The 115036-nt window shown below is 73.3% G+C and carries 96 protein-coding genes, 1 tRNA gene and 2 pseudogenes (1 of these 99 cut by a window edge); 49 read left to right on the top strand and 50 right to left on the bottom strand.

Annotation, left to right across the window (positions count from 1 at the left end; translation table 11 throughout):
• The 3 genes in view from ACZ597_RS19720 to ACZ597_RS19710 are tightly spaced (each overlapping or abutting the next) and all read left to right on the top strand, a layout consistent with a single transcriptional unit that may run on beyond the window.
• On the top strand, positions 1-951 hold the 3' portion of the coding sequence (locus ACZ597_RS19720) for an ABC transporter permease (RefSeq protein WP_471331616.1). It extends 36 nt beyond the left edge of the window; only the last 951 of its 987 coding nucleotides appear in the window; its start codon lies off the left edge, out of view; it ends in the stop codon at positions 949-951.
• Positions 951-1979, top strand: a complete 1029-nt coding sequence (locus ACZ597_RS19715; protein WP_471331613.1) for an ABC transporter ATP-binding protein — start codon at positions 951-953, stop codon at positions 1977-1979. The genes ACZ597_RS19720 and ACZ597_RS19715 overlap by 1 nt, the downstream gene beginning before the upstream one ends.
• Positions 1976-2995, top strand: coding sequence for an ABC transporter ATP-binding protein (locus ACZ597_RS19710; protein ID WP_471331610.1), 1020 nt, complete (start codon positions 1976-1978; stop codon positions 2993-2995). The genes ACZ597_RS19715 and ACZ597_RS19710 overlap by 4 nt, the downstream gene beginning before the upstream one ends.
• A 73-nt stretch (positions 2996-3068) precedes the next feature.
• Here ACZ597_RS19710 and ACZ597_RS19705 read toward each other — a convergent pair whose 3' ends face one another.
• The gene (locus ACZ597_RS19705; protein WP_471331607.1) at positions 3069-5132 is read right to left on the bottom strand and encodes a S9 family peptidase; all 2064 of its coding nucleotides are present in this window, start codon (positions 5130-5132) and stop codon (positions 3069-3071) included.
• 82 nt (positions 5133-5214) lie between these two features.
• On the opposite strand from ACZ597_RS19705, the gene ACZ597_RS19700 reads away from it, so the two are divergent.
• Positions 5215-6780, top strand: a complete 1566-nt coding sequence (locus ACZ597_RS19700) for an MFS transporter (RefSeq protein ID WP_471331604.1) — start codon at positions 5215-5217, stop codon at positions 6778-6780.
• Positions 6781-6816: 36 nt separating this feature from the next.
• A complete protein-coding gene (locus tag ACZ597_RS19695; protein ID WP_471331601.1) occupies positions 6817-7389 on the top strand; it encodes a hypothetical protein in 573 nt (190 codons plus the stop codon).
• Positions 7390-7395: 6 nt separating this feature from the next.
• Here ACZ597_RS19695 and ACZ597_RS19690 read toward each other — a convergent pair whose 3' ends face one another.
• From ACZ597_RS19690 to ACZ597_RS19675, 4 genes are all read right to left on the bottom strand, one after another.
• Entirely contained in the window at positions 7396-8763 is a 1368-nt protein-coding gene (locus ACZ597_RS19690) for a cytochrome P450 (RefSeq protein WP_471331598.1), read from the bottom strand.
• Between the two features lie 104 nt (positions 8764-8867).
• Positions 8868-9350, bottom strand: a complete 483-nt coding sequence (locus tag ACZ597_RS19685; RefSeq protein ID WP_471331596.1) for an excalibur calcium-binding domain-containing protein — start codon at positions 9348-9350, stop codon at positions 8868-8870.
• Between the two features lie 298 nt (positions 9351-9648).
• Entirely contained in the window at positions 9649-10404 is a 756-nt protein-coding gene (locus ACZ597_RS19680; protein ID WP_471331594.1) for a hypothetical protein, read from the bottom strand.
• Between the two features lie 406 nt (positions 10405-10810).
• Positions 10811-12340: a helix-turn-helix domain-containing protein gene (locus ACZ597_RS19675; protein ID WP_471331591.1), complete on the bottom strand. Its 1530-nt coding sequence runs from the start codon at positions 12338-12340 to the stop codon at positions 10811-10813.
• Positions 12341-12822: 482 nt separating this feature from the next.
• Between ACZ597_RS19675 and acnA the strand changes: the two genes are divergently transcribed.
• From acnA to ACZ597_RS19655, 4 genes are all read left to right on the top strand, one after another.
• Positions 12823-15537 carry an aconitate hydratase AcnA gene (gene acnA / locus ACZ597_RS19670; protein WP_471331588.1) on the top strand — a complete coding sequence of 905 codons (2715 nt, stop codon included), beginning with the start codon at positions 12823-12825 and terminating at the stop codon, positions 15535-15537.
• A 321-nt stretch (positions 15538-15858) separates the two neighbouring features.
• Positions 15859-17283: an N-acetylglucosamine/diacetylchitobiose ABC transporter substrate-binding protein gene (ngcE, locus tag ACZ597_RS19665; protein WP_471331585.1), complete on the top strand. Its 1425-nt coding sequence runs from the start codon at positions 15859-15861 to the stop codon at positions 17281-17283.
• A 38-nt stretch (positions 17284-17321) separates the two neighbouring features.
• On the top strand, positions 17322-18269 hold the full coding sequence (locus ACZ597_RS19660) for a carbohydrate ABC transporter permease (protein WP_362461237.1): 948 nt from the start codon (positions 17322-17324) through the stop codon (positions 18267-18269).
• 13 nt (positions 18270-18282) lie between these two features.
• Positions 18283-19221: a carbohydrate ABC transporter permease gene (locus tag ACZ597_RS19655; RefSeq protein WP_471331583.1), complete on the top strand. Its 939-nt coding sequence runs from the start codon at positions 18283-18285 to the stop codon at positions 19219-19221.
• Here the strand turns inward: ACZ597_RS19655 and ACZ597_RS19650 are convergent.
• The gene (locus tag ACZ597_RS19650; protein WP_471331580.1) at positions 19199-20080 is read right to left on the bottom strand and encodes a hypothetical protein; all 882 of its coding nucleotides are present in this window, start codon (positions 20078-20080) and stop codon (positions 19199-19201) included. The two genes, ACZ597_RS19655 and ACZ597_RS19650, sit on opposite strands and share 23 nt — an antisense overlap.
• Before the next feature lie 81 nt (positions 20081-20161).
• Complete coding sequence (gene mgtA / locus ACZ597_RS19645) at positions 20162-22909, bottom strand: magnesium-translocating P-type ATPase (RefSeq protein ID WP_471331578.1); 2748 nt, start codon at positions 22907-22909, stop codon at positions 20162-20164.
• A gap of 618 nt (positions 22910-23527) precedes the next feature.
• Between mgtA and ACZ597_RS19640 the strand changes: the two genes are divergently transcribed.
• The 6 genes from ACZ597_RS19640 (at position 23528) to ACZ597_RS19615 (ending at position 32018) form a co-directional block, all read left to right on the top strand.
• Positions 23528-24742, top strand: coding sequence for an ROK family transcriptional regulator (locus ACZ597_RS19640; protein WP_471331576.1), 1215 nt, complete (start codon positions 23528-23530; stop codon positions 24740-24742).
• Between the two features lie 118 nt (positions 24743-24860).
• Positions 24861-25973, top strand: coding sequence for a sugar ABC transporter substrate-binding protein (locus ACZ597_RS19635; RefSeq protein ID WP_471331573.1), 1113 nt, complete (start codon positions 24861-24863; stop codon positions 25971-25973).
• 199 nt (positions 25974-26172) lie between these two features.
• Positions 26173-26961: an ATP-binding cassette domain-containing protein gene (locus tag ACZ597_RS19630; RefSeq protein WP_042818391.1), complete on the top strand. Its 789-nt coding sequence runs from the start codon at positions 26173-26175 to the stop codon at positions 26959-26961.
• Positions 26958-28250, top strand: a complete 1293-nt coding sequence (locus tag ACZ597_RS19625) for a sugar ABC transporter permease (protein WP_471331569.1) — start codon at positions 26958-26960, stop codon at positions 28248-28250. The genes ACZ597_RS19630 and ACZ597_RS19625 overlap by 4 nt, the downstream gene beginning before the upstream one ends.
• A 252-nt stretch (positions 28251-28502) precedes the next feature.
• A complete protein-coding gene (gene dxs, locus ACZ597_RS19620) occupies positions 28503-30419 on the top strand; it encodes a 1-deoxy-D-xylulose-5-phosphate synthase (RefSeq protein ID WP_471331566.1) in 1917 nt (638 codons plus the stop codon).
• A gap of 102 nt (positions 30420-30521) precedes the next feature.
• Positions 30522-32018, top strand: coding sequence for an amino acid permease (locus tag ACZ597_RS19615; RefSeq protein WP_471331563.1), 1497 nt, complete (start codon positions 30522-30524; stop codon positions 32016-32018).
• Between the two features lie 12 nt (positions 32019-32030).
• On the opposite strand, the gene ACZ597_RS19610 is transcribed toward ACZ597_RS19615, so the two are convergent.
• Entirely contained in the window at positions 32031-33131 is a 1101-nt protein-coding gene (locus ACZ597_RS19610; protein ID WP_471331561.1) for an LCP family protein, read from the bottom strand.
• A gap of 156 nt (positions 33132-33287) precedes the next feature.
• On the opposite strand from ACZ597_RS19610, the gene ACZ597_RS19605 reads away from it, so the two are divergent.
• Positions 33288-34415 (top strand): PLL family lectin, encoded by a 1128-nt coding sequence (locus ACZ597_RS19605; protein ID WP_471331558.1) that lies wholly within the window; start codon positions 33288-33290, stop codon positions 34413-34415.
• On the opposite strand, the gene ACZ597_RS19600 is transcribed toward ACZ597_RS19605, so the two are convergent.
• Genes ACZ597_RS19600 through ACZ597_RS19585 form a run of 4 tightly spaced genes read right to left on the bottom strand, consistent with a single transcriptional unit; the run spans position 34389 to position 38447 of the window.
• The gene (locus ACZ597_RS19600; RefSeq protein ID WP_471331555.1) at positions 34389-35453 is read right to left on the bottom strand and encodes a hypothetical protein; all 1065 of its coding nucleotides are present in this window, start codon (positions 35451-35453) and stop codon (positions 34389-34391) included. The two genes, ACZ597_RS19605 and ACZ597_RS19600, sit on opposite strands and share 27 nt — an antisense overlap.
• Positions 35450-36367 (bottom strand): N-acetylneuraminate synthase family protein, encoded by a 918-nt coding sequence (locus ACZ597_RS19595; protein ID WP_471331552.1) that lies wholly within the window; start codon positions 36365-36367, stop codon positions 35450-35452. Before ACZ597_RS19595 ends, ACZ597_RS19600 begins: the two co-directional genes overlap by 4 nt.
• A gap of 6 nt (positions 36368-36373) precedes the next feature.
• Entirely contained in the window at positions 36374-37132 is a 759-nt protein-coding gene (locus ACZ597_RS19590; protein WP_471331549.1) for an acylneuraminate cytidylyltransferase family protein, read from the bottom strand.
• A 37-nt stretch (positions 37133-37169) separates the two neighbouring features.
• Positions 37170-38447 carry a DUF6716 putative glycosyltransferase gene (locus ACZ597_RS19585; protein ID WP_471331547.1) on the bottom strand — a complete coding sequence of 426 codons (1278 nt, stop codon included), beginning with the start codon at positions 38445-38447 and terminating at the stop codon, positions 37170-37172.
• Positions 38448-38723: 276 nt separating this feature from the next.
• Here ACZ597_RS19585 and ACZ597_RS19580 point away from each other — a divergent pair, with 276 nt between their 5' ends.
• Together ACZ597_RS19580 and ACZ597_RS19575 are read left to right on the top strand one after the other, a co-directional pair.
• Complete coding sequence (locus ACZ597_RS19580; RefSeq protein ID WP_471331544.1) at positions 38724-39698, top strand: glycosyltransferase family 2 protein; 975 nt, start codon at positions 38724-38726, stop codon at positions 39696-39698.
• Positions 39695-41434 carry a polysialyltransferase family glycosyltransferase gene (locus ACZ597_RS19575; protein ID WP_471331541.1) on the top strand — a complete coding sequence of 580 codons (1740 nt, stop codon included), beginning with the start codon at positions 39695-39697 and terminating at the stop codon, positions 41432-41434. The genes ACZ597_RS19580 and ACZ597_RS19575 overlap by 4 nt, the downstream gene beginning before the upstream one ends.
• 68 nt (positions 41435-41502) lie before the next feature.
• On the opposite strand, the gene ACZ597_RS19570 is transcribed toward ACZ597_RS19575, so the two are convergent.
• From ACZ597_RS19570 to ACZ597_RS19550, 5 genes are all read right to left on the bottom strand, one after another.
• Positions 41503-43641, bottom strand: a complete 2139-nt coding sequence (locus ACZ597_RS19570; RefSeq protein ID WP_471331539.1) for a 3-hydroxyacyl-CoA dehydrogenase NAD-binding domain-containing protein — start codon at positions 43639-43641, stop codon at positions 41503-41505.
• On the bottom strand, positions 43638-44864 hold the full coding sequence (locus ACZ597_RS19565) for a thiolase family protein (RefSeq protein ID WP_030719775.1): 1227 nt from the start codon (positions 44862-44864) through the stop codon (positions 43638-43640). Before ACZ597_RS19565 ends, ACZ597_RS19570 begins: the two co-directional genes overlap by 4 nt.
• Positions 44865-45075: 211 nt before the next feature.
• Positions 45076-46362: an HRDC domain-containing protein gene (locus ACZ597_RS19560; RefSeq protein WP_471331535.1), complete on the bottom strand. Its 1287-nt coding sequence runs from the start codon at positions 46360-46362 to the stop codon at positions 45076-45078.
• A gap of 125 nt (positions 46363-46487) precedes the next feature.
• Positions 46488-47150 (bottom strand): helix-turn-helix transcriptional regulator, encoded by a 663-nt coding sequence (locus tag ACZ597_RS19555; RefSeq protein ID WP_007267191.1) that lies wholly within the window; start codon positions 47148-47150, stop codon positions 46488-46490.
• A gap of 287 nt (positions 47151-47437) precedes the next feature.
• Entirely contained in the window at positions 47438-48094 is a 657-nt protein-coding gene (locus tag ACZ597_RS19550; protein ID WP_471331533.1) for a DUF3000 domain-containing protein, read from the bottom strand.
• Positions 48095-48185: 91 nt separating this feature from the next.
• Between ACZ597_RS19550 and hemE the strand changes: the two genes are divergently transcribed.
• The 6 genes from hemE to ACZ597_RS19520 all read left to right on the top strand — a co-directional run bounded on the left by hemE (position 48186) and on the right by ACZ597_RS19520 (position 54714).
• The gene (gene hemE, locus ACZ597_RS19545) at positions 48186-49250 is read left to right on the top strand and encodes a uroporphyrinogen decarboxylase (RefSeq protein ID WP_471331531.1); all 1065 of its coding nucleotides are present in this window, start codon (positions 48186-48188) and stop codon (positions 49248-49250) included.
• A 240-nt stretch (positions 49251-49490) separates the two neighbouring features.
• Entirely contained in the window at positions 49491-49841 is a 351-nt protein-coding gene (locus tag ACZ597_RS19540; protein WP_471331528.1) for a hypothetical protein, read from the top strand.
• A 143-nt stretch (positions 49842-49984) separates the two neighbouring features.
• Positions 49985-50632, top strand: a complete 648-nt coding sequence (locus tag ACZ597_RS19535) for a DUF5819 family protein (protein WP_471331525.1) — start codon at positions 49985-49987, stop codon at positions 50630-50632.
• Positions 50629-51735, top strand: coding sequence for an HTTM domain-containing protein (locus ACZ597_RS19530; protein WP_471331522.1), 1107 nt, complete (start codon positions 50629-50631; stop codon positions 51733-51735). Before ACZ597_RS19535 ends, ACZ597_RS19530 begins: the two co-directional genes overlap by 4 nt.
• An 11-nt stretch (positions 51736-51746) precedes the next feature.
• A complete protein-coding gene (locus ACZ597_RS19525; RefSeq protein ID WP_471331519.1) occupies positions 51747-53243 on the top strand; it encodes a serine hydrolase domain-containing protein in 1497 nt (498 codons plus the stop codon).
• Positions 53244-53268: 25 nt separating this feature from the next.
• Entirely contained in the window at positions 53269-54714 is a 1446-nt protein-coding gene (locus tag ACZ597_RS19520; RefSeq protein WP_471331517.1) for a phytoene desaturase family protein, read from the top strand.
• Here the strand turns inward: ACZ597_RS19520 and ACZ597_RS19515 are convergent.
• Positions 54711-56090: an FAD-dependent oxidoreductase gene (locus tag ACZ597_RS19515; RefSeq protein WP_471331514.1), complete on the bottom strand. Its 1380-nt coding sequence runs from the start codon at positions 56088-56090 to the stop codon at positions 54711-54713. The two genes, ACZ597_RS19520 and ACZ597_RS19515, sit on opposite strands and share 4 nt — an antisense overlap.
• Positions 56091-56151: 61 nt before the next feature.
• Positions 56152-57141 (bottom strand): DUF4349 domain-containing protein, encoded by a 990-nt coding sequence (locus tag ACZ597_RS19510; protein WP_471331511.1) that lies wholly within the window; start codon positions 57139-57141, stop codon positions 56152-56154.
• Positions 57142-57280: 139 nt separating this feature from the next.
• Between ACZ597_RS19510 and hemG the strand changes: the two genes are divergently transcribed.
• Both hemG and hemQ read left to right on the top strand, forming a co-directional pair.
• On the top strand, positions 57281-58759 hold the full coding sequence (hemG, locus tag ACZ597_RS19505) for a protoporphyrinogen oxidase (RefSeq protein ID WP_471331508.1): 1479 nt from the start codon (positions 57281-57283) through the stop codon (positions 58757-58759).
• A 23-nt stretch (positions 58760-58782) separates the two neighbouring features.
• Complete coding sequence (hemQ, locus tag ACZ597_RS19500; protein ID WP_471331505.1) at positions 58783-59496, top strand: hydrogen peroxide-dependent heme synthase; 714 nt, start codon at positions 58783-58785, stop codon at positions 59494-59496.
• Positions 59497-59607: 111 nt separating this feature from the next.
• Here hemQ and ACZ597_RS19495 read toward each other — a convergent pair whose 3' ends face one another.
• The 5 genes from ACZ597_RS19495 to ACZ597_RS19475 form a co-directional block, all read right to left on the bottom strand.
• Positions 59608-61377, bottom strand: a complete 1770-nt coding sequence (locus ACZ597_RS19495; protein WP_471331502.1) for an alpha/beta hydrolase — start codon at positions 61375-61377, stop codon at positions 59608-59610.
• Between the two features lie 107 nt (positions 61378-61484).
• Positions 61485-62243 carry a TIGR04222 domain-containing membrane protein gene (locus tag ACZ597_RS19490; RefSeq protein WP_471331500.1) on the bottom strand — a complete coding sequence of 253 codons (759 nt, stop codon included), beginning with the start codon at positions 62241-62243 and terminating at the stop codon, positions 61485-61487.
• An 84-nt stretch (positions 62244-62327) separates the two neighbouring features.
• Positions 62328-63362, bottom strand: coding sequence for a TIGR04222 domain-containing membrane protein (locus tag ACZ597_RS19485; protein WP_471331497.1), 1035 nt, complete (start codon positions 63360-63362; stop codon positions 62328-62330).
• Positions 63359-64639: an MbnB/TglH/ChrH family RiPP precursor modification enzyme gene (locus ACZ597_RS19480; protein ID WP_471332027.1), complete on the bottom strand. Its 1281-nt coding sequence runs from the start codon at positions 64637-64639 to the stop codon at positions 63359-63361. The genes ACZ597_RS19485 and ACZ597_RS19480 overlap by 4 nt, the downstream gene beginning before the upstream one ends.
• Positions 64640-64803: 164 nt before the next feature.
• Entirely contained in the window at positions 64804-65553 is a 750-nt protein-coding gene (locus ACZ597_RS19475; protein WP_471331495.1) for an aminoacyl-tRNA hydrolase, read from the bottom strand.
• 71 nt (positions 65554-65624) lie between these two features.
• Between ACZ597_RS19475 and ACZ597_RS19470 the strand changes: the two genes are divergently transcribed.
• The 3 genes from ACZ597_RS19470 to ACZ597_RS19460 are packed head-to-tail and all read left to right on the top strand — an operon-like array spanning position 65625 to position 67776.
• The gene (locus ACZ597_RS19470; RefSeq protein ID WP_471331492.1) at positions 65625-66299 is read left to right on the top strand and encodes an AIM24 family protein; all 675 of its coding nucleotides are present in this window, start codon (positions 65625-65627) and stop codon (positions 66297-66299) included.
• Positions 66296-67123 (top strand): ATP-binding cassette domain-containing protein, encoded by an 828-nt coding sequence (locus tag ACZ597_RS19465; RefSeq protein WP_471332025.1) that lies wholly within the window; start codon positions 66296-66298, stop codon positions 67121-67123. The genes ACZ597_RS19470 and ACZ597_RS19465 overlap by 4 nt, the downstream gene beginning before the upstream one ends.
• Positions 67120-67776, top strand: coding sequence for an ABC transporter (locus ACZ597_RS19460; RefSeq protein WP_471331489.1), 657 nt, complete (start codon positions 67120-67122; stop codon positions 67774-67776). The genes ACZ597_RS19465 and ACZ597_RS19460 overlap by 4 nt, the downstream gene beginning before the upstream one ends.
• A 38-nt stretch (positions 67777-67814) precedes the next feature.
• Here the strand turns inward: ACZ597_RS19460 and ACZ597_RS19455 are convergent, their stop codons facing one another.
• The 5 genes from ACZ597_RS19455 to zapE form a co-directional block, all read right to left on the bottom strand.
• Positions 67815-68714, bottom strand: a complete 900-nt coding sequence (locus tag ACZ597_RS19455; RefSeq protein ID WP_471331486.1) for a polysaccharide deacetylase family protein — start codon at positions 68712-68714, stop codon at positions 67815-67817.
• A 101-nt stretch (positions 68715-68815) separates the two neighbouring features.
• On the bottom strand, positions 68816-69754 hold the full coding sequence (locus ACZ597_RS19450; protein ID WP_471331483.1) for a polyphosphate kinase 2 family protein: 939 nt from the start codon (positions 69752-69754) through the stop codon (positions 68816-68818).
• A gap of 85 nt (positions 69755-69839) precedes the next feature.
• A complete protein-coding gene (locus ACZ597_RS19445; RefSeq protein ID WP_471331481.1) occupies positions 69840-71180 on the bottom strand; it encodes an alkaline phosphatase PhoX in 1341 nt (446 codons plus the stop codon).
• A 153-nt stretch (positions 71181-71333) separates the two neighbouring features.
• A complete protein-coding gene (locus ACZ597_RS19440; protein ID WP_471331479.1) occupies positions 71334-71759 on the bottom strand; it encodes an OsmC family protein in 426 nt (141 codons plus the stop codon).
• A 62-nt stretch (positions 71760-71821) separates the two neighbouring features.
• Positions 71822-72928, bottom strand: a complete 1107-nt coding sequence (gene zapE, locus ACZ597_RS19435; RefSeq protein ID WP_471331476.1) for a cell division protein ZapE — start codon at positions 72926-72928, stop codon at positions 71822-71824.
• Between the two features lie 36 nt (positions 72929-72964).
• Here zapE and ACZ597_RS19430 point away from each other — a divergent pair, with 36 nt between their 5' ends.
• The 4 genes from ACZ597_RS19430 to msrB all read left to right on the top strand — a co-directional run bounded on the left by ACZ597_RS19430 (position 72965) and on the right by msrB (position 76269).
• Positions 72965-73768: a pyrimidine reductase family protein gene (locus ACZ597_RS19430; protein WP_471331473.1), complete on the top strand. Its 804-nt coding sequence runs from the start codon at positions 72965-72967 to the stop codon at positions 73766-73768.
• Positions 73769-73914: 146 nt separating this feature from the next.
• Positions 73915-74382, top strand: coding sequence for an indole-3-glycerol phosphate synthase (locus tag ACZ597_RS19425; RefSeq protein ID WP_471331471.1), 468 nt, complete (start codon positions 73915-73917; stop codon positions 74380-74382).
• 69 nt (positions 74383-74451) lie between these two features.
• A complete protein-coding gene (gene murC, locus ACZ597_RS19420; RefSeq protein ID WP_471331468.1) occupies positions 74452-75846 on the top strand; it encodes a UDP-N-acetylmuramate--L-alanine ligase in 1395 nt (464 codons plus the stop codon).
• 15 nt (positions 75847-75861) lie between these two features.
• Positions 75862-76269, top strand: coding sequence for a peptide-methionine (R)-S-oxide reductase MsrB (gene msrB, locus ACZ597_RS19415; RefSeq protein WP_471331465.1), 408 nt, complete (start codon positions 75862-75864; stop codon positions 76267-76269).
• Here msrB and ACZ597_RS19410 read toward each other — a convergent pair.
• From ACZ597_RS19410 to ACZ597_RS19385, 6 genes are read right to left on the bottom strand one after another with little or no spacing between them, the layout of a single operon-like run.
• A complete protein-coding gene (locus tag ACZ597_RS19410) occupies positions 76250-77152 on the bottom strand; it encodes an NAD-dependent epimerase/dehydratase family protein (RefSeq protein WP_471331463.1) in 903 nt (300 codons plus the stop codon). The genes msrB and ACZ597_RS19410 overlap by 20 nt on opposite strands.
• The gene (locus tag ACZ597_RS19405; RefSeq protein ID WP_471331462.1) at positions 77149-78315 is read right to left on the bottom strand and encodes a cytochrome P450 family protein; all 1167 of its coding nucleotides are present in this window, start codon (positions 78313-78315) and stop codon (positions 77149-77151) included. Before ACZ597_RS19405 ends, ACZ597_RS19410 begins: the two co-directional genes overlap by 4 nt.
• The gene (locus ACZ597_RS19400; protein WP_471331459.1) at positions 78312-79067 is read right to left on the bottom strand and encodes a glycosyltransferase family 2 protein; all 756 of its coding nucleotides are present in this window, start codon (positions 79065-79067) and stop codon (positions 78312-78314) included. The genes ACZ597_RS19405 and ACZ597_RS19400 overlap by 4 nt, the downstream gene beginning before the upstream one ends.
• Positions 79064-80548, bottom strand: a complete 1485-nt coding sequence (locus tag ACZ597_RS19395; RefSeq protein WP_471331456.1) for an AMP-binding protein — start codon at positions 80546-80548, stop codon at positions 79064-79066. The genes ACZ597_RS19400 and ACZ597_RS19395 overlap by 4 nt, the downstream gene beginning before the upstream one ends.
• On the bottom strand, positions 80548-81294 hold the full coding sequence (locus ACZ597_RS19390; RefSeq protein ID WP_471331454.1) for a glycosyltransferase: 747 nt from the start codon (positions 81292-81294) through the stop codon (positions 80548-80550). Before ACZ597_RS19390 ends, ACZ597_RS19395 begins: the two co-directional genes overlap by 1 nt.
• Positions 81291-82313 (bottom strand): 3-oxoacyl-ACP synthase III family protein, encoded by a 1023-nt coding sequence (locus tag ACZ597_RS19385; RefSeq protein WP_471331452.1) that lies wholly within the window; start codon positions 82311-82313, stop codon positions 81291-81293. The genes ACZ597_RS19390 and ACZ597_RS19385 overlap by 4 nt, the downstream gene beginning before the upstream one ends.
• A gap of 178 nt (positions 82314-82491) precedes the next feature.
• Between ACZ597_RS19385 and ACZ597_RS19380 the strand changes: the two genes are divergently transcribed.
• Positions 82492-84018, top strand: a complete 1527-nt coding sequence (locus ACZ597_RS19380; RefSeq protein ID WP_471331449.1) for a hypothetical protein — start codon at positions 82492-82494, stop codon at positions 84016-84018.
• A 50-nt stretch (positions 84019-84068) separates the two neighbouring features.
• Positions 84069-84398, top strand: a complete 330-nt coding sequence (locus tag ACZ597_RS19375) for a hypothetical protein (protein ID WP_471331446.1) — start codon at positions 84069-84071, stop codon at positions 84396-84398.
• Here ACZ597_RS19375 and ACZ597_RS19370 read toward each other — a convergent pair.
• Positions 84376-86466 carry a GTPase-associated protein 1-related protein gene (locus tag ACZ597_RS19370; RefSeq protein WP_471331443.1) on the bottom strand — a complete coding sequence of 697 codons (2091 nt, stop codon included), beginning with the start codon at positions 86464-86466 and terminating at the stop codon, positions 84376-84378. The two genes, ACZ597_RS19375 and ACZ597_RS19370, sit on opposite strands and share 23 nt — an antisense overlap.
• A gap of 332 nt (positions 86467-86798) precedes the next feature.
• On the opposite strand from ACZ597_RS19370, the gene ACZ597_RS19365 reads away from it, so the two are divergent.
• Positions 86799-88859 (top strand): phosphocholine-specific phospholipase C, encoded by a 2061-nt coding sequence (locus ACZ597_RS19365; RefSeq protein WP_471331441.1) that lies wholly within the window; start codon positions 86799-86801, stop codon positions 88857-88859.
• Here the strand turns inward: ACZ597_RS19365 and ACZ597_RS19360 are convergent.
• Positions 88846-89118 (bottom strand): hypothetical protein, encoded by a 273-nt coding sequence (locus tag ACZ597_RS19360; RefSeq protein WP_471331438.1) that lies wholly within the window; start codon positions 89116-89118, stop codon positions 88846-88848. The genes ACZ597_RS19365 and ACZ597_RS19360 overlap by 14 nt on opposite strands.
• Positions 89119-89191: 73 nt before the next feature.
• On the opposite strand from ACZ597_RS19360, the gene ACZ597_RS19355 reads away from it, so the two are divergent.
• Positions 89192-89947 (top strand): alpha/beta fold hydrolase, encoded by a 756-nt coding sequence (locus tag ACZ597_RS19355; protein ID WP_471331435.1) that lies wholly within the window; start codon positions 89192-89194, stop codon positions 89945-89947.
• A 63-nt stretch (positions 89948-90010) separates the two neighbouring features.
• On the opposite strand, the gene ACZ597_RS19350 is transcribed toward ACZ597_RS19355, so the two are convergent.
• Positions 90011-90083 (bottom strand) — tRNA-His (locus ACZ597_RS19350).
• Positions 90084-90157: 74 nt separating this feature from the next.
• Positions 90158-90913, bottom strand: a complete 756-nt coding sequence (locus ACZ597_RS19345; RefSeq protein ID WP_471332022.1) for a CTP synthase C-terminal region-related (seleno)protein — start codon at positions 90911-90913, stop codon at positions 90158-90160.
• Positions 90914-91051: 138 nt separating this feature from the next.
• Between ACZ597_RS19345 and ACZ597_RS19340 the strand changes: the two genes are divergently transcribed.
• Positions 91052-91915, top strand: coding sequence for a LysR family transcriptional regulator (locus ACZ597_RS19340; protein ID WP_471331432.1), 864 nt, complete (start codon positions 91052-91054; stop codon positions 91913-91915).
• A complete protein-coding gene (locus ACZ597_RS19335; RefSeq protein WP_471331429.1) occupies positions 91896-93029 on the top strand; it encodes an aminopeptidase P family protein in 1134 nt (377 codons plus the stop codon). Before ACZ597_RS19340 ends, ACZ597_RS19335 begins: the two co-directional genes overlap by 20 nt.
• A 12-nt stretch (positions 93030-93041) precedes the next feature.
• On the opposite strand, the gene treZ is transcribed toward ACZ597_RS19335, so the two are convergent.
• The gene (gene treZ, locus ACZ597_RS19330; protein WP_471331426.1) at positions 93042-94793 is read right to left on the bottom strand and encodes a malto-oligosyltrehalose trehalohydrolase; all 1752 of its coding nucleotides are present in this window, start codon (positions 94791-94793) and stop codon (positions 93042-93044) included.
• Positions 94794-94915: 122 nt separating this feature from the next.
• Between treZ and ACZ597_RS19325 the strand changes: the two genes are divergently transcribed.
• Together ACZ597_RS19325 and ACZ597_RS19320 are read left to right on the top strand one after the other, a co-directional pair.
• On the top strand, positions 94916-95488 hold the full coding sequence (locus tag ACZ597_RS19325) for an FHA domain-containing protein (protein WP_471331423.1): 573 nt from the start codon (positions 94916-94918) through the stop codon (positions 95486-95488).
• A 99-nt stretch (positions 95489-95587) separates the two neighbouring features.
• The gene (locus tag ACZ597_RS19320) at positions 95588-96046 is read left to right on the top strand and encodes a GNAT family N-acetyltransferase (protein WP_471331420.1); all 459 of its coding nucleotides are present in this window, start codon (positions 95588-95590) and stop codon (positions 96044-96046) included.
• Here ACZ597_RS19320 and ACZ597_RS19315 read toward each other — a convergent pair.
• Entirely contained in the window at positions 96028-97251 is a 1224-nt protein-coding gene (locus tag ACZ597_RS19315; RefSeq protein WP_471332019.1) for a M14 family zinc carboxypeptidase, read from the bottom strand. The genes ACZ597_RS19320 and ACZ597_RS19315 overlap by 19 nt on opposite strands.
• Before the next feature lie 113 nt (positions 97252-97364).
• Here ACZ597_RS19315 and ACZ597_RS19310 point away from each other — a divergent pair, with 113 nt between their 5' ends.
• On the top strand, positions 97365-98021 hold the full coding sequence (locus ACZ597_RS19310) for a hypothetical protein (RefSeq protein ID WP_471331418.1): 657 nt from the start codon (positions 97365-97367) through the stop codon (positions 98019-98021).
• On the opposite strand, the gene ACZ597_RS19305 is transcribed toward ACZ597_RS19310, so the two are convergent.
• Positions 97972-98322 carry a hypothetical protein gene (locus tag ACZ597_RS19305; protein ID WP_471331415.1) on the bottom strand — a complete coding sequence of 117 codons (351 nt, stop codon included), beginning with the start codon at positions 98320-98322 and terminating at the stop codon, positions 97972-97974. The genes ACZ597_RS19310 and ACZ597_RS19305 overlap by 50 nt on opposite strands.
• A gap of 385 nt (positions 98323-98707) precedes the next feature.
• Here ACZ597_RS19305 and ACZ597_RS19300 point away from each other — a divergent pair, with 385 nt between their 5' ends.
• The gene (locus ACZ597_RS19300) at positions 98708-99808 is read left to right on the top strand and encodes a serine hydrolase domain-containing protein (protein ID WP_471331413.1); all 1101 of its coding nucleotides are present in this window, start codon (positions 98708-98710) and stop codon (positions 99806-99808) included.
• Positions 99809-99849: 41 nt separating this feature from the next.
• Here the strand turns inward: ACZ597_RS19300 and treY are convergent, their stop codons facing one another.
• On the bottom strand, positions 99850-102138 hold the full coding sequence (treY, locus tag ACZ597_RS19295) for a malto-oligosyltrehalose synthase (RefSeq protein ID WP_471331410.1): 2289 nt from the start codon (positions 102136-102138) through the stop codon (positions 99850-99852).
• Positions 102139-102220: 82 nt separating this feature from the next.
• Between treY and ACZ597_RS19290 the strand changes: the two genes are divergently transcribed.
• The gene (locus ACZ597_RS19290; protein WP_471331408.1) at positions 102221-103519 is read left to right on the top strand and encodes an MFS transporter; all 1299 of its coding nucleotides are present in this window, start codon (positions 102221-102223) and stop codon (positions 103517-103519) included.
• On the opposite strand, the gene glgX is transcribed toward ACZ597_RS19290, so the two are convergent.
• Positions 103504-105618 carry a glycogen debranching protein GlgX gene (gene glgX / locus ACZ597_RS19285; RefSeq protein ID WP_471331405.1) on the bottom strand — a complete coding sequence of 705 codons (2115 nt, stop codon included), beginning with the start codon at positions 105616-105618 and terminating at the stop codon, positions 103504-103506. The genes ACZ597_RS19290 and glgX overlap by 16 nt on opposite strands.
• A gap of 318 nt (positions 105619-105936) precedes the next feature.
• Between glgX and ACZ597_RS19280 the strand changes: the two genes are divergently transcribed.
• Both ACZ597_RS19280 and ACZ597_RS19275 read left to right on the top strand, forming a co-directional pair.
• Positions 105937-107220 (top strand): SAV2148 family HEPN domain-containing protein, encoded by a 1284-nt coding sequence (locus tag ACZ597_RS19280; protein WP_471331402.1) that lies wholly within the window; start codon positions 105937-105939, stop codon positions 107218-107220.
• Between the two features lie 115 nt (positions 107221-107335).
• The gene (locus tag ACZ597_RS19275) at positions 107336-108061 is read left to right on the top strand and encodes an exonuclease domain-containing protein (RefSeq protein ID WP_471331399.1); all 726 of its coding nucleotides are present in this window, start codon (positions 107336-107338) and stop codon (positions 108059-108061) included.
• A gap of 3 nt (positions 108062-108064) precedes the next feature.
• On the opposite strand, the gene ACZ597_RS19270 is transcribed toward ACZ597_RS19275, so the two are convergent.
• A complete protein-coding gene (locus tag ACZ597_RS19270; RefSeq protein ID WP_471331396.1) occupies positions 108065-108262 on the bottom strand; it encodes a hypothetical protein in 198 nt (65 codons plus the stop codon).
• A 4-nt stretch (positions 108263-108266) separates the two neighbouring features.
• The gene (locus tag ACZ597_RS19265; protein ID WP_471331394.1) at positions 108267-109130 is read right to left on the bottom strand and encodes a phosphotransferase enzyme family protein; all 864 of its coding nucleotides are present in this window, start codon (positions 109128-109130) and stop codon (positions 108267-108269) included.
• A 151-nt stretch (positions 109131-109281) separates the two neighbouring features.
• On the opposite strand from ACZ597_RS19265, the pseudogene mgt reads away from it, so the two are divergent.
• Positions 109282-110522 (top strand): annotated as a pseudogene (mgt, locus tag ACZ597_RS19260) (macrolide-inactivating glycosyltransferase).
• A 20-nt stretch (positions 110523-110542) separates the two neighbouring features.
• Positions 110543-111115, top strand: coding sequence for a DUF1697 domain-containing protein (locus ACZ597_RS19255; RefSeq protein WP_471331391.1), 573 nt, complete (start codon positions 110543-110545; stop codon positions 111113-111115).
• A gap of 7 nt (positions 111116-111122) precedes the next feature.
• On the opposite strand, the gene ACZ597_RS19250 is transcribed toward ACZ597_RS19255, so the two are convergent.
• Complete coding sequence (locus ACZ597_RS19250; RefSeq protein WP_471331388.1) at positions 111123-111974, bottom strand: aldo/keto reductase; 852 nt, start codon at positions 111972-111974, stop codon at positions 111123-111125.
• Positions 111975-112018: 44 nt separating this feature from the next.
• Here ACZ597_RS19250 and ACZ597_RS19245 point away from each other — a divergent pair, with 44 nt between their 5' ends.
• Positions 112019-113020: a ketopantoate reductase family protein gene (locus ACZ597_RS19245; RefSeq protein ID WP_471331385.1), complete on the top strand. Its 1002-nt coding sequence runs from the start codon at positions 112019-112021 to the stop codon at positions 113018-113020.
• 47 nt (positions 113021-113067) lie between these two features.
• On the opposite strand, the gene ACZ597_RS19240 is transcribed toward ACZ597_RS19245, so the two are convergent.
• The 3 genes and pseudogenes from ACZ597_RS19240 to ACZ597_RS19230 all read right to left on the bottom strand — a co-directional run.
• On the bottom strand, positions 113068-113829 hold the full coding sequence (locus ACZ597_RS19240; RefSeq protein ID WP_471331382.1) for a sirohydrochlorin chelatase: 762 nt from the start codon (positions 113827-113829) through the stop codon (positions 113068-113070).
• Positions 113830-113836: 7 nt separating this feature from the next.
• Entirely contained in the window at positions 113837-114730 is an 894-nt protein-coding gene (locus ACZ597_RS19235; RefSeq protein WP_471331379.1) for an ABC transporter permease, read from the bottom strand.
• Positions 114717-115036: pseudogene (locus tag ACZ597_RS19230) on the bottom strand (ABC transporter ATP-binding protein); the annotation flags it as partial. The gene ACZ597_RS19235 and the pseudogene ACZ597_RS19230, both read right to left, overlap by 14 nt.

The raw sequence follows: 115036 nt of genomic DNA, 5'->3' as shown, positions 1-115036 counted from the left end.
GCCGGCGTGCTCCTCGCCATCGCGGCCGTCACCTTCCTCATCTTCTACGTCCTGCCCACCGACCCGGCCGCCGCGGCCTGCGGCAAGACGTGCAGTGCCGAACGGCTGGCCGACGTACGCGAGTACCTGGGCCTCGACCAGCCCCTGTGGCGGCAGTTCACCGACTTCCTCACCGGCATCTTCACCGGCCGCACCCTCGGCTCCGGCCAGTACGCCGTCCAGTGCGACTTCCCCTGCCTGGGCTACTCGTACGAGAACTCCCTGCCCGTCTGGGACCTGCTGATGGACCGGCTCCCGGTCTCCGCCTCCCTCGCCGTCGGCGCCGCCGCACTCTGGCTCCTGCTGGGCCTCGGCGCCGGCGTCACCGCCGCGCTGCGCAAGGACACCGCCACCGACAAGGCCCTCATGGTCGGCGCCGTCGCCGCGGCCTCCCTGCCCGTCTACTTCACCTCCGTGATGCTCATCTACGGAGTCATCCGCACCGCCGGACTGCTGCCCTACCCCAGCTACCAGGCCTTCACCGACGACCCCCTCGCCTGGGCCGCGAACCTGCTCCTGCCCTGGACCGCGCTCGCCCTGCTCTACGCCGCCATGTACGCCCGCCAGAGCCGCGGCTCGATGATCGAGGCGATGGCCGAGCCCTACATCCGCACCGCCCGCGCCAAGGGCATGCCCGAACGGACCGTCGTCGTCAAACACGGGCTCCGCTCCGGAATGACCCCCATCCTCACCATCTTCGGCATGGACCTCGGCGGGCTCCTCGCCGGCGCCGTCATCACCGAGTCCATCTTCGGACTCCCCGGCATCGGCAGGCTCTTCTACGGCGCCCTCGTCAGCTCCGACCAGCCCGTGGTCCTCGGGGTCACCCTGCTCGCCGCCTTCTTCATCGTCGTCGCGAACCTCGCCGTCGACCTCCTGTACGCCGTAGTCGACCCGAGGGTGAGGTACTGATGACCACCCCGCTGCTCGAAGTGCGCGACCTGCACGTCACGTTCAGCACCCCGCGCGGGACGGTCCACGCCGTCGACTCGCTCGGCTTCACCGTCGAAGCGGGCCGCACCCTCGGCATCGTCGGCGAATCCGGATCCGGGAAGTCCGTCACCTCCCTCGCCGTCATGGGCCTGCACCGCACCGGCGCCGAGGTCACCGGCTCCGTCAGGCTCGCCGGACAGGAGCTGCACGGCCTGCCCGAGAAGGAACTGGCCAAGGTCCGCGGCCGCAGGATGGCCATGATCTTCCAGGACCCGCTGTCCAGCCTGCACCCCTACTACACCGTCGGCGAGCAGATCGCCGAGCACTTCCGGGTGCACTTCCGCGCCGGGCGCGCCGCCGCCCGCAAACGCGCCGTCGACATGCTCGGCGAGGTCGGCATCCCCGAACCGGCCCGCCGCGCCGGCGAGTACCCCCACCAGTTCTCCGGCGGCATGCGCCAGCGCGCCATGATCGCCATGGCCCTGGCCTGCGAACCCGACCTGCTCATCGCCGACGAGCCCACCACCGCCCTCGACGTCACCGTCCAGGCCCAGATCCTCGAACTGATCGCCCGCCTCCAGGAGGAACGCGGCCTCGGCGTCGTGATGATCACCCACGACCTGGGGGTGGTGGCCCGCGTCGCCCACGAGGTCCTGGTCATGTACGGCGGCCGGGCCGCCGAACAGGCCCCGGCGGACGCACTGTTCGCCGACCCCGCACACCCGTACACCCGGGGCCTGCTCGACTCCCTGCCCCGCCTCGACAGCCCCGACGACGAACCGCTTCCCTCCATCCCGGGCTCCCCGCCCTCGCTCCTCAACCGGGGCCCCGGCTGCGCCTTCGCCCCCCGCTGCCCGCGCGCCGCCGCCGGCCCGCCGCAGGAGCGGGAGCGCTGCACGGGCGAACTGCCCGAGCTGCGCCCGTACGGATCCCCGGACCGGACCGCGGCCTGCCACTTCGCGGGCCCCGCCCCCGTACCCGCCCCCACCCCGGAGGTGTCCCGATGACCGCCCCGGCCACCAGCCGGGAGCGGGCCGCGCGGCCGGACGACCCGGCCGGGCCCCTGCTCTCCGTACGCGACCTGACCATGACCTTCCCCGGCAAGCGGTCGCTGACCGGTCGCCGGGCGGCGCCCGTCCGGGCCGTCGACGGGATCTCCTTCGACCTGGAGCCCGGCCGCACCCTCGGCCTCGTCGGCGAGTCCGGCTGCGGCAAGTCCACCACCGGCCGGATGCTGGTGCGGCTGCTGGAGCCCACCTCGGGCAGCATCACCTTCGACGGCCGGGACATCAGCCGGCTCTCCCAGTCGGCGCTGCGCCCCCTGCGCCGCGACGTCCAGATGGTCTTCCAGGACCCGCACTCCTCCCTCAACCCCCGCCAGACAGTGGCCCGGATCATCTCCGACCCGCTGCTGGTGCAGGGCTGGAGCGCGGCGGACGCCCGCCGCCGGGCCGCCGAGCTGATGGAGCTGACCGGCCTGATCCCCGAGCACATCGACCGCTACCCGCACGAGTTTTCCGGCGGCCAGGCCCAGCGCATCGGCATCGCCCGCTCGCTGGCCACCAGCCCCCGGCTGGTCATCGCCGACGAGCCGGTCTCCGCCCTCGACGTCTCCGTCCAGGCGCAGATCGTCAACCTGATGGAGCGGCTGCGCGCCGAACTGGGCCTCGCCTACGTGTTCATCGCCCACGACCTCTCGGTGGTCAAGCGGGTCAGCGACCGCGTGGCGGTCATGTACCTCGGCCGGATCGTCGAGATGGGGGACAAGAAGTCCCTCTACGAGAACCCGCAGCACCCCTACACCCGGGCGCTGTTGTCCGCCGTACCGCTGCCGGACCCGGCGGCGGAGCGGCGACGGGAGCGGATCGTGCTGCTCGGCGACCCGCCGAGCCCGGCCGCCCCGCCCCCGGGCTGCACCTTCCACCCGCGCTGTCCCAAGGCGCAGGAGGTCTGCCGCACCGAGCGGCCGTTGTTGCGGCCCGCCGCCTCGCGAGAGGTGGCCTGTCACTTCCCGGGTGACTGACGGGGATCACGGGAAGAGGAGGGGCCCCGGAGACGACGAAGTCTCCGGGGCCCCTCCGTCCGTCCGCCGCCCCTCAGCCGGGGAGGCCCAGTTCGCGGCGGAAGAACTCCAGCTCCAGCGCCATGACCTTCTCCCGTGTCCCGCCCGGGGCCATGTGCGTGACCCCGGGCAGGGCCAGCAGCTGGTGCGGGCGGCCCGCGTCGGTGAGGGCCTGCGACAGCCGCAGCGTGTGGGAGGGGTGGACGTTGTCGTCGGCCAGGCCCGTGACCAGCAGCAGCGGCCGGGTCAGCCGGGGCGCGTCCGGAACGAGGGAGTCCCGCTCGTAGACCTCGGGGTGCTCCTGCGGGAGTCCGAGGTAGCGCTCGGTGTAGGCGGTGTCGTAGTGCCGGAAGTCGGTCGGCGCGGCCCCGGCGGCGGCCGCGTGGTAGACGTCCGGCCGGCGCAGCACCGCCATCGCCGACAGGTAGCCGCCGTAGGACCAGCCGCGGATCCCGACCCGGCCGAGGTCGAGGTCGCGGTGGCGCTCGCCGAGCGCCCGCAGCGCCGCGACCTGGTCGTCCAGGGTCACCTCGGAGAAGCCCCGGTACATGGCGTGGGTGAAGGCGGGCGAGACGTACGGGGTGCCCCGGTTGTCGGCGGTGACCACGGCGAAGCCCTGGTCGGCCCACCACTGCCGGGCCTGCCGGCGGCGCGGCTCGGCGGACACGTCCTGGAAGCCGGGGCCGCCGTAGCCGTCCACCAGCACCGGCAGCCGCCGGCCGGGGACGTGGCCCCGGGGCAGCACCAGGGAGGTCGGGATCCCGAGCTCGGTGACCCGCTCCAGGACCGGCTCCACCCGGTACGGGAGCGGGGCGGACAGGTCGGCCGGCGTGAACTCGCGCCCGTCCGGGGTGCGTACGGTACGCCGGACCCCGTCGGTGCCGGCACTGGTCAGCAGCAGGGTCCCGGCCGAGGCGGAGGCGTCGTGCACGCCGGGTCCGTCGGCGAGCGGGGTCAGCTCCCCGCTGTCGGGGTCCAGCAGCAGCACCTGCTGCTCGGCGGGGTCGCGGAGTCCGGCCTCGACGAGCAGCCGGCCCTGGTGGAGCCCGGCCACCCGGCGGACCTGTATCCCCTCGCCGGTGAGGGGCTTCCCGTCGAGGGCGAGGCCGCGCGCGGCCCCGCCGGGAGTGTCGGCGGCGGTGAGCATCCGCCCGTCGGGCAGCCGCGCCGGGGTGCCGGGCAGCGGGTCCACCCACTGGGGGTGTGTGGTGCGGGACAGCTCCGTGGTGCGCCCGGTGGCCGGGTCGGCGCCGAGCAGGAGCACGTTCTGCTGGAGCCGGTCCTGCACGGTCAGCAGGATCTCGGTCTCGGACTCCCAGCCCGCGTCGGAGACGTAGGGGAAGGCCCGGGCGTCCCAGTCGAGCCGGACCCGGCTGCCGTCGGGGCCGAGCACCCACAGCTGTACGTCGGCGTTGGGGCCGCCCGCCTCGGGGTACGCGAAGTCCTCGGCCGGGAGTTCCGGGTGCGCGGGGTCGGCGAAGTGGCGGCGCCGGAGGGCGCTCTCGTCGACGCGGGCGGCGAGCAGGGTGACCCCGTCGGGGGACCACCAGTGGCCGCGGGCGCGGCCGAGTTCCTCGGCAGCCGCGAACTCCGCGAGGCCCCAGCGGGCCCCGTCGTCGGGGCTGATCCGGCCGCCGGGGTGGACGTGCAGGGCGTCGTCGGCGACGTACGCGGTGCGCGAGCCGTCGGCGTTCGGGCGCGGGTCCAGGGCGGGGCCGGCGGCGGGGACCGGCTCGGGGGCGCCGGCGCCGTCGGCGGTGACCGCGTACAGCCGCCCGTAGAGCGGGAAGACGGCGCGGCGGCCGTCGCCGGAGAGGGCGTACGAGCCGATCCCGGCGGCGACCAGCCGGGTGCGTTCGCGCAGCCGGCGCTCGGCGAGGGGGAGTTCACCGGGCTCGGGGGACAGCTCGCGCGGGTCGGCGAGCCGGGTTTCGGCGCCGGTGGCGGTGTCGAGGATCCAGAGGCTCTCGAAGGCGTCGGTGGGGCCCGTGGAGCGCAGGAACCAGAGGAGGCGGCCGTCGTCGCCGAACGAGAAGGCCCTGGGCGAGCCGTGGGTGAACCGGGCGGTGTCGGCGGAGAGCCTGAGGAATTCGTCCATGATCCTATTGTGGCATGTGCAATATCACATAGCATAGGCCATTCGAGTGGTGACCCATGGTCCACGGGCTTAGCGTCGACTAGTGGACCCGAACGCACTGCCGAACAACAACGGGACCGACGGCAAGGTCCGCGGGAGCGGAAACGGGCTGGCCCTCTTCGTGATCGCCTCCTGCCAGCTCATGGTCGTGCTCGACATCACGATCGTGAACATCGCGCTACCACACATCCAGACCGCCCTCAATTTCTCGACCGAGAGCCTGTCCTGGGTCGTCAACGCCTACACCCTGACCTTCGGCGGCCTGCTCCTGCTGGGCGGCCGCACCGGGGACATCCTCGGCCGCAAGCGCGTCTTCGTCTTCGGCGTCCTGCTCTTCGGCCTGGCTTCCTTCCTCGGCGGCCTCGCCCAGAACGCGGGCCAGCTGATGGCCGCCCGGGCCCTCCAGGGCGTCGGCGGAGCCATCGCCTCCCCGACCTCGCTCGCGCTGATCACCACGACCTTCCGCGAAGGACCGGCGCGCAACCGGGCCTTCGGAGTGTTCGCCGGCGTCTCCGCCGGCGGCGGCGCGATCGGGCTCCTCGCGGGCGGGGTGCTGGTCGAATGGCTCAACTGGCGCTGGGTGCTCTTCGTCAACGTCCCGATCGCCCTGCTGATCGCCGTACTCGCCGGCCGGGTCCTGCGCGAGTCCGAGCGCCACCCCGGGCACTTCGACCTGGTCGGCGCGCTGCTGGGCACCTGTGGCATGGTCGCCCTGGTCTACGGCTTCATCCGCGCCTCCCAGGACGGCTGGCGCGACGGGTTCACCCTCGGCTCCTTCGCCGCCGCGGTGGTCCTGCTGGTCCTGTTCGTCCTCAACGAGCGGCGCTCGCCCCAGCCGATCACACCGCTGCACATGTTCGCCGACCGCAACCGCGCCGGGACCTACGGGATCATGCTCTTCCTCGCCTGCGCGATCTTCGGCATGTTCTTCTTCTTGACCCTGTTCGTGCAGAACGTCCTCGGCTTCAGCCCGCTCCGCGCCGGACTCGCCTTCCTCCCGGTCAGCGTGATGGTCGCGCTCGCCGCCGGGACCGCCTCCCAACTGCTGCCGAAGTACGGGCCCAAGCCCTTCATGGTCACCGGCGCGCTGTGCTGCGCCGCCGGACTGGGCTGGCTGACGTTCACCGACGTCCACTCCACCTACGCGGGCAGCGTCCTCGGCCCGATCCTCGTGTTCGCCACCGGCATGGGGCTGCAGTTCGTCTCGCTGACCCTGATGGCCCTGTCCGACGTCCCCGACCGGGAGTCCGGCGCCGCCTCCGGACTGCTCAACTCGATGCAGCAGATCGGCGGGTCGCTCGGACTGTCGATCCTGGTCACCGTCTTCGGCACCGCCAGCCGCAACGCGGCCAAGGAACAGGTGCCGGCCTTCCTCGGCTCGGCGAGCCCCGAGCAGAAGGCCCTCTTCGCCCGTACCGGGCAGCTCCCCAGGCCCTGGGCCGACCAGGTGCTGACCTCCGGAGTCAGCGCGGCCTTCGTCGCGGCCTCGCTCTTCACCCTCGTGGGCGCGGCCATCGCCGTCTTCGCGATCCAGGTCCGGCCCTCCGACCTGGCACGCCTCCAGGGCAACCACACCCCGGCCGCCGTCCCGGGGGAGGGTGCCGGGTAAGCTCTGCCGATCATCGAAGACCGGGGGGAAAATCCGATGTTCCGACCGACCCTGCGCGGCGCCGCCGCGGCAGCCCTGACCGTCACCCTGGCGGCCCTGACCGTCTCCTGCGGGAACGACGCCGAGCCGAAGGCGAAGGCCTCGTCGGCCTCGTCACCCCCCGCGTCCGCCTCCTCCTCGCCGGTCCCCGGCACCGCGTCCCCGAGCGCCGACGCGGCCGGTACGGGCGCGCCCGCGCCGGGCACGACGCCCACGGCCAAGCCCACTGCCCAGGCCTCCGCGGGCGGCCTGCCCACCACCCCGCCCGAGCTCGTCCGGGACGCCTTCGCCGGCCTTCAGGCGACCCTGGACGACTCCTGCACCCCGGGCAACTGCGCGTACTTCCTCGGCCGGGTCTACGACGAACTCCACCGCCTGGACCGCGCGATGAAGGCCGACCGGAAGGGCCCGGGCCACTTCCCCGAGCCGATCGCCCTCATCGCGAAGCTCGACAAGGAACTCGGCGGCGACCGCACCTTCGAGAACCTGAAGAAGCACCAGAGCGCCCTGACCGGCACCCGGGACCAGATCAACACCTGGATGCAGGACCACCCCGACGACTACCGCTGACACCCCCTAGGCTTCCGCACGGCGGATCCGGCAGCGCGCCGGGCCCTGGGCCCGCAGGGTGATGCCGGCGCTCACCGGCACCTCCCGGTCCACGGCCTCGAACTCGTACGACCGAAGCAGCATCGCCAGCGCGATCACGGACTCCAGCATCGAGAAGTGCTGCCCGATGCAGGCGCGCGGGCCGCCGCCGAACGGGAACCACGCGTAGCGGTGCCGGCCGGCCTCGGCCTCCGGCGCGAAGCGGTCGGGGTCGAAGCGTTCCGGGTCGCTCCAGTACCGGGGGTGGCGGTGCGTGACCCAGGGGGCCAGGATCACGTCGGCGCCCGCGGGGACGGCGTGGCCCTCGATCTCGGTCGCGGCGACGGCCTTGCGCCCGATCACCGGAGCCGCGGGGTAGAGCCGCATGGCCTCCTTGAGCACCCGGGTGAGGTACGGCAGGCGCTCCAGATCGGCGGCCTCGGGCGTACGCCCGCCCAGTACGCTCCGGACCTCCTCGCGGGCACGGGCCTGCTCCTCGGGGTGGCGGCCGAGCAGGTGCAGGGCGAAGGCCAGCGAGGTGGCGGTCGTCTCGTGCCCGGCGAGCAGGAAGACGAGCACCTGGTCGCGCAGTTCGGCGGGGTCGAAGGTGGCGTCGTCCTCGCTCCGCGCACCGGCGAGCAGCGTCAGCAGGTCCTCGCCCTCCGGCTGCCCGGGCGAGGCCCCGAGCCGCTGGGCGATGATCTTGTCGCAGACGTCGTACAGCTCGTCCAGCGCGGCGGCCGCCCGGCGGTTGCCCGGGGTCGGCCAGGTGCGCGGGAGGTTGGCGGGGGAGTAGCCGCGGCGCAGCACGTACTCCGTGATGACCGGAAAGCACCGGTCCACCACGTCCACGGTGGCGTCGACGTCCGCGCCGAACAGGATGCGGGAGACCGCGCGCAGGGCGAGGTGCGTCATCTCGGTGGAGACGTCGACGATCCCGTCCCGGGCCTCGGACCACGCGGCGAGCGTGCCCTCGGTCTCGGCGGCGACGGCCCCGGCGTAGCCGTCCACCCGCTTGCGGGTGAACAGCGGCTGGACCAGCCGGCGCTGGCGCATGTAGTCGGCGTCCTGGCTGGTCAGCAGGCCGTTGCCGAAGGAGTCGCGGAGCTCCTGGTAGAAGGCGTTGTCCTTGCGGAAGTTGGCCGCCTCGGAGGCCAGCACCCGCTGGGCGCCCTCCGCGGAGAACACGCAGTACAGATCGGCGCGCATCCCGGGCGGGCCGGCGCTGATCCGCACGACGTCCCCGTGCAGCTGCCGGGCCCGCTCGTAGGTCCCGAGGGAGTCCGCCTTCAGGTCGAAGAGCGACCCGAGCAGCGGGACCCCCTCCAGTTCCGGAATCCGCGCCCCGTCAGTCATGTGCCGCCCCCGCCCCTGGTACACCGTTCGACGAGGGCGATTCTGCCCGCCCGCCCCGCCCGGATCGACCCCCGATCAGCCATCCGGCCGAATACCGCTGTCGCCTACTTGTCGCAGGCGATGCCGTCCTTGTCCCGGTCGAGGGCCTCGCGGTAGCCGGGCTGGCCGCGCCGGATGGGTGCCGCCCCGGCCGCCTTCGCGGCGTCGCAGTTCTTGTAGTAGGCGCTGCTGCCCGCGCCGCTGCCGCCGGTGGACCCGTCGGTCGGTCCCTCGGTGGCGGGCTTGGGCTTGGCGGTGGTGGGCGCGGGCGCCGGCACGGACGGGGACTTCGGGGCCGCCGAGGGCTTCGACGGCGCCCCGGGCGTGGCCGGGCAGGAGGTGCCGGGCGCGACGAGGGACAGCTCGACGGCGGCGTCGGCGGTGACCGCGGCGCCGGCCGCCGGGTTCTGGAAGCACACCTCCCACTGTCCGTGGTCCGGGGCCGGGACGACGCCGGCGTACGCCCCGCGCGCGGCGACCGGCGTACCGACCACCTGCCGTACGAGAGCCTCGGCGGCGGTGAACTTCTGCCCGACGACCGCAGGCATCACCGCCGGAGCGGAAGGACTGGCCGAAGCGGACGCCGAAGCCCCGGGCTTCGAGCCCCCCGCGCCCTTCTTCGCCGCACCACCCCCACACCCGCCGGCCAACAGCACGACGGCCCCCACGACACCGGCCACGGCGAAACCCCGACGCTGGAACACGCTCAACCCCCCGAGATCAACAACGCGATCCGCCGCAGCCTAAGCGCGCCACCCCGCCCGAGTCAGGGGGTTTCCCATCACGTCCGTCGGATACGAGCGCCGCTCCAGCGGCTCACGCCGGCGGAGCCGACCCTTCGGCCGGTCAGGCGCACTCGGTCTTGAGCATGGCGATGAACGCGTCCCCGAGGACGTCCTTGTACTTGTAGCCGCTGTTTCCCGGCTTGACCCCGGACAGGAACAAGGCCTTCACCAAGTCCGGTCCGAGCGTCCGGTACGAGTCGCACATCTCCTTCCGCTCGGCAGCCGTCATCTTGTTCCACTGCTCTTTGGCGACGCCGGGCGCGATGGCGCGGGCCACGGCGGCTTCCACGTCAGGGTCGACGGAGGGAGTGGGCGTGGGATGGAGCGGGTTGCCCAGCAGCTTCGGGCACGGGGTGGCGGGATCGGTGATGTGCAGGAGCACCGTCGTGTCCCGCGGCGAGGTGATCACCATGCCCTTGGGGTGGTTCTGGGCGCAGACGATCCAGTTGCCCGTGCTCGGGGGGAGGGGGACGTCGGTGTAGGAGCTCTTGCGGTCGATGCTGCCGAGCGCGTACGGGCTGAGGAGCAGCGCCGCCTGGTCGACGTTCTTGCCGACCAGGTCGGGCATGGCCTGCGCGGACCGTGAGGGCGAGGAGGACGGGGCCGGACCGGCCGGCGCGGCCGCCGTGCCCACGGCGCCACCGCCACCGCCCGCGCCGATCCCGATTCCGATGGCCAGAAGCGCGAAGGCGCCCGCCGTGATCCCGGCGCCGAGGACGATGTACCTGCCCTTCCCCGACGGCACGGGGTGCGGGGCCGCGCCGGGCGGGTGCTCCGGCTTCGGGGGCATGGCAGGGCTGCCGTCATGGCTGTGCATGGCCGGTTCTCCTCGGCTTGGGATGAGTGGAGAGTCGTGACGCGGAAGGGCCCTTGGGGTGTGGCTGCGGCTCCGAGCGGCGGTCAAGCTACACACTTTGTTGAAAGATGTGGAGTGCCGATCATGGGTTGAGATGGACATGCGGAAGCCCCCGCCGGCCGGCGCGATGCCGGAGCGGGGGCTCGCGTGTGAGGGATCAGGGCTACCGCGAGGCCTTCTGCCTGCGCTTATCTGGGCGAAGGAGGCTCAAAAGGCTGAGGCCCCATCGCCCTCGGTGAGGAGTGATGGGGCCTCAAGCGTGCGCTCGCGTCGCTGATGGCGCGTCAGCCAATGCGGCTTCCGTTGCACGGATCCTGCACCGGCCGACGGAAGCCGCTGCCTAATCGGTCACCTTGTGGCCGTCTTCCTAGATGTCGCGGAAGATCTCGATCTGGGCGCCGACCGAGTTGAGCCGCTCCGCGAGTTCCTCGTAGCCGCGGTTGATGACGTAGACGTTGCGCAGGACCGAGGTGCCCTCGGCGGCCATCATGGCGAGGAGGACGACCACGGCCGGGCGGAGGGCCGGGGGGCACATCATCTCGGCCGCGCGCCAGCGGGTGGGGCCCTCGACCAGGACGCGGTGGGGGTCCAGGAGCTGGAGGCGGCCGCCGAGGCGGTTGAGGTCGGTCAGGTAGATGGCCCGGTTGTCGTACACCCAGTCGTGGATCAGCGTCTTGCCCTGGGCGGCGGCGGCGATGGCGGCGAAGAACGGGACGTTGTCGATGTTCAGCCCGGGGAAGGGCATCGGGTGGATCTTGTCGATCGGGGCTTCGAGCTTGGAGGGGCGGACCGTGAGGTCGACCAGGCGGGTGCGGCCGTTGTCGGCGACGTACTCCGCCGAGCGGTCGTGGTCCAGGCCCATCTCCTCCAGGACCGCGAGCTCGATCTCCATGAACTCGATCGGGACGCGGCGGATGGTGAGTTCGGACTCCGTCACCACCGCGGCGGCCAGGAGGCTCATGGCCTCGACCGGGTCCTCGGAGGGGGAGTAGTCCACGTCGGCGTCGATGACGGGCACGCCGTGGACGGTCAGCGTGGTGGTGCCGATGCCCTCGACCTTGACGCCCAGGGCCTCCAGGAAGAAGCAGAGGTCCTGGACCATGTAGTTGGAGGAGGCGTTGCGGATGACGGTGACGCCGTCGTGGCGGGCCGCGGCCAGCAGGGCGTTCTCGGTGACCGTGTCCCCGCGCTCGGTCAGGACGATCGGGCGGTCGGGGGAGACCCCCGCCTCGACCTTGGCGTGGTAGATGCCCTCGGTCGCGGTGATGTCCAGGCCGAATCGGCGCAGGGCGATCATGTGCGGCTCGATGGTGCGGGTGCCGAGGTCGCAGCCGCCGGCGTACGGCAGCCGGAACTGGTCCAGGCGGTGCAGCAGCGGGCCCAGGAACATGATGATGCTGCGGGTGCGGACGGCCGCGTCCGCGTCGATGGCGTCCATGTCGAGGCGGGCCGGCGGGACGATCTCCAGGTCCACGCCGTCGTTGATCCAGCGGGTGCGGACGCCGATGGAGTTCAGGACCTCCAGGAGCCGGTAGACCTCCTCGATGCGGGCCACCCGGCGCAGGACCGTGCGGCCCTTGTTGAGCAGGGAGGCGCACAGCAGGGCCACGCACGCGTTCTTGCTCGTCTTGACGTCGATGGAGCCGGACAGGCGCCGGCCACCGACGACACGGAGGTGCATCGGGCCGGCGTAGCCCAGGGAGACGATCTCGCTGTCGAGCGCTTCACCGATTCGGGCGATCATCTCAAGGCTGATGTTCTGATTACCGCGCTCGATGCGGTTCACGGCGCTCTGGCTCGTGCCGAGGGCGTCGGCGAGCTGACTCTGTGTCCAGCCCCGGTGCTGCCGGGCGTCACGGATGAGCTTGCCGATGCGTACGAGGTAGTCGTCTGCCATGGGTGCACCGTATCTCAGATATGAGATGTGGATCGCCTGGGGTGTGGCGGACGGGTGTTATCGACCCGTCAGATTCCACGTCCGGCCCAACAGGGCTTGCGCCGCCCCGACTCCGCCGACCCCGGCGTCAACTCCCCTTTGTCCCGTTGCGTCGACCTTTCGGGGATGGATTGCCGCTCGTCCCTTTTGGTGTGGAGTGGCGTCGGTCGCGCCGATGCGCCGGCGCCCGCCCGGCCGGTGTCGGGGCATGCCGGAGCGGCCGCCCGGTGGACGGCTCCGGCGGGCCGCGAGGTGCGCGCCTCGCCCCCGCCCCCGGACATGTACTAGAGTTATCTCGACATCGAGATATCTGCCGAAGGCGTACCGCAGCCGCCCCCGCTGATAAGGGTTACCTAACTTAGCCTTACCTTAGCGGATTGGCCACAGGGCGTGGCGGCAGGATTGCGGTTATACGCGCGAGATCATGCATGAAGGAGACTGTCGTGTCGGCGAACAGCTTCGACGCCCGCAGCACGCTGCAGGTGGGCGACGAGTCGTACGAGATCTTCCGGCTGGACAAGGTCGAGGGCTCCGCCCGCCTGCCCTACAGCCTGAAGGTCCTGCTGGAGAACCTGCTCCGCACCGAGGACGGCGCGAACATCACCGCCGACCACATCCGGTCGCTGGGCAACTGGGACTCGCAGGCCCAGCCCAGCGAGGAGATCCAGTTCACGCCGGCCCGCGTGATCATGCAGGACTTCACCGGCGTCCCCTGCGTCGTGGACCTCGCCACCATGCGCGAGGCCGTCAAGGAGCTCGGCGGCGACCCGGCGAAGATCAACCCGCTCTCGCCCGCCGAGATGGTCATCGACCACTCGGTCATCGCCGACAAGTTCGGCACCAAGGACGCGTTCGCGCAGAACGTCGAGCTGGAGTACGGCCGCAACAAGGAGCGCTACCAGTTCCTGCGCTGGGGCCAGACCGCCTTCGACGACTTCAAGGTCGTCCCCCCGGGCACCGGCATCGTCCACCAGGTCAACATCGAGCACCTGGCCCGCACCGTCATGGTCCGGGGCGGCCAGGCGTACCCCGACACCCTCGTCGGCACCGACTCGCACACCACCATGGTCAACGGCCTGGGCGTGCTGGGCTGGGGCGTCGGCGGCATCGAGGCCGAGGCCGCGATGCTCGGCCAGCCGGTCTCCATGCTGATCCCGCGCGTCGTGGGCTTCAAGCTGACCGGCGAGCTGCCGACCGGCACCACCGCCACCGACCTGGTGCTCACCATCACCGAGATGCTGCGCAAGCACGGCGTCGTCGGCAAGTTCGTCGAGTTCTACGGTGAGGGCGTCGCCGCCACCTCCCTCGCGAACCGCGCCACCATCGGCAACATGTCGCCGGAGTTCGGCTCCACCGCCGCGATCTTCCCGATCGACGACGAGACGCTGAAGTACCTGCGCCTGACGGGCCGCGACGCCCAGCAGGTCGCGCTGGTCGAGGCGTACGCCAAGGAGCAGGGCCTGTGGCTGGACCCGGCCGCCGAGCCGGACTTCTCCGAGAAGCTGGAGCTCGACCTCTCCACGGTCGTCCCCTCCATCGCCGGCCCGAAGCGCCCGCAGGACCGCATCGTCCTCGCCAACGCCGCGCAGCAGTTCGCGGTCGACGTCCTGAACTACGTCGACGACGCCGACGAGGCGGGCAAGGAGTCCTTCCCGGCCTCCGACGCCCCGGCCGCCACCAACGGTGTGCCGACCCGCCCGACCCGGGTCACCCTGGCCGACGGCACCTCCTTCGAGATCGACCACGGCGCCGTCACCGTCGCCGCGATCACCTCCTGCACCAACACCTCGAACCCCTACGTCATGGTCGCCGCGGCGCTCGTGGCCAAGAAGGCGGTCGAGAAGGGCCTGACCCGCAAGCCGTGGGTCAAGACCACCCTGGCCCCGGGCTCGAAGGTCGTCACCGACTACTTCGACAAGGCCGGCCTGACCCCGTACCTCGACAAGATGGGCTTCAACCTCGTCGGGTACGGCTGCACCACCTGCATCGGCAACTCCGGTCCGCTGGACGAGGAGATCTCGAAGGCGATCAACGAGCACGACCTCGCGGTCACCTCGGTCCTCTCGGGCAACCGCAACTTCGAGGGCCGCATCAACCCCGACGTCAAGATGAACTACCTGGCCTCCCCGCCGCTGGTCGTCGCGTACGCCATCGCGGGCTCCATGAAGGTGGACATCACCAAGGACGCGATCGGCACGGACGCCGAGGGCAACGCGGTCTTCCTGAAGGACATCTGGCCCTCCGAGGCCGAGGTCAACGACGTCGTGGCGAACGCCATCGGCGAGGACATGTTCTCCAAGTCCTACCAGGACGTCTTCGCGGGCGACGCCCAGTGGCAGGCGCTGTCGATCCCGACCGGCAACACCTTCGAGTGGGACCCGCAGTCCACCTACGTCCGCAAGCCCCCTTACTTCGAGGGCATGACGATGGAGACCACCCCGGTCTCCGACATCGCCGGCGCCCGCGTGCTGGCGAAGCTGGGCGACTCGGTCACCACCGACCACATCTCCCCGGCCGGTGCGATCAAGGCCGACACCCCGGCCGGCAAGTACCTCACGGAGCACGGCGTCGAGCGCCGCGACTTCAACTCGTACGGTTCCCGCCGCGGCAACCACGAGGTCATGATCCGCGGTACGTTCGCCAACATCCGCCTGCGCAACCAGATCGCGCCGGGCACCGAGGGCGGCTTCACCCGCGACTTCACCGTCGAGGGCGCGCCGGTCTCCTTCATCTACGACGCCTCCCAGAACTACCAGGCCGCCGGCATCCCGCTGGTCATCCTGGCGGGCAAGGAGTACGGCTCCGGCTCGTCCCGCGACTGGGCGGCCAAGGGCACCGCGCTGCTCGGCGTCAAGGCCGTCATCGCCGAGTCCTACGAGCGCATCCACCGCTCGAACCTGATCGGCATGGGCGTCCTGCCCCTGCAGTTCCCCGAGGGCGCCACCGCGGCCTCCCTGGGCCTCACCGGCGAGGAGACCTTCTCCTTCACCGGTGTGGAGGAGCTGAACGAGGGCACCACCCCGCGCACGGTCAAGGTCACCACCGACACCGGTGTCTCCTTCGACGCGGTCGTCCGCATCGACACGCCGGGTGAGGCCGACTACTACCGCAACGGCGGCATCATGCAGTACGTCCTGCGGAACCTCATCCGCGGCTAAGGGCGCGCCAGGCGGAGCGATCCGCCGTCTGTCGGCACCATAGGGCCGTACTCCCGTTAAGGGGGTGCGGCCCTTCCGCTTTTCGCGGCGGCGGTCTCAGGTGACGGACAGGTCTCAACTCGGAAAAGCCGGGAACGATCCTTGTGCACGATCTTGCTCAGCCGAGCGGAAGTGGACTATACCTGTGCCCGTCCGGGCCACCGCGCGACGAGCGGCCCCGGGCCGGGGGAAGCCGGGGGACCTGCGGCGATGTCCGCCTGCACGGCAACTGCCGCTGTTTCCGGCCTCCTTCACACATCTGACGAAGGCGAGGACATGAGCATGGGATCCACTGGTGAGGGCCTCGGCCGCCGTGATCTGATCAAGCGTTCCGCAGCGCTCGGCCTGATCAGCGTGCCGACGATGAGCTTCTTGTCCGCCTGCGCCTCCGGCGGTGAGGACACCACGAAGGGCCCCGACAAGGGGGCCGTGTCCAAGGAGAACCCCTTCGGCCTCGCCAAGGGCGGGAAGCTCGACGTGGTCATCTTCAAGGGCGGGTTCGGCGACGACTACGCGAAGGCCTGGGAGGCCGCGTTCGACAAGAAGTGGGGCACCACCAGCTCCCACCTGGCCACCCAGGAGATCGCGGCCAAGCTCCAGCCCCGGTTCAACGCCGGCAACCCGCCGGACGTCCTCAACGACTCCGGCGCCCAGATGATCAAGATCGACGTCCTGGCCAAGGGCGGCCAGCTCGCCGACCTGACCACGCTCCTCGACTCGCCCTCGCTCGACGACCCGGGCAAGAAGATCCGCGACACCCTGATCGCGGGCACGGTCGAACAGGGGAGCCAGGGCGGCAAATTCGTCGCCCTGAACTACGTCTACACCGTCTTCGGCCTCTGGTACTCCGGCAAGCTCTTCAAGGAGAAGGGCTGGACCGAGCCGAAGACCTGGGACGAGTTCCTGGCCATTTGCGCCAAGGCCAAGGAGGCCGGCATCGGCGGCCTGGCCCACCAGGGGAAGTACCCCTACTACATCAACGTCGTCATCATGGACCTGATCGCCAAGAAGGGCGGTCTGGAGGCCATGAAGGCCATCGACAACCTGGCGCCCAACGCCTTCGAGGGCAACCCCGCGGCCCTGGCCGCCGTCGAGGCGGTCTACGAGGTGGTCGAGAAGGGCTACCTCATGCCCGGCACCAACGGCCTGACCCACACCGAGTCCCAGACCGCCTGGAACCAGTACAAGGCCGCCTTCATCCCCTCCGGCTCCTGGCTGGAGAACGAGCAGCTCAAGCAGACCCCGGACGACTTCGACATGAAGTTCCTGCCGGTGCCCGTGCTCGCCGACAGCAAGCTGCCCTTCACCGCCATCCGGGCCGGCGCCAACGAGGCCTTCGTCGTCCCCGAGAAGGCCGCCAACAAGGCCGGCGGCCTGGAGTTCCTGCGCTCCATGCTCTCCCGCGAATGGTCGACGCTCTTCGCCCAGCAGGCCAACTCGCTCACCGTCGTCAAGGACGGCGTCGACCCGGGCGTCAAGCTCCGGCCGGGCACGCGGTCCGCGGTCGCCGCGGTCAAGGCCGCCGGGGCCGACACCTTCAACTACCTCTACCCCGACTGGTACAGCGAGATGGACTCCGAGATCCAGAACGCGTCCAATGAGCTGATGGCCCAGCGGATCCAGCCAAAGGAGTGGATCAAGCGGGCCCAGGCTGCGGTAGACAAGGCTGCCAAGGACCCCAACGCCAAGAACAACCACCGCAGCTGACCCCACGTCCAACGGCAGCGTCATCAGGGACGGACACCATGAGCCAAGTAGCCCGGCGCAGGGGAAGGACCACCGGCTTCATCGCCGGCTTCCTCGTCCTGCCGCTCGCGCTGTACCTGACCTTCGTCATCTGGCCGTACGTCCAGACGTTCGGCTACTCCTTCACCAACTGGTCGGGCCAGTCGCCGACGTTCGACTTCGTCGGCCTGGAGAACTACTCCGCCCTGATGGACGACGAGGTCTTCCGCGGCGCCCTCTGGCACAACCTGCTGCTCCTGGTGTTCGTCCCGGTGATCACCATCCTGCTCGCCCTCTTCTTCGCCTTCATGGTGAACGCGGGAGGGCGCAGCGGGGCCGGCGGGGTGCGGGGCGTACGCGGATCGGCCTTCTACAAGATCGTCTACTTCTTCCCGCAGGTCCTCTCCCTCGCCATCCTCGCGGTGCTCTTCGGAGCGGTGTACCGCAGCGACGAGGGCGGCCTGCTCAACGGCCTGCTCTCCTGGGCCGGCCTCGTCGACCCGGCCCACCCCGTCGAATGGCTCAACGACCCCGACCTCGTCCTGTGGTGCCTGCTGCTCGTGGTGGTCTGGCACGGGGTCGGCTTCTACCTCGTCCTCTTCTCGGCCGCCATGCAGTCCGTGCCCAAGGACATCTACGAGGCCGCGCTGCTCGACGGCGCCGGGCGCGCCCAGACCTTCTTCCGGGTGACGCTGCCCCTGCTGTGGGACTCTGTGCAGACCTCCGCGGTCTACCTGGGCATCGCCGCGATGGACATGTTCGTCCTCGTGTCGACCATGACCTCGGGCCAGTTCGGCGGCGGACCCGACCACCACAGCGAGGTCATGGCCACGGTGCTGATGCGCAACTTCCTGTACTTCGGGAAGAGCGGTTACGCCTGCGCCATGGGCGTGGTCATGCTCGTCCTGACCATGATCCTCTCCATCGTCACGCTGCGCGCCACCCGCCGCGAGCGCATCGAGTTCTGAGAGGAGTCCCACGATGACTGCACAGCCCACAGTGATCAAGGCGCCCGGCGAGCCCTCCGCCGAGCGTTCCGGCGGCGCCGGGGGCGGCGCCCGCGAGGGCGGGGGCCGCCGCTCCGACGGCATGGTGCTCAACGTCTTCTCGCACGGCTTCCTCGCCGTCTGGGCGGTACTGATCGTCCTGCCGCTCGTCTGGCTGGCGCTCGGTTCGTTCAAGACCGACACCCAGATCGGCGCCTCGGCCCTCAGCTGGCCCTCCAACTGGCACTTCGACGCCTTCGGCCGGGCCTGGGACAAGGGCATCGGCGGCTACTTCGGCCACACGCTGATCGTGATGGCCTTCTCGGTCCCGCTGACGATGCTGCTCGGCTCGATGGCCGCGTACGTCCTGGCCCGCTACCCCTTCAGGGGGAACCGGCTCGTCTACTACTTCTTCGTCAGCGGGGCGATGTTCCCCGTCTTCCTGGCGCTCGTACCGCTCTTCTTCATGGTCAAGCGCCTGGACATGCTCAACACCTACCAGGGGCTGATCCTGGTCTACGTCGCGTACTCGCTGCCCTTCACCGTCTTCTTCATGCACTCCTTCTTCCGCACCCTGCCGACGGCGGTCCACGAGGCGGCGGTGATCGACGGGGCCTCCGACACCCGGATCTTCTTCCAGGTGATGCTGCCGATGGCCAAGCCCGGTCTGATCAGCGTGGGGATATTCAACGTCCTGGGCCAGTGGAACCAGTACATCCTGCCCTCGGTCCTGATGCAGCCGCAGAGCGGATCCGACCCCGAGCGCTACATGCTCACCCAGGGCCTGATCCAGCTCCAGTACCAGATGGGCTACGAGACGGACCTGCCGGTGCTGTTCGCCGGCGTGACCATCGCGATGATCCCGATGCTGGTGGTCTACCTGTCCTTCCAGCGCCAGATCCAGGCGGGCCTCACCTCGGCCACCCTGAAGTAGCCCTCCGCAGCCGGTACAGCTTCCCGGAACCCGGCGGCCCGACCTCCTGGAGGAGTCCGGGCCGCCGCTCGGTGCCGCCGACGCCCCACGCCGGCCAGGGGCAGCCCGGCACGTCCACGCGGACACGCTGGGACCGGGCGCCGCGGCCCGGCTCGTACGACCAGGTGCCGGACCCCGAGCAGCGCCGCGAGGCGCCGCTCGGGTGGTCGCCGGGGGAGTGCACGCCGACGCCGGAAGCGGTGACCCGGCCGTCCGGGGTGAAGGCCAGCGTCCCGCCCGTGTGGTCGACCCAGGTCCCGGCCAGGCCCTCCCGCCCGATCACCGGCGGCTCGTACGCGGGCAGCACCCCGGTGGCGAGCCCGAGCGCGCCGAACAGGCCCGTCCCCGCCACCAGCGCCCCGCCCCACAGCGCCACCCGGCGCGCCGCCCCCGCGCCCCTCGGCCGGGCGGCCAGCGCGCCCGCCGACAGGGAGGCCGTGGCCGAGGCCCAGAAGATCAGCGCGGGCCGGATCTGGGCGTCGTTGTACCAGGCGAACGCCCAGACGGGCGGCGCCAGCAGGCCGGCCACCAGCAGCGGCACGCAGCACCACGCCGTGCGCTCGCCGAGCCGGCGGCCGAGGAGGTCGGACAGCGCGACCGCCGGCAGTACGAAGAGCAGCGACAGCAGGCACCCGATGACGCCGGTGAAGCCCGCGAGGGAGAAGAGGCCCGCCCCGATCCGGCCGTAATCGGGCGGCACGTCCGGCGGCGGCTGCGTCCGGACGTACAGCAGCACGACCACGACGGTGAGCGCGACCTCGACGTATCCCACCAGCACGGAGACCAGCAGGACCCGCCCGTACGACCGTTTCTGACGCATGCTCGCCCCCCGGTGACCGTCCTGGATCCATACTGCCAGCCGGGCTGAACGTGTTCAATTCATTGGCCGTCCCGAAGTTCCCTAGAGCCAGGTCCCGAAGCGGCGGATGTACCAGGTCTTCACGAGCTGGGTGAGCGTGCAGTACGCGAGCAGTACGCCGATCAGCCAGGGGAAGTAGCCCGCGGGCAGGGCGACGAACCCGAGCGAGGGGGCCAGCGGCGAGAAGGGCAGCCAGAGCCCGGTCAGCACCGCGAGGACGGTCATCGCCATCACCGGCCAGGAGGCGCGGGACTGGACGAAGGGGATCTTGCGGGTGCGGATCATGTGGACGATCAGGGTCTGCGAGAGCAGGCCCTCGATGAACCAGCCGGACTGGAAGAGCGACTGCTCCGCCACGGTGTTGGCGGCGAACACGTTCCACATGATCGCGAACATCGCGATGTCGAAGACCGAGCTGATGGGGCCGATGGTGACCATGAAGCGGAAGATGCCCTTCGCGTCCCAGTTGCGGGGCTTGCGCAGATACTCCTCGTCCATCCGGTCCCAGGGCGTGGCCAGCTGGGAGATGTCGTAGACCAGGTTCTGCACCAGCAGCATGATCGCGAGCATCGGCTGGAAGGGGATGAACGCGCTCGCCACCAGCACCGAGAAGACGTTGCCGAAGTTCGACGAGGCCGTCATCTTGATGTACTTGATCGTGTTGCCGAAGGTGGTCCGGCCCTGGACCACGCCCTGTTCCAGGACGGTCAGGTCCTTCTCCAGCAGGATGATGTCCGCCGACTCCTTGGCGATGTCCACGGCGGTGTCCACCGAGACGCCGACGTCGGCGTCGCGCAGGGCGGCCGCGTCGTTGATCCCGTCGCCGAGGAAGCCGACGGTGTGCCCCTCGGCCTGCAGGGCCCGGACGATCCGGGCCTTCTGGACCGGGTTGGCCTTGGCGAAGACCGTCGTACGGGCGGCCAGTGCGCGCAGCGCGGCGTCGTCGAGGGCGTCCACCTCGGAGCCCGGGACCACGTGGCCCACCTCGATGCCGACGTCGGCGCAGACCCGGGCCGCGACGAGCTCGTTGTCGCCGGTGACCACCTTCACCGCGATGCCCTTGTCCGCCAGGCCCCGCAGGGCGGCGGCCGCGGAGGCCTTCGGCGGGTCGAGGAAGGCGAGGAAGCCGACCAGGGTCAGCCCGTCCTCGTCCGCGACGGTGTAGGTGTCGCGGGGCTCGGCGACGGTGCGGGTGGCCACCGCCAGGACCCGCAGGCCCTGCCGGTTGTTCCGCTCGGCGATCCGGGTGGCGCGCAGGCGCAGCTCGTCGGTCAGACCGACCTTCTCGCCGCGGTCGGTCATGTGCGTGCACAGGGCCAGGACCTCTTCGACCGCACCCTTGGTGATCATGACGTGCTCGGGCCGGCCGGCGGCCGCCGCCATGCTGTTGCGGTTGAGGACCACGGACATCCGGCGCCGGGCGAAGTCGAAGGGGATCTCGTCGACCATCGAGAACCGTGCGTCGACGACAACCTCCTCGGCCTCGTTGACGCGGTCGATGACCGCCTGGTCCATCAGGTTCTTCAGGCCGGTCTGGAAGTGGGCGTTGAGGTAGCCGTACTCCAGGACCTCGCCGTCCTCGGCGCCGTGGACGTCCAGATAGCGGTCCAGGACGATCCGGTCCTCGGTGAGGGTGCCGGTCTTGTCGGTGCAGAGCACGTCCATCGCGCCCAGGTTCTGGATCGCGTTCAGCCGCTTGACCACGACCTTGCGGCGGGACATGGCGACCGCGCCGCGCGCCAGGTTGGCGGAGACGACCATCGGCAGCATCTCGGGGGTCAGGCCCACGGCGACGGCGATGCCGAAGAGGAAGGCCTCGTCCCAGTCGCCCTTGGTCAGACCGTTGACCATGAAGACGACGGGGACCATCACCAGCATGAAGCGGATCAGCAGGAAGCTGACCTTGCGCACGCCGGTGTCGAAGTTGGTCTGAGGGCGCTCGCCGACCAGGGTGCCGGCCATGGAGCCGAAGTAGGTGTCGGCGCCGGTCGCCACGACCACGCCGGTGGCGGTGCCCGAGGTCACCGAAGTGCCCGTCAGGCAGAGGTTGTCGGCCTCCACCGGGTCGGTGGCCGCCTCCTGGCCGAGGTCCTCGGCGTTGGGGGTCCCGCCGGCGGAGCGAGGGGGGGCGTCGGCCTTGGCGACCGGCAACGACTCGCCGGACAGGGCCGCCTGGCCGACCATCAGGTCCTTGGAGGCGATCAGCCGCAGGTCGGCCGGGATCAGGTCGCCGGCGGCCAGCTTGACCAGGTCGCCCGGGACCACCCGGTCCATCGGCACCTCGACGGTGGTGGGCGCCGAGCCGCTGCCGGCCCGGCGCTGCACCGCGCACGTGGTGGTGACGAGCTTCTTCAGGGCGTCGGCGGCCCGGCCCGAGCGGTACTCCTGCCAGAACCGCAGCAGCCCGCTGACCGCCACCATCACGGAGAGGATGACGACCCCGGGATCCGCCGGGTCCTGCCAGAACATGACGGCGGCCAGGAAGACCAGGACGCCGATGAAGGGGTTCCAGAAGGCCTTCGCGAGCTGCGTGAACCACAGCGGGGTGCGCTCCTGGGCGACGGCGTTGGCGCCGTGCCGCTCCAGCCGCAGCGCGGCCTCGGCGTGGGTGAGGCCGCTCCGGGAGGTGTCGACGTCCTGGAGGACCCGGACGGCCGGCCGGGCGCTGATCGCGGTCAGGCGCTCGCCGGCGAGGCGGGTGGCGGCTTCGAGCTCGGCGGCCTTGCGCCGGCGCCGGCCGCGGCCCGGCGGCGCGAGCTTCGTGGGGGTGCGAGGAGTGAGCATGGTCATGGCGAATACCTCCCTCCACGGCGTCCGGGCAGCGCGGAGCCGCGCGGTGACGTGGAGTGGTCGATGTGCGGCGCGTGGTGGCGCGTGACGCCACGGGGTGCGCCGCGGACACGGATGACGTATGCCTGACAGGAGAGTCAGGGCATGCGAAAGGAGAGGGGAAGCAGGCTCCCGCGGGGGAGCCGGCGAGGGCGCGGCACGGGAACGGCGCGGAGCCGCTGCCGTGGGCACGCGTGAAGGGTCCGCCGATCAGCGCGTCGGCGCGACAGTGGCTTGGCGGAGCGGCGGGTCAGCCGGCGCAGGCGCGGCGAGGACTTCGATCGGGACTCATCCCGAACACCTCCTCGCGTAGCGCTGTCATGGCACGGCGCGCGGTCCGGCCGGAAAGGCCGCAGAGGACCGGCGCCTCAGCGACCGTAGCACGATCTCGGTGGCCCTTGTTCATACTTTCGGGCTATGTGTCCGGTTCGCTCCGTCTCAGGCTCTTGACGGCGGAGAGGCCAAAGGCTCGACTTAAGGTTCACAAGTTGGAGAGACGCCGGGGTCTCGGAGCGCATAGCCGCGACACCGGCCGGGGGGCGGCGGATGGCCGTCGCCAAAGGCAGGAGTGGATGAGTCGTGCAGACTCCCGGATCGCAGTCCTCGCTGCACCGCGCGAACCTGGAGAGAGTCGTGCGGGCCGTGCGCCTCGCCGGTTCGCTGACCCAGGCGGAGATCGCCCGCACCACCGGACTGTCGGCGGCCACGGTCTCCAACATCGTCCGCGAACTGAAGGAGAGCGGCACCGTCGAGGTCACCGACACCTCGGCCGGCGGCCGCCGGGCCCGCAGCGTCTCGCTCAGCGGCGACGCGGGCATCGTGATCGGAGTGGACTTCGGCCACACCCACCTGCGGGTGGCCGTGGGCAACCTGGCGCACCAGGTACTCGCGGAGGAGGCCGAGCCGCTGGACGTGGACGCCTCCTGGGTGGACGGCTTCGACCGGGCGGAATCCCTGGTCGGACGGCTGGTCCAGGGCATCGGGGTGGCCCGCGACAAGGTCATCGGCGTGGGGCTCGGCGTCCCCGGCCCGATCGACGTGGAGTCCGGAACCCTGGGCTCGACGGCGATCCTGCCGGGCTGGGCCGGGATCAACCCGCGCCAGGAGCTCTCGCAGCGCCTGGGCGTACCCGTCTACGTGGACAACGACGCGAACCTCGGCGCGCTGGGGGAACTCGTCTGGGGCAGCGGACGCGGGGTCCGCGACCTGGCGTACATCAAGGTCGCGAGCGGTGTGGGCGCGGGCCTGGTGATCAACGGTCAGATCTACCGGGGACCCGGCGGCACGGCGGGGGAGATCGGGCACATCACCCTGGACGAATCGGGCCCCGTCTGCCGCTGCGGCAACCGCGGCTGCCTGGAGACCTTCGCCGCCGCGCGCTACGTGCTGCCGCTGCTCCAGGGCACGCACGGACCGGAACTGACGATGGAGAAGGTGGTCGAGCTGGCCCGGGACGGGGACCCCGGCTGCCGCCGGGTCATCACCGACGTGGGCCGGCACGTCGGCAGCGGCGTGGCCAGCCTCTGCAACCTCCTGAACCCGAGCCGGATCGTGCTCGGCGGCTCGCTGGCGGAGGCCGGCGAACTGGTGCTGGCGCCGATCCGGGAGTCCGTGGGGCGGTACGCGATCCCGAGCGCGGCCCGGCAGCTGTCGGTGCTCACCGGCTCCCTGGGGGGCCGTGCGGAAGTACTCGGCGCGCTGGCCCTCGTACTCAGCGAGATGGGCGATTCGACGCTTTTGTCGGAAAATGGCATTGGGATGCGACCTCCCGCGGCCATGTCTTCAGTTAGATAACGGATGGCACCGTTGTCATCTCGTTAAGGATTCACTCCTTGACGGCAAACTCGCGGCCGAGGTTGACTCACACCCACCTCGGCCGCAGCGTTGCGGCCTCGTCAGGGAGGTTCAACGAATGAACACGCGTATGCGTAGAGCCGCCGTAGCCGTCGCCGCCGGCGCCATGGCCGTTTCGCTGGCCGCATGTGGCAGCGCCAAGGAAGCGGACGGCGAGAAGAAGCCCTCCGGTGCCGCCGCCGGTGACGCGATCAAGGTCGGTCTGCTCCTGCCCGAGAACCAGACCGCGCGCTACGAGAAGTTCGACAAGCCGCTGATCGAGAAGAAGGTCGCCGATCTCACCGGCGGCAAGGCCGAGGTGGTCTACGCCAACGCCAAGCAGGACGCGACCACGCAGAACTCGCAGGTCGACACGATGATCACCAACAAGGTGAACGTCCTGATCGTCGACGCGGTCGACGCCAAGGCCATCGCCGGCTCGGTCAAGAAGGCCAAGGACGCCGGTATCCCGGTCGTCGCCTACGACCGCCTGGCGGAGGGCCCGATCGACGCCTACACCTCCTTCGACAACGAAGAGGTCGGCAAGGTCCAGGGCAAGGCCCTGCTGGAGGCCCTGGGCGACAAGGCCAACGGCGGCCAGATCGTCATGATGAACGGCTCCGTCACCGACCCGAACGCCGCGCTGTTCAAGAAGGGCGCCCACTCCGTCCTCGACGGCAAGGTGACCATCGGCAAGGAGTACGACACCAAGGAGTGGAAGCCGGAGAACGCCAACACCAACATGGCGGGCGCGCTGACCGCGCTCGGCAAGGACAAGGTGGTCGGCGTCTACTCCGCCAACGACGGCATGGCCGGCGGCATCATCACCGCCCTCAAGGCGGCCGGCCTGTCCCCCCTGCCCCCGGTCACCGGCCAGGACGCCGAACTCGCCGGTGTGCAGCGGATCGTGGCGGGCGAGCAGTTCATGAGCGTCTACAAGCCGTACGCCCCCGAGGCCGCGGCCGCCGCCGAGATGGCCGTCGCCCTCGCCAAGGGCGAGAAGATCGACGGGATCATCAACAACAAGGTCGACAGCCCGACCTCCAAGGGCGTCCCGTCCGTGCTGATCCCGGTCGTCTCGCTCACCAAGAGCAACATCAAGGACACCGTCGTCAAGGACGGCGTCTACACGGTCGAAGAGATCTGCACCGACAAGTTCGCGACCGCCTGCGCCACCATCGGCCTCAAGTAGGCCCCGTCGCCGCCGCCCCCTCGCGGCGCGGCGACCCTCCGGCCCTGCCCGGCGCCCCGCCCCTCATACCCCGCCAACCGCGGGGCGCCGGGCAGAAACGATTCATCGAATTACCGGATTCACCTTTCGCTCGTCGTATCCCATCCGCCCCGCTCCTGCTCTTTTGCACGACATCCCCGCCGGTCAGGCGGCGAAGGAGATGGTTCATGTGTCCGCTGCGCCCGTGCTGGCGTTGCGAGGGGTCTCGAAGCGGTTCGGCGCCGTCCAGGCCCTGACCGACGTAGAACTCGAGATCCACTCCGGTGAGGTGGTCGCCCTGGTCGGCGACAACGGCGCCGGCAAGTCCACGCTGGTCAAGACGATCGCCGGCGTGCACCCCATCGATGACGGAGTCATCGAGTGGGAGGGCCGCCCGGTCTCCATCGGCAAGCCCCACGACGCCCAGAACCTCGGCATCGCGACCGTCTACCAGGACCTCGCGCTGTGCGACAACATCGACGTCGTCGGCAACCTCTTCCTCGGACGCGAGCTCAAGCGCTACGGCGTCCTCGACGAGGTGGAGATGGAGCGCCGCGCCCGCGAGCTCCTGACCACCCTGTCCATCCGGATTCCCAGTGTCCGGATCCCCATCGCCTCGCTCTCCGGCGGCCAGCGCCAGACCGTGGCGATCGCCCGCTCGATGCTGGGCGAGCCCAAGCTCGTCATTCTCGACGAGCCCACCGCGGCCCTCGGCGTCGAGCAGACCGCCCAGGTGCTCGACCTCGTGGAGCGGCTGCGCGAGCGCGGCCACGCCGTCATCCTCATCAGCCACAACATGGCCGATGTGAAGGCCGTCGCCGACAAGGTGGCGGTGCTGCGACTGGGCCGCAACAACGGTGTCTTCAACGTCGCCGACACCTCGCAGGAAGAGATCATCTCCGCCATCACCGGGGCCACGGACAACGCCGTGACCCGCCGGGCGGCCCGCACCGGGGAGGCCCGCAAGTGAGCACCGAACACCACACCGCGGCGGAAGAGGTGGCCAAGCTGGCCAACCCCGCCGCCCCGGCGGACGCCATTCCGGTGGTGGACCCCCGCCTGCTCGTCCGCGAGCAGGGGCTGTCCGGCTACCTGAGCGAGTTCGGCCGCAAGATGAAGGCCGGCGACCTGGGCTCGATCCCGGTCGTCGTCGGCCTGATCATCATCTGGAGCATCTTCCAGGGGCTGAACTCCAACTTCCTCTCCCCGGAGAACCTCTCCAACATCGCGATCACCATGGTCGCCACCGGCATGATGGCCGTCGGCATCATCTTCGTCCTGCTGCTCGGCGAGATCGACCTCTCGGTCGGCTCGGTCAGCGGCGTCTCGGGCGCGATCGTCGCCGTCCTCGCCGTCACCCACGGCGTCAACGAGTGGGTCGCGATCCTCGCCGCCGTGGGCGGCGGAGCCCTGATCGGCGCCATCCACGGCTTCTTCTTCGCCAAGATCGGGGCCCCGGCCTTCGCCGTCACCCTGTCCGGCCTGCTGTTCTGGTCCGGCGCGATGCTCCAGATCCTGGGCAGCAACGGCACCATCAACCTCGACTCCGAGGGCGTGGTCGGAAAGCTCACCACGTACTACTTCTCGGACGTGGCCGCCGGCTACGGCCTCGCGGCGGTCGCCACGGTGGCGTACTTCCTCGCCACCTACTCCGACAACCGCCGCCGGGAGGCCGCCGGGGTCCCCTCGCGCCCGCTCAGCGAGATCCTGCTGCGCACCGGCCTGCTGGCGGTCTTCACCTTCGGCCCCGCCGTCGTGTTCAACCAGTACAAGGGCCTGCCCCTGGCGCTGGTGATCTTCGTGGTGGCTCTGGTCGGCACGGACTTCGTCCTGCGCCGCACCACCTTCGGCCGCAACGTCTTCGCCCTCGGCGGCAGCGTCGAGGCCTCCCGCCGCGCGGGCATCAACGTCAACGGGATCCGCATCGCGGTCTTCGCGATCGCGGGCACCTTCGCGGCCGTCGGCGGCCTCTTCTGGGCCTCCAAGATCGCGGCGGCCAACCAGAGCGCCGGCGCCGGCGACCTCCTGATGAACGTGATCGCGGCGGCCGTCATCGGCGGCACCAGCCTCTTCGGCGGCCGCGGCCGCACCTGGAACGCCCTCCTCGGTGTGATGGTCATCACCAGCATCCAGTACGGTCTGGCCCTGGAGGGGATCGCGACTCCGATCCAGTACATGATCACCGGTGCCGTGCTGCTGGCCACGGTGGTCATCGACTCGGTGACCCGCAAGACCCAGAAGTCGGCCGGCCGCGCCTGACCGCGCGACCTGGGCCGATCCCAGGTGGTAAGACCCGTCACAGTGCCCGGCGCCACTCCGTGTGGCGCCGGGCATCCGTGCGTACACGTGTGCGTACGGGTGTGCAGGTATACGCCCGTTTGGGATGTGTGATTTCGCGACGAGGTGTACAGGTATGACAAAGGTGTGACCCGCCAGGTACCGCCCGATGACCGCCCTCGCGAGCGGAACATTAGACTCGACAGACCAGCAAGCAACTGCAAGGAGGCACGGGTGCTGCTGACCCGCATCAAGGGACCGCGCGATCTGGACCGGCTCAGCCAGGAGGAGCTCAACCAGCTCGCGGCAGAGATCAGGTCCTTCCTCGTCGACGCCGTCTCCAAGACCGGCGGGCACCTCGGCCCCAACCTCGGCGTGGTCGAACTGACGATCGCCCTGCACCGGGTCTTCGAATCGCCCAAGGACAAGGTCCTCTTCGACACCGGCCACCAGGCCTACGTCCACAAGCTGCTCACCGGTCGCCAGGACTTCTCGGACCTGCGCGCCAAGGGCGGCCTCTCCGGCTACCCCTCGCGCGCCGAGTCCGACCACGACGTGATCGAGAACTCCCACGCCTCGACGGTGCTGGGCTGGGCCGACGGCCTCGCCAAGGCCAACGAGGTGCTCGGCCGCGAGGACCACCACGTCGCCGCCGTCATCGGCGACGGCGCGCTCACCGGCGGCATGGCCTGGGAGGCGCTGAACAACATCGCCGCCGCCAAGGACCGCCCGCTCGTCATCGTCGTCAACGACAACGAGCGCTCGTACGGCCCCACCATCGGAGGCCTCGCGAACCACCTGGCCACCCTGCGCACCACGGACGGCTACGAGCGGTTCCTGGCCCGCGGCAAGGAGATCCTGGAGCGCACCCCCGTCGTCGGGAAGCCGCTCTTCGAGACCCTGCACGGAGCCAAGAAGGGCCTCAAGGACTTCATCGCCCCCCAGGGCATGTTCGAGGACCTCGGCCTGAAGTACATCGGCCCCATCGACGGCCACGACATCGAGGCCCTGGAGTCGGCGCTCCAGCGCGCCAAGCGCTTCAGCGGCCCGGTCATCGTGCACTGCCTCACCCAGAAGGGCCGCGGCTACACCCCGGCGCTGGAGCACGAGGCGGACCGCTTCCACGCGGTCGGCGTGATCCACCCCGACACCGGCCTGCCGGTCAAGACCGCCGCCGCCAGCTGGACCTCCGTCTTCGCCGACGAGATGGTCAAGCTCGGCCACGAGCGCGAGGACATCGTCGGCATCACGGCCGCCATGCTCCACCCGGTCGGCCTGAACAAGTTCGCCGAGGCCTTCCCTGACCGCATCTACGACGTCGGCATCGCGGAGCAGCACGGCGCCACCTCGGCCGCCGGCCTCGCCACCGGCGGCGTCCACCCCGTCTTCGCGGTCTACGCCACCTTCCTCAACCGCGCCTTCGACCAGGTCCTCATGGACGTGGCCCTGCACAAGTGCGGCGTCACCTTCGTCCTGGACCGCGCGGGCGTCACCGGTGACGACGGCGCCTCCCACAACGGCATGTGGGACATGTCCATCCTCCAGGTCGTCCCCGGTCTGCGGCTGGCCGCCCCGCGCGACGCCGAGCAGCTGCGCGCCCAGCTGCGCGAGGCCGTGGAGGTCAAGGACGCCCCGACCGCCGTGCGCTACTCCAAGGGCGTCGTCGGCCCGGCAGTTCCGGCCGTCGGCCGGATCGGCGGCATGGACGTCCTGCGCGAGCCCGCCCCCGAGGTCACCCGTCCGGACGTACTCCTCGTCTCCGTCGGAGCGCTCGCCCCGATGTGCCTGGAGATCGCCGGCCTGCTCGACAAGCAGGGCATCTCCACCACCGTGGTCGACCCCCGCTGGGTCAAGCCCGTGGACGAGGCCCTCGCCCCGCTCGCCGACCGGCACCGGGTCGTCGTCACCGTCGAGGACAACGGCCGCACCGGCGGTGTGGGCGCCGCCGTGTCCCAGGCCCTGCGCGACGCGGGCGTCGACGTACCGCTGCGTGACTTCGGCATCCCGCAGCGGTTCCTCGACCACGCGCAGCGCAAGGAGATCATGGCCGAGATCGGCCTGACCGCCCCGGACATCGCCCGTCAGGTCACCGGACTCGTCGCCAAGCTGGACGGCCGCTTCGAGAGCGAGCCGGCCGCCGCCGTCGACTAGCCGGAACAGGCCGGAACGCGCGGTTGCACGTCACGGGCCGGGAGATCACCCTTGAAGGGTGGGCCTCCCGGCCCGTTCGCGTACTTCTTGGGAGGTGCGTCTGTGAGCACGGATCAGAACAGCCCGTTCCGCACCAAGACGGTGGAACAGTCCATCCGTGACACGGAGGAGCCGGAGCACGCGCTCCGCAAATCGCTCTCCGCCTGGGACCTGACCGTCTTCGGCGTCGGTGTCATCATCGGTACCGGCATCTTCGTCCTCACGGGCATCGCGGCCCGCAACAACGCCGGCCCCGCCACCGCGCTCTCCTTCGTGGTGTCGGGCGTCGTCTGCGCCCTCGCGGCCCTCTGCTACGCCGAGTTCGCGTCCACCGTCCCGGTGGCCGGATCGGCGTACACCTTCGCGTACGCCTCGATCGGCGAACTGCCGGCCTGGATCATCGGCTGGGACCTGGTCCTCGAATTCGCGCTCGGCACGGCCGTCGTGGCCGTCGGCTGGTCCGGGTACGTACGCCACCTCATGCACACGAACCTCGGCTGGGACATGCCCGTCGCGCTGTCCGGGCCCGACGCCGGCGGCACCTTCGACCTGATGGCCTTCCTGCTGGTCCTCGTCCTCACCGCGATCCTCGTCGTCGGCACGAAGCTGTCGGCCCGGATCACCGCGGTCGTCGTGGCCATCAAGGTCTTCGTCGTGCTGCTGGTCATCGTCGCGGGCCTGTTCTTCGTCAAGGCCGACAACTACTCGCCGTTCATCCCCCCGGCGAAGCCGCAGGAGGGCGGAAGCGGCTGGACGGCACCACTGGTCCAGCTGTTGTTCGGGTACGAGCCCACCAACTTCGGCGTCATGGGCATCTTCACGGCGGCGTCCCTGGTCTTCTTCGCCTTCATCGGCTTCGACGTCGTGGCCACCGCGGCCGAGGAGACCAAGAACCCGCAACGGGACATGCCGCGCGGCATCCTCGGTTCGCTGCTCATCTGCACGCTGCTCTACGTCGCCGTGACCATCGTGGTCACCGGCATGCAGTACTACGCGGAGATGTCGCCGACCGCCCCGCTCGCCGAAGCCTTCAAGTCGGTGAACCAGCCGTTCTTCTCCGGGGCCATCAGCCTCGGTGCGGCCGTCGGCCTGATCACCGTCAGCATGATCCTGCTGCTGGGCCAGACCCGGGTGTTCTTCGCGATGAGCCGCGACGGACTGCTGCCGCGCGTCTTCTCCGTCACCCACCCCAAGTACCGCACCCCGTACCGGGCCACGCTGCTCCTCGGCGGGATCATCGCGATCATCGCGGGGTTCACCAGCCTGGCGAAGCTCGCGGAACTGGTCAACATCGGCACCCTGTTCGCCTTCGTCATCGTGGCGCTCGGCGTGATCATCCTGCGCAAGACCCGCCCCGACCTGCACCGGTCCTTCCGCACCCCGTGGGTGCCGGTGATCCCGATCCTGTCGATGGCGGCCTCGCTCTGGCTGATGCTCAACCTGCCGGCCGAGACCTGGGTCCGCTTCGGGATCTGGATGGTGATCGGCTTCGTCGTCTACTTCCTGTACGGCAAGCGCAAGAGCCGCCTGGCCCAGGTCGGCCAGGACGCGGAGTACTAGGAGTACAGGGAGCTACGCGGACGGGGACGGCTCGGGCGCCGGGGACTTGGCGCCCGAGCCGCCCTTGGCGGGGGAGTCCTTCGCCGAGGCGGGCACCTTCTGGTCGGTGCGCAGGGCCTCCCACAGCCGGGAGGCCCGCTCCTGTGCGACCACGACCCGGTTCGGGTCCACCTTGTCGTAGGCCACCGGCAGCATGATGGTCTCCATGGTGGACGGGTCCACGCCCTGCATGCTCCGCGCGAAGTCGGACAGCGCGGTGAGCGAGGCCAGGTCGGAGTCGGTGGTCAGCGACTTGGTGCCGGCGTCGGCGAGCTTGTAGAGCCGTGCCGGATTGCCGAGGGCGTCCTGCTTCTTGATCTCGGACAGCATCGCGAGCATGAACTGCTGCTGGAGCCCTATGCGCCCGAGGTCGCTGCCGTCCCCGTAGCCGTAGCGGGTCCGTACGAACTTCAGCGAGGCGTTGCCGTCCAGGCGGTGCGTCCCCGCGTCCAGTTTGAGGCCGCCCTTGGCACCGGTCATCGGCTTGTCGAGGGTGACGGTGACCCCGCCCAGGGCGTCGACGAGGCCCTTGAAGCCGGCGAAGTCCACCTCGACGAAGTGGTCCACGCGGATCCCGGACAGCTGCTCCACCGTCTTGACCACGCAGGCCGGACCGGCCAGCGAGTAGACGGAGTTGAACATGACCCGGCCGGCGCCGGGAACGGTTTCGCCGTCCTTGTCCTTGCACTCGGGCCGGGTGATCAGGGTGTCGCGGGGGATGCTCACCGCGGTGGCCCTGGCCCGGCCCGCAGGTATGTGCACCAGCATCGCGGTGTCGGAGCGGGCGCCGCTGACGTTGCCGTGGTCGAGCTCGCCGTTGGCCCCGGCCCGGGAGTCGGAGCCGAGCACCAGGACGTTCTGCGCGTTCTCGACCACCTTCGGCGGCCGGTTGTCCGTGCCGATGGCCTGGTCCAGGTCCACACTGTCGATGTTCCCGTTGAGGTGGTCGTAGACCCACCAGCCGGACCCCGCCGCGCCGAGGACCACCACGGCCGCCGTCCAGGCGAGCCCCCGGCGGATCCGGGAGGCGCGCGAGCGGGGCGGCTTCGTGGTGGCGGGGGAGTCTGAAGTCATGCCCGGGAACCGGTCCTTCCGAACGGGTGGCGGGAGATCCGGTGGGGATCTCGGGGGGATCTCGCGGGCTACAACATAGACGCAGGAGGCCGCCCGGGAGCCCCGGGGTATCCTGATTCTGTTCGAACGGCGAAGCGGAAGGGTTGCTGCGGTTTCATGGCGACGCGATCCCGGCGCGGTTCGAACAGATCTCCCGAGCAGCCCTCCGGAGCCGTCCGGGCCCCCGCGGGCGACTGGAACACCGTGGCACTGGGCCCCCTGACGGGCCGTTGGCTCCTCACCGGCAAGGACGGCCGGCTCACCGCCTACGCGCACGCCGAGGACGGTCTGCTCCGCTGGACCGAGAGCGCCCCGGGCGGCCCCGCGTGGAGCGGCCCCGACCTCCTCCCCGCCGACGGGCTGACCGACCTCGCCGTGGGCCAGGGTCCCGACGGGTACGCCCACTTCGCGGGCCGGCGCCGTACCAGGAGCGGCGACGCCGAGACGGTCACCTACCACCACGCGGTGCAGTACCAGAGCGGCCGCCCGATGGGCCCCTGGGAGTCCCTGGGGACCCTCTACCAGCGGCCGGAGATGTCGCACCGAGGCGGCCCGCCGGCCGTGGCGGTGGACGCCCGGGGCGCACCCCACGTCTTCGTCCGCAACGCGGGCCGCGGAGTCCACGTCAGGCGCCAGGACGGGAAGGGCGACTGGCAGCCATGGGAGGACCTGCGGGGCAGCAAGGCCTTCGAGGGCCTCGCGGCCGACTCGGCCCGCGACGGCCGGATCTGGCTGGCCGCGCCCGGCGAGAAGGGCCTCTCCCGGTGGGCCCAGGGCACGCCCGGCGGCCCCATGGGGCGGGCCGGGGACGTCCCGTACCTCGCGCAGGACGGCTCGGTGCGCACGCTGGAGACGGCCCCGGGCCGGGTCACCCACTTCTGGCACGCGGCCGACGGCAGCGGGGTGTTCGCCTGCCGGGAGGGCGCCGGGGTGCTGGCGCTCGGCGGCGGACCGGCGGTCGGCGCGGTCGCGGCGGTCCGCGCCCTGGTCGACGGCTACGACTGCACGGTGCTGGCCCACCGGGGAGTGAACGGGCGCACCGCCCTCGCCGCGTACCCCACGGAACACGAGGCGGCGGGGCTCTGGTGGACCGAGATCGGCGAGGAGTGCCTCGGTTCCCCGGCGCTCGCCGTCGACGCCCGGGGCCTGGTCGTCATCGCCTGCGTCAGCGCCCGGGGCGAACTGCTGGTCAGCAGGCAGAAGGACAACTCCGGCCTGTCACTGGGCCGCTGGCAGCGCCTCTGACGGCTCGGGGCGCCGCCGGCCCTGCGGCGGGATCCTCGTCAGGTTGTGCCGGTCCACCGCCAGCGCCGATATCCGCCGGAGGAAGTCCACCGACCGTTCGGCGGTGTCCGGGGTGATCCAGGTGTCGTCGATGTCGCACAGCTCCACCCGCACGGGCGAGCCGCCCAGCACGATGGGCAGGGTGTAGGCGATGGTCGACGCGAAGGTCAGCAGGGACTGGCCGATGGGCTCGGTGAGGGCGGTCAGTTCGAGCGGCAGCTCGGGGTGGACGATCTCCATGCCGGTGAGCCCGGCGATCCGCTCCAGTTTGGGCCCGCTCTCCCTGCGGTGCGCGAAGTAGCGGCCGGCGGCCCGGTGGCGGGCGATCCAGCCGACCGCGTCGATGTACCGGTCCTCGTCGACGACCCCGGTCTCCACCAGCGAGCTGCCCGCCAGGTCGGCCCCGGACCGCACCCGCACCGGACCGAACGTGGCCCGGCTCCAGGCGTAGTCGTTGGGCCGCACCTCGGTGCCGGGCGGCGCGGCGACCGGCATGCAGGTGAAGAAGACGGCGCGCTCCAGCTCCTCCCGGGCCAGCCAGCGGTTGACCGGGCCGCCCTTGGCGGAGGGCTTGAGCTCGCCCTGGTGCCAGCGGGTCAGCTGCCCGCCGTACGTCAGCAGGCTGACCAGCTCGGTGGTGGCCGTGCCGTCGTCCACGACGACGACCTCGCGGGCCTTGGAGCGGGGCAGCAGCAGCTGGATCGTACGGGAGAACAGGTCGCCGATCACCAGGCGCCGGGCGGCCGCGACCGCGCGGCCGAGGCGGACCAGCTCCCCGGCCCGCCCCAGATAGCCCGCGCGGACCTCGTAGCGCCGCCAGACCACCTTGGACTGGGAGGCGAACCGGCACAGCCGGCGGACCTGCGCGCGGGAACGCGGGTCCACCGGCTGGAGGACGGCGATGGTGAGGGACGCTGCCTCGCCCGGGTGGACGTGGGCCCACTCCAGGACGTTCAGTAGTTGAGCCGGGCTCTCCACCAGGGCGAGGGTGTCGCTCATGCCGAGGCCGTCACGCCCTCGGCGGGGAGGGTGCCCTGGACGCGGCGGAGCTTCTTCATGGGGCCGAGCTCGGAGGCGTAGACGCGCTTCACGCCGTCGCCGAGGGCGGTCTCGATGGTGCGGATGTCGCGGACCAGGCGGGCCAGGCCCCCCGGCTCGACGGAGGCGGCCTGGTCGGAGCCCCACATGGCGCGGTCGAGGGTGATGTGCCGCTCCACGGCGCACGCGCCGAGGGCGACGGCGGCCACGGTGGTCTGGAGGCCCGTCTCGTGGCCGGAGTAGCCGATCGGGACGTTGGGGTACTCCTCCTGGAGCGTGTTGATGACGCGCAGGTTGAGCTCCTCGGCCTTCGCCGGGTACGTGGAGGTCGCGTGCAGCAGGACGACGTTCGCGCTGCCCAGCACCTCCACCGCGTGCCGGATCTGCTGCGGGGTGGACATCCCGGTGGACAGGATGACCGTCTTGCCGGTGGCGCGCAGGGCGAGCAGGAGCTCGTCGTCGGTCAGGGAGGCGGAGGCCACCTTGTGGGCCGGGACGCCGAACTTCTCCAGGAAGGTCACCGCCTCGGTGTCCCACGGGGAGGCGAACCAGTCGATGCCGCGCTTCGCGCAGTGCTCGCCGATGGCCCGGTACTCGTCCTCGCCGAACTCCACGCGGTGGCGGTAGTCGATGTACGTCATCCGGCCCCAGGGGGTGTCCCGTTCGATGTCCCACTGGTCGCGGGGGGTGCATATCTCGGGGGTGCGCTTCTGGAACTTCACCGCGTCACAGCCCGCGTCGGCGGCCGCGTCGATCAGCGCGAGGGCGTTGGCGAGCTCACCGTTGTGGTTGATCCCGATCTCACCGATCACATAGGTGGGTCGGCCGGGGCCGACCTCCTTGTTCCCGATCCGGCGGATTCGGCTGCTGTGCACCACTGTTCAGAGTTCCTTTCCGGGGTACTGCGAGGGGTCCGGCGACGACGGGGCCGCCGGGGTCTGCTGGGGGTCGAGGAGGGGGGCCAGGGCACGCGCCCGGTCGAGGTCGCCGGGCTCGTCGATCTCGATGGCCCGCTCGGGGGCCGTGGGGACGAGCTGGGTCCGGCCGAAGAAGCGGTGGCCGTGCCGGCGGAAGCCGTCGGCGCGCATGGCGTAGACGGCGCCCGACTCCAGGTACTCGGGGGTGCGGTCCTGGCGGCGCAGGCGTACGGAGCTGTCGTGGTTGACGCCGTGCGCCTGGTGGCCGGGCTCCGCGCCGGCGGGCCCGGTGCCCCAGAGGAAGCCGTGGAAGGGCACGGCGGTGAAGGCGGAGTCGGCGCCGTCGCGGACCACGGCCAGCACGGTCTCCTCCACCTCCTCCGGGGTGGTGAAGGGGCTGGTGCACTGGACGAAGACGAGCACGTCCACGGGCTCGCCGTGACGTTCCTCCAGCACGTCCAGCGCGTGCAGCAGCGCGGACTCGCTGGAGGCCCGGTCGGAGCCCAGTTCCGCCGGGCGGTCGACGACCTCGGCGCCGGCCCCGCGTGCGGCGCGGGCGATCGCCGCGTCGTCGGTGGAGACCACGACCCGGGACACGTGGGCGGCGCCCCGGCAGGCGAGGACCGCGCGGGCGACGAGCGGGACCCCGCCGACCTCGGCGGTGTTCTTGCCGGGGATGCCCTTGGAGCCGCCCCGGGCGGGTATGACGGCGGTGACGTTCACGAGGCTTCCCCCTGGGGTGCCGGGACTTCGGGGGCGGTCACACGCCGCCCCACTGCTGGATCTTCGGGGCCACGCGCTGGACCCCGAACTGGTAGGCGACCTTCAGCACGCGGCGGGAGGTGCGCCGCATCGGGCCGCCCGGGCGGCGGGCGGCGGCGGCCGCGCCGGGGGAGCCGTCCGGGTTCAGGCCCCGGCGGCGCAGCAGCGCGCCCACGTATTCGGGGGCGCTGTCGGCCGTGTAGTACGGGGATATCGGCGGCAGCGGGGTGCCGCGCAACTGGTCGATCCGGTGGCGCAGTTCCCCGTACGGATTCACCGCGCGGATTCCCTGGTCGGCGGTCCAGAATTCGTCCGCGAGCGGGGCGTCGCCCTCGTCGATCGCGGTCCAGTCGGTGACGCAGCCGGAACCGGTGAAATAGTGGTTCCCGTGGACTTCGCGAACTCCGAGATCACTGAGGATCGCGGTCGGCATTCCCCGGTGCATCGATTCGAGCGCGGCCGTGGAACTGACCGTCACCAGCAGGTCGGTGCGGTCGAGGGTGTCCGACATGTTTCCGTAGACGAAATGCAGATTGGGCGGCAGCGGCTCTTCCAGCTGTTCCGCGAGCACCTGGTAGTGGAAGGCCTCCACATGCGTGGTCGCCTCACCGGGCTTGCTGCGGAGTTTGATCAGTACGTCGCGCCCAGGCCGCAGCCGCGCGTGGGATATCGCACGGCGCAGCATGTAAAGGCGGCCGTTCCGGTCGGCGGGCACCGACGGCTGTACGGCGAAGCACACCGTATAGGGGTGCGTGGCGTGCGTGCGGCTCGCGTCGTAGGGCCTTTGGTCGAGGAACGGGAGCGCCGTCTGGACTATGCAGGAAGCGGGAATTCCCAGGGGCTCGTACACCTCGGTGAAACGGCGCCGGTCGAAGGGGCTGTTGGCGAGGACGATGTCGGCGCCGGCCCGCAGCAGGAGCCCGTCGGTCATCTTCTCGTAGACGACGCCCACGTAACCCGTCATCAGGACCGGCCGCCGCGGCGCCCCGGCGAACCGGCGGGCGAGCGCGTGCAGGGCCGCGTGGGTGGCTCCGCCGACCGTGCCCAGGATGATCAGATCCGCTCCGTCGAGTTCCGGCGCCGCCGCGAAATCGGCGAGCGTGGCCTCGGTGGTCGAGGCGGGGGTGATGCCGACCTCGGCCAGCTGGCGCGCCGTCGGGGTGCTGCGGCCGCGCAGCATGTGGGCATGCACCTCGCTGCCCGGTGCCAGGCCCACCGCCAGGCCCGCGCCCCATTTCCAGCGGGTGTCGGAGTCTGCGAGCACGTGGATGCGCACTTGGTGATTCCCGGGTCGGTCGGCGGAGCCCAACTGCCGTCGGCTTGCCCGCGGCCGGCCGCGGGCGAGGGGCGGGACTGCCGCCGGGCCCCATAGACCCTACATGCTCACCTGAGCCTTACGTGTCACGAAAAGGCTTCGGCGGCCCGGGGAGTTGTACGTCACACCCGGAGGATCCGGGTGCCTCTCCGGGCGCTTCTATCATGATGTCCGGTCCGTCCGCGGGGCTTCGGCGGATGTGTGTGGGCAATGGGGAGAAGGTGAGTGCTTCCGGTGGTGACCCTTTCGGTAATCGTCGCGATGTGTGACGTCCGGGAGTTCTGTCGGACGGCGCTCAAGTCCTTGGCGCTCAATGCCCGGGAGGATTTCGAGTTCATCGTCGTCGACGACGGCTCCGTCGACGGCACGTCAGAGATCCTGCGGGAGATGGTGCCGGGGATTCCCGGTGCCGTGCTGATCCGCAACGAGCGGAACCTCGGGATATCGGCGACGCGCAACATCGGCCTCGCCGCCGCCCGCGGCCGCTTCTTCACCTTCCTCGACGGCGATGACTGGTACGCACCCGGATATCTCGCGCAACTCGTCGGCTGGATGAGCCAGTCCGGCGTGGATTTCCTGCGCACCGGCCACGTCCGCGTCTACGGCAGAAAACGGAAGGTCGTCATGGCGCCGCTCGCGCCGAGGGCCCTTCCGCTGGATCCGGCCGACTACATCGGCCCCGTCGACGCCTCCACCTTCATGGACTACCCGCAGTCCTGGGCCGGCATCTACGACCGGGAGCGCCTGCGGGAGGCCGACGCGCTGTTCTTCGACGAGAGCCTGCGCACCGCCGAGGACCGTCCCTGGTTCTACAAGCTGCACCTGCGGATGCGCTCCTTCGGAGTGGTCGACCTCCACGGCGTCTTCTACCGCCGCGACGTCTCCACTTCCCTCACCAAGGTCCCCGACGAGCGGCAGCTGGACTTCCTTCCGGCCTTCCGCATGATTTTCGACGAGCTCGCCCGCCACCCGCGCGGATATGAACTCTCGTTCAAGGCCATGCGGACCCTGTGCGCGCTCATCGTCATTCATCTGGGCCGCGAGGACCAGTACGAGGAACTCACCCGGGACCTGCTGCGCGAACGCGGCGCGCAGATCCTCTTCGACCTCCCCCAGGACATCCTCGAAGGAACCCTGGCGGGAATGGACTCCGCACGCGTGACCAAGCTCAGGGAACTCATGTCGCAGCACCAGGGCGCCGCCGCCCGATGACCCGGATATTCGCCGCCTCCACCCTCTACGGCGCCATGACGGTGGCCGCCGCCATCGACGCCGGGCAGCTCGGCCAGGACGACCGCGAGCGCATCCTGCTCGTCTGCAACAACGTCGACATCCCCGAAGTCGCCACCCCGCTGCACCACATGCCCGGTGCCGCCGCCGTCCTCGCGCGCTTCCACCGGGTCGTCTACTGGAACGACCTCATCTACCCCTTCCACCCGGCGCTGTGGGCACCCCGTGACGAGGACGCCCCCCTCTGGCGCACCGTCATGGGGGAGAAGATGGCCATCCGGCCCGGACCCCTGGAGCTCGTCGTCGAGTCGATCCAGGTCAAGCCGGCCCAGACGCTCTGCAAGATCTTCTCGGACGCCACCCTCGCCGTGTACGCCGACGGCGTCATGAGCTACGGCCCCACCCGCAACGACCTGCCCCGCCCCGTACACGGCCGGATCGGCCAGGTCCTCTACCTCGACCTCATCCCCACCCTGCTGCCCATGCTCCTCACCGAGCACGGGATCCCCTCACAGCCCGTGCACACCGGCGCCGTCCTCAAACTGATGGCGGAGCTCACCGAGGAGTGCCGCCCGATCCTCGACCGGGTGATCCCGCGGCAGCTCGCAGAGAGCGGCCCGGCGAGCGCACTGCTCCTCGGCCAGTACCTCTCGCCCCTCGGCATCCTCACCGAAGACGAGGAAGAGGACCTGCACCGGCGCATGTTCGAGCACGCGGTGCGGCTCGGCCACACCTCCGTCGTCTTCAAACCGCACCCCAGCGCCCCCTCCAGCCTCTCCGACGCCGTCGCCGAAGCGGCCCGCGAGGCCGGCGTCCCCTTCCTCGTGCTGGACGTCCCGGTCCTCGCCGAGACCGTCTTCGAGCACCTGCGCCCCGGCCGGGTGATCGGCTGCTTCTCCACCGGCCTGTTCACCGCCCGGGCCCTGTACGGGATCCCCGTCGCCCAGATCGGCGCGCTGGAGGTCGTCCGGCGCATGCGGCCGTACGCCAACAGCAACCGGATCCCGGCCACCCTCACCCACGCCCTGGTCCCCGACCTGGAGGAGCCGACGGCCGCCCCGGCCGACCGGATCCTGGACGTGGAACACATCCGGACCGAGGTCACCCCGTACGTCCAGGCCGTCGGCTACTGCATGCAGCCCAAGCGGTTCGACTTCCTGCGCCCGGTCGCCGAGGCGTACATCGCCGCGGCCGTCGACCAGTGGGAGGGCCGGCCCGAGCTGTCCATGCACTTCAACGAGCGCACCCGCACCCGCCTGGAACTGCCCGGCCCGCGCACCTGGAAGTGGCGCCGCGGTCTCGGCTGGACCCTGCGCAGCACCGGGGAGCGCGGCGAGCCCGACGAGGTGCCCTTCACCGACGTCTCGATGAGCGGCTTCGCCTCCCTCGTGGAGGCCAAGGACGACCGGGGCGTCCTGGAGGTCGGCTCGCGGCTCCTCGCCGAACAGGAGAACCTCGACCTGCTCATCGGCATGGCCCAGGCCCACATCCGCCGCAAGGAGACCGACCAGGCCCGGCGGCGGATCGAGCGGGCCGTCGAGATCTCCGCCGACAGCGGGCGCGCCCTGGTGTGGCTGCGGATCGCGGAGACGGCCGCCAAGCTCGGCAAGCGCGGCGACGACCTGCGCCTGCCGGCGGCGCGGCGGGCGCTCGGCATCAACCCGGACTCGCCCGCCGCCCAGCGCCTGGTCAGGACCGGCCGGCTCGGCCGCAGGTAGGAGCACGTACGCGAATCGGCCCGTCCGCACCAGGTGCGGACGGGCCGATTCGCGAACTGCCCGCGGTGTTACGCCGGGACGCTGGCGACACCCGGGGCGAGGAACTTCTTGCCGTTCACCCGCTCCGAGACGCCCTCACGGTCCAGGTACGGGGTGATGCCGCCCAGGTGGAAGGGCCAGCCCGCACCGGTGATGAGGCAGAGGTCGATGTCCTGGGCCTCGGCCACGACACCCTCCTCCAGCATCAGGCCGATCTCCTGCGCCACCGCGTCCAGGACGCGGTCGCGGACCTGCTCCTCGGTCAGGACGGAGTCGCCCTGCACCAGGAGGGCGGCGACCTCGGGGTCCAGCTCCGGCTTGAAGCCGTTCTCGGCGGAGTAGACGTAGAAGCCGCGCTTGCCCGCCTTGACGACCGCAGCGAGGTTCGGGGAGACGGTGAAGCGCTCCGGGAAGGAACGGTTCAGCGTCTCGGAGACGTGCAGACCGATCGCCGGACCCACGAGCTCCAGCAGCACCAGCGGGGACATCGGCAGGCCGAGCGGCTCGATGGCCTTCTCCGCCGTGACGACCGGGGTGCCCTCGTCGATGACGTTCTGGATCTCGCCCATGAAGCGGGTCAGGATGCGGTTCACGACGAACGCCGGGGCGTCCTTCGTCAGGACCGCGGTCTTCTTCAGCTTCTTGGCGACACCGAAGGCCGTGGCCAGCGAGGCGTCGTCCGTCTGCTCACCGCGGACGATCTCCAGCAGCGGGAGGATCGCGACCGGGTTGAAGAAGTGGAAGCCGACCACGCGCTCCGGGTGCCGGAGCTTCGAGGCCATCTCCGACACCGACAGGGAGGAGGTGTTGGTGGCGAGGATCGCGTGCGCCGGGGCGACCGCCTCGACCTCCGCGAACACCTTCTGCTTGACGGACATCTCCTCGAACACGGCCTCGATGATGAAGTCCGCGTCCGCGAAGCCCTCGGCCTTGTCCAGGACACCCGTCACCAGGGCGGTCAGGCGGTTGGCCTTGTCCTGGTTGATGCGGCCCTTGCCGAGCAGCTTCTGGATCTCGGCGTGGACGTAGCCCACGCCCTTGTCCACGCGCTCCTGGTCGATGTCGGTGAGGACCACCGGCACCTCCAGGCGGCGCAGGAAGAGCAGCGCCAGCTGCGAGGCCATCAGGCCCGCGCCGACGACGCCGACCTTGGTGACCGGACGGGCCAGGGACTTGTCCGGGGCACCGGCCGGGCGCTTGGCGCGCTTCTGGACCAGGTTGAAGGCGTAGATGCCCGAGCGCAGCTCGCCGCCCATGATGAGGTCGGCCAGGGCCGTGTCCTCGGCGTCGAAGCCGGCCTGCAGGTCGCCCGACTTGGCGGCGGCGATGATGTCCAGCGCGCGGTAGGCGGCCGGAGCGGCGCCGTGCACCTTGGAGTCCGCGATGGAGCGGCCCTTGGCGACGGCCGCGTCCCAGGCCTCGCCGCGGTCGATCTCGTCGCGGACGACCTCGGTGGTGCCGTTCAGGACGTTCGCGGTCCACAGGAGCGACTGCTCCAGGAAGTCGGCGCCCTCGAAGATCGCGTCGGCGATGCCGAGCTCGAAGACCTGCTTGCCCTTGAGCTGGCGGTTCTGGTTGAGCGAGTTCTCGATGATGACCGAGACCGCGCGCTCCGCGCCGATCAGGTTCGGGAGGATGGCGCAGCCGCCCCAGCCCGGAACCAGGCCGAGGAAGACCTCGGGCAGGGAGAAGGCCGGGATGGCCTTCGAGACGGTGCGGTACGAGCAGTGCAGCCCGACCTCGACGCCGCCGCCCATCGCCGCACCGTTGTAGTACGCGAAGGTGGGGACGGCCAGCGCGGAGAGGCGCTTGAAGACGTCGTGGCCGCCCTTGCCGATGGCGAGCGCCTCGTCGTGCTTCTTCAGCAGCTCGACGCCCTTGAGGTCGGCGCCGACCGCGAAGATGAACGGCTTGCCGGTGATGCCCGCGCCGACGATGGTGCCGGCGGTGGCCTCCTGCTCGACCTGGTCGATCGCCGCGTTCAGGTTGGCGAGGGACTGCGGGCCGAAGGTGGTCGGCTTGGTGTGGTCGAAGCCGTTGTCCAGCGTGATGAGCGCGAAGCGCCCGGCGCCGAACGGCAGGTCCAGGTGACGGACGTGCGCGGACGTGACGACCTCGTCCGGGAACAGCTCGGCCGCGCCCTTCAGGAGCTCAGCGGTGGTGCTCACTTGGAGTCTCCCTCGGCGTTGAAGTTCGGGTTCTCCCAGATGACCGTGGCGCCCATGCCGAAGCCGACGCACATGGTGGTCAGGCCGTAGCGGACGTGCGGCTGCTCCTCGAACTGGCGGGCCAGCTGCGTCATCAGACGCACGCCGGAGGAGGCCAGCGGGTGACCGAAGGCGATGGCGCCGCCGTACTGGTTCACGCGGGCGTCGTCGTCGGCGATGCCGTAGTGCTCCAGGAACGCGAGGACCTGGACCGCGAAGGCCTCGTTGACCTCGAAGAGACCGATGTCGTCGATCGTCAGGCCGGCCTGGGCCAGGGCCTTCTCGGTGGCCGGGATCGGGCCGTAGCCCATGACCTCCGGCTCGACACCCGCGAAGGAGTAGGAGACGAGGCGCATCTTGACCGGGAGGTTGTTCTCCCGGGCGAAGTCCTCGGACGCGATGATCGCGGCGGTGGCACCGTCGTTGAGACCGGCGGCGTTGCCCGCGGTCACGTTGCCGTGCACGCGGAACGGGGTCTTCAGGCCGGCCAGGTTCTCCAGCGTGGTGCCCGGGCGCATCGGCTCGTCGGTGGTGACCAGGCCCCAGCCCGTCTCACCGGCCGCCTCGTTGGTGTTGCGCACCGAGATCGGGACCAGGTCCTGCTGGATCTTGCCGTCGGCGTAGGCCTTGGCGGCCTTCTCCTGCGAGCGCACGGCGTACTCGTCGGCGCGGAGCTTGGTGATCGTCGGGTACCGGTCGTGCAGGTTCTCGGCGGTCATGCCCATGAACAGGGCGGACTCGTCGACCAGCTTCTCGGAGACGAAGCGCGGGTTCGGGTCCACGCCTTCGCCCATGGGGTGGCGGCCCATGTGCTCGACACCGCCGGCGAGGGCGACGTCGTACGCACCGAAGGCCACACCGCCCGCGACGGCGGTCACGGCGGTCAGCGCGCCGGCGCACATGCGGTCGATGGAGTAGCCCGGGACGGACTGCGGGAGGCCCGCGAGGATGCCGGCCGTGCGGCCCAGCGTCAGGCCCTGGTCGCCGATCTGCGTGGTCGCGGCGATGGCGACCTCGTCGATCTTCTTGGGGTCCAGGTCCGGGTTGCGGCGCAGCAGCTCCCGGATCGCCTTCACGACGAGGTCGTCGGCGCGGGTCTCGTGGTAGATGCCCTTCGGGCCCGCCTTGCCGAACGGGGTGCGGACGCCGTCGACGAAGACGACGTCCCTGACGGTACGAGGCACGTTGGCTCTCCTCCAGGTACGGGATGGCGCTGCTGCGCGGGGGCGGCCCGGCCGGTATGGCTGAGCGCCCGCTCACCCGGCCCATGCTACTTGCGGGTAACCAATGTGCACACCCCCTCCCCGAGGAGCGGCGAAGGTCACACTCCCGCGAGGGGGCGCGGGCAGCGCGAAAGCCCCCGGCCGGGGACCGGGGGCTTTCGTCGGGTCGGGCTCAGGCGGTCGCGGCCAGGGCCGTGACCAGGGCCGGGGTCACCTGCTCGATCTGCCAGGGGCGGGCGCCGTAGCCCGCCAGGGCCTCGGCCACCGTGGCGGCCTCCAGCCGCTTCGGGGGCTCCCAGCACAGCCGGCGCACGGTGTCCGGAGTGATCAGGTTCTCCTGCGGCAGGTTCAGCCGCTCGGCCAGCGCGGAGACGGACGTGCGGGCCGCCGACAGCCGGGCCGCGGCGGCCGGGTCCTTGTCCGCCCAGGAACGCGGCGGGGGCGGGCCGGACGGGGACGCCCCCGGCTGCGGCAGCTCGTTCTCGGGCAGGGCCTTCGCCCGGTCCACGGCGGCCATCCACTGGTCCAGCTGGCGCCGGCCCATCCGCTGCCCGTACCCGGGCAGGGACGACAGGGCGTGCACGTTCGCGGGGAGCGCGAGGGCCGCCTCCACGATCGCGGCGTCGCCCAGCACCTTGCCGGGGGAGACGTCACGGCGCTGCGCGATGCGGTCGCGGGACTCCCACAGCTCCCGGACGACCGCCATCTGCCGGCGGCGGCGCACCTTGTGCATGCCGGAGGTGCGGCGCCACGGGTCCTTGCGGGGCGGGGCGGGCGGGGCCGAGGCGATGGCGTCGAACTCCTGCCGGGCCCACTCCAGCTTGCCCTGCCGGTCCAGCTCCTTCTCCAGCGCGTCCCGCAGGTCCACCAGCAGCTCCACGTCGAGAGCGGCGTAGCGCAGCCAGGGCTCGGGGAGCGGGCGGGTGGACCAGTCGACGGCGGAGTGCCCCTTCTCCAGGGCGTAGCCGAGCACGCCCTCGACCATCGCGCCGAGTCCGACCCGGGGGAAGCCCGCCAGGCGGCCGGCCAGCTCGGTGTCGAAGAGCGAGGTGGGCACCATGCCTATTTCACGCAGGCACGGCAGGTCCTGGGTGGCGGCGTGCAGGATCCATTCGGTCCCGGAGAGCGCCTCGCCCAGCGCGGAGAGGTCCGGGCAGCCCACCGGGTCGATGAGCGCGGAACCCGCGCCCTCGCGGCGCAGCTGCACCAGGTAGGCGCGCTGGCCGTAGCGGTAGCCGGAGGCGCGCTCGGCGTCGACGGCCACGGGTCCGGTGCCGGCGGCGAAGGCCGCGACGACCCGGGCGAGGGCGTCGGCGTCGGCGACGACCGGCGGGATGCCCTCACGGGGCTCCAGCAAGGGGATCGGCGTCGGCTGCCCATCGGACGGAACCTCGGCGTCCGGGGGGCCGCCCCCGGTGGTGGTGCGCAGGTGCGCTGCGGTCTCTTGGGCGTCGGTCACCGGTAAAGGGTATCCGTGTATGTGACGCGCCCGTCGCCGGAACGTTCCGTCGACGGGCGCGAGGGGGAGGGCGGCGGCCGGTTCCCGGGGTCTCGGGGCGGTTCGCCCGGGAGCCCCGGGACGGATCAGTGGATGATCCCCGTCCGCAGCGCGACGGCGACCATCCCGGCCCGGTCGCCGGTGCCCAGCTTGCGGGCGATCCGGGCGAGGTGGGACTTGACGGTCAGGGCGGACAGGCCCATCGAGACGCCGATGGCCTTGTTGGACTGGCCCTCCGCGACGAGGCGCAGGACCTCGACCTCGCGGCCGGAGAGCTCTCGGTAGCCGCCCGGGTGGCTCGGGGCACCCGGGGGGCGGCGGTGCATACGGGCGGCGGCGGCGCCGATGGGGGCGGCGCCGGGCCGGGTGGGGAGCCCGATGTTGGTCCGCGTACCCGTGACGACGTAGCCCTTCACCCCGCCCGCGAGGGCGTTGCGCACGGCACCGATGTCATCGGCGGCGGACAGGGCCAGGCCGTTCGGCCAGCCCGCGGCGCGGGTCTCGGAGAGCAGGGTGAGACCGGAGCCGTCGGGCAGGTGTACGTCGGCCACGCAGATGTCGCGCGGGCTGCCGACGCGGGGGCGGGCCTCCGCGATGGACGACGCCTCGATCACGTCACGGACTCCGAGGGCCCACAGATGGCGGGTCACCGTGGAACGGACGCGCGGGTCGGCCACGACGACCATGGCCGTCGGCTTGTTCGGGCGGTAGGCGACCAGGCTTGCGGGCTGCTCGAGAAGAACGGACACCTAGGCCTCCTGGGGGAGTGGCGGGACGGGCCGGCTCGGGGAAGGAAGCCGGTTCGCACCGTGCGGATGGTCACTGACTCCTTCGGCACGTCACCCACCCGGCTTTAGGGAATGATCACGATTTGGTGAGTAACAATTCGGGCAATTCGGACGCACGATCGATCAAGGGATGATCGGAAGGTCGCCCGGCGCGCGCCCTTCTGACGCACCGTTACGACAACGACCGGTCGACACCGGTGGGTACGGAGGAGCCGGGCGGGGCCGTACGGCCCCCTCGGGCCGCCCGGCTACGGGTGGTGCGGACCGCGCCGCTGTGGCAGGGACACCACGCCCGTGGCGTTGTCCGTCGGCCCCACCGGCGGCAGCCCCGCGATCTGGCACAGCAGCTCGCACCAGGCCGCCAGGTGCGCGGTCGTGTCCGGCACCCCGCCCGCCCCCTCGCGCGGCGTCCACGAGGCCCTGATCTCGATCTGGGTCGCCGGACGCCGCTCCGCGAGCCCGCCGAAGTAGTGCGAGGCCGCCATCGTCACGGTGCCGCTCGCCTCGCCGTACCCCAGCCCGCGCGCCTCCAGCGCCCCCGTCAGCCAGGACCAGCACACCTCGGCCAGCAGCGGGTCCGCAGCCATCTCCGGCTCCAGCTCCGCCCGTACCAGCGTCACCAGCCGGAAGGTGCCCTGCCAGGCGTCGTGCCCGGCCGGATCGTGGAGCAGGATGAGCCGGCCGTCTGCCAGGTCGTCCTCCCCGTCCACGACCGCAGCCTCCAGCGCGTAGGCGTACGGCGCCAGCCGCTGGGGCGGCTTCGTCGGCTCGATCTCGATCCCGGGCCGCAGCCGCGCCTTGCGCAAGCCGTCGACCGCCCGCCGGAACGGGAGCGGGACCGAACTCTCCTTCGCGCTGTCCGTACCCTCGGCGCCATCTGAAAATCGTCCCTGAGCCGCAGCCATGCCGGGAAGACTAGGCGGAACGAGCGCCCGTACGGCGCAGGGACACCCGCGCCGGGCCGGGCACTTCTTCATACGTGCGAAGATTCGGGTCGTGAGCGCCAACGACCGCCCCCAGGGCCCGCCGAGCCAGACGTACGATTCCGCCTTCCTGAAGGCGTGCCGGCGGGAGCCGGTACCGCACACGCCGGTGTGGTTCATGAGGCAGGCCGGCCGCTCACTCCCCGAGTACCGCAAGGTGCGCGAGGGCACGGCCATGCTGGAGTCCTGCATGCGCCCCGACCTGGTCACCGAGATCACCATGCAGCCCGTGCGGCGCCACAACGTGGACGCGGCGATCTTCTTCTCCGACATCGTCGTCCCGCTGAAGGCCATCGGCGTCGACCTGGACATCAAGCCGGGCATCGGCCCGGTCGTCGCCCAGCCGATCCGCCGCCGCGAGGACCTCGCACAGCTGCGCGACCTCACCCCGGAGGACGTCCCGTACGTCACCGAGGCGATCGGCATGCTCACGGGTGAACTGGGCGGCACGCCGTTGATCGGCTTCGCCGGTGCGCCGTTCACCCTCGCGAGCTACCTCGTCGAGGGCGGCCCCTCCAAGAACCACGAGCACACCAAGGCCCTGATGTACGGGGACCCGGAGCTGTGGGCCGAGCTGCTCGACCGCCTCGCCGAGATCACCTCCGCCTTCCTGAAGGTCCAGATCGAGGCCGGGGCCTCGGCCGTCCAGCTGTTCGACTCCTGGGTCGGCGCCCTGGCCCCGGCGGACTACCGCCGCTCGGTCATGCCGGCCTCCGCGAAGGTCCTGGAGTCCGTCGCCTCGTACGGCGTCCCGCGCATCCACTTCGGCGTGGGCACGGGCGAGCTGCTCGGCCTGATGGGCGAGGCCGGCGCGGACGTCATGGGCGTCGACTACCGGGTCTCGCTGGACGAGGCCGTCCGGCGCGTGGGTCCGGGCAAGGCGCTCCAGGGCAACCTGGACCCGGCCGTCCTCTTCTCCACCCCGGAGGCCGTCCAGGCCAAGACGGACGAGGTCCTGGCGGCCGCCGCCGGTCTGGAGGGCCACGTCTTCAACCTCGGCCACGGCGTCCTGCCGACGACCGACCCGGACGCGCTGACCCGCCTGGTGGACTACGTCCACACCCGGACGGCCGGCTGAGCACCCGCCGCCCGCCAGGGCGGCCCCCGACGCGCCGCAGGACACCGTCCTGCGGCGCGTCGCGTTTTCCGGGGTCTTTTCCTTTAATTGCGAAGTAAAAACGGAATGATTGATTCATGAATTAGGGCCTACGCCATGGCGCGCACCACTTGGTGATCATGGCCTGAAATCCCTGTGTATGATCAACGAGTTCGCGCCATTGGTGACGGACATCGAAAGAAAAATTTCATGGGGGTTATCGTGCGTAAGCTTCACGCACTCGCAATCGGTGTCGCCGGCCTGACCATCGGCGTCGCCTGCGCGACGTCGGCATCGGCCGACACCGTTTCCAAGCCGGCCGAGACCACGGCCGTCACCTTCGCAGAGGCCGGCACCCAGCCGGACAAGCTGCGGGACGTCAACGCCGCGCCCATGGGTGCCTGGGGGTCCTTCCTCAAGAAGGCCGCCGGATCGGCCGCGGGTCAGGCGGCATACGACTACGTCAAGGCCTCGGGCTGCATTCCGAAGCGAGAAGGCGCCGCCTTCCGACGGGGTGACGTGGGTGTCGACGTCCAGAGCGGGATCGACCTCTCCAGCTCCTTCGACAAGTAGCTGAAAGGCCGGTGGGCGCGGCTCTGCCGCGCCCACCGTACGGGGAAGACGAAAACGAAACAGTGACGGAAGAATCCGGGCATCGGACTCTCATGGACATGAGCGGCGGCCAGCGTGCCGCTCTGTCCCTCATAGGTGTACTCGTGGCGGGAGCAGTGTTCTTCCACTTCTCCATGACGGCACTGCACCACACGCCTTTCAACCCGGTCCGTGAAAAGCACGACGACGAGATCCGCGCCTACATGGCGCCCTATTTCCAGCAGGACTGGCACCTGTTCGCCCCGGAGCCGGTGTCCGAGGACTCCGGCTACCTGGTCCGCGCCCAGGTGAAGCGGCCCGACGGCTCCGTGGAGACCACGCAGTGGGCCGACGTGACCACACCGCACATCGACAAGGTGCAGAGCCAGCGCTTCTGGCCCTCCCGCGTCGACAGGCTGGCGCCCGGAGTGCGCCAGCGCCTCGAATCCTGGCACGACCAGGACCTCGACGCGATCCGGCTCGAGAAGAACCCGGCCATGCCGAAGAACGCCGACGTGAGCGCGGAGGCGCAGCCCCTTGACCCCCCGCTCGTCCCCGGCGAGCTGGCCGCCCGCGACAGCGCCCTGCTGTACGCGCGAGCCGTCGCGAGCAGTGACGCGAGGGCCCTGTGGGGCGACGGCGTCAGCGCGGTCCAGGTCCGCATCGTGGTGAACAAGTTCCCCCGTTTCTCGCAGCGCGCGGTCCGCACCAACAAGGGCGAAGTGTCCTACTACGACGTCCCCTGGATGCAGCCGCTTAAGGTCTCCCCATGAATTCTGGTGTCGTGCGCGCAGGAGCGCGCTCCACCGTCCGGAATTTCCGGACGAGCTTTTACGCCACCCTCGACCGGCTGAGCCTGAACCGGCACGCCCTGATCGGCTCCGCGCTGGCGCGCATCATCATCGGCGGGCTCGGGTTCTACCTCTACGCGCGGGACTATGCGCAGCGTGCGCTCCTCTGGGGTCCCGACGGTACGTGGCCGTGGCAGAACTTCACGGCGCCCGACGGGCAGCAGGGATTTTCCCTGTACTCGGTGAGCAGGTCGGACACCTGGTTCGAAATCGTTTTCCATCTCGGCATGGTGTGCGCACTTCTCTTCATGCTCGGCTGGAAAACCCGCGCCGTGAACGTCCTCCACTACGTGTTCCTGTGGTCGCTCCACCAGCGCAATCCGGTACTGCTCGACGGCGGCGACAACGTCACGGTCATCGTGCTGGTCTTCTTCGTGTTCATCGACTCGGGTGCGCGATTTTCCCTCGACGCCCGTCGGCGGAAGGCCGAGAAGACCGCGGCGTCGAATCCGTTCCTGTTCCGCGTCGGTTCCCTGCTGCACAACGCCGGAGTCCTGGCAGCCGTTCTCCAGGTCTGCACCGTCTACCTCGTCTCGGGCATGTACAAGGTGCAGGGCCACAAATGGCAGAACGGCACGGCGCTCTACTACGTCCTGCGCGCCAATGAATTCGGCTGGCCCGGAGTCAACCGCTTCATCTACGAGAGCGCCACGCTGGTCGTCGCCATCACCTACGCGACGGTCTTCTTCCAGCTGGCCTTCACCTTCCTCCTGCTGAACAGGAAGTGGCGGGTCTTCGCCGTGGTCGGCGGCGTCCTCATGCACCTGGGGATCGCCGTCCACATGGCCGGACTCGTCAACTTCTCCCTCACCATCGTGGCCCTGGAGCTGCTGATCATGGGCGACGGTCACTACCGGCGGCTGGCCCGGGCCGTCCGGAGCCTCGACGGCCCGCGGAAGGCGGAACCCGGCACGGCCGACGCCGACCGGCCCGGCTCCGCGGACACGGACGCGGGCACGGCCCCCGGGGCCGGGGAGAAGGCGCCGCCCCCGGCCGCGCCGGACTCCGTCCTCGTCCCGTCCTGAGGAGCGCCCGGATGCCGCGACGCAGGACCACCCGGGCCCTCGGGCTCACCCTGCTGCTCGCCGTCTGCGCCGGAGCGGGGGCCCTCACCGCCCCCGCTCCGGCCCGGCTGGGCAGCGCGACCACCGGCGACGCGGCCCTCGCCGCGCGCGTGCGCGAGGCGGCCGGGGACGGACCCGGCCACCGGGGCCTCGCCGTAGCCCTCGTCGACAAGGGGCGTCTCACCCTCGCCGGCCTCGGCGACTCGGGCGACCCGGCGCACCCGGCCGTCGACGCCACGACGGTGTTCGAGGCGGGCAGCATCGGGAAGCCCATGACCGGCATGCTCCTCGCCGACCTGGAGGACCAGGGGCTCCTCGACCTCGGCACCCCGCTGGAACAGCTGCTCCCCGAGCGCCGCTTCTCCGACCCGCTGATCGGCCGGGCCACCCTCACGGACCTGGCCACCCACCGGGCGGGCCTCGACAAGATGCCCGACGACCTCGGCATGGCCGGCCGCAACCTGCGGCTGATGCTGCTCGGCGAGGACCCCTACCGCGGTCTCGGCGAGGACGACGTCCTGACCGCGGCCGAGGCGGCCTCCGCGGGCACCCCCGGCACGTACCGCTACTCGAACCTCGGGATGGCGCTCGCCGGCCACGCGGCGGCGCACCGTGCAGGCCGCCCCTTCCCCGAGCTCCTCACGACCCGGCTGTTCGGGCCGCTGGGCATGCGCGACTCGCGCGTCATGGCGGCCGGAGGCCCCCTGCCGCCCCGCACGGCCGAAGGCGGCCAGGCCACCGGCCCCCCGGCCGACCACTGGTTCTCCTCCGGCTACACCCCGGCCGGCGACATCTGGACGACCAGCGGGGACCTGGGCGTCTTCCTCCGCGCCGTCATCGCGGGGACGGCGCCCGGAGCACGCGCCGCCCTCCCCTCGCACGAAGCCGAACGGGGCGGCCGCACCGGCCTGGGCTGGTTCACCAGTCCCCTCGGGGGCCGGGAGATCACCTGGCAGAACGGGGCCACCGGCGGCTTCACCTCGTACATGGCCTTCGACCGCGCGGCCGAACGCGGCGTCGTCGTCCTCGGCAACACCGACCGTCCCGTCGACGCCATCGGCGAACGCCTCCTCGGCCTGCCGCCCCCGGCCCACCGGGCCGCCGGTCCGGCCCCCCTCCTCTTCACCGCCCTCGCGGCCCTCGGCGCCCCCGTCCCGCTGCTGGTGGCCTGGCTGCGCCCGCCCGCCGGGGCGGGCCGCCGCCGCAGGACCGCCCTGTTCTGCGTCCACGCCCTCTTCGGGGCCGCGGCGCTCGCGGTCACCCGGCGACGGGGCAGCTGGCTGGACGTCCCGCCCGAACTGTGGGCCGTGGGCGCCGGAGCACTGCTCGGCGTGTTCCTCCTCGCCGTCGCGGGAACGGGCCCCCGCACCCCGGACGGGCCACCCCTCCCGGCCCCCGCCGGAGCGCCGGCGCGGACCGTCGCCCTGTGGACGGGATCGCTGATCCTCCTGCTCACCGCCCTCCTGTGAGCCGACCGCCGAAGGAAGCCATCGCATGACAGACGCCGTCGTCGTCGGATCGGGCCCCAACGGCCTCGCGGCCGCCCTCACCCTCGCCCGCGCCGGACTCCGGGTCGAGGTGTTCGAGGCCCACGAACGGATCGGGGGCGGACTGCGCAGCGAGGCCCTGTTCGACTCGGAGGTGATCCACGACATCTGCGCGGCCGTCCACCCGATGGCACCCGTCTCCCCGTTCATGCAGTCCCTCGACCTGGAAGGGCACGGGGTCCGCATGACCCGCTCGCCGGCCGCCTACGCGCATCCGCTGAGGGGCCGGCCCGCCGCCATGGCCTGGGGCGACCTCGACCGCACCTGCGCAGGCCTCGGGAAGGACGGGCACCGCTGGCGGGCCCTCATGGCCCCGCTGATGGAGCACTCCGCCGCCGTGGTCGGCCTCATGCTGTCCACCCAGCGCACCGCGCCGCCCCTGCGGGCCCTGACGGCGCTCGCCCCCCGCATGCCCGTCCACTCCCTGCGCCTGGGCGGCGGCCTGCGCACCCCCGAGGGCAGGGCCCTGCTCGCGGGCGTCGCCGCGCACGGCATCGGCCGGCTCCCCTCGCCGACGGCCGCCGCCGTCGCCCTGCTGCTGGGACACCTGGCCCACACCACGGGCTGGCCGGTCCCCCAGGGCGGCTCCGGGGCCATCGCGGACGTCATGGCTGCGCGGATCCGCGAGCTCGGCGGACGCTTCCACACGGGGGTGCGGGTCGACAGCCTGGACGAACTGCCCGCCGGCAGGCGCGTCACCATGCTCGACGTCTCCCCCCGCGAGCTCGCCCGCATCGCGCCGCTCCCCGCCGGCTACCTCCGCAAGCTCTCCCGCTACCGGTACGGCCCCGGCGCCGCGAAGGCCGACTTCCTCGTCGAGGGGGAGATCCCGTGGACCGACCGCCGCCTCTCCCAGGCGGCGACCCTGCACCTGGCGGGCGTGCGGGGAACGGCGGAGGAGGTGGCCCGGGCGGAGACCCTGACCGCGAAGGGCAGGCGTGCGGAGCACCCGTACGTCATCGTGGTCGACCCCGCCGCGGCGGACCCGGCACGGGCCGTACGGGGCCGCAGGCCGGTCTGGGCGTACGCCCACGTACCGAACGGCGACACCCGCGACCCCCTCCCCCCGATCCGCGCCGCCATCGAGGCGCACGCGCCGGGCTTCCGCGACACCGTGCTCGCCGAACGCGGGGTCCCGGCGGCCGGGCTGGGCGCGTACAACACCAACTACGTGGGCGGTGACATCGGTTCCGGCGCGATGAGCCTGTGGCAGACGCTGGCGCGCCCGGTGCCCCACTGGAACCCCTACCGGACCCCCGTTCCCGGCACCTGGCTCTGCTCTTCGGCGACGCCGCCCGGCCCCTCGGTGCACGGGATGTGCGGACACCACGCCGCGGTGGCCGCGCTCCGGTCGCTGGGGTTGGCCCGGCCCGATCCGGAAGAGACCGGCTAGACGGCTGCCCGGACCGCGGTGACGGCCTTGCGGGCCGCGACCAGTACCGGGTCCCACACGGGAGAGAACGGCGGGGCGTAGCCCAGGTCCAGCGAGACCACCTGCTCCACCGTCATCCCCGCCGTCAACGCGACCGCGGCGATGTCCACCCGCTTCGCCGAGCCCGCCCCGCCCACGATCTGGACCCCCAGCAGCCGGCCCGTGCGGCGCTCCGCCAGCATCTTGACCGTCATCTCCTGGGCCCCCGGGTAGTAGCCCGCCGTGTTCGTCGAGCGGATCGCCGCCGTCACGAACCGCAGGCCCGCCTCCCGGGCGTCCTTCTCCCGCAGCCCCGTACGGGCGATCTCCAGGTCGCAGACCTTGCTCACCGCCGTCCCGACGACACCGGGGAAGGTGGCGTAGCCGCCGCCCGCGTTCGAGCCGATCACCTGGCCGTGCTTGTTGGCGTGCGTGCCCAGCGGGATGTGCCGGGTCCGGCCCGCCACCAGGTCCAGGACCTCCACGCAGTCACCGCCGGCCCAGATGTCCTCGTGGCCCCGGACCCGCATCGACAGGTCCGTCAGCAGGCCCCCCGACTCGCCGAGCGGCAGTCCGGCGGCACGGGCCAGCGCCGTACGCGGCTCCACGCCGATGCCGAGCACGACCACGTCCGCCGGGTACTCGCGCCCGTCCGCGGTGGCCACCGCGCGGGCCCGGCCCTCCTCGTCGGTGAGGATCTTCGCCACGTCGGCGTCGGCCACCGTGACGATGCCCATGCGGTTCATGGCGCTGTGCACCAGGCCGCCCATGTCCGGGTCCAGGGTGGACATGGGCTGCGGGCCCCGGTGCAGGACGGTGACCTCGAAGCCCCGGTTCAGCAGGGCCTCGGCCATCTCCACGCCGATGTAGCCCGCGCCGGCCACGACCGCCCGGCGGCCCCGCGTACGCTCCAGGTCGTCCATCAGGCGCTGGCCGTCGTCCAGGGACTGCACCCCGTGCACCCCGTGCGCGCCGATGCCCGGCAGCTTCGGCCGGACCGGGCGGGCGCCGGTCGCCAGGACCAGCTTGTCGTAGCCCGTCCAGGACTCGGCGCCGCTCTCCAGGTCCCGGGAGCGCACCCGGCGGCCCGCCACGTCGAGCTCCACGACCTCCGTTCGCGTGCGCAGGTCGATGCCCCGGGCGCGGTGCTCCTCGGGGGTGCGGGCGATCAGCTCGTCCCGCCCGCCGACCTGCCCGCCGACCCAGTACGGGATCCCGCACGCGGAGTACGAGGTGAAGTGCCCGCGCTCGAACGCGACGATCTCCAGCTCTGCCGGGCCCTTCAGCCGCCGCGCCTGCGACGCGGCGGACATCCCCGCCGCGTCACCGCCGACCACCACCAGTCGTTCCACCGCCATCGTCCGCCCCGCCTCCGTGCCGCAGTCTGCCTACGGGGACACGCTACGGGCGGACCCGCCGTCAGTCCTGGAGATCCGCTCCAGGGGCGTCGGACCGCTCGGGGGCGGGCGCGGGGGCCTGCCGGGGCACCAGGGTGCGGTTCGGGCCCGTCTTCGGCTTCGCCGGGCGGAGCCTGCGGTAGACCTTGAACCCGAGGACCAGCAGGGCGGCGGCGATCCCGAACGGCAGCACCGCCGCCACCGCGAGCGCCAGGTAGCGCACGAGCGTGACGAACACGCCCCAGCCGGCGCCCAGGGCGTCGCCCAGGCCCGGCTCCTCCTTCTTCCGCTCCGCCGCGGCCGCCGCGGGCTCCGAGACGGACACCGTGACCGTGCCCATCGCCGTCTGGTCCTTCAGCGCGTTCTGCTGGGCCAGCAGCGACTCCAGGTCGGACTGACGCCGGCTCAGCTCGCCCTCCAGCATCACCACGTCGCTCAGCGCCGAGGCCTTCTCCATCATCTCCCGCACCCGGGCCACACTGGCCTGCTGCGACTTCACCCGGCTGTCCACGTCGGCGACCTTCTCGGTCACGTCCTGCGCCTCGACCTTCCGGTTCAGCAGCTTCCCGCTGCCCTCCAGCGCCCCGATCACCGAGTCGAACCGCTCGCCCGGCACCCGCAGCGTCAGCGTCGAGGTCATCCGGCCGTCCCGGCCGCGCTCGGTGGACTCGTTGCCGACGTACCCGCCCGCGCCCTCCGCCGCCGTACGCGCCGCGGCCAGGGCCTTCTGCGGCTCGGCCGTCTCGATGCCCAGCGTCCCCGTACGGATGACGTGCGGGCGCAGCGGCGCCTGCGGCCCCGCCTTGGAGTCCTGCGCCGCCGCCGGGGGCGCGGCCGCCCCGGCCCCCGGCTTGCCCTGGGCGGCCGCGCCCTCCCGGGGCCCGGCGACCGCCGCCCGGTCCGAGGAGGACTTCGCGCCGCCGTCGGCCCCGCAGCCCGTGAGCGCGAGGGCCCCCGCGAGAGAGAGGCCGGCCAGCGCCACGGCGCCGCGGTGTCTGTGGAGCGTGTGCATCGTCAGTACCCCCGGGGGATCGGCTGATGTCCCCGTTTCGACGCCCGGCGGCCCCCGGCGGGTTTCGTCCGCCAGGTCCCGAGGTGGTCCCGATGCGGTCACGTTCAGGCCTCACCGGCCGGTCTGAGACGATGTGTTCATGCACGAAGCGGACACACGTACGGACCGGCCGGGCCCCCCGCGGCACGTCGTCGTCATCGGCGGCGGCATCTCCGGCCTCGCGGCCGCCCACCGGCTGCTCGCCGACGGGGTCCGCGTCACCCTCCTGGAGGCCGGCCCGCGCCTCGGCGGCAAGCTGTACTCCGGAGAGCTCGCGGGCCTCCCCGTCGACCTCGGCGCCGAATCCGTGCTCGCCCGCCGCCCCGAGGCCCTGGAGCTGGCCCGGTCCGTCGGCCTCGGCGACGCCCTCCAGCCCCCGGCGACCGCCACCGCCCGGCTGTGGACCCGCGGCGCCCTGCGCGACATGCCCAAGGGGCACGTCATGGGCGTCCCCGGCGACACCGCCCCGCTCGCCGCGTCCGGCGTCCTGTCCGCCGAGGGCCTCGCCCGCATCGCCGCCGACACGGCGCTCCCGCCCACCGAGGTCGGCGAGGACGTCGCCGTCGGCGAGTACGTCGCCGCCCGCATGGGCCGCGAGGTCGTCGACCGGCTCGTCGAACCGCTGCTCGGCGGGGTCTACGCCGGCGACGCGTACCGCATCTCGATGCGTGCCGCCGTCCCGGCCCTGTACGAGGCCGTACGCACCCACTCCACGCTCACCGAGAGCGTCCGCTCCCTCCAGAGCGGCGCCGCGGCCCGCGCGGCCGCCGAGCGGACCACCGTCACCGGCGCGGCCGCCACCGGCGGCTTCTTCGCCGGGATCGCCGGCGGCATCGGCCGCCTCCCGCTCGCCGTCGCCGACGCCTGCCGGGCCGCCGGGGCGCGGATCCTGACCGGCACCCCCGTGCGCGGGATCGCCCGTACGCCCGGGGGCTGGCGGATCACCGCCGACGGCGAGGTCCTCGACGCCGACGCCGTGGTCATCGCCACCCCGGCCGGACCCGCCGCCGACCTGCTCGCCGGCCTCGCCCCCGCGGCCGCCGCCGGACTGCGCGAGGTCGAGTACGCCTCCATGGCCCTGGTCACCATGGCCTTCCGGCGCTCCGACCTGCCCGCCGCGATCGCCGACGGCGGCGCCAGCGGGTTCCTCGTACCGCCCGTGGACGGCCGCACCATCAAGGCGTCCACCTTCTCCAGCAACAAGTGGGCCTGGGCCGGCGCCGATCCCGAGCTGTTCCTGCTGCGGACCTCCATCGGCCGCCACGGCGACGAGGGCGACCTCAAGCGGGAGGACTCCGAGCTGGTCGACGTGTCCCTCGGCGACCTCGGCGAGGCCGTCGGGCTGGCCGCCCGGCCGGTGGCCGCCACCGTCACCCGCTGGGACGGCGGACTGCCCCAGTACCCGGTCGGCCACCTCGCCCGGGTCGCCCGGATCCGGGCCGCCGTGGCCGGGCTGCCGGGCCTCGCGGTCTGCGGCGCCCTCTACGACGGGGTCGGCATTCCGGCCTGCGTCGCGAGCGCCGGGAAGGCGGCCGACGCGGTGGCCGCCGCTTCGGCCACCCCTGGGACAGACCACTGATCAGCACACGGGACAATGGACACATGACTGCACCAGAGAAGATTCCCAACGCGGGGAAGAAGGCGAAGGACCTCAACGAGGTCATCCGCTACACCCTGTGGTCCGTCTTCAAGCTGAAGGACGTACTGCCCGAGGACCGCACCGGCTTCGCCGACGAGGTCCAGGAGCTGTTCGACCAGCTGGCCGCCAAGGACATCACGGTCCGCGGCACCTACGACGTCTCCGGCCTGCGCGCCGACGCGGACGTCATGATCTGGTGGCACGCCGAGACCGCGGACGAGCTGCAGACCGCCTACAACCTGTTCCGCCGCACCAAGCTGGGCCGCGCGCTGGAGCCGGTGTGGTCGAACATGGCCCTGCACCGCCCCGCCGAGTTCAACAAGTCGCACATCCCGGCCTTCCTGGCCGACGAGGTCGCCCGCGACTACGTCAGCGTCTACCCCTTCGTGCGCAGCTACGACTGGTACCTGCTGCCCGACGAGGACCGCCGCCGCATGCTCGCCGACCACGGCAAGATGGCCCGCGGCTACCCGGACGTGCGCGCCAACACCGTCGCCTCCTTCTCGCTGGGCGACTACGAGTGGCTGCTGGCCTTCGAGGCCGACGAGCTCTACCGCATCGTCGACCTCATGCGCCACCTGCGCGCCTCCGAGGCCCGGATGCACGTCCGCGAGGAGGTGCCCTTCTACACCGGGCGCCGCAAGTCCGTCGCCGATCTGGTGGCCGGGCTCGCCTGATACCTCCCCTGGGGGGAAGGACCGGAGGAACACCCGTGACACAAGGGTGGCCTCCGGGGATCGGGAGGCCCTGCCCCCGAAACGACGCAGCCGGAGATCCCGCCCGGAAGTTCAGACGACCGGGGGCAGCAGCGCCCTGGAGGCGCCCGCCGCCCCGTCGTCCAGCGACACCGGTGCGGGCTCCGGATGCGGCGCGCACGTGACGCGCCACCCCGGGGTGGCGCCCGTCAGCAGGTACCGCTCCACATGCCGGTCCACGCACGCGTTGCGTCCGCCGGCCACCCCGTGGGCGCCCGCCCGCTGCTCCGTGACCAGCGAGGCCCGGGCGCCGAGCCGCCCCTGCAGTTCCAGCGCGCCCCCGTGGGGCGTCGCCCCGTCCCGCTCCGCCGCGACGATCAGCGTCCCCGGCAGCCGGCCCGGTTCCGCCCGGACATCTACGGGGCTCTGCCGCGCGGACACCGGCCAGGAGGCACACGGCAGGTTCAGGAAGGCGTTGGCCCAGGTCTCGAAGGGGGCCCGGCGGGCCAGTTCGGAGTTGTCGCGGTCCCAGGTCTCCCAGTCGCCGGGCCAGGGGGCGTCGTTGCACAGCACCGCCGTGTAGACGGCGGTCGCGTTGGCCGCCCGCTGCGCCGTCCCGGGATCACGGGCCGCCTGCCGGACGAGCGGGTCCGGGTCCCCGCGCAGGAAGGCGGCGAGGGCCGCGGCCCGCTCCGGCCAGACGTCGTCGTAGTACGCGGTCTGGAGGTACGCCGCGTGCAGCTCGCCGGTGCCCACCACCCCGCCCGCCGGGGTACGGGCCACGGCCGCGCGGACCTTCTCGTAGCTCTCCCGCACGGCCCCCGCCGTGGTGCCGAGCCCGTACACGGAGTGGTGGCGGGCCGCCCAGGCGCGGAAGTCGGCCCAGCGGCGCTCGAAGGCCGGGGCCTGGGCGAGGTTGTTCGCGTACCAGATGCCGCGCGGGTCCGGATCGACCGCCGAGTCGAAGACCATGCGGCGCACGCGCCCGGGGTGGCGGGTGGCGTAGACGGCCCCGAGGTAGGTGCCGTACGAGGCCCCCATGAAGGTCAGCCGGGGCTCGCCGAGCGCGGCCCGCAGCACGTCCAGGTCGCGGGCGTTGTTCAGGGTCGTGTAGTACCCGAGCGCGGAGCCGGCGTGCCGTGCGCAGCCGCGGGCGTAGGCCCGGGCGGCGGCCAGCCGCTCCCGCTTGTACGCGGCGGAGGGCTCGGCCGGGACCTGGGTCGGCCCCTGCGGCAGTTCGGCGGGGTCCTGGCAGGTCAGCGGGGCCGAGCGGCCGACTCCGCGCGGGGCGTAGCCGACGAGGTCGTAGGCGGCCGCGATACGGGTCCAGGCGGGGCGGCCGGCGAGCAGCGGGAAGGACGTCCCGGAGGCGCCCGGCCCGCCGGGGTTGTACACGAGCGCGCCCTGTCGGGCGGCGCCGCCGCGTCCGGTGGCGGGGACCCGGCTGACGGTGAGGGAGATCTGCGGGCCGTCGGGGCGGGCGTAGTCGAGCGGGACCCGCAGGGTGGCGCAGCGCACCGGGTCGGGGAGTTCCTCGACGGCGGGACAGGGCCGGAACTCCAGCCGCCCGCCCCCGGCGGCGGGGGGCCGGGGCACGGGCCGGGTCACGGGCCGGTTCCCCTGCGCCGGAGCCCCTCCGGCCCCGGCCGTGCCGCCCACCGGCCGCAGCGCGGCGGCAGCGGCGGCCCGCCGGGCGATCAGCTCCGCCCCGGCGTCCTCGGCGGCGGTCCGGGCGTCCCCGCCACCGCCGCCGCCCGGCCCGGTCCCGCTCGCCCGGGCCGGCGCGGGGGCGCACAGGGCCAGGCAGAGCGCCGCCGCGGCGACCCCCTGCCGCGTGAGCGTCGTCGTCCGGCACTTCCGCATGGCGACCCCTTCATCTCATCGTCCGGTCCGATGAGATGCCAGGTCCGTGCGCCGGTGCGGGCGAACCGCCGCAACGCCGTTCCCGGTACGCCCTGTTGCCGTAGCGCTCACGGCGTGTCGCGCTCCAGCGCCGCCCGCAGGTCCGGGTCGCGCACCGCGCTCATGCCGTGGACGGCCACCGCCGCCAGGGGGTCGCCGGCGCCGCGCTCGTCGTCCAGGGCCACCAGGAGGCGCCGGCCCGCCGGGGAGGCCCAGGGGGAGTGCGCGGGGCCGCCGGTGCCGGCGACGGCCAGACAGCACACCGCGAGCAGCATCGGCATGGCGAACCAGTACAGCACCTTCGACACGTCCGCCCCGTCCGCCGGGACGGCCAGCGAAGCCCCCGCCATGGCCGCCACCAGCACGGCGCCCCACCGCACCGACCGGGCCCCGTCCGCCACCGCGTCCCGTACCCCGCACGGCACCGCGAGGCCCGCCTCGTCCAGCCGGTCCGCGAGTGCCCGTACCGCCGAGTGCGAGGCGGCGGCCTGCCGGAGCGCCGACACCGGGGACCGGCCGTCGGGGCCGAACGCGGCCAGCACGGCCCGCTCGTGCGCGTCCCGGGCGACCGGGTCGAGCACGGTGGCCCAGCCCGTGCGGGCCAGCAGCAGCCGGTGCCGGCGTTCCATCGACAGCAGGGTCAGCACGGCGACCCGCTCCGGGCCGCCGGCCAGGTACGCGGCCTCGTACAGGTTCAGCGCCCCCGGCCGCCGGGCGGCGGCGGGGCGGGGCGCCGGCTCGGCGGCCTCGGCGGCGGCCCGCAGCAGGCGGGCGGCCGAGGTCAGCACCCCGGCCCAGGCCAGCAGCAGGAACAAGATCCAGAACATGGCCGATTTCTACAGCCGCCGGAGCCGCTTTCAGGCGGCCGGTGCCCAAGCGTGAGCAGCTCGTGATGCGGTGGTGATGGTCGGTCAGGAACTGCTGGAGCAGCTGGAACCGGAGGAGCTGCTGGAGCAGCTGGAACCAGAGGAACTGCCGCAACTCGAACCGCTGGAGCAGCTCGAACCGGAACCACCCGAGCAACCCGAACCGGAGCCGCCTGAACAGCTGCTCCCGGAGGAACCGCAGCCACCGGACCCCGAGGACCGGTCCCCGCTGTCGCTCCCCGCGCACCACAGCACCGGGAGCAGCTCCGCCGAGCCCGCCCGGAGCGTGTCCGACGAGCCGCCGCGCACCCGGGACTGGGCCGCCGCCAGCCGGGTGTCGCGCGCCGCCGGCAGCAACTGCTCGCGCAGGCGGGGGTCCCGCAGCCCGCGCAGCCCGAACAGCGCCACCTGCACCCGCGGCGCCGGATCGGCCGCGTACCGCTCCCGGAAGCGGGCCAGCGCCCGCCGCCCCGCCGGGGTGATCCGCAGCCTGGCCCGCCGCGCGCACACCACGCCCGCCACGAAACCGCCCAGCAGCGCCGGGAGGACCTTGAGGACGAACGGCACCTGGGGCTCCGGGTACAGCGACCAGAACACGGTGGTGACCACCAGCGACACCGGCACCATCGCCACGCACACCACCGCCTGCGCCAGCGCGCAGTGCCGCACCCCGCGCCCCGCGCCGGGGGCAGACAGCAGCCCGCGGGCCGCCAGGGCGTCCCCGGTCTCCTGTACGGACGGCTCGCGCATGGCCGCGTACCGCACCTGGTAGAGCCACCCGGACGGCGCCTGCGCGAGCGCCAGCAGCACGGCCCGCTCGGCGGGGTCCGCGCCCCGCGCCCCGGGCAGGGCCTGCACGATGCCCGGACCGCCGACGGCCAGCCGGCCGTCCCCGAGCAGCGAGACGAGCGCGCTGTCGACCACGGTGCCGGGACCGCCCGTGAGGAACGCGGACTCCGACAGGTCGTGCAGTTCCGGCCCGGGCCCGGACAGCGGCGGCCGGGCGCGGCGCAGGGCGCGCAGCAGCAGGACGGTGGAGAGCGCGACGGCAGCCCAGACGGCGAGGGCGAGCGCGTTCACGGCGTCCTCCCGACCAGGGCGCGGGCCCAGCGCGCGAACCGGCCCGCAGGCCGCACCCCCGCCCGCTCCCGCCACCAGGCGGTGAGCCGGCGCCGTGCGGCCGGGTCGGCCGGCAGGTCCCGTACGAGCAGGTGCTCGGCGAAGTCCAGCGCGTCGCGGCGGTATCCGGCCGTCATGGGGCGGCCGCGGGCGTAGCCGAGGAAGGCGGTGCGGTAGGAGGCGGGGCCGCCCAGGATCCCGGGCAGCTCCGGCGCGACCTTCGCGACCACCGAGGCCCGCTTGGCGACCAGCGCCCGCGCCTGCACCCGGACGCGCTGCCGGTCGAAGCCCTCCGGTACGGGCGTCCCGGCGACCAGCGCCGACAGCAGGGCCGCCTGCCCCAGTGCCAGCCGGGTCCGCGCGGCCTCACCGGCCGGCGCCGGGGCCTCCTCGCGCAGGGTCACCCGCTCGCGCACGGTGCCCGGAGGCCCGCCCGCGTCCACCACCGCGCGGATCCGCGCCAGTTCGGCGGCCAGCTCCGCCTCGGGCGGGAAGTCGTCGTCCCGCTCCAGCAGGACCCCGGGCGGGTCCACCCGCTCGCGCAGCCGGGCCAGTACGTCGAGCACCACCGGCGGCACGGGGTGCGCGTGGGTGTCGTGCCAGACGCCGTCGCGCTCCACGCCCCCGGCCACGTGCACGTACGCCAGCGCCTCCAGCGGGATCCCGTCCAGCACGGCGGCGGGGTCCTCGCCGCGGTTGACCCGGTTGGTGTGCAGGTTCGCCACGTCGACGAGCAGCCGCACCCCGGTCCGCTCGACCAGCTCCGTCAGGAACTGCCCCTCCGTCAGCTCCTCCCCGGGCCAGGACACCAGCGCGGCGATGTTCTCCAGCGCCAGCGGCACGGGCAGCGCGTCCTGCGCGATCCGCACGTTCTCGCACAGCACGTCCAGCGCGTCCCGCGTCCGGGGCACCGGCAGCAGGTGCCCGGCCTCCAGCAGCGGAGAGGACGTGCGCACGAAGGCGATGTGCTCGGTGGCCAGCGGCGCTCCCAGCGCCACCGCCCGCTCCCCGAGCGCCGCCAGCTTCGCCGGGTCGGGGCGGTCGGCCCCGCCCAGGCCCAGCGAGACCCCGTGCGGCACGACGCGGACCCCCCGCTCGCGCAACCGCACCAGGGACTCGGGCAGGTGGCCCGGACAGACGTTCTCCGCCACCACCTCGACCCAGTCCAGGCCGTCCAGCCGCTCGACCGCGTCCGCGATCTCCGGCCGCCAGCCGATGCCCACCCCCAGGCGTTCCATGGGCTTCATGTCCCCCTCGCCCCCCTTATACGGACCGTATGCCGAAGTGATGGCCCCGGCGCGGCCCGGCCAACCACCGGCCGGGGACGTTCAGAGGAACATTTGAGGTTCCACGGCCGGAGCCGGGACCTCACGCCCCGCCAGGCCGGACAGGCCCAGCCGGTTCAGAGCCGGGCACGCAGGGCCGGGTGGTCCGAGACCACCGTGCAGGAGCCCGGGGCGATCTCCGTGAAGCCGGCGTCGCGGACCACGGGCAGGCCGCTGCCGCTCAGCTCCGCCCACCGCTCGCGCGGGGCCGTGCGTACCGCCAGCCGGAAACCGGAGGCCTGCCACAGGGCGCGTTCGGCCGCCGTCAGCTCCCACCAGGCCAGCTGCGCCGCGTGCCCGGCCTGGGCCATCGCCTTGCCCGCCGACATGGCGAGGTCCGGGTTCAGCCACAGCACCGGGATCCCCGGCTCGACCGGGCCCGCGGGCTCCGGGTCGTCGAGGTCGGTGCCGGAAACCTGGAGCTTGGCCAGCTCCTTGGGCCAGCCGTCCAGGGGGACCGGCGGGAAGACCCGCACCTCGGACGCCTCGCCCTCGACGGTGACGCCCGGCAGGGTCCCCGCCTTGCGCCACTCCGCCCCGCGCGCCCGCCGGACCACCTTGCGGATCCGCGCGTCCTGCCAGTCGCGCACCGCCCGGGCCCACTCGCCCCCGCCGTGCGAGCGCTCGTCCGTCAGCAGCACCAGCACCGCACGGGCCGCCGTCTCCAGCGCGTCGGTGCGCGCCGGCGGTTCGGTCTTCTCGATCCGCACCACGAGCGGCAGGACGAACTGCGGGGCCTCGTCGCGCAGGGCGTGCTCCCGCCGGAAGGGGCTGTCCGCGCCGACCGCGGGTACCTCTGTGGTCTCGTTCACGTGCTGGCTGCTCATCCCGCCAAGCATGCCAGCCTCCGCCTTCAGGAGGATGTCCCGGGTGGCCGGCGCGGGCGAGGATCGGGTCCATGAAGAGCGACCTTTTCGCGAGCGAGAACCTCGTCCAGCCCGCCACCGCACCGGGCATGACCCTGCAGAACGCCAAGTCCGTCAAGTACGCCGTCAACGGGGAGATGCTCGCCCGCCAGGGGTCGATGGTCGCCTTCCGCGGCAACCTCCAGTTCGAGCGCAAGGGCCAGGGCATCGGCGGCATGCTCAAGCGGGCCGTCACCGGCGAGGGCCTCGCGCTGATGTCCGTACGCGGTCAGGGCGAGGCCTGGTTCGCGCACCAGGCCGGCAACTGCTTCATCATCGACTTCGAGCCCGGCGACGCCCTCACCATCAACGGGCGCAACGTCCTGTGCTTCGATCCGACCCTGTCCTACGAGGTCAGGATGGTGAAGGGCGCGGGCATGACCGGCGGCGGCCTCTTCAACAGCCTCTTCACCGGCACCGGCAAGCTCGCCGTGGTCTGCGACGGAAACCCGATCATCATCCCGGTCACCGCCCAGGCGCCGGTGTACGTGGACACGGACGCGGTCGTCGGCTGGAGCGCGGCGCTGGAGACCGGGCTGCACCGCTCCCAGTCCGTCGGCTCCATGATCCGCGGCGGCTCCGGCGAGGCCGTCCAGCTGAAGCTGAGCGGCGAGGGCTTCGTCATAGTCCGGCCCAGCGAGCTCACCGAGACGGCGGCCGCGCACTGAAACTCACGGACGTGGGCCGCCGCTACGGCAGGCGGCGGCCCTGGGTACTGCGCGGGATCACGGCCGAGCTGCCGCCCGGCGCCCTGGTCCGGTTCGAAGGCGGCAACGGCGGCGGCAAGTCCACCCTGCTGCGCCTCGTCGCGGGCATCGACACCCCCACCGAGGGCCGGATCGAGGGCCGGCCGCCCCGCACCGCCTACGTCCCCGAACGCTTCCCGGCGGCCCTGCCGCTCACGGCCGGCGCCTACCTGGCCCACCTCGGCCGGATGCACGGCCTGACGGGAGCGCAGGCGGCCCGGCGGGCGGCCGAGGGACTGGAGCGGTTCGGCGCCGCCGCCCACGCCCGCACCCCGATGGCCGAACTGTCCAAGGGCACCAGCCAGAAGGTGGCCGTCGCCCAGGCACTGCTCGCCGGGCCGGGGCTGCTCGTCCTCGACGAGGCCTGGACCGGGCTGGACGCGCCCGCCCGGGCGGAACTGGACCGTGCCGTCGCCGAACGCACCGCAGCCGGCGGCACGGTGGTCTTCGTCGACCACGACCCCGCCCGGCTCGCAGGCCTGCCCGACGCCCGCTACCGGGTGCGCGGCGGCACCCTGGAGGCCCCGGCCGCGTCGCACGCCGCCGGGCCCGCGGGCACCGTACGGATCCACGCCGCCGGCCCGCCCGGCGCGGCCCCGCCCCCCGGCCTGGCCGCCGCGGCCGTCCCCGCCCCCGACGGCGGGGTCCTGCTGACCGTGGACGCCGCCCGCTCCGACGCCGTACTGCGCGAGCTGCTCACCGCCGGCCCGCCCTGGCACATCCGCGCCGTGGAGGAACTCCCGTGACCGTGACCGCCCTGCTGCGCTACCAGGGCGCCCTGCTGCTGCGCTCCCAGCACTGGATCGGCCCGCTCGTCGTGTACGCGGCGTTCCTCGCGGTCGGCATCCGCTCCGGCGACCCGGCGCTCGACGCCCTCGGCTACACGGCGGCCGGCCTGGTGCCGCTGAGCACCTGGCTGGTCCGGATCTGCGTCACCGCCGAACCCCCGGCGGCCCGGGCCGTCTCCGCCGCCGCGGCCGGCCCGGTACGGGTGCACGCGGCGGCCCTGCTGACCGCCCTGGCCGGAACCCTGCTCGCCGGGGCGGCGGGCACGGCCTACGCCCTGCTGCTCGGCGACCTCACGCACCAGCCCCCCGCCGGAACCGCGCTCGCCGGAGCGGTGGCGGTGGCGGTGTGCGCCCTGACGGGGGCGGCCGTGGGCGCGGTGTGCAGCAGGCCGCTGCTCCGCGGGCGGGGACGCGCCGTCCTCGCCGGGGGCGTGGGCTCGCTGCTGGCCTGGGTCGTGGCGTTCTCCCCGGCCCGCAGCGCGGTGTCCGCCCTGGTCGGGGCCGCCCGCTCGGACACCGCGCCGCTCCCGCTCGGCGCGCTGGCGGGGGCGCTGCTGCTGGCCGGGGCGGCGGGGGCGGTGGCCTGCCTGGTCAGCACGCGGCGGGGCTGACCGGGGCGGGCCGGAGTCGGCGGCGGGGAGGAGGAACGCTACTTCCCCATCAGCTCCGACACCTTCACGAAGCGGAATCCCCGCTTTCGCAGCTCGGGGACGATCTTCTGGATCGCCTGCTCGGTCACCGGGGCCGCGCTGCGCGTGCAGTGCATGACCACCACCGACCCGGGCTTCACCCCGGCCAGCACCTGCTCGGCCACCGCGTCGGGGTCCTTCGCGAAGGCGTCGCCGCTGACCACGTCCCACTGCACGGCCGTGACCTTCGCGGGGGTCAGGGCCTTCAGCGCCTGGTCGTCGTAGCAGCCGCCCGGGAAGCGGAAGTACGGGACGGTGTTGACCGCGCCCGCCTTCCTGAACGCCGCGAAGGCCCGCTCGACATCGGCCCGCGCGGCCTCGCCGTCCAGCGCGGGGAGCCCGTAGCAGGGGGACTTGAAGGCGTGGTGGCTGTACGAGTGGTTGGCGACCTCGAAGTTCGGGTCCGTGCCGATGGACTTGGCCTGGTCGGGGTACTCCTCGGCCCAGCGCCCGGTCATGAAGACCGTCGAGGGCACCTTCAGCCGGCGCAGGGTCGCGATCAGGTCCGGGTTGTCGAACCGCTCCCCCGAAGCGGCGCGCGGCCCCTGATCGGATGTCATGTCGGCGTCGAAGGTGAGCGCCACCGTCTTCTCGGAGCGCTGCCGGGTCCGCTCGAAGACGGGGGTCAGGCCGTTCGCGCCGGGGGTCAGGACCGGGACCCGCGCGGGCGCGCCGGGCAGCGGGGAGGCGGGGGCGGAGGGGGAGGCCTGGGTGGACGCGGTGGGGGAGCCCGAGGCGCCGGGGGTGGCCATGCGGGCCTGGCCGGCACCCCGGGGTGTGCTGTCGGGGCCGCCTCCGCATCCCGCGAGGGCGGCACCGAGCACGGCCAAGGCCGCTACTTTGCGTGCAGAAATGGTCACGTACGCAAAATATATGACTTTCCGATAAGAAGGCTGCGTGACAGGCGGTCAAGCGGGCGGAGAGGTCTTCCCGGACGTGACCGTCCGCGGGCGCACGGGCCTCATCCGGCCAGCAGGCGCTCGCGGCACTCCTGGACGTCGAAGCCGGCCGGCGGGTACTTCGGCCCGATCGCCTCCAGGTGCTCCAGCAGCAGTGTGCCGACCGCCCAGTTGCGGTACCACTTGCGGTCCGCGGGCACCACGTACCAGGGCGCCGCCTCCGTCGAGCAGCGCTCCAGCGCCAGCTCGTACGCCTCCCGGTACGCGGGCCACAGCGCGCGGTCCTCGATGTCCGCGGGGCTGAACTTCCAGTGCTTGTCGGGGTTGTCGAGCCGCGCCAGCAGCCGCTCGCGCTGCTCTTCCCGGCCGATGTGCAGGAAGACCTTCACCAGGGTCACGCCGTCGTCGGCGAGTGCCTTCTCGAACGCGTTGATCTGCTCGTAGCGCCGCTCCAGCCGGTCGGCCGGCACCAGCTCGCGGACCCGGGCGACGAGGACGTCCTCGTAGTGCGAGCGGTCGAAGATGCCGATCTCGCCCGGCTGGGGGAGGGCCTTCTCGATCCGCCAGAGGAAGGAGTGGGCGCGCTCCTCGCGGGTGGGGGCCTTGAAGGCCCTGATCCGGCAGCCGGACGGGTTGAACTGGCCGATCACGTGCTTGACCGTGCCGCCCTTGCCGCTGGTGTCCATGCCCTGGAGGACGAGCAGCAGCCGGCGGCGGTCCCCGGCGGTGCTGGCCGCGTAGAGCCGCTCCTGGAGGGAGGCCAGCGGTGCGGCCATCCGGGCGACGGCCTCGGCCGCGGCCGCCTTGCCGGACGGTCCGCCCGGGGTGGCGGAGGTGCCCAGCGCGGCGAGACCGACCCGTTCCCCGGGCGCAACCCGCAGCAGCGGCGCGACCGCCGGGCCCGGTCCCTCCCGGTTCCCTCCGGCCTCGCGGGCGTGCCCGGCTCCGCGGGTGCCCCCGGACTTCCGGGTGCCGCCGCCCCTCTTCTCCTTCTCGGCCACCGCTGTCCACCCCGATCCGGTCGGTTCCGTACGATCGTGCAGCACATCGGACGGCGGCGCGAGACGGCCGGTACCGGCCCGCGGATCACCGCCAGGGGCCGGTCACCGCGAACGTGGTGCCCGGCGCGTAGGCGTTGACGAACATCGTCCGCGCGTCCGGGGAGAAGGTGACCCCCGCGAACTCGCCCCGCTCCGGCGCTCCGGGCGCTCCGATGTCGTCCGCGTTGCGGGCGACCGGGTAGACCACCCCGCCCGGGGTGACGCCGAAGACGTACTGGTCGCCGCCGCCGTCCTCGCACACCATCAGGCCCCCGTCGGGCGCCAGGCAGATGTTGTCGGGGGAGTCCCCGGGCAGGGCCGTGTCCGCGGCCGGGCCGAAGAGCACCTCCAGCCGGAGCCGGCCGCGCACCGGGTCGTGGAACCAGACCTGCCCGTGGTGGTCGGCGGCGGCCCCCTCGCTGCCGCGGGCGTAGCTGGAGACGAAGTACACCCCGGTGCCTCCCCAGTAGCAGCCCTCCAGCTTCTGCGCGTGGGTGATCCCGCGCGGCCCGAAGTCCTGGAACCGGACCGGCGTCACGGCCGCGGCGGGGTCCGGTACGGGGACCCACTCCACCGGGAACTCCGCTCCCGGCTCGTCCACCGCCGACAGGTCCGCCACGCCGGGCACCCGCATCGCCTCCAGGACGCCGCCGGCCCGCAGGGAGCCCCGGCCGCCGAGCGGCAGCGCGGGCATGAAGCGGTAGAAGAGCCCGAAGGGCCGGACGAACGCGTCCTCGGTCTCGTAGACCACCCCCCGGTACGGGTCCACGGCGACGGCCTCGTGCGCGAAGCGGCCCAGCGCGGTCAGCGGGACGGCGCCGAGGCGGTGCGGGTCTGCGGGGTCCACCTCGAAGACGTACCCGTGGTCCCGGGAGTACCCCGAGTCACCGGCCCGGTCCTCGGTCTCCTCGCAGCTCAGCCAGGTGTTCCAGGGGGTGCGCCCACCCGCGCAGTTGACGGCGGTCCCGGCGAGGCCGACCCGTTCGGCGCGCACCGCGCCCGCCGGGTCCAGCTCCAGCACCGTGCAGCCGCCCAGTGCCCCGGGGTCGTAGGTGAGCCCGTCCACGGCCGGGACGCGCAGCGCGGCGGTGGCGCGGTTCTCGTGGTTGCGGACCAGGCGGAGCCGGCCGCCGCCCGCGCCGAAGGCGGCCATGCCGTCGCAGTTGGCCGGCACCGCGCCCCCGCCCGAGCGCAGCGGGTCCCCGGCGCGCGAGAGCACCCGGTACGAGAACCCGGCGGGCAGGTCCAGCAGCCCGGCCGGGTCGGGCAGCAGCGGCCCGTACCCCCGGGCGGAGGCGCGGGCCCGGCCCGGGGCGCAGAGCGCTCCGAGGGCTCCGCTGAAGGCGACCGCGCCGGCCGCGAGCAGGCTGCGTCGGGTGACGGACATCGGCAACTCCCCGCTGGACCACTGGAGATGTGACCGGCCCGTGGTACCACGCGGGGCGTCCGCGCCCCGCGCGACGCGTGCGCGCACCCGTCCCCGTCACCCCACCGGGCCCCGGTACCGCGCGGGCCCGGCGGTGGTGACGGCGGAGGGGGATCAGGCGAGCTTGGCGCTCAGGGTGATCGTCGTACCCGTCAGGGCCTGGCTGACGGGGCAGTTCTTCTTCGCGTCCTCGGCGGCGGCGACGAAGGCGTCGTTGTCGATGCCCGGGACCTCGCCCTCCACCGTCAGGTGGATGCCGGTGATGCCCTCACCCGGCTGGAAGGTGACGTCGGCCTTGGTCTCCAGGCGGGTGGGAGGGGCGCCCGCGCCCGCGAGGGCGTGCGAGAGGGCCATCGAGAAGCAGCTGGAATGGGCGGCGGCGATCAGCTCCTCGGGGCTGGTCTTGCCGTTGGCCGCCTCCGAACGGGCCGGCCAGGAGACGTCGTACGAGCCGAGGCCCGAGGAGTCGAGGGAGACGACGCCCTTGCCCTTGAGGAGGTCGCCTTCCCAGACGGTGTGCGCGTGACGCGTGGTGGCCATGGTGATCCCTTCGCAGAAGTGGAAACGGCCGGGCCGCGAGAAGCGACCCGGCCGTGCCAAACCTACTGGGAGACCAGGGGTTTCGCGTCGCGGGCGAGGGCCGTGAGCCGCGATATGGCTCGGAAGTACTTCTTCCGATAACCCCCGTTGAGCATCTCTTCACTGAACAGCCGGTCGAAGGGCACCCCGGAGGCCAGTACCGGCACCTCGCGGTCGTACAGCCGGTCGGCCAGCACCACCAGGCGCAGTGCCGTCGACTGGTCCGGCACCGGGACGACGTCGGTCAGGCAGACCGCCGCTATCCCGTCCGTCAGTGCTCCGTAGCGGCTCGGGTGGACCTTCGCCAGGTGGTCCAGCAGGCCCGGGAAGTCGTCGAGGCTCGCGCCCGGGGTCGCGTACGCGGCCTTCGCGACCTGCTCGTCGGAGAAGGGCGCCGGTGCTTCGGGCAGGCCGCGGTGGCGGTAGTCCTGGCCGTCGATGCGCAGCGGCCGGAAGTGGGCGGACAGCCCCTGGATCTCGCGCAGGAAGTCGGCGGCGGCGAAGCGGCCCTCACCGAGCTTGCCGGGCAGTGTGTTGGAGGTGGCGGCCAGCGCCACGCCCTGCTCCACGAGGCGGCTGAGCAGGGAGGACACCAGCACGGTGTCGCCCGGGTCGTCGAGCTCGAACTCGTCGATGCACAGCAGCCGGTGCCCGCCCAGGGTCTGCACGGTCTGCTGGAAGCCGAGCGCGCCGACCAGGTTCGTGAGCTCGACGAAGGTCCCGAAGGCCTTGAGCGCGGGCTCGGCCGGGGTGGCGTGCCAGAGCGAGGCCAGCAGGTGGGTCTTGCCGACGCCGTAGCCGCCGTCGAGGTAGACCCCGCGCGGACCGGGCGCCGGGGCGGGGGCCTTCTTCTGGAACCACTTCCGCTTGCCGGCACCGCTGGCGTGGGCCCCGCCCAGGCCGGCGGCGAAGCCGCTCAGCACGGTGACGGCCTCGGCCTGGCTCGGCTGGGTGGGGTCGGGGTTGTAGGTGTCGAAGCGCACCGAGTCGAAGCGGGGCGGCGGCACCATCTCGGCCACCAGCCGTTCGGCGGGCACGCGCGGTGCGCGGGCGCACAGGGCGAGCGGGCCCGCGTCGGCTATGGGGGGCTGCCCGGAGGCAGGACCAGAGGTGGAGAGTGATGTTGACACAGCTCTTAACTCTACGGGGCGTGTCACACTGCACCGATGCGACGCCTGTTCCCTGTGACCGATCAGACATCCGCCGCTCCCGGGGACCCGGCCGACCCTGCGTGGCCGTCCGGCGACCGGGAGTGGTCGCTGGACGAGCTCGCCGACGCCTACGCGTATCCCGAGCTGGCCCCCGGCGCCCACTGGCTGCGGGCCAACATGGTCTCCACCCTGGACGGCGCGGCCCAGCACGACGGGCGCTCCCAGCCCATCTCGGGCGAGACCGACATGCGGATCTTCGGCACCCTGCGTGCGCTGGCCGATGTGGTGGTCGTGGGGGCGGAAACGGTTCGCCAGGAGGGCTACCGCCCGGCGCGGGCCCGGGAGGCCTTCGCGGCCCGCCGCGCTGCCGCGGGGCAGGGCCCCGCCCCCGCCATCGCGGTGGTCACCGCGAGCCTGGACCTGGACTTCTCCCTGCCCCTGTTCACCTCGCCCCTGGTCCCGACCCTGGTGGTCACCGGGGCGGGCGCCCCCGCCGGGCGGGTGGCCGAGGCGGCCGCGGCCGGGGCCGAGGTCGTGGTGGCGGGAGAGGGCTCCGGCGCGGACCCGGAGCGGGCGGTGCGGGAGCTGGCCGCGCGGGGGCTGCGCCGGCAGCTGACCGAGGGCGGGCCCCGGCTGCTGGGGCAGTTCGTGGCGGCCGACGTACTGGACGAGCTCTGCCTGACGATCTCCCCGACGCTCACCGCCGGCGGCGCCCAGCGGATCTCCGGCGGGCCCTCCGTCACGGTCCCCCACCGGCTCGCGCCCGCCTGCGTACTGGAAGAGGCCGGGTTCCTGTTCACCAGCTACCGTCGGATCTGACCAGGGGCGGAATTTCTCGTTCCGCTTAGCTTCCGACGGGCACATACCTGGGCACACATACTCGCGAGGCCCCGCGCGCAAGCGGGGCAGGATGGTTTCCGCAGGGGCCGGCCGACCGGCCTCGGCCCATGAAGGAGAGGGCGTCCGTGTTCACGAGCGTATTGATGATCGAGCAGCCGCTGACCACGGTGGACGTGGACTTCGTCACCACCCTGCACGGAGACGACGCCGTCTCCTTCTTCGTCCTCATGCAACCCAGGGGTGACCAGGACCGACTGCTCCGCGCCATCGACGACGTGGCGCTCGGCGAGCTGCCCGAGGCCATCCACGAGGCCGACGTCCCCGAGGGCGAGGCCGCCCGGGGGCCCGCCGCACAGGCGCTCGAACACTCACTCGCCGCCCTGCGCGCCAAGGGCGCCAAGGCCGTCGGCCAGATCGTCGAGGACCACCCGCTCGACAAACTGAAGGCCGTCGTCGACGAGACCGGAGCCGACGAGGTGATCGTCCTGACCGCCCCCCACCTCGTCGAGGAGTTCTTCCACCGCGACTGGGCCTCCCGCGCCCGGCACAAAGTGGAGGTTCCGGTGCTCAAGCTCTTCGCCCACAACGAATAGGCTGGGGCGGACACACCCCGCGGGCCCACCCCGGGGGCCCACCCCGCACTCGATCCTGGAGCGACCTGAATGAAGCCCGGCCTGCCGACCGCGATGGAACGGCCCCACTTCATCGGCATCGGCGGCGCCGGCATGTCCGGCATCGCGAAGATCCTCGCCCAGCGCGGCGCGCAGGTGGCCGGCAGCGACTCCCGTGACTCCGAGACCGCCCAGGCGCTGCGCGCCCACGGGGCCACGGTCCACATCGGGCACGCCGCCGGCCACCTCGCCACCGACGCCACCTGCGTCGTCGTCTCCAGTGCCATCCGCGCCGACAACCCCGAGCTGGCCCGCGCCGCCGAGCTCGGCATCCCGGTCGTGCACCGCTCGGACGCCCTCGCCTCCGTCATGGACGGCCTGCGCCCGATCGCGGTCGCCGGCACCCACGGCAAGACCACCACGACCTCGATGCTGGCCGTCGCGCTCAGCGCCCTGGGCCTGGACCCCTCGTACGCCATCGGCGGCGACCTGGACGCCCCCGGCTCCAACGCCCACCACGGCGAGGGCGACGTCTTCGTGGCCGAGGCGGACGAGAGCGACCGCAGCTTCCACAAGTACACCCCGCAGGTCGCGATCATCCTCAACGCGGAGCTCGACCACCACGCGAACTACGCGTCGATGGACGAGATCTACGAGTCCTTCGAGACCTTCGTCGGCAAGATCGTCCCCGGTGGCACCCTCGTCGTCGCCCACGGCCAGGAGGGCGCCGCCGAGATCGCCTACCGGGTCAGCGGCAACCCCGAGCTGACGGTCACCACGTACGGCGAGCACGAGGGCGCCGACGTCTGGATCCGGAAGGTCACCCCGCGGGGCCTGACCAGCGAGGTCTCGGTCGTGATCGACGACCGCGAGATCGTCTTCACCGTCTCCGTGCCCGGCCGCCACTACGCCCACAACGCCGTCGCCGCCCTCGCCGCCGGCATCGCCCTCGGCATCCCGGCCGACGACCTGGCCGCCGCCCTCGGCAAGTACACCGGCGTCAAGCGCCGCCTCCAGCTCAAGGGCGAGGCCGCCGGGGTCCAGGTCATCGACTCCTACGCGCACCACCCCACCGAGATGACCGCCGACCTGGAGGCCATCCGCGGCGCCGCCGGGGACTCCCGCATCCTGGTCGTCTTCCAGCCCCACCTCTTCTCCCGCACCCAGGAACTGGGCAAGGAGATGGGCCAGGCCCTCGCCCTGGCCGACGCCTCCGTCGTCCTCGACATCTACCCGGCCCGCGAGGACCCGATCCCCGGCATCACCAGCGAGCTGATCATCTCCGCCGCCCGCACCGCCGGCGCCGACGTCGCCGCCGAGCACGACAAGGCCGCCGTCGCCGAGGTCATCGCGGGAATGGCCAAGCCCGGCGATCTCGTTCTGACCATGGGCGCCGGCGACGTCACGGATCTGGGCCCCCAGATCCTCGCGCGGCTGTCCAGCTGAGGGAGCGGGAGCGTCATGGCGTACGAGGTCCAGAAGACGGACGAGCAGTGGCAGGCGGAACTGACCCCGTCCGAGTACCAGGTGCTGCGCCTCGCCGGCACCGAGCCCGCCTTCCGCGGTGAGTACACCGACACCAAGACGGAGGGCGTGTACTCCTGCCGCGGCTGCGGCGCCGAGCTCTTCCGCTCCTCGGAGAAGTTCGAGTCGCACTGCGGCTGGCCGTCCTTCTTCGACCCGAAGGACACCGAAGCCGTCGAGCTGAAGGCCGACACCACGCACGGCATGGTCCGCACCGAGGTCCTCTGCGCGAAGTGCGGCTCCCACCTCGGCCACGTCTTCGAGGGCGAGGGCTACCCGACCCCCACCGACCAGCGCTACTGCATCAACAGCATCTCCCTGCGGCTCACGCCGACCGAGGGCTGAGGTAGTCCTCCAGGGTCCGCCGCGGGGTCCAGCCCTGCGCGCGGGCCCCGGCCAGGTCCAGGACCACCGGGTGCGCCAGCTGGTCCACCGCGCAGCGGCTCAGGGCCGGCTCGGTGCCGGTCAGGCGGGCCAGGGACTCCGCCGCACGGGCCGCCGCCCCCGCCACCGGCAGCGGGAGGTGGCGGATCCGCGCCCGCACCCCGTGGGCGCGCAGCACCGCCGTGACCGCCGCGTCCCGCGCGTACGGGGCCGCGTCCGCCACGTTGTACGCGCCCGGGGCCCAGCCGGGCGCCGCCAGGCAGGCGTCCGCCAGGTTCTCCACCGCCGTCAGGCTCAGCTCCACGTCCGGGCCCGGCAGCAGCAGGGTGCCGGCGCGCACCCGCGACAGCAGACGGGGCAGGAGCTGGGTGTCGCCCGGGCCGTAGACCGCCCTCGGACGCAGCACCACCGCGCCCGCCGCCAGGGCCAGCGCCTCGCCCGCCGCCTTCGTACGGCCGTAGGCGTTGAGGTGGTTCGCCCGCGGATGGTCCTCCGTGACGCGGGCCCGGCCGCGGCGCGGATCGTAGACGCTCGCGCTGCTCACCCACACCACCGGCCGCCCGGCCGCCGCGCGCAGCAGCCGCGCGGTGCCTTCCACGTTCACGGCGCGCATCTCCGCCTCCGCCCGCGAGCCCGGCGCCGGATCGCCCACCGCCGCAGCACAGTGGACGACGCGGTCCACCCCCGACAGGTCCGGCCCGGCCGACGCCGCGTCCCAGAACCGGTGCTCGCCCAGCGGGCCCGGCCGGCGGCCCAGGCAGACGACCGAGTGGCCGGCCGCGGCCGCCGCCCGGGCGACGTGCCCGCCGCAGAAGCCGCTCGCGCCGGTGACCGCGATCCTCACGAGGCCGCCCCGGGCCGTGTCTTTCGGATCAGGCCGGGCCCGCGGCGTCTGGTGCCGCGGGCTGATCCGGCCTGATCCAGAAGACACGACCTGAGCGTCAGCACGCGCCAGCCCGGCAGGGCCGCGCGCCGGTCCACCCGGGAGCGTGCCACCACCGGCCGGTACCCGGCCAGCGCCTCCAGCACGTCCTCCAGCAGTACGGTCGCCAGCCGGGCCCCCGGGCACACGTGCGGCCCCGCCCCGAACACCAGCCGCGCCACCCCCGCCCCCGCCGGGTCCCGCCCGTCCGGGTCGCGCAGGTGAGCCCCCGCCGCGTGCCGGGCCACCAGCAGCAGCCGGTCCCCGCCCCGCACCGGGCAGCCCCCCACCGACCCCGCGCCCGCCGCGACCCGGGGCAGCACCGGCGAGGCCGCCGTCACCCGCAGCAGCTCCTCCGCCAGCCGGGGCCGCAGCCCCGCGTCCGCGGCCTGCCCCCACAGCCCGGCGTCCGCGCACCAGGCGACCGCCCGGGGCACCGCCGCCACGGTGGTGTTCACCGCGGCCACCGCCACCATCGCGTCCAGGGCGTCCCCGTCGCCCAGCAGGCCCCGCAGGCGCTCCGCCGCCCGGGCCGCGCCCGCCGCCGCCCCGGGCCTCGGCGGGCCCGGCAGGTGGCCGCGCACCGAGGCCGACGCGGCCTCCGCGGCCGCCTCCGCGAGCGCCGCCGGCTCGGCCGCGCAGCCCAGCAGGGCCGCCGCCACCGACCCGGCCAGCTCCCGCGCCAGCGCCACCACGTCCACCTCCGCACCCCGGCCCAGCGGCGCGAGCCCCCGTACCAGCAGCGGCCGCCACAGCGCGCGCAGCTCCTCCACCCCGGCCGCGCCGAGCCCCTCCGCGATCGAGCGCCGGCCCGCCCGGTGCCCGCCGCCCTCCTGGTCGAACAGCACCCCGCCGGCCCCGCGCAAGGCCTCCCGCGCGGCCCCGCCCGTGGTCCCGGCCGCCGTCCGGTCCAGCGGGATCCGGGTCAGCGCCTCCCGGTAGGCGCCGGCGTCGTGCACCAGCACCGTGGCCCCGATCCGGCGCACGGACCGCCCCCGCGTGGCGGCGAGCAGCCCGAACAGCAGCGGGTGGCTGCGCAGGTAGACCCGGCGGTCGCGCCGGCGGGCCCGGGCATGGCTGGTCATCGGACGTGGACCTCTTTCGTGTCGGTGGGCCGGTAACGCCGGTCCCAGTACCAGAGCAGGGTGCGCCGCGCACCCCAGGAGCGCAGCCGCCGCAGGCTGTTCTGCACCACCAGGTGTTCGGCGCGCACGACGCGCGCGCTGTGCTCGCGCGCCCGGTTGAGCAGGGTGACGTCCTCCGAGCCGTCCTCCAGCCGCTCGCGCGGCGTCCCGCCGCAACGCACGTACAGCTCGGCGGTGATGCCGAGGTTGTGGCCGTGGCACAGCACGTACGGGGCGAGGTAGCGGGGGCCGCGGTGCGCGGACCGCCACCGCCCGTACAGCGCCGACAGCCGCACCAGCGCGGGCAGCAGCCGGGCCTCGGCGAACGTCGGCCGCTCGTCGCGGCGCGGCACGCTCCGCCCGCACAGCAGCTCCGCCCCCCGGCCGAACTCCGCACGGGCGACCGCCGTCCAGTTCCGGGCGGGCAGGCAGTCCGCGTCCGTGCGCAGCAGCAGGCGCGCCCCGCCGCGCACGGCGTGCCGGAAGCCGGTGTCGGCGGCGGTCCCCGCCCCCGGCTCGGGCTCGTGGACCAGCTCGACGGGGAAGGGGGCCGAGCGCGCGAACTCCCGTACGATCCGGGCCGTCCCGTCGGTGGAGGCGTTGTCGACGACCACCAGCCGGAACCCCGTGTCCCGCTGCGCGGCCAGCGCCGCCAGGGTCCCCCCGATCGACCCCGCCTCGTTGTACGCGGGGACCACCACCCACAGGCTCACCCCCGGCTCCCCGGAGCCGTCACCAGCCGGGCCGCCAGCGCCGACACCGCCGCCCGGTCCGCTTTGCGCGAGCGCCCCGACAGGGGGATCCGCGCGAACAGCAGCGCGTCCGGCCGGGCCGTGCCCATCCGCCGCAGCGGCTCGGACAGCGCGGCCCGCAACGCCGGTTCGGGAACTCCCGGCTGCGGCTGGACCACCGCCACCAGCCGCTCGTCCCCGTCGCCCGCCGGGACCCCGACGAGCACCCCCAGCTCCACCCCCGGCACGTGCAGGGCGGGTTCGTACAGGCCCGGGTAGATGTTCTCCGCCCGGCGCAGCACCATGTCCTTGCAGCGGCCCTCCAGCACGATCCGGCCGGCCCCGTCCAGGCTCGCCCGGTCACCCGTCGCCACCCACGGATCGGGCTCCTCACCCAGGTAGCGGTCCCGGGCCGCGGGCCCGGTCAGCAGCAGCTGGCCGGACGCGTCCAACGCGGTCCGCACCCCGGGCAGCGGGGCGCCCACCAGGTCCCCCGCCCCCTCGAAGGCGGCCTTCTCCCGGGACTCCACCGCGGCCGCCGGGAACAGCTCGGTCAGCGCGTACACCCCCCACGCCTGCTCCGCGCCCGCCTCCCGGACCCGGCCCAGCAGGCCGGCGCTCGCCGGAGCCGAACCCGTCCACACCCGGCCCCCGAACCGGGCGCCCGCGGCGAGCGCGTCCCGCAGCTGCGGCGGCGTCAGGTACGTGTCCCCCGGCCGCAGCCGCGCCAGCTGCCGGGCCAGCGTCGCGGGGGAGCGGGCCGGCAGAGCCACCGGCGCCCCGCGCGTCAGCGAGGGCACCAGCACGAAGAAGGTCCCGCCCAGCACGGGCCCGTCGGCGCCCCCGTCGAACAGCTCCGACACCGCCTCCATCCCGGCGGCCAGCCCCGCCCGGGTGTGCACCACGGCCCGGGGCCGCGAGGTGGTCCCGGAAGTGAACACGATCACCGCGTCGCCATCGCCCTCGTACGCGGACGGCACCCCCGCCCGGGACGCCCCCCGCTCCAGCGCGGGCGCGCACCCCGGCAGCCGCGGCCCCACCGTGGCCACCGGCCCCAGCGAAGCCAGCTCCGGCAGCTCCAGCGCCGCCCGCCGGGCCAGCGGCCGGGCCCACCCCGCCACCGCCTGCGCGGCGCCGTCCGCCAGCACCAGCGCGGGCCGCGCCAGTCCCAGCCGGGCCCGCAGCACCTCCGCACCGGCCCCGGGGTCCAGCACCGCGCCGCGCAGCCCGAGCCGCCACAGCGCGAGCAGCACCGCCAGGGCGCGCGGCCCGGGCCGCACGGCGACCCCGACGGTGTCCCCGGCGCGCAGCCCGCGCGCGTACAGCGCGGCGGCGAAGTCGTCGGCCAGGTCGGCGAGTTCACCCCGGGTGGCGCGCACCCGGGTACCGCCCGAACGGGTCGCGGAGAGCACGGCGGGCTGCTCGGGCCTGGCCCGCAGCGCCCCTTCGAGTCGGTCCAGCATCAGCGGGGGTCGTCCGTTCCGTGCGTGCCGCTGCCCTGGTCGAGGTACCAGCGGGCGGTTCCGGCGAGGCCGTACGCGCGCAGCCGGCGCGTGGAGTTCTCCACGACCATGCCCCGGCAGCGGGAGATCCGGTCGGTGTGGCGGCGCACCGCGTTCAGGAAGAGCCGGTCCGTCGGCGACGGGCGCCGCGGCATCCCGCCCACGGCCAGGTACAGCTCGGCGGTGATGGCCATGTTGTTCCCCGCGTGCATCCGGTACGGCGCCCGGAAGCCGTGCCGTCGGCCGTGCTCCGGCCGCAGCCGCCCGAACAGCGCGGCCAGCGCCACCAGCCCGGCGAAGCCGGCCCGCCCCAGCGGCCCGTGCTCGTCGCGCCGGGCCGTGACCCGCCCGCACACCAGCCCCGGCCGGTCCAGCAGCGCGGCCCGCGCCGCACCCGCCCAGCCGGGGCGGGGCAGGCAGTCCGCGTCCGTCCGCGCCAGCAGGGTCGCGCCGCGCCCGATCGCGTACCGGAACCCGGTGTCCACCGCCGAGCCGACCCCCTTCTCCGGCTCCTCGATCACCTCCACCGGGAACGGCGCCCGCGCCGCGAACTCCCGCGCGATGGCGCCCGTACCGTCCGCCGACGCGTTGTCGACGACCAGCAGCGTGAAGTCCCGGTCGCGCTGCGCGGCCAGCGCCCGCAGGGTCCCGGCGAGCCGCGCCTCCTCCTCGTGAGCGGGCACCACCACCCACATCGGCGTGCTCACGACTTCTCCCAGACCATCGTCATGATGCTGATCCCGCCGCCCAGCCCCACGAACAGCACCCGCTCCCCGGCCGCCAGCCCCGGGAATACCCGCTCCAGCTGCACCCCGATGCTCGCGCTCGCGACGTTCCCCAGCTCGGGCACCGTCACCACCAGCTTCTCCGCCGGCACCCCCGTCAGCTCCGCGAACCGCTCCAGGTACGGCACCGTCACCTGGTGCACCAGCACCTTCGCGAATCCGTCCCAGTCCATGCCCGTCCGGTGCAGCGTCCGGTCGATGACCGCCGTCCCCACCTTCTCGAACACCCCGCGCAGCTCGTGCCCGTCCCCCTGGAAGTACGTGTACGCGTCCCCGCGCGGGTGCCGCGACCCGCCGCCCGGGATGCCCCCGACCTCCCAGTGCTCCGAATGCGTCTCACTGTCCACGTCCAGGATCCCGCCGCGCTCCACCTCCTCCAGCAGGACGGCCGCGCCCGCGTCGCCGAACGTGTAGCCGGCGAAACCGCTGCGGAACTCCGCGAAGTCCTCGGGGTCCCTGCGCACCGCCCGGCTCGGGGTCTCCCCGGTGACCACCAGCGCCCGCCGGGCCCGCCCGGCGAGGAGCATGCTCCGGGCGAGGTCGATCCCGTTGACGAAGCTGTTGCAGGCGTTGGTCACGTCCACCGCGTGTGCCCTGGAGCCCAGTTCGGCCTGCACGATGTGCGCGGTCGCCGGCTCGACCAGGTCCCGCGAGGCGGAGGCGAAGACCAGCAGGTCCACGTCCACCGGGGTGAGCCCGGCCGAGTCCAGCACCCGCCGCGCCGCGCCCACCGCGAGCGTGGACGCGTACACCCCCGGTGCCGCGACCCGCCGCGAGACGATCCCGGTGGCCTGTGTCAGGAGCCGCGCGGGCAGCGCCAGCCCGCTGCGCCGGGCCACCTCCCGCTGGAGCTCGTCGGAGGACAGCACGTCCTCGGGCAGCAGGCTGCCGACGGCGGTTATACCGACGCGCGGCCGCGGATCACAAGACTGTATGGACATGCCCCAACGATGGCGATCCGGCCGCGCCCGGGCCTGAGTACGGATGCTCAGTTCCCTTGTGGGGACGCTGAGTAGGACCCCCGTCCACCCGCCCAGAGGACGCGGCGCCGAACCCCGGGACACCGCGCACGGCTTTCCGTATCGTGGTCCGACCGGCCACACCCACGGGGGAGGGCACATGGCGGACGGCAGAGCCTTACCCGGACTCGTCACCTACGGGGACGACGCCACCAACCGGCTGCTGAGCGCGGCCGCGCACCTGGACGAGGAATTCGCGCACAGAACGGCGGCCGACCTGACCGGGGACCGGCTGGAGGCGCTCGGGCCCGCACTGGGCGTCGACCTGGTGGCCGTGGCCCGGCACGCCCGCGCCGCGACCCGCCGCACCGGCCTGCGCGACGCCCTGCTGACAGGCCTCCTCGCGATGCTGGCGGGCGGCGTCGTGCTGCGCGTCTACGCGAGCGCCACAGGCGGGTCCGATCTGCTGCTGGGCCTCTCACGCTCCGCGCTCGCGGGCGGACTCCTCGGCGCCTGGCTGCTGGTGCTGGCCGCCGAACACCGGGCGCGGACCATGGCCCTGCGGACGATCGGGACCAAGGGGTACCCCGGAGGGCTGGTCCCGCCGCTCGCCCCGGCGGTCGAGACCGCGTTGCGCGAGCAGGAGCGGGCCAACGCCGTTCCGTACCACGAGGAGACGGGGCACGACACGCCGTTCGTCGGCAGCGGCCGGGCCTTCCTGGAGCGGGTCTGGCAGCCCATCGACGTCAGCACGCCCGCCGCCGGCCCCGCGGGCGGGCCGGCGCCGGAGATCGTCCCGTTCGACGTGGTCGAGCTGCACGAGTTCGTCGCCCGGCAGATGGGCACCATCGCAGGTCTGGAGGGGCTGCGCACCCAGGACCGGCTGTACGTGCTCGGCACCCGGGTCGGCTACGCGGGCCCGGAGTTGCTGCCCGACCGGCTGCGGGCGCCGAGCCCGGTCGTCCCGCAGGAGCTGGTGCGGGCGGCCCTGACCCGGCCCGGTGCGGGCATGCGCACGTACCTCTGCATGGAACGCGCCGGTGAGGGAGGCCGGGTCATCGTCTCCATGCACCTGAGAGCCCGGCTCCAGCACCCGAGTCTCACCTGGGAGCTGGCCGCCTACGTCATCCCGCCCCTGCGGGAGGAGTTCGAGGAGGTGCGCACGCTCCGGCTGGACCCCTTCGGCCGCTGGTCCACCCTGTTCGCCTCCGGCACCGGCCGCTTCCTTCCCCTCCTGTTCAAGGCCCCGGTCCGGCTGCTGCGCAGGGGCTGGGAGCGGGGCCTGCGCCGGGGCCGGCTGCGGTACTGGCGGTGGGTCATCGGCAGGCGGCACGCCGAGTTCGACTACGGGGCGACCGGCGGGATCCGCGAACGGGCCGGCGACTGGGAGCGGATGGGGTTCACCGAACAGACGGACGCGGTGGACTTCTTCCAGCGCCTCCAGCAGGGCGTCCTCACCGCGACCGAGCGGTTCCTCAAGGCCCACAACGTCGACACGAGCTCCTTCGAGGAAGCCCGGCAGGTCATCAACCACCACAACTACAACTTCCAGGGCCACGTCAACGGGCCGGCCAACTTCGGGGCGGGCGGCTCGGTGAACATCTCCGCCACCGGCCCGCTGACGGGCCCGGCCAAGCCCGGCCCGCCCCCGGCCGGCGGCCCCGGGCCCTCCCCGGCGCCGGCCTAGTGCTGAACCCGGCCAGTACCGTACCCACCGCACCGGAAGAGGAGCCGCGCATGGGCACGTACAACTTCCACGGGAACGTCAACGGCCCGGGGAACTACGGCGACGACGGCGTGATCAACATCGGGCGGGAGGACGACGCCGCCCGGGTCGTCCGGCTGGCCGCCGAACTCGCCCGGTGGCTCACCGACCGGGACGCCGGCCCGGAACGCGTCGACGCGGCGCACACCCTGCGCGGCGAACTGGAAGAGGCCGGCCGGGACCGGCGTGCCCCTGAACCGGGGCTGGTCCGGCGCAGCCTGGAGACCATCACCCTCGGCCTGGGCGCCGGCAGCGTCGGCCTGGCCCTCGCCCAGCAGATCAGCGCCGTGCTCGGGGGGTGAGGGCCCGCAGGGCGCCGCGCAGCCGGTCCGCGGCGGACGGGCGCCGCCAGGCCTGGAACTCCCGGGCCCGGTGGCCGTCGTGGCGGGCCAGCTCCCGTCCGGCCGCCGCCAGGTGCGCGGCCGGCAGCTCCCGCACGAGCGGCCGCAGCACCCCTTCGAGGAGCTCCGTACGGGTTTCCCGCCACAGCGGACCGGCCTGCGGCTGCGTCGACCAGGCGGCGTAGCAGGAGGCGAGGTAGCCCGGGTCGCTCCGCAGCCGCTCCGCCACCGGGGCGGAGCGGGCAGCCTGCCGGTACGCGGCCAGCAGTCCGGAGTCCTCGCCGCCGGCCAGGGCCCGCAGCGCCGACTCCTCGGGCCCGTCCTGCGCGAGCAGCCGCCCGGACACCGCCGCGTACGCGGCCTCCCGCGCGCCCGGCTCCGGGGACAGGGCCCCCAGCTCCAGGGCCCGGCGCAGCCCGTCCCCGGCCGGACCGCCCGCGCGCAGGTCCCGGACCAGTTCCCACAGCAGCAGCGCGGGACGCGGCCCGTCCGGCAGCTCCGTCCCGAAGTGCCGCAGCAGCTCCGGCGCGAGGTCCGCGGCCGCGCCGTCCCCGGCGGGCGCAGCCGCGGCGGCCCGCACGAGCAGCTCCCAGGTGCCGGCGTCCCGGTGCACGGCGGCGCCCGTCGTGGCCAGCAGCAGCCCGGCCTCGGCCGCCTCCGGCGGGTGCCCGCCCCAGACCAGCCGCATCCCGGTGCGCAGCACGAGCGGCTCGGCGTACAGCGAGACCCCTGCCTCCCGCAGCAGGGCGTCCAGCGCGACCACCCGGTCGGCGTGGGCGTCCGGGGCCTCCGCCGCCCGGGCGCACATCCGCAGGTGCGGCAGCGCCTCCGCCGCGCCCAGCCGCAGCCCGGTCCGCTCGAACAGCCGGGCCCCGGCGGCCGGATCGCCCGCGGCGAGCGCGTCCAGCCGGTCGAGCACGAGGGCCCGCAGTACGGGCAGCTCCGCCAGCGAGTCCCGCTCCCGCTGCCCGTACGCCCGCTCCGGGTCGGTGATCAGCGCGTGCGCCAGCCGGCGCGCCACGTCCGGCAGCGGCTCGCCGCCCGTCGCCCGCGCGGGTACGCGTACGCCGCCCCCCGCGGGCCCGGCCCCGGCCGTGCCGTCCCACCCGGCGGCCGCGTCCCGGGCGGCCGGCTCCAGCGGGATCCCGGCGGCCAGCGCCAGCGAGGCCAGCGGGCCCGCCGCGTACGGCTCCGCGGGCAGCTGCCGCACCCGTGCGAACAGCTCGGGCCGCTCCGCCAGCCACACCGCCGCCGCCGTCCGCGCCCACAGGTCCCCGCACTCCCCGGGAGCGCCCGCCCCCGCGGCCCCGTACACCCGCCACGGCCCCGGCTCCGACGGCTCGTCGCCGGGCAGCACCCCGACCAGCCGCTGCGGGGCGAGCAGCGGCCGCCGGGCGTACGTGGTGAAGGTCAGCCACTGTCCCCGCTCGTGCGGCAGGACCCCGCAGGCCAGCATCACCCAGCGGGCCACGGCCGCGCTGTCCTCCTCCACCAGCAGGACGCGCGGGGCGTCCGGCTCCTCCGCGGCCCGCCGCACATCGGCGAAGAACCCCGCGAGCCACGGCCCCCGGGCGGCGACGAAGGCGGCCAGCGCCGCCCGGTCGTGCCGGCCGGGCGCGGGTATCCGCTCCAGCGGCGGGGGCGGCCCGCCCGCCGGGGTCCGCTCCTCCCACTGCGCGGAGCCCCAGGCGGTGACCGGCAGCGGCCGCGCGGGGCCCGCCCCGGCGGCCTCGGGCAGGTGCACGGCGTGCGCGTGGAAGCCGTCCCCGGACCCGGAGCCGCCGCCGTACCCGGAGTCGAAGTCGAAGCCCGCGCCGGTGTGCACGGCACGGGACAGCAGCCGGCTCCCGTCGGAGAGCAGGCTCAGCGACAGCGCCTCGGGGAACCCGGCGGACGGCGCTTCCCGCGGCGGCTCGTACCGCAGGAGCGGCTCCGCCTCGCGCAGCAGCTCCCCGCCCACCCCCGGGGTGACGGAGGTGAAGCCGGAGCCCTCGGGGCCGCCCGCGTAGTGCAGCTGGGGGAGGCTCACACCCGGCCCCCCGCCCGGCCGGAGCCCGCGCCGATCCGGACTGACGTGACGTCAGGGTCTGTTGTGCGGGGCGTGGTTGCCCGTACCGTACCGGCAGCGGAGCGCACGGCACGTCCCTTCACGTCCCCCGCCATCCGTCTGCGCCCCCCGTTGCAGTGTGTGGAGGCCATTCCAGCAGACATCCGGGCCGTCCGGGAGCACCACCCCCCACGGCCTTCCGTTCGCCCGCTGTACGGCCCGACGTCAGACGGGGATCTCCGTCCGGTACCCCGGGACCGCTGTCCTTGGGACGCCCCTCGATCCCCCCTCACCCCCCTATGAGGTCGTCACCCATGGCTGAACTCAACCGACGCAGGTTCCTCCAGATCGCCGGCGGCACGGCGGCCGCCGCGATGCTCAACGAGAGCATCGCGCGCGCCGCCGCCGTCCCGGCGCAGGGCAGCACCGGAACCATCCAGGACATCGAGCACATCGTCGTCCTCATGCAGGAGAACCGGTCCTTCGACCAGTACTTCGGCACGATGAAGGGCGTCCGCGGCTTCGGAGACCCGCGGCCGGTGCTCCAGGACAACGGAAAGTCGGTCTTCCACCAGTCCAACGGGACGAAGGACATCCTCCCCTTCCACCCGCAGGTCAACGACCTGGGCATGCAGTTCGTCGAGGGCCTGAACCACGACTGGGCCGGCGGCCACCAGGCCTACAACAACGGCAAGTACGACAAGTGGGTCCCGGTGAAGACCGCCACCACCATGTCGTACATGACCCGGGGCGACATCCCGTTCCACTACGCCCTCGCCGACGCCTTCACCGTCTGCGACGCCTACCACTGCTCCTTCATCGGGGCCACCGACCCCAACCGCTACTACATGTGGACGGGCCACACGGGCAACGACGGCACCGGCGGCGGCCCGGTCCTCGGCAACCAGGAGGCCGGCTACGGCTGGAAGACCTACCCGGAGCGCCTGGAGGCCGCCGGGATCTCCTGGAAGATCTACCAGGACATAGGCGACGGCCTGAACGCGGCCGGCTCCTGGGGCTGGATCGGCGACGCCTTCCGGGGCAACTACGGGGACAACTCGCTGCTGTACTTCAACAACTACCGCAACGCCCAGCCGGGCAGCGCCCTCTACGAGAAGGCCCGTACGGGCACGAACGCGAAGGCGGGTGAGGGCTACTTCGACAGGCTGCGCGCGGACGTCGTGGGCGGCACCCTGCCCCAGGTCTCCTGGATCGCGGCGCCCGAGGCCTTCAGCGAGCACCCGAACTGGCCGGTCAACTTCGGCGCCTGGTACATCTCGCAGGTGCTGGACGCGCTGACCGCGAACCCGGCGGTGTGGGCGAAGACGGCCTTCTTCATCACCTACGACGAGAACGACGGCTTCTTCGACCACGTCGTACCGCCGTACCCGCCGGCGTCCTCCGCCTGGGGCCTGTCCACGGCCGACGTCACCCGCGACCTGTACGCCGGTGGCGGCGGCTACGCGGCCGGCCCGTACGGCCTCGGCCCGCGCGTGCCGATGATCGTGGTCTCCCCGTGGAGCAAGGGCGGCTACGTCTGCTCCGAGACCTTCGACCACACCTCGGTGATCCGCTTCATGGAGAAGCGCTTCGGGGTGCAGGAGCCCAACATCTCGCCGTGGCGCCGTGCCGTCTGCGGCGACCTGACCTCGGCCTTCGACTTCACCCGGGCCGACGCCACCCCGGCCGCGCTGCCCTCCACGGCCGGCTACCTCCCGCCGGACCACAACGCGCACCCCTCCTACCACCCGGTCCCGCCGGCGACGGGCGCCCTGCCCAAGCAGGAGGCGGGCTCCAAGCCGGCCCGCGCGCTCGGCTACAGCCCGTACGTGGACGGCTCGCGCGCCGTCTCCACCGGCAAGTTCACGCTCACCTTCTCCTCCGGCCCGAAGCTCGGCGCCCACTTCCACAGCACCTCGGGCAACCGTACGGACGGCCCCTGGCCCTACACGGTCGAGGCGGGCAAGACCCTCTCGGACACCTGGAGCACCAGCAGCTCCACCGGCAACAAGATCGACCTCACGGTCTGGGGCCCCAACGGCTTCCTGCGCACCTGGAGGGGACCGGCGAAGAAGGCCGGCCCCGAGGTCACGGCCCGCCACGTGGACGCCACCGGCAACCTGGCCCTGACCCTGGCCAACGGGGGCACCGCCGCGGTGAACCTCACGGTGACCGACGCCTACGGCGGCGCCGCCCAGACCTTCAAGGTCAACCCGGGCGCCACCGTCTCCCACACCGTCGACCTGCGCGCCTCGGGCCGCTGGTACGACGTCTCGGTGGTCTCGGACGCCGACGCCGGCTTCCTGCGCCGCTTCGCCGGACACGTGGAGACGGGCGCCCCCAGCGTCTCCGACCCGGCGATCAAGACCGTCTGATCCGGTCGTCCGGTGTGCGCAGCAGCCGCCGCTCCAGGACCGCCAGGTCCCCGGGGCGGTGGCTGCGGGCGTGCCGGAGCAGCAGGTCACGGGCCGTGTCGGGGACGCGGCGGCGCTTGGGGTGCCGGGTGGTGAACTCCTCGCTCGCGAAGAACCGCACCGCCCCCTCCGGCCCCGCCCGGTCCGTCTCCCGCACCGCCCAGGAGAGTTCCGCGGTACCGACCCCGGCCGGCGGCCGGCGGGGCGGTTCGGTCGGCACGGTGTGACCGTAGGCCGGATGGGCAGAACGTACGGCGTCGGTTTCCACCACCCCCGTCACCGAGGGAGAACGCATGCCCATCGCCCATCGCCGGATCGGCACCGGACCCGTCCGCGTCATCGTGCTGCACGACTGGTTCGGGACCTCCGCCAACTGGGGCTCCGTGCTCGACTACCTCGACCCGCAGGGGTTCTCGTACGCCTTCCTCGACTACCGGGGCTACGGCGAGCGCCGGGACGTCCCCGGCCGCTACAGCCTCCCCGAGATCGCCGACGACGTCCTCGCGCTCGCAGACGAGCTGGGCTGGGACACCTTCTCCCTGCTCGGCCACTCCATGGGCGGCAAGGCCGCCCAGCAGGTGCTGGCCCGCGCACCCGAGCGCGTCGAGAAGCTGATCGGGCTCACCCCCGTCCCCGCCGGGCCGTACGCGATGGACGAGGCGACCCACGCGCTCTTCTACGGGGCCGCCGAGGACCCCGGCAAGCGGCGGACCATCCTCGACCTGGTGACCGGCAACCGGGCGAGCCGCCACTGGCTGGAGCGCATGGTCGGCCACTCCCTCGACGTCTCCCGCCCCGAGGCCTTCGCCGGCTACCTCGCCGACTGGCAGCCCCGCGACCTGTTCTCCGCGATCAAGGGCAGCACCGTGCCGGTGCTCGTCCTGGTGGGGGAGTACGACCTGGCCCTGACGGCCGAGGTGATGCGGGCCACCTGGCAGGCCTCGTACCCGAACTGCAGAATCGTCACGATCCCCGGCGCCGGCCACTACCCGCCCCACGAGACCCCGGTGGCCTTCGCCACGGAGGTCGAGGCCTTCCTGCGCGGCTGACCCGCACCGGGAAAGCCCGTAGGGGGTACGAGGCGAACCTCGTACCCCCTACGGGACCAACAGGGTGAGTGACGGGACTTGAACCCGCGGCCACCTGGACCACAACCAGGTGCTCTACCAGCTGAGCTACACCCACCACGAAGGGCGGCGGACCGCCCGTTCGTTGTGCATGCACAGCATAGCCGATCCGCGGGGTGGTCCCGCGACGGGTTATCCGGCGGTCCGGCCGCCGCCCGGACGCGTCCCCTCCGTGCGGCGCGCGGCGCGGGCGACCGCCGCGACGGCCAGGGCGCGGATCACCGGGTGCGGCCGCGACCCGTCGCCGGAGAGCTCCGGCTGGAAGAGGGTGGCCAGGAAGAACGGGTGCCCCGGCAGCTCCGCCATCCGCGCCCGGCCCTCCTCGTCGTGGCCCGACAGGCGCAGTCCGTGCGCGGCGAGCACCGGCAGGTGGCCGGCCGCGGGGCCGTAGTGGCAGTGGTAGCGCTCCGTGGACCGCTCCGCCCCGAGCGCCGACTCGGCCAGGGAGCCCGGCTCGGCCCGTACGACCGCCTCGTGCCCGGCCAGCGAACAGGCCAGCCGGGCGATCAGCGGGTCCTCCGCCCCGGGGTCGTTCTCGGCGTGCGCGGCCCCCGCCAGCCCGCACACGTGCCGGGCGTACTCCAGCAGCGCGTGCTGGAAGCCGCCGCACGTGCCGAGGAAGGGGACGCCGTCCTCCCGGGCCACCCGGATCGCCGCCAGCGCCCCCGCCTCGCTCGCGTACGGGCTGCCCGGCAGCACCCACACGGCGTCGAACCCGGACAGGGTCCCCGCCGCGGCCTCCGCCTCCGCGGCAGCGGTCGGGATCCAGCAGGCGTCCAGCACCAGCCCCTCGCGCGAGGCCAGCGCGTCGAGGAGGAGCGGGATCCGGGTGTGGGACTCCACGTGCGGGGAGCGGTCGCCGACGAGGGCGATCCGGGCGACGGTCAGCGGTGCGGCGGACGCGCCGTGGGGCATCTGTGCGGTGGTCATGCGGATCATCCTGCGACCCGGTCCCGGTTCAGCGCCAACGATTGTTTCCGGAGCATCGATAAGCAGCGCTGATGGGTGCGATGGCATCCTGCGGGCATGGACCCGCACCTCCTGCGCACCTTCACAGCCGTCGCCCGCCTCGCCTCCTTCTCCGCCGCCGCACGCGAACTCGGCTACACCCAGTCCGCCGTCTCCCAGCACATCGCCGCCCTGGAAGCCGACCTGCGCACCGAGCTCCTCACCCGCCGGCCCGTCGCCCCCACCCCGGCCGGCGCCCGGCTGCTGGAGCACGCCCGGCCGCTGCTGCTCCGGCTCGACGCCGCCCGCGCCGACGTACTGCGGCTCGCCGCCGCCCCGCACGGCCGGATCACCCTCGCCGCCTCCCCGCTCGCCGCCGGCCTCCCCCGGCTGCTCGCCGCCCTGCCCGCCACCGGCGTCACCCTGCGCGTCCTGCCCCCGGTCCGGGTGCCGGCCGCCGTCGCCGCCGGGGACTGCGACCTCGGGCTCGTCGACGGGCTCGCCGCCCCGAGCGACCCGCTGCGGCTGCCCGACGTGGCCCCGCTGCGGGTCACCGGCGTCGGCGAGGAGGACCTCGCCGTCCTCTTCCCCGCCGGGCACCCCTTCGCCGCACGGGACTCCGTCCGGCTCGGCGACCTCGCCGACGCCCGCTGGCTCGACGCCCCGGACGCGGGGCTGCCGCTCACCACCGGACGCCGGGCCCTGCGCTACGACGGCACCGACCTGCACGCCCTGTGCGCCCTCGCCGCCGCCGGCCACGGCCTCGTGCTCCTGCCCCGCCGGGTCGCCGGGACCGCCCGCACCGGGGTCGCCGTACCGCTCGCCGCACCCCGGCTGGTGCACCGTACGGAGCTGCTCGCGCCCGCGAGCCTGTCCGGCGCGGCCGCCGCGCTCGCCGCACGCCTCACGGCAGGATCCCCGTATGACCACACCGACTCCTGACCCCGAGGCCTTCACCGCCGCCGACTACGCCGCCCGGATGGCCGCCGCGGCGCAGAGCGCGGCCGACGCGGGACTCGCCGGGCTGCTCATCGCGCCCGGCCCCGACCTCGTCCACCTCACCGGCTACCGTCCGACCGCCGAGACCGAGCGGCTCACCCTGCTCGTCCTCGCCGCCGGCCAGGACCCCGTGCTCGTCGTGCCCGCCCTGGAGGCCCCCGACGCGGCCAGGGCACCCGGCGCGGACGCCCTGACCCTGCGCGACTGGACCGACGGCAAGGACCCGTACCGGGTGGCCGCGCCGCTCCTCGACGTCAGCGGCCGCTTCGGCGTCAGCGACAACACCTGGGCGCTGCACCTGCTCGGCCTGCAACGGGAGTTGCCCGCCACCGCCTACGCCCCGCTCACCGACGCCCTGCCCATGCTCCGCGCCGTCAAGGACGAACGGGAACTGGCCCGCCTCGCGGCCGCCGGAGCCGCCGCCGACGCCGCCTACGCGCAGATCCTGCACGTCCCCTTCGCCGGCCGCCGCGAGAGCGAGGTCGCCGCCGACCTGGCCGGGCTGCTGCGCGTCCACGGCCACTCCCAGGTCGACTTCACCGTCGTCGGCTCCGGCCCCAACGGCGCCAACCCGCACCACGAGGCCGGCGAACGCGTCATCCGGCACGGCGACATGGTCGTCCTCGACTTCGGCGGCCTCAAGCACGGCTACGGCTCCGACATCTCGCGCACCGTCCACGTCGGCGAGCCCACCCCCGAGGAGCAGCGCGTCCACGACATCGTCCGCGAGGCCCAGCAGGCCGGGTTCGCGGCCGTCCGGCCCGGCGCGAGCTGCCAGGACGTCGACCGGGCGGCCCGCGCGGTGATCACCGAGTTCGGCTACGGCGAACGCTTCATCCACCGCACCGGCCACGGCATCGGCGTCACCACCCACGAACCGCCGTACATGGTCGAGGGTGAGGAGCAGCCCCTCGTCCCCGGCATGTGCTTCTCGGTGGAGCCGGGCGTCTACCTGCCGGGCCGGTTCGGCGTCCGGATCGAGGACATCGTCACCGTCACCGCGGACGGCGGCCGCCGCCTGAACAACGCGCCGCGCGAGATGGCGGTCGTCGGGTAGGGGCGTTCGGCGCTACGGACCGAGCACCACCGCCGACTCGCCCGGCACGTGGATCCGCCCGTCCGGACCCGGATGATCCACCGGCTCCCAGGACGCCAGCACCCGCACCCCGTTGCGGCCCAGCGCGACCGTCACCGACTCCGTCGAGAGGTTCACCACCACCCGCACCTCGCCCCGCCGGAAGGTCAGCCAGCGGCGCTCCTCGTCGTAGGCGACCCGGACCGCCGCCAGGTCCGGGTCGCGCAGGTCCGGGTGGGTGCGGCGCAGCCGGATCAGGGTCCGGTACCACTCCAGCAGCCAGGCGTGCGACTCCCGCTCCGGTTCGGCCCAGTCCAGGCAGGACCGGTCGCGGGTCGCCGGGTCCTGCGGGTCCGGTACCTCCTCGGCCTTCCACCCGTGCGCCGTGAACTCCCGCCGCCGGCCGCTGCGGACCGCCTCGGCGAGCTCCGGATCGGGATGGTCGGTGAAGTACCGCCAGGGCGTGCCGGCCCCCCACTCCTCGCCCATGAACAGCATCGGCACGAACGGCCCCGTCAGCGCCAGCGTCGCCGCGCAGGCCAGCAGCCCGGGGGAGCAGGAGGCGGACAGCCTGTCGCCCAGCGCCCGGTTGCCGACCTGGTCGTGGGTCTGGGTGTAGCCGAGGAAGCGGTGCGCGGGGGTGCGGCGGCGGTCCACCGGCCGGCCGTGGGTGCGGCCGCGGAAGGAGGACCAGGTGCCGTCGTGGAAGAACGCCCGCGTCAGGGTCTTGGCGAGGGCGCCGAGCGGGGCCTCGGCGAAGTCGGCGTAGTAGCCCTGCGACTCGCCGGTCAGCGCACAGTGCAGGGCGTGGTGGAAGTCGTCGTTCCACTGTGCGTGCAGCCCCAGGCCGCCGACCGCGCGCGGGGTCGTCAGCCGCGGGTCGCACTGGTCGGACTCGGCGATCAGGAACAGCGGCCGCGTGGTCTCCGCCGCCAGCGCGTCCACGGCGGCCGACAGCTCCTCCAGGAAGGACAGCGCCCGCCCGTCGGCCAGCGCGTGCACCGCGTCCAGCCGCAGGCCGTCGATCCGGTAGTCCCGCAGCCAGGCCAGCGCGCTCCCGATCAGGTACGCGCGGACCTCGTCGGAGCCGGGCGCGTCCAGGTTCACCGCCGCACCCCAGGGCGTGTGCCGGGTGTCGGTGAAGTACGGGCCGAAGGCGGGCAGGTGGTTGCCGGAGGGGCCCAGGTGGTTGAGGACCACGTCCAGGACCACCCCGAGGCCGGCCGCGTGCGCGGCCTCCACGAAGGCCGCCAGACCGGCCGGGCCCCCGTACGGCTCGTGCACCGCCCACGGGGCGACCCCGTCGTACCCCCAGCCGTGCCGGCCCGGGAAGGGGCACACCGGCATCAGCTCCACGTGCGTGACGCCCAGGCCGGCCAGGTACCCCAGGCGGGCCGCCGCCGCCTCGAACGTGCCCTCGGGGGTGAAGGTGCCGACGTGCAGCTCGTACAGGACCGCGTCCTGGAGCGGTACGTGCGGCGGGGGCACGTGGGGGGCGAGGGCCGTGAGGTCGACGACCGCCGACAGGCCCTCCGTACCGTCCGGCAGCCGCCGCCCGCGCGGATCGGGCCGGACCACCGGATCGTCGCCGAGCCGGAACCCGTACCGGTCGCCGTCGGCAGCCGGGGCCTCGGCGGTCCACCAGCCGGAGCGGCCGGGGGCCGGGTCGGGGGCCATGTCGTAGGTGGTGTCGTTCAGTCGCATGGCGACCCGACCTGTCAGCGGTGCCCACACCTCGAACTGCACGGACGGTCCCCTCGTCTCCGGCGGTGTCCAGCATGCGTAATCGTGCCCGTATCGTGCCCATCATTCCGGGCCGGGCGGGGGAGTTCTGGACACTCCGCACCCGACGGGCCGACAATCACCCTGTGACATCCAGTTTCGAGTTCCCCGCCTACCCCGCCCCGCGGCTCTCCGACGCGGAGCGGGACCGGGCGTTGGGCCAGCTCAGGGAGGGCGCGGCCCTCGGGAAGCTGTCGCACGACACCTTCCTGCGCCGCATGGAGCTCGCGCTGGTGGCCCGCCGCTCCGAGGACCTCGCCCCGCTCCTCGCCGACCTCCATGCCCGCCCGGGCCCGCTCGGAGCCGAAGCCCCTTGGACCAAACGGCTGTTCGGCTGGGTCGGCCGCGCCTCGGCCGTCTCCGCCGGGATGCGCCGGGCCTGGCAGGTGGAGCGCCTGCCCAAGCTGCTGTTCCCCCACCCGGCCGCCGGCCCGCTGCGGATCGGCCGCGACCCGGGCAACGGGCTGCGGCTCAGCCATGAGACCGTCTCGCGGGCGCACGCCGAGCTGAGCATGCGGGACGGGACCTGGCTGCTGCGGGACCTCGGATCGACCAACGGCACCACCGTCAACGGGCGCCGGGTGACGGGCGCGGCGGTCGTGCGGCCGGGGGACCAGGTGGGGTTCGGGCGGATGAGCTTCCGGCTCTCCCAGGACTGAGCGGCCGGGGGCGCCGAGGAGGCAGAACCGGGGCCGTGGACGACCGGTCCGGTCCAGCCGGTCTGTACCCCCGGCCCGGGGCCCGGCAGGATGCCCCCCATGGACCACACCGGTATCGTGCGCCCCGCCCGCCCCGAAGACCTCCCGCGTCTCACCGAGCTCATCCACGAGCACGTCGCGTACGAGAAGTCGGCGCCCCGGCCCGCCGGCCTCGCCGAACGCCTCGGCCCCCGGCTGTTCGCCGAGGACGCCCGGCTCTGGGTGCTCCTCGCCGAGACCCCCGGGGGCGAGGTGGCCGGATACGCCGCCTGCTCCGAGGAGTTCGCGTTCTGGGACGCCCGCCACCACCTCCACATGGACTGCCTCTACCTCGCGGAGGAGGCCAGGGGCCACGGCCTCGGGGCCGCCCTGATGGCCGCCGTGGCCGACCTCGCCCGCAAACTCGGCCTCGAACACGTCGAGTGGCAGACCCCCGACTGGAACGAGGGCGCGATCCGCTTCTACGACCGCCTCGGCGCCACCGGCCGCCCCAAGCGGCGCTACGCCTGGCCGGTCTGAAGACAGCGGTACGCGGCCAGGACCGTCCGCGACTGGTGCTCCACCTGCGTGGCCACCGGCACCCAGCGGGCCTGGAACCGGGCCGAGAACGCCTCGCACCACCCCGTCACCAGGCGGTCCAGGCCGGGCGCCGCCGGATGCGCCTGGGACCGCAGTACGCGCAGCAGCATCGCGGCGGCGCGCAGCGACAGCCGCCGCCCGAAGGCGTCGATGCTGCCGAGGGAGGCCGTGGTGGCATCGGCGGGCGCGCCGGGAGCCGTCCACTCGGCGGCGACCTGCGGGATCAGCCCCAGCGTCCAGTCCACCGCCCGCAGCAGCGCGGCGGCACCCGGCCCGGTGCCCGGGATCCCCTCCCGTAGCCCGGCCACCCGCGCCGCCTCACCGGTCAGCCGCTCCGACAGCATGCGCAGGGCGCCCCGAGGGTCGGGGTGCGGGGCCGGGTCGTCCACCAGGTCGGAGGCCCACATGGGCACCTCGACGATCGCGGTGGTCCCGCGGTGGCGGTGGCACCAGGTGCTGCGCCGGGTGTCCTCGCTCCCGGCCTGCGGCATCACGAAGATCCCGGGCCCGGGGGAGCTCCAGCCGGCGGCGTCGGAGGCCCCGGTCTCCACCGGGATCCGCAGTTCGGCGGCCGACTTCCCGAAGGGCTCGGCGAGCCCGGGCACGTCGCGCGTCAGTTGGACCCAGGACCCGCCGAGGTCCGTACCGTGCAGGGAGACCTGCAGGGCGGGCCGCAGCTCGTCGAGGAGCGCGGTCAGGGTACGGGTCTCCGGCGGGAGCCGGTCCGGGGGGAGCATGGACGGCGCCCACTCGGGCTGTTCCGGGCCGGGCGGGCGGTAGAAGTTGCGGTGGTAGTCCAGCAGCGAGCACGGGCGGGGCGTGCGGTGCAGGTCGGCGCCGTCCGGGTCGGCGCAGAGCAGGAAGTGCCAGCCCGCCCCGCCGCTCCCGGCCCGGATCACCCGCCGGGCGAGGTCCAGGGCGGTCGCCCCGCCGACGGGCTCGTTGGCATGGGCCCCGGCGACGACGAGCACCTCCCGGGGCCCGCCGCGCTGCCCGTCGACGGAGAGCAGCCACAACGGCCTCCCGCCCCGGGAGACACCGGCCTGCCGCATCCGCACCCGCCCTGGGTGCTCGTCCGCCAGCGCCCGTCCGGCCAGGGCGAGTTCGTGCGGGGTGGGGTAGTACATGTCACGGAGGAGGGTCACATGGTGTGCCATGCCCGCCACACCGGCCGGCTACTGCTCCCCGGGGGTCGAATGTGTGTGCCGGCGTTCGGGATGCTCTTCCCCGCCGCCGAGGGCGCGCCTACGATCGGACCGTGCCCGGATGGATCGAGTTGGCGTACACCACGGCCGGCGGTGTCGTCGGCGGCGCGGTCACCAACCACCTGTCCCGGAACCAGGAACGCCGGCAGCTGCGCGCGGCGGTCATGCAGCAGCTCCTCCGCGTCGCGGCGGTGCGCGACGGGGTGTGCGACGTCGTGCCGGCCCGGCCGGGGAGCCGGTCGTGCCCGCCCGTCACGGCGGTCCTGGAGGACGGCCGCGACGCCGGGCGCGTCCAGCGGGAAGCGCTCTCGGAACTCGTGGTGGCCGCGCTCTCGGCCGGCGTACCGCGCAGGGTCCTGGACTTCGCCGGAGGCGCCGAGGAACGCGCCCTGCAGTGCGAGGCCGTCAGGTTGGCCGACCTCCGCCTGGGCGGTGTCCTGGGCGAGCCGCTCGAAGAACTCACGGCGCGGAGCGAGGAGTACCGGCAGGCCACGGCCCAACTCCTGCTCCGAGCCCTGTGGCACCCGTGGCGGACGCGGCCGGGGATCAACGCGCGCCTCCGCCGGCTGCGCCGGGACGCCGCCGCGCTCCAGCGCGCTCAGGAGGCGGCGACGTCCGTCCTGGCCCGGCCGGAGCACGCCACCGCCCTCGCCGCCCGGCTCACAGCCGTCGCTGAGCCGCCTCCAGCAGTTCCCCCACCGTGGAGTTGAACGCGATGGCGGCCTGGGGGGCGTGGCGGGGGATCAGGTTCACGATGAGCTCGAACAGCGGGAGCAGGTGCTCGGACTTGCGGATCCCGCCGCCGACGATCACGACGTCCCACGGCTTCCTGGTCAGCGCCGCGACGAGGGTCGACTCGACCGCCGCGTCGTGGACGACCAGCTCCATGGCCACGTCGATCCCGTGCTCCCCGAACCGGGCGAGTTCCGCGTCGAGCGCCGCCTGGAGTGCCGATCCGTCGATACCAGGGATCGCCTGGGGTTCATATCCGATGAGAAGTGTAGAAGGCATGCAACGAACCTAACGAAGCCCGCCGGACATTGATCGATTTCCGGCCGCCCCGCAGGAGCCGGCCCCGTTTCCGGCGGTCCGACCGGTCGCAGGGGCGCAGGCGGAGGCCGGCGGGGCCGTCGTCACGGCACTGGCCGGCGGTCTTGCTCCTGACCTCGACCGACGCGTCGGGCAACGCGGTGAACGCCTCTGCCTCACCGGCCACCCGCGCGGCACGGCCTCGGCGCAGCCGTGTGACAAGGCGAAGGACGAGAGCCGGATCCTCCACCGCCGACGGGGGGATATCCCCACCCCCGCCATCCGGACAGCAGGATCGCCCCGGCGGCCGGACCCGGAAATGCTGGGCATACCACCGATCTCCCCACCATTGCGCAGGAGTTGCCCCATGCCCGAGCAGGCCCGCCGATCGACCCTCCTGCGGGTGGCGACCGCAGCCGCCGCGATCACCGGCCTCCTGGCCCCGTCCGCGGCGGCCGCCACCCCCCGTCCGGACGCGGTCCGGCAGGGGCTGAACGCACTGGTGCGGAACGACCGCGTCCCCGGCGCGCTGGCCACCGTCACGGACCGCGACGGCCGCACCCGCACCTACACCGCGGGCGCCGAGGACGGCCGGATACGCATCGGCAGCAACACCAAGACCTTCACCGCCGTGGTCGTGCTGCAACTGGTCGGCGAAGGAAGGGTCGGCCTCGACACCCCGGTCGACACCTACCTCCCGGGCCTCGTACGGGGCGAAGGGATCGACGGTCGCCACATCACCGTGCGCCAGCTCCTCCAGCACACCAGCGGACTGCCCGACTACGAGGCGGACGTCACCGACGACATCCTCCGCCACCGGTACCTCGAACCCCGTGACGTCCTCGACATCGCCCTCCGGCACAAGGCCGCCTTCCCTCCCGGCACCGGCTGGGCCTACAGCAACACGAACTACGTACTGGCGGGCCTGATCGTCCAGAAGGTCACCGGACGCCCCCTCGCCGAGGAGATCGACAAGCGCGTCATCCGGCGCATCGGACTGCGCCACACCTACTTCCCCGCCCCCGGCGACACGACCCTCCCAGAGCCCCACCCCAAGGGCCACCACCAGGACTCACCGGGCGCCCCGGTGCGCGACGTCACGGAGATCGATCCCTCGGCGGCGTGGGCGGCGGGCCAGATGGTCTCCACCAACGCCGACCTCAACCGCTTCTTCGCCGCGCTCCTGGCCGGCGACCTCCTCCGGCCGGCCCAGCTCGCCCAGATGCGCACCACCGTCCCCCTCGGCGACACCGGAGCCGGATACGGCCTGGGCCTGATGAGCCGGCCCCTGTCCTGCGACGGCGTCTACTGGGGCCACGGCGGCGACATCCCCGGATACGAGACCCGCGGGGGCGTCACCGAGGACGGCCGCGCCGCCAACGTCGCGGTGACCATCGACCCGATCGACGGCGCGACCACGAAGCACGTGGAAGAACTCGTGGACACCGCCCTCTGCCAGGGCGCGTAGGCGGTGTCTTCCGGATCAGGCCGGGCCCGCACCGCGAGTCCCTACTCCCGCACCAGCACCGCCACCGGCAGCCCCTCCAGAAGCTCCGCCAGCGCCACCCGCCCCTCGTACGCCGGACCCCCAGGCTCCCCCGGACCCCCCGCGCGCTCCCAGCGGCCCGGGGGCAGTTCCAGGGCGGTGTCCCGCCAGCCGCCCGCCGCCGCCAGGCGGTGGGAGAGGCGGGTGGCCACCGCGACGAGGCCGGCCGGGCGGGTGAAGGCCACGCAGTGGCCGGCCGCCGGGCCCCGGGCCGGCAGGGGGGCGTAGCCGGTGAACAGCCCGGGCCGGTCGCGGCGCAGCCGCAGCAGGGCCGCCGTCAGCGCGAGCTTCTCCCGCGCGAGGTCCGGCGGGGCGGCGCCGGCGTCCAGGGCGGCCAGGGCCTCCCGGGGGAACTCGGCGGGGCGGCGGTTGTCGGGGTCGACCAGGGCCCGGTACTCGTACTCGGCGCCCTGGTAGACCTCCGGCACCCCCGGCATCGCCAGGTGCAGCAGGGTCATCCCCAGCAGGTTGGCCCGGGCCGCCTCCGCGAGTTCCGGCGGCAGTTCCACCGCCTCCCGGGGCACCAGCGCCGCGATGCCCGCCTCGTACTCCTCGTCGGGGTCGGTCCAGGAGGTGTGCACCCCGGCCTCCCGGGCGGCCTTCAGCAGGGCCGCCGCCAGCCGGGACTCCCGCTCGGGCGCCCCGCCCAGCCCGAGCGCGCTCTGCCGGGCCGCCCACGCCAGCCGCGGATCCGCCCCGGCCGGCCCGCCCGGCCCGCCCATCGCCTCCGGGGCCTGTGACAGCACCGCGATCCGCGCCCGTACGTCCGCGCTGCGCTTCGTGTCGTGCGTGGACAGCACCGTCCCCGAAGCGGGCCAGTCCCGCTCCAGCTCCGCGCAGTACGCGTGGAACCCGTCGACCGACACCGCCGGGTCCCCGGGGTTCCCGCCCACCTCGGTGGCCGACAGCAGCGGCGCCCAGCGGTAGAAGGCGCGGTCCTCCAGGGACTTGGCGCGCAGGGCCGCCGAGGTCTGGGCGAAGCGCGCCGCGAAGGCGGGATCCCGCAGCAACAGCGCCCGTACGCCCTCCACCGCCCGGGCCCCCGCCCGTGCGGCGGCCCGCTCCAGGGTCGCCGCCGACGGTCCCGGCCCGCCCGGGTAGGTCCGGTACACGGGCGAGGCGATCAGCAACTCCCGCACCGCGCACGCCAGTTCCGGACCGGCCCAGCGCTCCAGCAGGGCCAGCTCGGCGGCCAGGTCGACGGTCAGCACCTCCCGCGCCGCGGCCGCGGCGGTCTCCTCCCACGAGGCCGGCCCGCCGCCGGACTCCCCGTACGCACGGGCCAGTTGCCCCGCCCCGGCGGGGTCGGTGAACACCCCGTCGACCCGGTGCAGCGCGTCGTAGCCGGTGGTGCCGGCCACCGGCCAGGACGCCGGCAGCCGTTCCCGGCGGGCCAGGATCTTCTCCACGACCACCCAGCAGCCGTCCCCGGTCGCGGCCCGCAGCCGCCTCAGGTACTGCTCCGGATCCGCCAGCCCGTCGACGTGGTCGACCCGCAGGCCGGCCACCACCCCGTCCCGCACCAGCTGGAGCACCTTCGCATGGCTCGCGGCGAACACGGCGGGGTCCTCCACCCGCACCCCGATCAGGTCGGAGATGGTGAAGAAGCGGCGGTAGTTGAGGCCCGTCCGCGCCTCCCGCCACCACGCGGCCCGGTACCACTGCGCGGCCAGCAGCTCCGGCATGGGCAGTCCGGCCGTCCCGGCCCGCAGGGGCAGCTCCACGGCCCCGTACCGCAGCAGCGCCTCCCCGTCGCCCCCGCCGATCACCTCGCCCGGCTCCTCCTCGCCGCCCAGCACCGGCAGCAGGACCTGCCCTCCGCCGCCCTCCCAGTCGATGTCGAACCACCGCGCGTACGGCGAGTGCGGCCCCTCCCGCAGGACTTCCCACAGGGGCCGGTTGAGCCGCAACGGCACCGGTACGGCCATGTGGTTCGGGACGATGTCGAGCACCAGGCCGAGCCTGTGGGCCCGTCCGGCCTTCGCGAGCGCGCGCAGACCCCGCTCGCCGCCCAGTTCGGCCCGCACCCTGGCGTGGTCGGTGACGTCGTAACCGTGCTCCGAGCCCGGCACCGCCTCCAGTACGGGGGAGAGGTGCAGGTGTGACACGCCGAGTGAGGCGAGGTACGGTACGGCTGCCTCGGCCGCCGCGAACGTGAAGCGCGGGCCCAGCTGGAGACGGTAGGTCGACGCAGGAGCGACCGGCGTCCGAACGCCGGATTCCGATTGGCTGATTGAATTCCCGAGGCTCATGAGAACGTACGTACCCAGCCCGCACGATTCCGTGCCATTACCCAATGCATCCGGGTGACTGCGCCGCGTTAGTGTCGATCAAGTGGTTGGAACCGTCAGTACCTATCGTCACGTCATCGCCCTGACCGGGCCCCTACTCCCGCTCGTCTCCTTCTTCGCCCGACTGCCCGTCGCGATGTCCCAGTTCGGCAGCGTCCTGCTGGTCGCCGAGACCAGCGGCTCGCTCGCCACCGCCGGCATCGTCGGCGGCACCCTCTCCGCCGGCCAGGTGGTCTTCGGGCCCCTCCTCGGCCGCCTCGCCGACCGCCACGGGCAGCGGCCCGTCGTCCTCACCGCGGCGGCCGTCAACGCCCTCGCCACCGCCGCGCTCGTCGCCGGCGCCCTCGGCGGCCTCGCGACGGCCCCGCTCGCCGCGATCGGCGCCGTCACCGGGGCCTCCGTACCGCTCGTCGGGCCGCTCGCCCGCACCCGCTCCGTCGCGCTCGCGCACCGCGCGAAGGCCGACGAGAAGACCGTCGGCGCCGTGCACTCCCTCGAAGGCACCCTCGACGAGGTCTCCTTCGTCTTCGGCCCGGCCCTCGTGGGCCTCGCCGCGCTCGTCGCGCACCCGGCCGTCGCCCTCGGCGGCGCCGCCGCCCTGGTGGCCGTCTTCGGCACCGCCTACGCCCTGCACCCGACCGCCGCCGTCACGGCCGGGACCCCCGCGCCCGAGCGCGCCGACGGCGCCCGGCCCGCCCGCCTGCCCCGCGTGGTGCACGCCGTACGCGGCTCCCTGGCCCTCCAGGGCGCCATGTTCGGCGCCTGCCAGGCGGGCATCGCCTCGCTCACCGACCGGCTCGGCGTCCCCGGGCAGGCCGGCATCGTGTACGCCGCCATGGGCGTCGTCAGCGCCGCCGTCGGTCTCGCGCTCGGCGCGCTGCCCGCCCGGTTCGGGCTGCGGCTGCGCTGGCGCGTGGCCACCGGCGCCGCCCTGCTCCTCTCCGTGCCGCTGCTGTTCACCGACACCCTGTGGCCGCTGTACCTGGTCGTCACCGTCCTCGGTGCCGCGTACGCCCCGCACCTGATCACCGCGTTCGCACTCACCGAGCGCGTGGTCGAGCCCGCCCGGCTCGCCGAGTCCATGGCCTTCGCCGCCAGCTCCCTGGTGGCCGGACAGGCCGCCGCGCTCGCCGTTTCCGGGCGGCTCGCCGAGTCGTACGGGCCCGCCGGGGCCTTCGCCGTCGCGGTGGGCGCCGCCGCCCTGTGCCTGGCCATCGCCCTCGTCACCCGGGTGCCGTCCGCCCGGCCCCAGGACCCGGCCAAGCCGTTCGTCCCGGCCCAGCGCACCACCTCCCCCGAGGGCTCGGCGGCCGGCTCCGCCAACGGCTACGCCGGGCGCTGAAGCACCACCAGACACCGTCCCGTCAGGGCCACCCGGTCCCCGGCCGCGTACTGCGGCCCGGTGCCGGGTGGCAGTACCTCCGCCCGCGCCGTGTCCACGACCAGCCGCCAGTGCGCCCCGTGCCCGGCCGGGACGGTGAAGTCCTGCGGATCGGCGCCCGCGTTGAACATCAGCAGGAACGAGTCGTCGGTGATCCGCTCCCCGCGCGTGCCGGGCTCGGAGATGGCCTCCCCGTTGAGGAACACGGTCAGCGCCCGCGCGTGCTGCGCCTGCCAGTCCCGGGCCCGCATCTCCTCGCCGTGCGGGGTGAACCAGGCGATGTCCGAGAGCTCGTCGTGCGTGCCCTCCACCGGCCGGCCGTGGAAGAACCGGCGCCGCCGGAAGACCGGGTGGTCGCGGCGCAGCCACACCATGCGGCGGGTGAACTCCAGCAGGCCGGGCGGCGGTTTCCCCGGCTCGGGCCAGGTCACCCAGGACAGCTCGTTGTCCTGGCAGTAGGCGTTGTTGTTGCCCTCCTGGGAGCGGCCGAACTCGTCGCCGTGGCTGAGCATCGGCACGCCCTGCGACAGCATCAGGGTGGCGGTGAAGTTCCGCATCTGCCGCGCGCGCAGCTCCCGGACCTCCGGGTCGTCGGTGGGTCCCTCGATGCCGCAGTTCCAGGACCGGTTGTGGGTCTCCCCGTCCCGGTTGCCCTCCCGGTTGGCCTCGTTGTGCTTCTCGTTGTACGAGACCAGGTCGTTGAGGGTGAAACCGTCGTGGCAGGTGGTGAAGTTGATCGAGGCGAGCGGCCGCCGCCCGTCGTCCTGGTAGAGGTCGGAGGAGCCGGTCAGCCGTCCCGCGAACTCCGCGAGCGTACGCGGCTGCCCGCGCCACAAGTCCCGTACGGTGTCGCGGTACTTGCCGTTCCACTCGGTCCACAGCGGCGGGAAGTTCCCCACCTGGTAGCCGCCCTCGCCCAGGTCCCAGGGCTCCGCGATCAGCTTCACCTGGCTGACCACCGGGTCCTGCTGCACCAGGTCGAAGAACGAGGACAGCCGGTCCACCTCGTGGAACTGCCGGGCCAGCGTCGCCGCGAGGTCGAAGCGGAAGCCGTCCACGTGCATCTCGGTCACCCAGTACCGCAGCGAGTCCATGATCAGCTGGAGCACGTGGGGGGAGCGCATCAGCAGCGAGTTCCCGGTGCCGGTGGTGTCCGTGTAGTGCCGGGGGTCGTCCGCGAGCCGGTAGTACGAGGCGTTGTCGAGGCCGCGGAAGGACAGCGTCGGGCCCAGGTGGTTGCCCTCGGCGGTGTGGTTGTAGACCACGTCCAGGATCACCTCGATCCCGGCCTCGTGCAGCGCCCGCACCGCCGACTTGAACTCCAGCACCTGCTGGCCCCGGTCCCCGGAGGCGTAGCCGTTGTGCGGGGCGAAGAAGCCGATGGTGTTGTAGCCCCAGTAGTTGCTGAGCCCGTCGTTCACCAGGCGGTGGTCGTTGACGTACTGGTGCACGGGCATCAGCTCCAGCGCCGTCACCCCCAGCTTCGCCAGGTGTCCGATCACCGCCGGGTGCGCGAGCGCCCCGTAGGTGCCCCGCAGCTCCTCCGGGAGGTCCGGGTGGCGCATGGTCAGGCCCTTCACGTGGGCCTCGTACAGCACCGTGTGGTGGTACTCGTGGCGCGGCGGCCGGTCGTTGGCCCAGTCGAAGTACGGGTTCACCACGACCGAACTCATCGTGTGCGGGGCCGAGTCCAGGTCGTTGCGGGAGTCCGGCCGGCCGAAGTGGTAGCCGTACACCTCCTCGCCCCAGGACACCTTCCCGCTGATGGCCCGCGCGTACGGGTCCAGCAGCAGCTTCGCCGCGTTGCAGCGCTGCCCGCGCTCGGGCTCGTACGGGCCGTGCACCCGGAACCCGTACCGCTGGCCGGGCATGATCCCGGGCAGGTAGGCGTGGCGCACGAAGGCGTCCGTCTCGCGCAGCTCGACGGCGGTCTCCGAGCCGTCGTCGTGCAACAGGCACAGCTCGATGCGCCGCGCGGCCTCGGAGTAGACCGCGAAGTTGGTGCCCGCGCCGTCGTACGTGGCGCCCAGCGGATACGCCTGCCCCGGCCAGACTTGCATGGCTAACGACTCTTCCCATCCTGGTCCGGCTCGGTCCGGCGCGCGGTCCGGCTGGATCCGGCGCGGATCACGTCTCTGCCAGATCTTCCCCGAAAGAGGGTCCGCACGCGTGGACTTGGAATGCTGCCGACGGGTGAACCGGAGAGCTGATAGGCGGGTCAACGGACTGTCCGGGCATCACATAATGGGTCAACGGACTGTCGGACCAGGGGACCTGAGGTCAAAGGGGACGGCTTCGGGCTGCGTCGGGCCGCGTGCGCGGAGTACCCTTCCGTGATCACTGGAGACGGGCGTCCAGACGCAGAAGGCGGTGCACGGGTGAGCTCGGGAGGTCTGGAGCTGCCCCCTGGTGACAGCGGTCACGAGGGTGGCCCGGTGGACGCCGCGGGTGGTGCCGGCGGTACGTCCGGCGGAGTGCCGGGCGCGGCGGCGGCCGCGGCGGCGGTGTCACTGGCCCCGCAGGCGGCCGGGGACGCGCGGGCCGGGGCCGAGCTGGACTGGGGCGCGGACGCGTGGAGCGAGGTCCGTACGCGGGCCCAGCGCGCGGGCCGTGCGTACATCTGGCTGAACCTCATCGAACAGCGGCTGCGGTCGGTGGTCGGCGCCGTGCTGCGGCCCGTCTACGAGCCGGTGCACGGCGGCGACGACTGGGTCGTCGCGGCGGCCGGTCCCGCCGGGCAGGAGTGGGTGCAGCGGGCGGTGGCCGTGCGCGAGGTCAGCCGGCGCAAGGGCTACCTCCTCGATCCGGCCGACGACAACGTGCTGAGCTTCCTGACGCTGCCGCAGCTGCGGGAGCTGATGGTCCAGCACTGGCCCTGCTTCGAGCCGTACTTCGACGACCGGCGGGAGATCGAGCTCGCGCTCGACGAGCTGGAGGTCACCCGGAACGTGGTCTCCCGCAACCGGGCGCTGTCGAGGGCCGTGCTGGAGCAGGCGGAGCGGGCCTCGGCGCGGCTGCTGGAGGTGCTGGGGGCCGGCTCGGGCAGCCCCTCGGCGGACCGGCTGCCGATCGACGCCGTCGAGGACCTGGTCGGGGACCGGTACGCGGACGTCATCTCCGTCCACCCGGACCGGGTGCGGCTCCAGCGGCAGCTGCCGGCGGAGGACCTGTTCGGGGGCGCGCGGCGGCTCGACGCCATCGGCATAGGCCTCAACCTGCTGGTGCAGAACTTCTCGGGCCGCAGGCTCGTCAGGCTGACCGAGGCGGGCTGCCGGGTGCGGCTGCTGTTCCTGAACCCGGCGAGCAGCGCGGTCAAGCGGCGCGAGCGGGAGCTGGGGCTGCGCAAGGGCGAGCTGAGCCGGTCGGTGGAGATGAACATCCTGCACGTGCGCAGGGTGCGGGCGGGCCTGAAGGACCCGTCGCGCTTCGACATCCACGTCTTCGACGAGACCCCCCGCTTCACCGCGTACCTGGTGGAGGGGCAGTCCTCGGGCATCGCGGTGGTCCAGTCGTACCTGCGGCGGGCCCGGGGGATGGAGGCGCCGGTGCTGGTGCTGCGCGGCGGCGGGCGGGGCGTGCCCAAGGACGCCGACCACGGGCTGTTCCAGACGTACCGGGAGGAGTTCGAGTCGGTGTGGGAGGACTCGCGGCCGGTGTCGTGACCTCCCGGCCTACCAGGCCGGGTCCGGGCCGGCGCCCGGGGGTGCCCCCGCCGGGTGTCAGTGGCGCGTGGCAGGCTGAAACGCGTTGACCGGAAACACGGGGGAGGGGCGCGTCATGGAGGCGTGGCACGGGGGAGCGCTGGTCGGGTTCGACCTGGAGACGACCGGTACGGAGCCGGGGGAGTCCCGGATCGTGACGGCCGCGGTGGTCGAGGTGCGGGGCGGTGAGGTCCGCGCGAGGCGCGGCTGGCTCGCGGATCCGGGGATGCCGATCCCGGAGGAGGCCGCGGCGATCCACGGGATCAGCACGGAGCGGGCCGTCGCCGAGGGCCGCCCGGCGGGGGAGGTCGCCGAGGAGGTCGCGGCGGCCCTGGTGGAGCACTGGCGCGGCGGTGCGGTGGTGGTCGCCTACAACGCGGCCTTCGACCTGACGCTGCTCTCGGCCGAGCTGGCCCGGTACGGGCTGCCCTCGCTCGCCGACCGGCTGGGCGGGGCCGAGACCGGGCCGGTGGTGGACCCGCTGACGATAGACCGGGCCGTGGACCGCTTCCGGCGCGGCAAGCGGACGCTGGAGGCGGTGTGCGGGGTGTACGGGGTCACCCTCGACGCCGCGCACGACGCGGGGGCCGACGCGCTGGCGGCGGTCCAGGTGGCCCGGGCGATAGCCGCCCGGCATTCGGAGGTCGCCGCGCTCAGCCCGGCGGAGCTGCACGACCGGCAGGGCGGCTGGCACGCCCGCTGGGCCCGTGACTTCCAGTCCTACCTGCGCCGCCAGGGCAGCCCGGACGCGGTGATCGACACGGCGTGGCCCCTGCGCGGCGTCCTCCCGGCCCCGGCCTGACCCCTACTCTGGCGGGGTCTCGCGGTAGTCGACGTGGAGGTCCCGGCAGCGGGGGCCGCCGTACACGCCGCCGCGCACGTGCGAGTGGCGGGCGCCGGGGAGCGCCTGCCGGGGCCGCACCGGGGCGGACGGGTGCGGGGCGCGGGCGCGCGGGCGACCTGCCCCGGGCGTGCCGCCGGCCCGGTGGACCTTTGCGGTCACGGCACTAGAAGGGGTGCCAGCGGGCTCCTGTGTCGGCCTCGCGGAGGGAGGCCACGCGGCGGCGGAATTCGGCGAGGGCCTTGGGGTTGGCGGGGGCGTGCTGGGCGACCCACGCGCAGCTCGCCGTCTCGCGGGCGCCGCGCAGGACCGCGCAGCCCTCCCACTCCCGTACGTCCCACCCGTACGCGGCCGCGAAGGCCTCGTAGGCGGCGGCGGGCATCCCGTACCGGTCTCGGGACAGGGCCATCACCACCAGGTCGTGCTCCCGCAGGTCCGCCGACACGGTCTCCAGGTCCACCAGGACCGGCCCGTCCGGGCCCACGTGCACGTTGCGCGGCAGCGCGTCGCCGTGGATGGGGCCGGGGGCCAGGTGCGGGGTGAGCGCGGCGACCTCGCCGGCGTAGGCGTCGCGCCGGGCGCGCAGGTACGCCGCGTCTGCGGGGTCGACGGCCCCGCCGGCCAGCCGGAGCCAGCGCTCGACCCCGCCCAGCAGGTCCCGCGCGGGCAGCGCGAAGGAGGGCGCGGGCAGCGCGTGCAGCGGGCGCAGCAGCGCCGCGAGGTCCTCGGGGCCGGCCGGCCGCAGCGGTTCCGGGAGCCGGTGCCAGAGGGTCAGCGGGTGCCCGCCCACCAGCCGGGGCTTCGGTTCGGCGGCCCGCACCGCCGGGATCCCCGCCCCGGCGAGCCAGTCGGCCACCGCGAGTTCCCGCTCGGCCCGTTCCAGCAGTACCGCCTCGCGGCCCACTTTGACCACCAGGCCGCCGACCGCGAAGACGGCGTTCTCGCCGAAGGCGAGCAGCTCCGGGCGGTACGCCCCGGTGCCCGCGAGTCCCGTCTCCGCCAGTACGTCCCTGGCCCGCGCCTCGTCCATGCGTTCGTCTCGTCCTTCGCCGGGTGGTCGTGATGGGTGATCACCGTGAGTCCGCCCAGTCTCGCATTCCGGCTCCGGGAGCCCCCTGGGGGACGGGAATCGGCCAGCATGTCGATTTTCGGGCAGGGCGGCCCGCGCGGCCTCTTCTCAATTGCACGAGACGTCTCGTCTCGTTAGAGTCGGGGCATGACTTCAGCAGCCAAGCCCGCACACATCGCCATGTTCTCCATCGCCGCCCCCGGGCACGTGAACCCGAGCATCGAAGTGATCCGGGAGCTCGTCGCCAGGGGCCACCGCGTCAGCTACGCCATCCCCGCCTCCTTCGCCGAGAAGGTCGCGGAGACCGGTGCCACCCCGGTGATCTGGAAGTCCACCCTGCCCACCGAGGACGAGCCCGATGCCTGGGGCACCGAGCTCATCGACAACATCGAGCCCTTCCTGAACGACGCCGTCCAGGCGCTACCGCAGCTCGCCGACGCCTTCGAGGGCGACGAACCCGACCTCGTCATCCACGACATCACCGCCTACCCGGCGAGGGTCCTCGCCCGCCGCTGGGGCGTCCCCGAGATCTCCCTCTCCCCGAACCTGGTCGCCTGGACCGGCTACGAGGAGGAGGTCGCCGCCCCGATGACGGCGCAACTGCGCGCCTCCGAGCGAGGGCAGGCGTACTACGCCCGCTTCCGCGCCTGGCTCGACGAGAACGGCATCGACGAGGACTCCGACCGCTTCGTCGGCCGTCCGCCGCGCAGCATCGTCCTGATCCCGCGCGCCCTCCAGCCGAACGCCGACCGGGTCGACGAGTCCGTCCACACCTTCGTCGGCGCCTGCCAGGGCGACCGCAGCGCCACCCAGGGCACCTGGGAACGGCCCGCCTCCGCCGAGGGGAAGAAGGTGCTCCTGGTCTCCCTCGGCTCCACCTTCACCAAGCAGCCCGCATTCTACCGCGCCTGCGTCGAAGCCTTCGGAGACCTCCCCGACTGGCACGTGGTCCTGCAGATCGGCAAGTTCACCGACGAGGCAGAACTGGGCGAGGTCCCCGCCAACGTCGAGGTCCACCGCTGGGTCCCCCAGCTGGACGTCCTGCGCCAGGCCGACGCCTTCATCACCCACGCGGGCGCAGGCGGCAGCCAGGAGGGCCTGGCCACCGCGACCCCGATGGTCGCCGTGCCGCAGGCCGTCGACCAGTTCGGCAACGCCGACATGCTGGCCGGCCTCGGCGTGGCCCGGCACGTCCCGATGGACGAGGCGAACGCCGCCACCCTGCGCGAGGCGGTCCTCGGCCTGCTCGCCGACCCCGAGGTCGCCGTCCGCGCGGAGGCCGTCCGCGCCGGCATGGCCTCCGAGGGCGGCACGCGGCAGGCCGCCGACCTCATCGAGGCCGCACTGTCCTAGTCACCGCCTAGGGTGCGGCCATGACGAAGACGACGAAGGCAGCGAGCACGAAGAAGTACGCCGCCCTCCTGCGCGGCATCAACGTCGGCGGGAACAAGAAGGTCCCGATGGCCGAGCTGCGCACCGTACTGGAAGGCCTCGGCCACGGCGGCGTACGGACGTACCTGCAGAGCGGCAACGCCGTCTTCAGCAGCGCCGAGACCGACCCCACCGCCCTCGCCCGGGGCCTGGAGGCGGCCATCGAGGCCCACTTCGGCTTCCGGGTGCCCTGCCTGGTCGTCGACGGGGACCACCTGGCGGCCGTAGCCGAGGCCTGCCCCTTCCCGGCCGCCGAACTGGAGGGCAGGCAGCTCCACGCCACCTTCTTCTCCGAACAGCCCGGCCCCGAGCGCTTCGCCGCACTCGACGGCCCCGCGTACCTCCCCGAGGAATACCGGCTGGGGGACCGCGTCCTCTACCTCTACGCCCCCGACGGCCTCGGCCGCTCCAAACTGGCCGAGGCCCTCGCCAGGCCCGCCGTGGTCAAGGGCCTGGACGTCACCACCCGCAACTGGAACACCGTCGTCAAGCTCGTGGAACTGACCCGCCCGTGACGACGGCCTACCCGGCACCCACCGCGTCGAGCAGCGCCATGTCCCCGCCGGACAGGGAGAGCGACGCCGCGGCCAGGTTCTCCGCCAGGTGCGCCGGGGACCCGGTACCCGGCGTCGGGCACAGCACCGGGGAGCGGTGCAGCAGCCAGGACAGCGCCACCTGCCCCGGGGTCGCCCCGTGCGCGGCGGCCACCTCCGCGACGGCGGCCGCACCCTCGCGGGTCAGGGCTCCGCTGCCCAGCGGGTAGTACGGCAGGAAGGCGATCCCCCGCGCCTCGCACAGCGCCAGCACGTCGGCGGAGGACCGGTCCAGCAGGTTGAAAGGGTTCTGCACCGCCGCCACGGGCGCCGACTCCAACGCAAGGCGCAGCTGTCCGGCCGTGACGGTGTCCAGGCCGATGTGCCGGATCTTGCCCTCCGTCCGCAACTCCGCCAGCGCGCCCAGCTGTTCGGCCATCGGCACCGCCGGGTCGAAGCGGTGCAGCTGGTACAGGTCGATCCGCTCCACCCGCAGCCGCCGCAGGCTCGCCTCGCACATCCGCCGCAACTGCTCCGGACGGCCCGCCACGTGCCACTCGTCCGGCCCCGTGCGCACCACCCCGCCCTTCGTGGCGACCACCAGCCGCTCCCCGTACGGATGGAGAGCCTCGGCGACCAACTCCTCGGCCAGGCCGGGCCCGTAGTTGTCGGCGGTGTCGATCAGCGCCACGCCGCGCTCCACCGCCGCGCGCAGCAGCGCCCGGGCCCCGGCGCGGCTGCCGCGCGGCCCCCAGTAGCCGGCGCCGACCAGTCCGCCCGTACCGAAACCGAGACGGCGCAAGGGCAGGTCCCCGCCCAGGACGAACGTCGATTCCATCATGGCCCGACCGTATCCGGGGATCACCGGTGTGTCAGGCTCGGGGCATGCGTTACATCATCATCGGCGCCGGTGCGATCGGCGCGACCATCGGCGGACGCCTCGCCGGAACGGGCCGGGAGGTCGTCCTCGTCGCGCGCGGCGCGCACGCCGAGGCGCTGAAGGCGGACGGCCTGCGGCTCACCACCGCCGACGGCGCCCGCGTCCACCGGCTCCCCGTGGTCACCGGCCCGTCGGAGCTGGGCGAACTGCGCCCGGACGACGTCCTGCTGCTCACGGTGAAGACCCAGGACGCCATCGCCGCCCTGGACGCGTGGGGCGACGCGGAGGTCGCCGGCGGCGGAACGGCCGCGCAGCGGCTGCCGCTGCTGTGCGCGCAGAACGGCGTCGAGAGCGAACGGCTCGCCCTGCGGCGCTTCTCGCGGGTGTACGGGGTCTGCGTCTGGCTCCCCGCCACCTTCCTGGAACCGGGAGTGGTCTCCGCCCTGTGCTCCCCGCTCACCGGGATCCTGCACCTCGGGCGGGCCGCCGGCGGGTCGGACGCGCGGATCCGGGCCGTCGCCGCGGACCTCGGCGGGGCGGGTTTCGAGGCGCCGGTCGTCGAGGACGTGATGCGGTGGAAGCACGCGAAGCTGCTCGGCAACCTTGGCAACGCCATCCAGGCGACCACCGGCCCCGAGCCCGACCCGGCCAAGGCGGCCCTGCTGCTGCGGGCCATCCGCGAGGGCAAGGCCGCCTTCGACGCGGCGGGCATCGCCTACGTCACCGAGGCAGAGCAGTCGGCGGCCCGCGACGGCAAGGTGGACCAGCCGGCGGGCGTACGCGGCGGCTCCTCCTGGCAGAGCCTGGCCCGCGGCACGGGCTCGGTGGAGGCCGACTACCTCAACGGCGAGATCTCCCTGCTGGGCCGCCTCCACGGCGTGCCCACCCCGGTCAACGACGTACTGCGCCACGCGGCGAACATCTTCGCCCGCGAAGGCCTCCCCCCGGGCGCGATGTCCATCGCCGACCTCACCGCCCTGGCCGACGAGGCCGCCGCCCGCACCTGACCGGTCCGCCGTCCCGGCGACGGGGCCGGCGAACGGCGGACGGCGCCTCAGGCCGTGAGCGCCTCGTGCGCGGCGCGGGCCGGGGCCGCGGTGTCGTAGCGGTGGAGGAGCAGGCGGGCCAGCTCCGGGGTGGCGCCCAGGACGGGCGCGATCACGTCCGCGCCCGCCGCCCCGGCGCCCGCCGTGATGCGGTCCGGGAGGAAGCCCGGGGCGATGACGTACGGGGCCACCGCCACGCGGCGGACGCCCTCCGCGCGCAGGGCGCGTACGGCGTCCTCCGTGCGGGGAAGGGCAGCGGAGGCGAACGCAGGCCGCACGGCGCACCAACCGGTGTGCCGCCACTCCCGCGCGATTTCAGCGATCACTGCGATCGCCTCCGGGTCTGTGGAGCCGGCGGACGCGAGGACGACACCGGTCGTCGCGCGCCCCGCCGGGCTGAGGTCGACGCCGGCCTCGGCGAGGCGTCGTTCCAGGGAGCTGATGAGGAGGGGGTGGGGTCCCAGGACGTCCGCGACCCGGACCGAGAGGTCGGGGAGGCGGACGGCCGACTCCGCCAGGACCGCCGGGATGTCCGCCTTCGCGTGGAAGGCCCGGGTGAGGAGCAGCGGCAGGGCCACGACCTCGCGTACGCCCGAGAGGTACAGGGAGGCCAGCGCCTGGGAGACGGTCGGGCCGTTGAAGTCCAGGAAGGCGGTCTCCACCCGGAGCCCCGGCCGCAGCGACCGGGCCCGCCCGACGAGGGCGTGCACGGTCGCCGCGTGCCGCGGGTCGCGGCTGCCGTGGGCTATGACCAGAAGTGCGCGGGACATCGGGTGCTCAGTTCTTGACCAGGAGGCCGCGGCTGCGCAGGACCCAGCGCTCGACGGGGCTGAAGATCAGCAGGTCGATGGCGATGCCGACGACCAGGATCAGGATGATCGCGAGGAACACGCCCGGCAGGTCGATGTTGTTGCGGCCGTTCTCCAGGAGCTGGCCGAGGCCGAGGCCCAGGTCGGGGGAGCTGGCGATGATCTCGGCGGCCATCAGGGAGCGCCAGGAGAAGGCCCAGCCCTGCTTGAGGCCGGCGACGTAGCCGGGGAGCGCGGCCGGCATGACGACGTGCCAGGCGCCGCGCAGGCCGGTGGCGCCCAGGGTGCGGCCGGCGCGCAGGAACAGCGGCGGGACCTGGTCGATGCCGGAGACGAGGCCGTTGGCGATCGACGGCACCGCGCCGAGCAGGATCACCGTGTACATCATGGCGTCGTTGAGGCCGAACCAGAGCACGGCCGGCGGCACCCACGCCACCGACGGCAGGGACTGCAGGCCCTGGAGGATCGGTCCGATCGCGGCGCGGACGAACTTCACCCGGGCGACGAGCAGGCCCAGCGGGGTGCCGATGGCCAGGGCGAGGAGGAAGCCGAGCAGGCCGCGGGAGACCGAGGTCCAGATGATTTCGAGGAGCGTCCCCTTCAGCCACATCTCGGACAGGCTGTCCCAGACCGCGGACAGGGCGGGGAGCTTGGTCTCGTCGGTGACCTTCGCCGAGACGAGGACCTGCCAGACCACCAGCACCAGGCCGACGGCCAGGATCGGGGGCAGGACCTTCTTGGTGAGGACCTCGCGCACCGGGGTGCGGTGGGTCTGGACCGCGTCGAGGGCGTCGAGGCCGGCCTCCAGGCCGGCCAGGTCGTCGCCCTTCGCCGCCTTGGGGGTGGTGTCAGTGCTGGCCATGGCGGCGGATCTCCCCACGCAGGTGTTCAGTGATCTCGAGGGACAGCTCGGCGACGTCCGCGTTCTCGATGCGGCGCGGCTGCGGGATGTCCACGGTCCATTCCTTCGCGACCCGCCCGGGGCGGGAGGAGAGGAGGACGACGCGCTGGGCGAGGCGGACGGCCTCGCGCACGTTGTGGGTGACGAAGAGGACCGACACTCCGGTCTCCTGCCAGATGCGGGTGAGTTCGCCGTGCAGGACGTCGCGGGTGATGGCGTCGAGGGCCGCGAAGGGCTCGTCCATCAGCAGGAGGCGGCTGTCCTGGG

Source organism: Streptomyces sp. NPDC040718 (assembly GCF_055593565.1).
This window is presented reverse-complemented; position numbering and strand designations above follow the sequence as displayed.

Coding starts and splice junctions, on each gene's coding strand:
- ACZ597_RS19715 (WP_471331613.1), top strand. CDS start 951: ATGACCACCCCGCTGCTCGAAGTGCGCGACCTGCACGTCACGTTCAGC.
- ACZ597_RS19710 (WP_471331610.1), top strand. CDS start 1,976: ATGACCGCCCCGGCCACCAGCCGGGAGCGGGCCGCGCGGCCGGACGAC.
- ACZ597_RS19705 (WP_471331607.1), bottom strand. CDS start 5,132: ATGGACGAATTCCTCAGGCTCTCCGCCGACACCGCCCGGTTCACCCAC.
- ACZ597_RS19695 (WP_471331601.1), top strand. CDS start 6,817: ATGTTCCGACCGACCCTGCGCGGCGCCGCCGCGGCAGCCCTGACCGTC.
- ACZ597_RS19690 (WP_471331598.1), bottom strand. CDS start 8,763: ATGACTGACGGGGCGCGGATTCCGGAACTGGAGGGGGTCCCGCTGCTC.
- ACZ597_RS19685 (WP_471331596.1), bottom strand. CDS start 9,350: ATGCCTGCGGTCGTCGGGCAGAAGTTCACCGCCGCCGAGGCTCTCGTA.
- ACZ597_RS19680 (WP_471331594.1), bottom strand. CDS start 10,404: ATGCACAGCCATGACGGCAGCCCTGCCATGCCCCCGAAGCCGGAGCAC.
- ACZ597_RS19675 (WP_471331591.1), bottom strand. CDS start 12,340: ATGGCAGACGACTACCTCGTACGCATCGGCAAGCTCATCCGTGACGCC.
- ngcE (WP_471331585.1), top strand. CDS start 15,859: ATGGGATCCACTGGTGAGGGCCTCGGCCGCCGTGATCTGATCAAGCGT.
- ACZ597_RS19660 (WP_362461237.1), top strand. CDS start 17,322: ATGAGCCAAGTAGCCCGGCGCAGGGGAAGGACCACCGGCTTCATCGCC.
- ACZ597_RS19655 (WP_471331583.1), top strand. CDS start 18,283: ATGACTGCACAGCCCACAGTGATCAAGGCGCCCGGCGAGCCCTCCGCC.
- ACZ597_RS19650 (WP_471331580.1), bottom strand. CDS start 20,080: ATGCGTCAGAAACGGTCGTACGGGCGGGTCCTGCTGGTCTCCGTGCTG.
- mgtA (WP_471331578.1), bottom strand. CDS start 22,909: ATGACCATGCTCACTCCTCGCACCCCCACGAAGCTCGCGCCGCCGGGC.
- ACZ597_RS19635 (WP_471331573.1), top strand. CDS start 24,861: ATGAACACGCGTATGCGTAGAGCCGCCGTAGCCGTCGCCGCCGGCGCC.
- ACZ597_RS19630 (WP_042818391.1), top strand. CDS start 26,173: ATGGTTCATGTGTCCGCTGCGCCCGTGCTGGCGTTGCGAGGGGTCTCG.
- ACZ597_RS19610 (WP_471331561.1), bottom strand. CDS start 33,131: ATGACTTCAGACTCCCCCGCCACCACGAAGCCGCCCCGCTCGCGCGCC.
- ACZ597_RS19605 (WP_471331558.1), top strand. CDS start 33,288: ATGGCGACGCGATCCCGGCGCGGTTCGAACAGATCTCCCGAGCAGCCC.
- ACZ597_RS19600 (WP_471331555.1), bottom strand. CDS start 35,453: ATGAGCGACACCCTCGCCCTGGTGGAGAGCCCGGCTCAACTACTGAAC.
- ACZ597_RS19575 (WP_471331541.1), top strand. CDS start 39,695: ATGACCCGGATATTCGCCGCCTCCACCCTCTACGGCGCCATGACGGTG.
- ACZ597_RS19550 (WP_471331533.1), bottom strand. CDS start 48,094: ATGGCTGCGGCTCAGGGACGATTTTCAGATGGCGCCGAGGGTACGGAC.
- ACZ597_RS19530 (WP_471331522.1), top strand. CDS start 50,629: ATGAATTCTGGTGTCGTGCGCGCAGGAGCGCGCTCCACCGTCCGGAAT.
- ACZ597_RS19525 (WP_471331519.1), top strand. CDS start 51,747: ATGCCGCGACGCAGGACCACCCGGGCCCTCGGGCTCACCCTGCTGCTC.
- ACZ597_RS19520 (WP_471331517.1), top strand. CDS start 53,269: ATGACAGACGCCGTCGTCGTCGGATCGGGCCCCAACGGCCTCGCGGCC.
- ACZ597_RS19515 (WP_471331514.1), bottom strand. CDS start 56,090: ATGGCGGTGGAACGACTGGTGGTGGTCGGCGGTGACGCGGCGGGGATG.
- ACZ597_RS19510 (WP_471331511.1), bottom strand. CDS start 57,141: ATGCACACGCTCCACAGACACCGCGGCGCCGTGGCGCTGGCCGGCCTC.
- hemG (WP_471331508.1), top strand. CDS start 57,281: ATGCACGAAGCGGACACACGTACGGACCGGCCGGGCCCCCCGCGGCAC.
- hemQ (WP_471331505.1), top strand. CDS start 58,783: ATGACTGCACCAGAGAAGATTCCCAACGCGGGGAAGAAGGCGAAGGAC.
- ACZ597_RS19495 (WP_471331502.1), bottom strand. CDS start 61,377: ATGCGGAAGTGCCGGACGACGACGCTCACGCGGCAGGGGGTCGCCGCG.
- ACZ597_RS19490 (WP_471331500.1), bottom strand. CDS start 62,243: ATGTTCTGGATCTTGTTCCTGCTGCTGGCCTGGGCCGGGGTGCTGACC.
- ACZ597_RS19480 (WP_471332027.1), bottom strand. CDS start 64,639: ATGGAACGCCTGGGGGTGGGCATCGGCTGGCGGCCGGAGATCGCGGAC.
- ACZ597_RS19475 (WP_471331495.1), bottom strand. CDS start 65,553: ATGAGCAGCCAGCACGTGAACGAGACCACAGAGGTACCCGCGGTCGGC.
- ACZ597_RS19470 (WP_471331492.1), top strand. CDS start 65,625: ATGAAGAGCGACCTTTTCGCGAGCGAGAACCTCGTCCAGCCCGCCACC.
- ACZ597_RS19445 (WP_471331481.1), bottom strand. CDS start 71,180: ATGTCCGTCACCCGACGCAGCCTGCTCGCGGCCGGCGCGGTCGCCTTC.
- ACZ597_RS19440 (WP_471331479.1), bottom strand. CDS start 71,759: ATGGCCACCACGCGTCACGCGCACACCGTCTGGGAAGGCGACCTCCTC.
- ACZ597_RS19430 (WP_471331473.1), top strand. CDS start 72,965: ATGCGACGCCTGTTCCCTGTGACCGATCAGACATCCGCCGCTCCCGGG.
- murC (WP_471331468.1), top strand. CDS start 74,452: ATGAAGCCCGGCCTGCCGACCGCGATGGAACGGCCCCACTTCATCGGC.
- msrB (WP_471331465.1), top strand. CDS start 75,862: ATGGCGTACGAGGTCCAGAAGACGGACGAGCAGTGGCAGGCGGAACTG.
- ACZ597_RS19405 (WP_471331462.1), bottom strand. CDS start 78,315: ATGACCAGCCATGCCCGGGCCCGCCGGCGCGACCGCCGGGTCTACCTG.
- ACZ597_RS19395 (WP_471331456.1), bottom strand. CDS start 80,548: ATGCTGGACCGACTCGAAGGGGCGCTGCGGGCCAGGCCCGAGCAGCCC.
- ACZ597_RS19385 (WP_471331452.1), bottom strand. CDS start 82,313: ATGTCCATACAGTCTTGTGATCCGCGGCCGCGCGTCGGTATAACCGCC.
- ACZ597_RS19380 (WP_471331449.1), top strand. CDS start 82,492: ATGGCGGACGGCAGAGCCTTACCCGGACTCGTCACCTACGGGGACGAC.
- ACZ597_RS19375 (WP_471331446.1), top strand. CDS start 84,069: ATGGGCACGTACAACTTCCACGGGAACGTCAACGGCCCGGGGAACTAC.
- ACZ597_RS19365 (WP_471331441.1), top strand. CDS start 86,799: ATGGCTGAACTCAACCGACGCAGGTTCCTCCAGATCGCCGGCGGCACG.
- ACZ597_RS19355 (WP_471331435.1), top strand. CDS start 89,192: ATGCCCATCGCCCATCGCCGGATCGGCACCGGACCCGTCCGCGTCATC.
- ACZ597_RS19340 (WP_471331432.1), top strand. CDS start 91,052: ATGGACCCGCACCTCCTGCGCACCTTCACAGCCGTCGCCCGCCTCGCC.
- ACZ597_RS19335 (WP_471331429.1), top strand. CDS start 91,896: ATGACCACACCGACTCCTGACCCCGAGGCCTTCACCGCCGCCGACTAC.
- ACZ597_RS19320 (WP_471331420.1), top strand. CDS start 95,588: ATGGACCACACCGGTATCGTGCGCCCCGCCCGCCCCGAAGACCTCCCG.
- ACZ597_RS19305 (WP_471331415.1), bottom strand. CDS start 98,322: ATGCCTTCTACACTTCTCATCGGATATGAACCCCAGGCGATCCCTGGT.
- ACZ597_RS19300 (WP_471331413.1), top strand. CDS start 98,708: ATGCCCGAGCAGGCCCGCCGATCGACCCTCCTGCGGGTGGCGACCGCA.
- treY (WP_471331410.1), bottom strand. CDS start 102,138: ATGAGCCTCGGGAATTCAATCAGCCAATCGGAATCCGGCGTTCGGACG.
- glgX (WP_471331405.1), bottom strand. CDS start 105,618: ATGCAAGTCTGGCCGGGGCAGGCGTATCCGCTGGGCGCCACGTACGAC.
- ACZ597_RS19275 (WP_471331399.1), top strand. CDS start 107,336: ATGGAGGCGTGGCACGGGGGAGCGCTGGTCGGGTTCGACCTGGAGACG.
- ACZ597_RS19265 (WP_471331394.1), bottom strand. CDS start 109,130: ATGGACGAGGCGCGGGCCAGGGACGTACTGGCGGAGACGGGACTCGCG.
- ACZ597_RS19255 (WP_471331391.1), top strand. CDS start 110,543: ATGACGAAGACGACGAAGGCAGCGAGCACGAAGAAGTACGCCGCCCTC.
- ACZ597_RS19250 (WP_471331388.1), bottom strand. CDS start 111,974: ATGATGGAATCGACGTTCGTCCTGGGCGGGGACCTGCCCTTGCGCCGT.
- ACZ597_RS19245 (WP_471331385.1), top strand. CDS start 112,019: ATGCGTTACATCATCATCGGCGCCGGTGCGATCGGCGCGACCATCGGC.
- ACZ597_RS19240 (WP_471331382.1), bottom strand. CDS start 113,829: ATGTCCCGCGCACTTCTGGTCATAGCCCACGGCAGCCGCGACCCGCGG.
- ACZ597_RS19235 (WP_471331379.1), bottom strand. CDS start 114,730: ATGGCCAGCACTGACACCACCCCCAAGGCGGCGAAGGGCGACGACCTG.